Source organism: Pantoea sp. FN0307, from assembly GCF_050113815.1.
In the GTDB taxonomy this organism is placed as follows: domain Bacteria; phylum Pseudomonadota; class Gammaproteobacteria; order Enterobacterales; family Enterobacteriaceae; genus Mixta; species Mixta alhagi.
Genome location: NZ_JBNJSO010000001.1, coordinates 1,493,988 through 1,586,229, shown reverse-complemented (window position 1 = coordinate 1,586,229; position 92,242 = coordinate 1,493,988). Strand labels below are relative to the sequence as shown.

Genomic DNA, 92,242 nt, shown 5'->3' with positions numbered 1-92,242 from the left:
CATCAGCGGCGCGGCAGCGCCGTATCTGGCAGAGCAGATACATAAGCTGACGGAGGGCAATCAGGAGGCGAAGGCGATGGCCCATGCGGTTGTCGGGGCGGTAGCGTCGTATGCGTCAGGCAACAGTGCGCTGGCGGGAGCAGCGGGAGCGGTGAGCGGCGAGCTGATGGCGCAGGTGGTGATGAAGCAGCTGTATCCGGGTAAGGAAGTGGATGACCTGACGGAGACGGAAAAGCAGACCATCAGCGCGCTGGGTACGCTGGCGGCGGGCCTTGCCGGCGGCCTGGCTGGTGACAGTAGCGGTAACGCGGTGGCCGGTGCGCAGGCCGGGAAGAACGCGGTTGAGAATAATACGCTGGGCGCTATGGCTGGCTCAGACCTGGGGTTCTGGTTAGGGAAAACGCCAGACGCAACAGCAGAAGATAAGGCGAAACTGGCTGGCGATATAGCGAAGGGAAATGCGATTGTTTCAGCAGGAGTAGCCAGTACAGTAGGGGTTGGCGCGTTGACGGCAGAACAGGCGGCAATGTGGGCGTTAGGAGCCGGAACGAATGCGGGGATACAATATGCAAACACCGGGGAGGTCAATCCGGTTAACTCTGTTATCGCTGGCTGGGTTAATGTCGTTACTATGGGGCAGGGCTGGAAAGGCACGGTAGGCTGGAATGCTGCGGGGGGAGCCTTAGGCAACGCAATAACAGGGGATGACCCGCTGACAGGGGCAATCATTAACGGAGCAGGTGCGTGGGCTGGATATGGAATTGGTAATTATGTGGCGAAACCTATTGTAAATACAGCCGGTAAGTTGATTACCGGGGGCTGGAATCCTAAATTTAATCCTGATTTACTGAAATATACTGAAGTCAAAGGGCAGTTAGGTATCTCCAAAGAAATGGTACCGAGTCAGATTCCGGGGGCTGCAGGTAATATGGGGGCTTCTATTACGTCAGAAATGACTGGGACTGAACTACAAAAAGTCATTAATGATAAATTTAAGAAAGGAGAGCGCGAATGAAACTATTTATTTCCAGCATCTTCATCATAGCTACTTCCATGATTTCAGGAATTGCAATTGCTGAGTTTTCTTATTTTATATTGCTTACCATTAAATATTTTGCATATGGGAAAGTTGATTTTAGATGGTCAGAAGTTTTAAGAGGCCTAAGGATGGGAGGGGCGGGGGGAGGAATACTGGGTTTTGGTATAGTTTTGTTTCGCTTCCTTGGCATAAAAGGATTTTAAGTAAAGATAAGGGAAAATTTGTTGTTGAGAATAATGCGCTGGGCGCTATGGCTGGCTCAGGTCTTGGGTTCTGGCTGGGTAAAACACCAGATGCCGCGACAGAAGATAAAGCAAAACTGGCTGGTGATATAGCGAAGGGTAATGCAATTGTCTCCGCAGAACTTGCCGGAACCGTGGGATTGGGCGTATTACCGAAAGGGGCGCAGGTAACAGCAGTAATCGGTGGTGGCGCTAATACTGTTATTCAGTATGTGGTAAATGGTGAAGTGAATTATACCGATGCGCTGATAGCCAGCTGAGTTGGCGCGGCCACATCAAATACTGGCCTGTTGGGAACAGTTGGCTGGAATGCAGCAGGTGGAGCCACCTCAAACTATATTAAAGGTGATGATCCCCTGACCGGTGCTATTAGTAGCAGTGCGGGCGCATCTCTCGGCTATGCCGGTGGTAAAATTATTCAAAGACCTTTAGATAAAGTGATTAATCCCAACTGGAAAAACTGGCAATGGGTTGATGTCGGTATGGGTATAAGTAAGCCTCTTCCTTTAAGCCCTGTGCCTGCGGTTACCGGTAATATAGGTGGTTCAGCAATATCTGAAAGTGGAGGTAAAGCTATATCTCAGGGTATAGAGGATTTTAAACGCAAAGGTGATAAAAGGAGTGAAAAAAATAGTGAGCTTTGTAGATTTTTTTTATATCCTGTTTTTAGTGACCACAACCATTGTATGCGTAACAGTGATTGGCCAGGTTGGAATAGCAGTGTTTTTTTACTTTCTGAACGGCGATTTTAAGCTCAGTAGTAAAGAAATATACATTGCTGTTAGAGTAGGTCTGGGAGGCGGATTTGTAGGAGGGATCGGCATTTTTCTCTTATCATACTTTGCACCAAAATCACCGAAACGTTGATATACCTTAAATCCCGGCTAACCGGCCGGGATTATTTTTTATCAGTTAGCTACTGGAGGCGGTCGAGGTGCTAAGCCTGAAGGCAGACTAGCAGGAACAGCTGCGGTAACGCGGTGGCCGGTGCGCAGGCCGGGAAGAACGCGGTTGAGAATAATGCGCTGAAGGTGCCGGAAAACCAAGACCGAGCAAAAGAAATGACTCAGTGTCAGGGAAGAGAGGCTTGCACCGCCGTAGTTGAGAAATACAAGAAGATTAACGCTGAACAGCATGAAAGTGTTGTGAACTGTACCGGTGCCCAGAACTGCGTCGATAAAGCAAATGAAGTTGGCAGGCTACAGGCTGATTATGCTAATCGCACCAATGAGTTGCTTGAAAAAGCGCGTGCTGAAGGCGGTCTGAGTCAGGCAGATCAGGATGAGCTTTCAATCCTTCAGGTGACGACAGTCCAGCTTGAGGCAGACAGAAACGCAGCCATTCATAACGCGTTGATGTCTGGTGACTCATCCGAAGCGAAGCAGCTTGCGATAAACAGTCTTGCTCAGGCGGCAGGAACCAGTGCAGCGGGAATTGCGGCTGGGATTGGGAAGGCTGGGAAAGGAAGCCCCTTACCTACGCCACAACCAACTGTTGCATCTAATGGTTTGGTATATAAATCGAATCCAAAGCATACTCCAGGTCAGCCAAGTAATAGACCTAATGCAGGTATTGAACCTCAGGATTCACTAAAGCTTTTTGAGCAATCAATTCCGAGCACAAAACAATACCCAAATAAAGAGGTTCGCTTTGCTGTTGATAGCCAGGGGAATGTACACCGTTTTGTTGGTACTACGATGCGAACACATTGCCCGGCGGAGTTCTGTCTGAAGCGATGGTGATTTCTGAAGTTATTAGTAGTGGCGTCAGATAAAGTTGATTACTTAATGGCAGCAATCATCACTCCAAAAGCGCTATTACAGCATATTGGAGCGGGGCTTTGACGGATAGACCTGGATAAATTAAAAAACTTCACATAGCATAATAAAAGGGAACAAAATGGAATGTATAAAATGTCAAAATTATGAAGCAAACAAAGAGTCTGGTTGGTGTGATGTTTGTGAAAAGAAAGAAGTGTGTAAAATTAATGGATTGTTGTACCTTCCTGCTCTGGGTCTTATCCTGGGTATTATTGGGGGAGGCATTGAGCTTTATCGTTTTATCATAACAGTATTTAATTATTTCGATGAGACAGGTTTTTTATCTTATTATGCGATGGGAGCGTTTGCGTTATTGATCTCCGGCTTTCTTTTTTCACTTTATGCCGCATGGTTATTTTTCAGACGCAAGAAAGGAACGCGCAAAGCGATGATTGTTTATTATACCACAGGGCTGATTATTGCTCTCTATATTACTGTGTTACCTGTTATTATTTTCGATATAAATCCAGGGTCGGATAGTATCAGGTTATTAATAGGTGGGGTTACAGGCGTGGTTATTTGGGTGCCTTATTTTATGTTTTCTAAAAGAATCAATATGGTTTTTTGTCGCTAGTTATCATCACTAAAAATTTAAGCGGTTGCGAGTAACCACCATAGCTTTGATGAGGCTCGCTCTTTTAATAGAAAAATGACGTACTGCAATTTAACGAAGGCGTACAAAAAATGATACCAAAATATGGTCAGGACCTGGAGATTTTAGATGATCCACGCAAGGGATTAGGTAAAGAGAAAGTGGCGTGCGACATGGTAATAGATTTATGGAATAACATACTCTCATTACCGAAAAGCCAGGCTGCTGGCATTATTCGCATGGTGATGGCTGACGAAAGCGACTAATTAAGGCAATAGCTACAACCTGCCCTCAGCGGCTTGCTATCTACCTGTTTGCTTTAGCGCGAGCCAACGTTTAACGGGGCCATTTTGGCCCCGTTAAACGTTATTTTCCACTCAGCTCGCTAGCGTATGCGCTTGCATCTGCTCCATTAACTCCCGGATCCATGCCATCCGCAGTTTACGCTCGGCTAATTCACGGGTAAATTTCAGGCGGGTTGGCCCTTCCAGCCGCCACTGCTGCGGATCTTTTTGCAGCAGGCCAATCAACCAGGTGGGATCGACGCAGTTTTTCTCGGCAAATTCGATAAAACCACCTTTTTCGCTGGCCTCGATGCGTTTGACGCCCAGCTGCCGTGCCTCCAGCCGTAGCGCGGCAATATCCAGCAGGTGGCGAGCCGCATCGGGAAGGTTGCCAAAGCGATCGATCAACTCCACCTTCAGATCGTCCAGCTCGCGGCGATCGCCAGCGCTGGCGATACGCTTGTAAAAAGAGAGCCGGGTACTGACATCAGGAATAAAATCATCAGGCAGCAGCGCTGGCATACGCAGTTCGATATCGGTCTGATTGCTGGTTAGATCTTCCAGCGAAGGCTCGCGACCCTCTTTCAACGCATCCACGGCATTTTCCAGCAGCTCCATATAGAGGGAGAAGCCGATAGTTTCCATCTGGCCGCTCTGATCCTCCCCCAGCAGCTCGCCTGCGCCACGGATTTCTAAATCGTGGGTGGCCAGCGCGAAGCCTGCGCCCAGATCCTCCAGCGAGGCGATCGCCTCCAGGCGTTTATGCGCATCGGTAGTCATCGCTTTCGGCGGCGGCGTCAGCAGCCATGCATAGGCCTGGTGATGTGAACGGCCTACGCGTCCGCGTAGCTGGTGCAGCTGCGCCAGGCCAAAGTGATCGGCGCGCTCAATGATAATGGTATTGGCGGTAGGGATATCGATACCGGTTTCGATAATGGTGGTACAGACCAGTACGTTAAAGCGTTGATGATGGAAATCATTCATCACCCGCTCCAGATCGCGCTCGCGCATCTGCCCGTGACCAATGGCGATGCGCGCTTCCGGCACTAAATCTGCCAGCCGCTGGGCCGCTTTTTCGATATTTTCCACATCGTTATACAGGTAATAAACCTGGCCGCCGCGCAGCACTTCGCGCAGGATCGCCTCGCGCACCACCAGGCTGTCATATTCCCGAACAAATGTTTTCACCGCCAGGCGACGCGCGGGCGGCGTAGCGATAATCGACAAATCGCGCATGCCGCTCATCGCCATATTCAGCGTTCGCGGGATCGGCGTGGCGGTTAATGTCAGAATATCGACATCTGCACGCATCGCTTTAATACGCTCTTTATGGCGTACGCCGAAGCGGTGTTCCTCATCGACTATCAGCAGCCCCAGATCGTGCCACTTCAAATCGCTCATCAGCAGCTTATGGGTGCCGATTAAAATATCTATTTTACCGTCGCTGGCCTGCTCCAGTATCTGCGCCTGTTCTTTGGCGCTGCGGAAGCGGGAAAGCATTTCGATGCGCACCGGCCAGTTTGCGAAACGGTCGCGGAAATTATCATAGTGCTGCTGGGCAAGCAGGGTAGTCGGCACCAGCACCGCCACCTGTTTGTTATTCTCTACCGCCAGAAACGCCGCGCGCATCGCCACTTCGGTTTTACCAAAGCCCACATCACCGCACACCAGACGATCCATCGCCAGCGGCTGACACATATCGCTCAATACAGCATGGATCGCCTGGGCCTGGTCCGGCGTGGTTTCAAATGGGAAGCTGTCGCAGAACATTTGGTACTGCTCACGATCGTATTTAAAGGCGTAGCCCGCCTTAGCGGCGCGCTGTGCATAAATATCTAATAGCTCTGCCGCCACATCGCGCACTTTCTCTGCCGCTTTCTGACGTGCCCGTGACCAGGCATCGCTGCCCAGCTTATGCAGCGGCGCATTTTCATCAGCACCGCCAGCGTAACGGCTGATCAGATGCAGCGAAGAGACCGGCACGTACAGCTTGGCGTCATTGGCGTAGGCCAGCATCAGGTACTCCGCCTTGATGCCGCCCGCTTCCAGCGTGGTCATGCCGATATAGCGCCCTACGCCATGCTCCAGATGTACCACCGGCTGGCCGGGATGCAGCTCTGCCAGGTTGCGGATCAGCACATCGGGATTAATGGTGCGGCGGGTATCCTGACGACGACGCGTCACGCGCTCACCCAGCAAATCGCCTTCGCAGATCAGGGCGCGCTGGCGCAGATTATCAACAAAGCCGCGCTCGCTGGCGCCGATGATCAGATAACGGCCCGGGGCAACGGCTTCGCTCAGGCGCTGAATCACCTTCGGCTGTAGCTTGATGCGTGCCAGCAGCTCCTGTAACGCCTCGCGGCGACCTTCGCTTTCCACCGAGAAGATCACCGCACCATCGAACGCCTCAAGGAAATGGCGCAGGTTATCCAGCGGCGCTTTGGCCTGAGGCTCTATCGCCAGCGGCGGCAGCGGCTGATAATCCAGGTTGGTGTTGGCCGCTTTATCGGGCAACGCCTCGCTGCTCATACGAATGCGCGGCCACTGTTTTAATTCTGCAAACAGGCCATCAGTACGCAACCACAGCGATTCCGGCGGCAGTAATGGGCGCATCGGGTCTACGCGGCGGTTTTCAAAACGCGCCATGATATCCTGCCAGAAGCGTTCCGCGCTGGCTTCCAGATCGCCGGTGCTGACCACCAGCGTATCGCGCGGCAGATAGCTGAACAGCGGCACCAGCGGCTGTTCAAAAAACAGCGGCTGCCAGTATTCGATCCCGGCGGGCAGGGTGCCTTTGCTCACCTGCTGATAGATATGTTCCGGCTCGCGGCGCACATCGAAATGTTCCCGCCACTGGCTGCGGAACAGCTCAATGGCGGCTTTATCCGTGGGAAACTCATGGGCGGGCAGCAGGTTAATTGCCTCCACCTCTTCCAGCGTGCGCTGGCTGTCGACGTCAAACAGCCGCAGGCTGTCGATTTCATTATCGAAAAAGTCGATGCGATAAGGCTGTTCGCTGCCCATGGGGAACAGATCGAGCAGTGCGCCGCGCGTGGCATATTCGCCATGCTCCATGACCTGATCGACATGACGATAGCCCGCCTGTTCCAGCTGATCGCGCAGCCGGTCGCGTGACAGCAGCTGTCCTTTATGCATCACCAGCGCATGACCGTGCAGGAAATCGTGCGGGCAGTAACGCTGCATCAATGTGGTCACCGGCAGGATCAGCACGCCGCGTTCCAGCGTTGGCAGGCGATAAAGCGTCGACAGACGTGCAGAGATAATATCCTGATGTGGAGAGAAGCTGTCGAAGGGCAGAGTTTCCCAGTCGGCCAGGCTCAAAACCGGCTGGTGGGTAAACTGTTGAATTTCATCCTGCAGGCGCAGCGAGGTTTGCATATCAGGCGCAATCAGCATCACCAGCCCCGGGTGACGCTCGGCGATTTCCGCACATTCAACGGCGCAGGCGGCGCCGGTTAGCTGTCCCAGCTGGCGTTGATCGTTTGCCGCAGCGGGCAGGGCATAGCGAATCTGTTCAGGCATAGTCGTTTCGACGTTCTCTCTGTTTATTTCAGGGGCATAATCATTCCACAGAACGCGGCGGGGATCATCTGCTGCGGCAGGCTTTTTGCCTGGCGGGCGCTCTTCAGCCTTAACGTTAACTGGCGGTGTTGCGCTTTAGCGCGCGCGAGGCGAGAAATCATTCACATCATTCACAACGTGACGATCGCTATTTGCCCACTCCAGCTCTTTCTCCGCATGCAGACTCCAGGTGCCGTCATCCCATTGAACATGATAGCTGGCGGGAAAATTTCCCTGTGCGAAAACCGTAACCACCTGACCGCGAATTTCACCAGACTGATGTTTGACAATATTGCCTTTTAGATACTTACTCATAAGCGGCTCCGGTGCCAGCGGCACGGCTAATTAGTTACATTAACCCTTTAAATAGCAAGGGCAAGTATAGTGCAGATTAGCGCAGGGTAATCTTCAGCGTAGGAGACTTTTTTGTGCAACAGAGCGCAGCGGAAAAATTCTGATGCATCTTTACCATTAACTCGGACGGGTAAAGGTTCCATAAAACAAGCGGCTCCTTTATCATCCTGACTACTTTTGCTTTTTGCTACGCATAAGACGGATCTCATGTATCAACCTGTCGCGTTATTTATCGGTTTGCGCTATATGCGCGGACGTGCCTCAGACCGCTTTGGTCGGTTTGTTTCCTGGCTTTCCACTATCGGCATCACCTTAGGCGTGCTGGCGCTGGTTACCGTTCTGTCGGTAATGAACGGTTTTGAGCGCGAGCTGGAAGGCAATATTCTTGGCCTGATGCCGCAGGCGCTAATCACCAGCGACAAAGGCTCAATCAACCCGCAGCAACAGCCCGCCAGCAGCCTGAATTTACAGGGCGTACAGCGTATCGCGCCATTAACCACTGGCGATGTCGTGCTGCAAAGCGCGCGTAGCGTGGCGGTGGGCGTGATGCTCGGCGTGCAGCCTGATGAGAACGATCCTCTGACGCCTTATCTGGTTAATGCACAGCAGCAGGCGCTGCAGCCGGGGCAGTACAACGTGATCCTGGGCGAGCAACTGGCTGCACAGCTGGGCGTGAAGCGCGGCGAGCAGCTGCGTCTGATGGTGCCTTCCGCCAGCCAGTTTACCCCGATGGGCCGCCTGCCCAGCCAGCGCCTGTTTAATGTAATCGGCACCTTTGCCGCCAACAGCGAAGTTGACGGCTATCAGATGCTGGTAAACCAGCAGGACGCCTCGAGGTTAATGCGTTATCCGGCGGGCAATATTACCGGCTGGCGGTTGTGGCTGGATAACCCGCTGGAAGTGGACAGCGTCAGTCAGCAACCGCTGGCGGCGGGGCTGGTATGGAAAGACTGGCGCGATCGCAAAGGCGATCTGTTCCAGGCGGTGCGCATGGAAAAAAACATGATGGGGCTGCTGCTGAGCCTGATTATCGCCGTAGCGGCGTTTAACATCATTACCTCGCTCGGCCTGCTGATCATGGAGAAGCAGGGCGAGGTGGCGATCCTGCAAACCCAGGGGCTGACGCGGCGGCAGATTATGCTGGTGTTTATGGTGCAGGGTGCCAGCGCCGGCATTATCGGCGCGCTGCTCGGCACGCTGCTGGGCGTGCTGCTGGCCAGTCAGCTTAATAATTTGATGCCGGTTATCGGTATGTTTCTTGATGGCGCGGCATTGCCGGTGGATATCTCTTTCTGGCAGGTGATTGCCATTGCGCTGACGGCGATGGCGCTGGCGCTGTTGTCGACGCTTTATCCATCCTGGCGCGCTGCCGCCGTACAACCTGCTGAGGCTTTACGCTATGAGTGATTTGAATCTGTTACAGTGTAACCAACTGTGCAAACGCTATCAGGAAGGGAGCGTGCAGACAGACGTGTTACGCGACGTCAGTTTCACCATGCGGCCCGGCGAAATGATGGCCATTGTCGGCAGCTCCGGCTCCGGCAAAAGTACGCTGCTGCATCTGCTGGGTGGTCTGGATGCGCCTACCTCCGGCGATGTGCTGTTCAACGGCCGCGCGCTTAGCAGTATGTCTTCGGCGCAAAAAGCTGAGCTGCGTAACCGCGAGCTGGGCTTTATCTATCAGTTTCACCATCTTCTGCCCGATTTTACCGCGCTGGAAAACGTGGCGATGCCGCTGCTGATTGGCAAAAAAAGCAAGCAGGAGGCGCAGGATCGTGCGCTGGAAATGCTGCGTGCGGTGGGCCTGGAAAAGCGTGCAGCGCATCGTCCTGCTGAACTTTCCGGCGGTGAACGTCAGCGCGTGGCCATTGCGCGTGCGTTGGTCAACAACCCGCGCCTGGTGATGGCCGATGAGCCGACCGGCAACCTGGATGCCCGTAATGCCGATGCGATCTTCGATCTGCTGGGCGAGCTGAACGTGCGTCAGGGCACCGCTTTTCTGGTGGTGACGCACGATCTGCACCTGGCGAAACGGCTGCCCGCGCAGCGCGAAATGCGTGACGGTCAGCTCAGCGAGCAGGTCACGCTGGCAGGAGCGCTGTAATGGCTTCATTATCCTTACTGTTAGCGACGCGCTTCAGCAGCGGACGGCGGCGTGGGGGCATGGTTTCGCTGATTTCGGTGATCTCCACGCTGGGCATTGCGCTGGGTGTGGCAGTGTTAATCGTTGGCCTGAGCGCGATGAATGGCTTTGAACGCGAGCTGAATAATCGCATTCTGGCGGTGGTGCCGCACGGTGAAATCGAACCGGTTAACGACCCGCTTTCCGGCTGGCAGTCGCTGTTGCCGCGTATGGAGCAGGTGCCGGGCATCGCCGCCGCCGCGCCGTACATCAACTTTACCGGTCTGATTGAAAGCGGTGCGAAGCTACAGGCGATTCAGGTGAAAGGGGTCGACCCCGCGCAGGAAAAGCGCCTGAGCGCGCTACCGCAGTTTGTGCAGAATAATGCCTGGGCCAGCTTTAGCGCCGGTAAACAGCAAATCATCATCGGCAGCGGTGCGGCGAAATCGTTAGGTGTCAGGCAGGGCGACTGGCTGACGGTGATGATCCCCAACAGCGACGGGCAAAATAAGCTGCTGCAGCCCAAGCGTATCCGCTTACAGGTCAGCGGCATCCTGCAGCTCAGCGGGATGCTCGATCATAGCCTGGCGCTGGTGCCGCTGGCCGATGCGCAAAAATATCTCGATATGACGGACAAGGTAACCGGCATTGCGCTGAAAATGAACGATCCTTTTAACGCCGTTAAGCTGGTGCGTGATGCGGGCGAGGTAACGAAGGCCTACGTTTATATCCGCAGCTGGATCGGCACCTACGGTTATATGTATCGTGATATTCAGATGATCCGCGCCATTATGTATCTGGCGATGGTGCTGGTGATTGGCGTTGCCTGCTTTAATATTGTTTCCACGCTGGTAATGGCGGTGAAAGATAAAAGCAGCGATATCGCCGTGCTGCGCACGCTGGGGGCGAAGGATGGTCTGATCCGCGCGATCTTTGTCTGGTACGGGCTGCGTGCCGGTTTGTTGGGCAGCGTAAGCGGCGCGGTGGCAGGCGTGCTGGCCGCGCTGTACCTGACGCCGCTGATGCGCGGAATTGAACATCTGACCGGACATCATTTTCTCTCCGGCGATATCTACTTTATTGATTTCCTGCCTTCAGAACTGCACTGGCTGGATGTGGCTTCGGTGCTGGCGACCGCTATCGTTTTGAGCCTGGTGGCCAGCTGGTATCCGGCGCGGCGTGCCAGCCGTATCGATCCGGCACGCGTGTTAAGCGGGCAGTAGGTTTATCGTGGCGGATAAAGCGATGTTTTACGGTTTCGATATGGGCGGCAGCAAAATCGCCCTCGGCGTTTACGATGCGCAGCGCCAGCTGGTATGGAGCAAGCGCGTCCCGACGCCGCGTGACGACTACGCGCAGCTGCTGGAGAGTTTTACCCGCCTGACGGCGGAGGCGGATGCCATTACCGGCCAACGCGGCAGCGTTGGCGTAGGCGTGCCGGGCCTGCCCAATCCCGACGATGGCACGCTCTTCACCGCCAACGTGCCGGCGGCGCAGGGGCAACGCCTTGGCCGCGATCTCAGCGAGCGGCTGGGACGTGAAGTGCGCATCGATAACGACGCTAACTGTTTCGCGCTCTCCGAGGCCTGGGATGAGGCGTTTCGCGCTTATCCGGTCGTGCTGGGGCTGATCCTCGGCACCGGCGTCGGCGGCGGGCTGGTGGTTGACGGCAAGCCGGTCTCAGGGCGTAGCTTTATCACCGGTGAAGCGGGGCATATGCGCCTGCCGGTGGATGCGCTGGCGCTGCTGGGACAGGATATTCCGCTGCGACAGTGCGGCTGCGGTAAACGCGGCTGCATTGAAACCTTGCTTTCCGGTCAGGGTTTCTCCTGGCTGTTTCACCACTTTTATCAGCAGACGCTCAGTGCGCCCGTGATTATTGAACGCTATTATCAGGGCGATCCACAGGCGCAGGCGCATACCGAGCGCTTTCGTGCGCTGCTGGCGGTTTGTCTCGGCAATCTGCTTACCCTGCTCGATCCGCATTTAGTGGTGCTGGGTGGCGGATTGTCTAATTTCGCAGCGCTCTATGACGGGCTGGCAGAGCAGGTGCAGCCGCACCTGCTGCCGCGGGCGAAGCCGCCGCGCTTTGCACAGGCGCGTCATGGCGATGCGGGCGGAATGCGCGGTGCCGCATTCCTGCATCTCAGGTAATTAAGGAGTTTTTATGCGCACACCCCGTCGCCGTTTACGTATTGCGCGCTTTCGTAAAACCAGGCGCAAGATGCATCAGCGTTTCCGGCAGCGTATTTTTGAACGGGATCGTAACGCTGAGCTGGCGGCACATCCGCAGCCTCGGGTGGTGGTGTTGACCGGTGCAGGCATTTCCGCCGAATCGGGCATTCGTACTTTTCGCGCCGATGATGGCCTCTGGGAAGAGCATCGTATTGAAGATGTCGCTACGCCGGAGGGCTTCAGGCGCGATCCGGCGCTGGTGCAGGCATTTTACAATGCGCGCCGCCGCCAGCTGCAGCAGCCGGAAATCCAGCCTAATGCCGCGCATCTGGCGCTGGCGGAGCTGGAATCGGTGCTGGGTGACAACTTCCTGCTGGTTACGCAGAATATTGATAACCTGCACGAGCGCGCCGGTAGCCAGCGCGTGCTGCATATGCACGGCGAGCTGCTTAAGGTGCGCTGTGAAATGAGCGGGCAGGTGCTGGAGTGGACCGGTGATTTAAGCGCCGATGATCGTTGCCACTGCTGTCAGTTTCCTGCCCGTCTGCGCCCGCACGTAGTCTGGTTTGGTGAAATGCCGCTGGGAATGGATGACATCTATCAGGCGCTCTCTGAGGCGGACTATTTTCTGGCGATCGGCACCTCCGGTCATGTCTATCCGGCCGCAGGTTTCGTACATGAAGCGAAACAGCAGGGCGTCCATACCGTTGAGCTAAATCTGGAGCCGAGCCAGGTGGGTAATCAGTTTGCTGAAAAGCACTACGGGCTGGCGAGCGAAGTGGTGCCTGCCTGGGTAGAGAAGTTTCAGAAAGGGCTTTATCGGCTGGTATGACCCTGCCTCAGGCCGTTGTCAGTAGCTGATTTCAGCGGCAGGGTGATGCGGCCTGATAACTATTCAGGGCATGCGGGAGCTTCTCCCGCATGCCCTTTTACTTTTGCATGCCAGCTGGGTGTTCCGCCAGCTGTTGTTAACGTCCCGCCTTCAGCTTTTGGAACAGCATCTCATACTGGACGCTGGCGTCGCCAACGTCATCCTGCCACTCGCCATTTTTGATCACCTCTGCAGACGGATAGAGTGACGGATCGTTAGCCACGCTGGCCGGTAGCAGCTTTTTCGCCGCCAGGTTCGGTGTCGGATAACCGATGGTTTCCGCCACCTGCGCGGCAACATCCGGACGCAGCAGGAAGTTAATCAGCTTCAGTGCGCCTTCTTTGTTTTTCGCATTTGCCGGTATCGCCAGGCTATCCATCCAGAAAATGCCGCCTTCTTTCGGCCAGACCACTTCCAGCGGGGTGCCTGCCTGACGTGCGACATAAGCCGAACCGTTCCAGATCATGCCCAGATTTACTTCGCCTTCCATAAAGGGATTGCCGGGATTATCGGAATTAAATGCCAGCACATTTGGCATCAGCTTTTTCAGCTCTTCATATGCGGCATTGATCTCTTTAGCATCGCGGGTATTACCGGAATAACCCAGCTTACGCAGCGCCACCTGGAAAACTTCACGCGCATCGTCGGTTAACAGCAGGCTCTGCTTATATTCCGGCTTCCACAGATCGGCCCAGCCGGTAACGCTTTTTGCATCCATCGCATCGGTATTAATGCCGATGGCCGTTGCGCCCCAAATGTACGGGATCGAATAATCATTGTTGGGATCGAACGGCTTGTTCAGCAGGCTCGGATCGAGATTGCTGAAATTGCTCAGCTTGCTTTTGTCGATTTTCTGGATCATGCCTTCGTTGCGCATTTTCGCCACAAAATAGGTGGAAGGCACCACCAGGTCATACGCGCCATCTTTATAAGTTTTCAGCTTGGCGTACATGCTTTCATTGGATTCGTAGGTGGAATAGATCACCTTAATGCCGGTCTCTTTGGTGAACTGCTCCAGCAGCCCCGGCGGGACATATTCAGTCCAGTTATAGAAATAAAGCGTTTTGCCGTCATCAGCGGCCTGCGCGCTCTGTAAGCCCAGCGCCAGCGCCCCAGCCGCCAGCCAGTAACCCCATTTCTTCATGACTTTTCCTCTTATTTTGTTTTATCACGCAGCAACAGCTGACTCGCGGCGACCAGCAGCAGCGACAGCACCATCAGGATGGTCGCCAGTGCGTTCACCTCCGGCGAAACGCCGACTTTTACCATTGAGTAAATTTTCAGCGGCAGGATCTCAAAGCCTGGCCCGGTCACAAACGAGGAGACCACCACGTCATCCATCGACAGGGTAAAGCTCAGCAGCCAGCCTGCGGCAACGGCTGGCATCGCCAGCGGCAGAATAATTTTACGCAGGATGGTTGCTTCGCTGGCCCCCAAATCGCGTGCCGCCTCCAGCATCCTGACATCGAAGCCTTTCAGGCGTGAGTAGACGGTAATCACCACAAACGGCAGGCAAAAGGTAATATGCGAAACCAGCAGCGACCAGAAGCCCAGCGAAATCCCCAGCAGCATAAACAGAACCAGCAGGGAGATCGCCATAACAATATCGGGCGACATCATCACCACAAACAGCATACCGCTGACAAACGGCTTGCCGCGAAAGCGGTAGCGGTAGAGCGCCACCGCCGTCAGCGCGCCGATCAGCGTGGCGAAACTGGCTGAGAGCACGCCCATGATCAGCGAATGCTGCGCCGCCTGGATCAGGCTATCGTTGTTCATTAACAATGCATACCACTGGGTGCTGAAGCCCTGCCAGTTAATGCCGAAACGTGAGGCGTTGAAAGAGTTAACGATCAGGATAACGATCGGAATATACAGCCAGGCATAAATAAGAAACATAAAGCCGCTGCGTAATGTTTTAACCATTATTCCAGCTCCACTTTCTTGTTCAGCATGCGCGCTGCACGCCAGTAGAACAGCAGCATCAGGCCCATCACCAGCGTCAAAACAATGCTGGTGGCCGCGCCAAACGGCCAGTCGCGAATATTCAGGAACTGACTCTTAATCACGTTGCCGATCAGCAGGTTTTTCGCGCCGCCCATCAGGTCAGCGACAAAAAACAGCCCCATCGCCGGCAGCAACACCAGCAGACAACCTGCAACAATGCCCGGCATCGTCAGCGGTAAAATAATGCGCCAAAATGTTTGCAGCTTGCTGGCACCGAGATCGCGCGCCGCCTCCAGACAGGGCTTATCCAGCTTTTCCAGGCTGGAGTAGAGAGGCATCACCATAAACGGCAGCAGGATATAGACCAGCCCCAGCACCACCGCTTCGGAGGTATACATAATGCGAAAAGGCTTATCAATTAGCCCCAGCCATAGCAGAAACTCATTGAGCCAGCCGCGCGTGCTGAGAAAAATTTTCAGGCCATAAATGCGGATCAGCGAGTTGGTCCAGAATGGCACAATCAGCAGAAACAACATCACCGGACGGATACGCGCCGGCAGCTTTGTCAGGCACCAGGCGAAAGGATAGCCGAGCAGCAAACAGCAAAGCGTGGCGATCAACGCCATATTGAGCGAATGCAGCAGTACCGAGGCGTAAAGCGGATCGAGCAGCCGGGTATAGTTATCGAAGGTCAGCGCCAGGCGGACAAAACTGGCGTCATCACGCGTCAGAAAACTGGTGGCGATAATCATCAGGTTGGGCAAAAACACAAACAGCACCAGCCAGCCGACGATCAGCGTGATAATGGTTTTCTGAAAGCGGTTACGCATCATTTTCATCAGGCAGCACCACCTCCCAGCTTTCAACCCAGGTAATCGCCATCTTTTGATTCAGTGAATGGTCAAAATCGGGATCGTCCTCGTTAAAGAATTCGCTGACGGTCACCAGCTTGCCGTTTTCCAGCTCAACGGTGGATTCCAGCGTCATGCCTTTGTAATTGCGTTCGCGCACAAAGCCCACCAGGCCTTCTGCACCTTCGTTATCACTAATTTCTTCAACGCGCAGATCTTCCGGACGCAGCAGGACATGAAGATGCTGACCGGCAACCACCGGAAAGGGCACCAGAATATCGCATTCGCGCCCTTCAACGCGGGCGCGGACGCGCTGATTATCCAGCGGCGCAATAACCACCGCGTCGAACACGTTGATCTCGCCGATAAAACGCGCCACAAACAGGTTAGCGGGTTCTTCATAAATCTCACGCGGCGAGCCGTCCTGCTCAATACGTCCGTCGCGCAGCACCACGATGCGATCCGACATGCTGAGCGCCTCTTCCTGATCGTGGGTAACGAACACAAAGGTAATGCCCAGCTTACGCTGCAACGCTTTCAGTTCATTCTGCATCTGCTTGCGCAGCTTGTAATCCAGCGCCGACAGCGATTCATCCAGCAGCAGGACTTTAGGACGATTCACCACCGCGCGCGCAATGGCGACGCGCTGCTGCTGGCCGCCGCTGAGCTGGTGCGGACGGCGATCGGCAAAACTGTCCAGCTGCACCATCGCCAGCGCCTCGTTAACGCGCGCAGTAATTTCTGCCGCTGGCGTTTTTTGCATGCGCAGGCCAAAAGCGACATTCTCAAACACCGACATATGCGGAAACAGAGCATAGCTCTGGAAAACGGTATTAACGTGGCGGTGTTCGGCGGGCGTGGCGGTAATGGTTTCACCGTCGAGAACGATCTCCCCGCTGTCGGTCTCTTCCAGGCCCGCGATCAGGCGCAGAATAGTGGTTTTACCGCAGCCTGAAGGGCCCAGCAAGGTAATAAACTCGCCGTGGTGTATGGTCAGGTTAAAGTCGGCAATAATTTCTTTGCCGTCAAAAGCTTTACTGATGCCAGAAAGCGTAACCAGCGCCGTTTGCGCGCGTGTTTGCGTCATTTTAGTCACTCAGCCCGAAGTTATCGGCAGTCAGGGCTGCCTGTATGTGTGTAGAGCCGGTCGCTACGGTCAACCAGCCAACAAAGTCAGGGGCGCGATGATACCCTAAAAACGCGCTAATTCCATGCTTGCAGGCCAATAACCGCTATTTACCTGGATAAAAAAGCGATTTACCTTTTTGCACACTACGCTTTAACACTATGACCTGACGCAATATGTTGGCAACGCAGGCTTTCCATAATAGCTCACTGCCATTGAGAGAGAAGAAAGATGACAACGCTACTCGACCGGTTTTTACACTATGTTTCGTTTGATACGCAGTCGCGTCCGCATGCGCGCCAGGTTCCCAGCACGGAAGGGCAGTGGCAGCTGGCCAGGGAACTGCAGAAAGAGCTAACCGAGCTGGGGCTGAAAGATGTAACCCTCAGCGAGCACTGCTGCGTGATGGCGACCTTACCGGCAAATGTGGATTATCCCACGCCGGTGATCGGCTTTATTTCTCACGTTGATACCTCGCCCGATTTCAGCGGCAAGCATGTTAACCCGCAAATTGTTGAGAACTATCGCGGCGGGGATATTGCCCTTGGCATCGGTGAAGAGATCCTGTCTCCGGTGATGTTCCCGATACTGCATCAGCTGACCGGCCATACGCTGATCACAACCGACGGTAAAACCCTGCTTGGCGCAGATGATAAGGCGGGCGTGGCGGAGATCATGACTGCGGTGGCGCAGCTGGCGCAGGGAGATATTCCGCATGGCGAGATTCGCATCGCCTTTACGCCAGATGAAGAGGTTGGGCGCGGCACCGAACATTTTGATGTGGCCGCCTTTGGCGCGGACTGGGCTTATACCGTTGATGGCAGCGGGCTGGGCGAGTTCCAGTTTGAAAACTTTAATGCCGCCTCGGTGACGGTAAAAATCGTCGGCAATAATGTCCATCCTGGTACGGCAAAGGGCGTAATGGTAAATGCGCTGGATCTGGCGATGCGCTTTCATGCCGAGGTCCCGGCCACTGAGAAACCGCAGTTTACCAGCGGCTATGAAGGGTTTTACCATCTGCATGGCGTTAAAGGCAGCGTAGAGCGTGCAGAGCTAAGCTATATCGTGCGCGATTTCGATCGCGACAGCTTTGAAGCGCGTAAGCAGAAGCTGATTGATATTGCCCGACGTGTCGGTAAAGGGCTGAATCCCGACTGCTATATCGACGTAACGGTAGAAGACAGCTATTACAATATGCGGGAGATCATCGAGGCGCATCCACACAGCATTGAGCTGGCGTTGCAGGCGATGCGCAACTGCGGGGTAGAACCCGATGTGAAGCCGATTCGCGGCGGCACCGACGGGGCCTGGCTCTCTTTTAAAGGCTTGCCCTGCCCAAATATTTTTACCGGCGGCTATAACTATCATGGCAAGCATGAGTTTGCCTCGTTAGATATTATGCAAAAAACGGTAGAGGTGATTGTCGGTATCGCCCGACTGGCAGCTGAGAAAAAATAATAAAAAGGCGGCTGGATCTCTCCAGCCGCCGCAGGCGTTGCTCACCGGCAGATGCCGGCGCTGTTTTTCGCAGAGTCAGTTACCCTTCGTTGAAATACCAGTAACCGTTATTGACCAGTCCGGCCAGCTGCGCCAGAAATGCCGGATCGTCCAGCGCGTCGGCAAAATCCTGCAGGCCCAGCGTCTGTTTGGCCGCCAGCGCATTTAAGGCTGCAGGCCAGGCGGATTCCAGCTGCTCGCCGTTAATAAACACCGCGTCGCCGATTTTCAGCACCCGCAGCCCGCCAAGACGTGACAGCTTATCGCCCTGCTGCAGGGCATCATAAATTTCATCGGGCTGATAGGGCGGCTCCGGCGGCGCAATATCCAGCTCATGACGCGACTGTGAAATAAATTCGCCAAACCACTGACGGAACTGCTCCGGCTGATCGATAACCTCCATCATGAGCTGACGGATGCCGTCGATCTCCTGCGGCAGGATCTCTGCCGGGCAGTCACGCGGCACGATCTCCGGATCGTTGTAGCGGCGGCTGCCCAGCTCGCGAGCCAGTACAAAATCAGCGAAGCCGCTGATCAGCTCGCGTCCGCTCGGCGCACGGAATCCCACGGAGTAGTTCAGCGCATTTTCCAGCGAGTAGCCTTCATGCGGGAATCCCGGCGGAATATAGAGGATATCGCCCGGTTCCATCTCTTCATCGATAATGGCGTCAAACGGTTCAACCTGTAGCAGGTCAGGATGGGGGCAGTGCTGCTTCAGCGGCACCTTTTCGCCAACGCGCCAGCGACGGCGGCCGGTGCCCTGAATAATAAACACGTCATACTGATCCAGATGCGGGCCAACGCCGCCGCCGGGCACCGAAAAGGAGATCATCAGATCGTCGATACGCCAGTCCGGTAAAAAGCGGAACGGGCGCATCAGCGCAGCGGCAGGCTCATGCCAGTGGTTAACCGCCTGAACCAGCAACGACCAGTTATGTTCACCCAGATGATCGTAACTTTCGAACGGGCCGTGGCTCACCTGCCATTTACCGTCCTGCTGACTTACCAGGCGACTGTCTACTTCGTTCTCCATCGCCAGTCCCGCCAGCTCATCCGGAGAGATAGGATCGATAAAGTTTTTAAAGCCGCGTTTCAGGATGACCGGGCGTTTTTGCCAATAATTTTGTAAAAAATCGGTCCAGTTAAGATCGAGCTGATAATCCATAAGGTTTTCCAGTACAGGCGAGAAAGGATAGCAAGTATATACTTGTTATCCTTGAGGTTGCATGTGCGTTGGCGCGCTTTGTTCACTCCGCTAACTTACCTGGCCGGAGAGCGCTGCGCTGCGGCCTTTATGCAACATGAATTACCCAGAGTATAACAGCGGCGACGCGGTTCTACTCAAGGTTATGTTCGACTTCCTGTCGCCGGAAAATCACTTTCATGCGCGCGCCGCCCAGCGCACTGGCTCCGGCTTCAATATCGCCTGCGTACTGCTCCAGAATATCGCGCGCTACCGCCAGCCCTAATCCCTGTCCCGGACGCAGCGTGTCCGCACGCTGGCCGCGCAGAAAGATCATCTCACGTTTGCTTTCCGGAATGCCCGGGCCATCATCTTCCACAATCAGCTGAAGGGTGGAGTCGGTCTGGCGCGCGCTGATTTCCACAAACTCCAGGCAATATTTACAGGCGTTATCCAGCACGTTGCCCATCACTTCCATAAAATCATTCTGATCGCCGACAAAGGTGATTTCCGGGGAAATATCCAGCGTCAGCGAGACGCCTTTACGCTGATAGACTTTATTCAGCGCTGAACAGAGGCTGTCGAGTTGCGCAGAAACCGAATGCAGTTCGCGTTTTAAGGGGTTGTGATCTGCCTGCATGCTGGCGCGATGCAGATAGTAACCAATCTGCTGCGAGATGCGGCTGATCTGCTCCAGCATAATTGGCTCAGCCTGCTCAACAGAGAAGTTTTTACCGCTGCGCAGTGAGCGTAGCGTGCTTTGCAGCACTGCCAGCGGCGTCTTCAGGCTATGGGTCAAATCGGAGAGCGTGGTGCGGTAGCGCGTATAGCGCTGGCGTTCATTGTCCAGCAGCAGATTCAGGTTGCGCACCAGGCTGCGTAACTCCTGCGGCGGATTGGGATCCAGCGCGTCACGCTGGCTGCTCTCCAGCTCGCGAATTTGGCTGGCCAGCGTGCCGATAGGACGCAGGCTCCAGTGCGCTGCCAGCCACAGCAGCGGGATCACCAGCAGCAGGTTAACCAACAGCACATAGCTGAACCATGACCAGACCACGTCGGAGTGTTGCAATTCCTGCGGAATCGAGTCGACCACCACGACTGTCAGCGCGGGCAGGCTGGTGGTGGCGTCATAACGATTTATCGCCACCGAGTGGGTAAAGGTGCCGTCGCCGTTATCATCATAGGCGTGCAGCTTGATTTTGGCCGCCTGATCATCGCCCAGCGCTTTGTCACTGGTCTGATTGCTGGTATCGATTTCGTAAAAGTCGGGCTTTTTCAGCCAGTCAGGACGGATTTTACGGCGAATTTCCGGCACGTCACGCTGCTGCCACAGCAGTCTGCCGCGCTCGTCGTAAATAAAAACCAGCGTAGGCGAGTTTAGCGTCATCTGCTTCGGCTGGGCTATGGTTAGCTGGTTATTCTTCCATTGCGCGAGGGTGTAAAACAGATTGCTTTCACCGCGCATAACGCGATAGGTGGTTTTGTCAAAGCTGACGATATAGCCAACAACCGCAACCATGCCATAGGAAAGAGAGAGGATCAGCACCACGGCAGCCGTCGCCAGCAGAAAGCGGGCGCGGAGCGAAAAAGGGCGTTTGCCCTGTAGGATTTTCATTGATGGTTAAATATCGAAGCGGTAGCCCTGACCGCGAACCGTAGTGATCACTTCCTGCGGATAAGCCGCCTGTATTTTTTTACGCAGCCGACCCATTAGCACATCAATCGTGTGGCTTTCGCGCAGCTCTGCATCGGGGTAGAGCTGCAACATCAGCGAATCTTTACTGACCACCTTGCCTACGTTACGGATCAGAGTTTCGATAATGGTGTATTCAAAGGCGGTTAGTTTGATTGACTGATCGTTTACCGTCAGTTCACGGCGTGAGAGATCGATATGAAAAGGGGCGAGGTTGATAATTTGCGAGGCCAGCCCGCTGTTGCGCCGCATCAGCGCCTGCATGCGCGCCACAACTTCCTCAATATGGAAAGGCTTGGTGACATAATCATCCGCCCCGGCCTCCAGCGCTTCTACTTTCGCCTGCCAGCCTTCGCGCGCGGTCAGTACCAGGATCGGTTGTTTAACCTCCTGAGCGCGCCAGCGACGGATTAACGTCATCCCATCTTCATCGGGCAGCCCCAAATCAACCAGCGTAATATCAGGTGAATGTTCAGCCAGAAAATAATCTGCCTCTTTTGCATCTTCAGCCGCATCGACCTGATGGCCCATTTCACGCAGCTGCACAGAGAGGTGATGGCGCAGTAAACCGTTATCCTCTACAACCAAAACGCGCATATGCCTTTCCTTTACAGATAATCTTGAGTTGAGTATAGAGGGGCACGGATAAACCGAGGGTTAACACAGAGCAATCCCGGACGCCAGGCGTCCGGGAAAAGGCTTTACTTCAGATCGTCGACCATCTGCACTGCGCGACCCAGGTAGTTTGCCGGGGTCATCTGCTTCAGACGGGTTTTCTCTTCTTCCGGCAGCGCCAGGCTGTCAATAAACGTCTGCATGCCAGCCGCGTCCACGCGTTTGCCGCGCGTCAGCTCTTTCAGCTTTTCATACGGCTTTTCAATGCCGTAACGACGCATAACGGTCTGAATCGGCTCCGCCAGCACTTCCCAGTTCTGGTCCAGCTCCGCCAGCAGGCGATCGCGGTTAACTTCCAGCTTGGAGATACCTTTCAGCGTCGCCTGATAGGCGATAAGCGCATAACCCACACCCACGCCCAGATTACGCAGCACGGTGGAATCGGTCAGATCGCGCTGCCAGCGGGAAACCGGCAGCTTGGTCGCCAGATGCTGCATAACGGCATTCGCCAGACCGAGGTTGCCTTCTGAGTTTTCAAAATCGATCGGGTTAACTTTATGCGGCATTGTCGAGGAGCCAATTTCGCCAGCGATGGTTTTCTGTTTGAAGTGATTCAGTGCGATATAACCCCAGATATCGCGATCGAAATCGATCAGGATGGTGTTGAAGCGCGCAATACAGTCAAACAGTTCAGCAATATAGTCGTGCGGCTCGATCTGGGTGGTGTAGGGGTTCCAGCTGATGCCCAGCGAGGTGACGAAAGATTCGCTCAGCTGATGCCAGTCAACTTCCGGATAGGCTGCCAGATGAGCATTATAGTTTCCGACCGCGCCGTTGATTTTGCCCAGAATCTCTACCTGCTCCAGCTGACGCAGCTGACGCGTCATACGGTAAGCGACGTTCGCCATCTCTTTGCCCAACGTCGAGGGGGTTGCAGGCTGGCCGTGAGTACGTGACAGTAGCGGAATATCGCGATACTGATGCGCCAGATCTTTTACCGCATCAATCAGCTGCGTCCAGTAAGGCAGAATCACTTCGCGGCGGGCCGTTTCCAGCATCAGCGCATGAGAGAGGTTATTGATATCCTCAGAGGTACAGGCAAAGTGGATAAATTCGGAAACGGCATGCAGCGCCGGTACATCGGCCACTTTCTCTTTCAGGAAATACTCAACCGCTTTAACGTCGTGGTTAGTGGTGCGTTCAATGGTTTTGATGCGCGCAGCATCATTTTCATTAAAATTGGCCACAATCGCATCAAGGTAAGCGTTTGCGTCAGCGTCAAAAGCAGGAACTTCCTTGATCTCTGCAGTCGCGGCCAGTTTTTGTAACCAGCGAACTTCAACCGCAACGCGGAATTTCAGCAGGCCGAACTCGCTGAAAATGCCACGCAGTGGGCTGACTTTGTCGCCGTAACGACCATCGACAGGTGAGACGGCGGTCAGAGAGGATAATTCCATCAGAGCAACTCCTGGATCGTTAACTAAAGGTCTGGTGCATTCGGCCCGATCAGGCCGAAGGCATACCGGCTAAAATACGTTTCGCCTCACGGATAAGGCGGTTTCGGTAAAACATTAACTGCAGGCGGCCACCGCCAACCTGATGCCAGAGCACAGCGGAACGAATACCCGCCAGCAGGGCGGCGCGCACTTTGTTCTGTACCTGAGAATTTTGTAGCACCGCAGGTGACCCTGTCACCTGAATGCGTGGCCCAAGCGGACTAATCACATCCACATAAATCCCGGCCATGGCGGCGATAATGGTTTCGGAATCGATATCGTAATGGCTCAGCTGGCGATCAAGCTGGGCAATGCGCTGGGCCAGCGTATCTAGGGCAGATTTATTGGCGCTAAGCTTACGCTCCAGCACCATCATACTTAGGGTATAACGCGTCAGTTCCGCTCCCAGCCCCTGACGGCTGGGGTTACTCAGCACCGCCAGCAGCGTTTCAAGACCAAAACGCAGCTGGGCTTCATCGTTACCGTAAACCGCCAGAGTGGAAGAGGGATTAAGATCGAGCAGGCTGCTCAGGGAGGTTTTTAACGCCTGCGCATCGCACTGGCCCTGATGGGCCAGCTGCTGTGCCAGGTGCGCGGACTGGCAGATCCCTGCCAGCGCCAGCGTGATGTCATAATAATTTTTAGCCACGGTTACTCCTGTATACACATCGTAAGCCGCACGCGATTTATGCCGGCACCAGCGGTAAACGCTGTTCGATAATACCGCCGCCAAGGCAAATTTCGCCCAGGTAAAATACCGCGGACTGGCCTGGCGTCACAGCGGCCACCGGCTGCTCGAAGCGCACCTCAATGCGATCATCATCCAGCGGGGTGATAACGCAGGGAATATCTTCCTGACGGTAACGGGTTTTCACTACGCATTGCAACGGCTCACGCAGCGCCTGGCGATCGACCCAGTGCAGCTGTTGCGCAATCAATCCAACCGACATCAGACGCGGATGGTCGGCGCCCTGAGCGACGATCAGGCGATTACTGGCGACATCTTTGTCCACCACATACCAGGGATCGTCATTGCTCTCTTTCATGCCGCCAATGCCCAGCCCTTTCCGCTGTCCAAGCGTATGGTACATCAGACCCTGATGTTCGCCCACCGTCTGGCCATCAACGGTAACGATAGCGCCTGGCTGAGCAGGCAGATAGCGCCCAAGGAAATCGCGAAATTTACGCTCGCCGATAAAGCAGATACCGGTTGAATCTTTTTTCTTCGCGGTCACCAGCTCCAGCTGTTCAGCAATGCGGCGCACTTCCGGCTTCGACAGTTCGCCGACCGGGAACAGGCTCTGTGCAATTTGCTGGTGGCTGAGCGTATAGAGAAAGTAGCTTTGATCTTTGTTGCCGTCGAGACCGCGCAGCAGCTGGCTTTGACCATTGCTGTCCTGGCGGCGCACGTAATGACCGGTAGCAATATAGTCTGCGCCGAGATCTTCCGCCGCGAACTCAAGGAACGCTTTAAATTTGATCTCTTTGTTGCACAGAATATCGGGGTTAGGCGTACGGCCCGCCTTGTATTCTTCCAGGAAATGCTCGAAGACGTTATCCCAGTATTCGGCTGCGAAGTTAACCTTATGCAGCTTCATGCCAAGTTTGTCGCAAACGGCCTGGGCGTCGGCCAGATCATCCGCAGCGGTACAATACTCTTCGCCGTCGTCCTCTTCCCAGTTTTTCATAAATAACCCTTCCACCTGATAACCCTGCTGCTGCAGTAACCAGGCGGAAACGGAAGAATCGACGCCGCCGGACATTCCGACGATCACTTTTTTCTGGCTGTTGTCAGACATGACACACTCACGACAAGGAACAAAAACAGGCGGCGTATTCTAGCACGCGTGCGTCAGCGACGCATCCCCGACGCGGACGTTGCCTGAGCGGAAAGCCATTATCGATAAAACTGCACCATCGACAGCGGATAACGAACGCCGCTCTGCCAGATGCGTACGCTTTCCGCTACCAGCGGCGAACGCAGATGGTTAGCGGTTAAAATCTGCTGCGGCGGCAGCCACCAGCAACGGTCGATATCACTGTCCTGCGGATGGGTTTCCAGACGTTCCGGTAGATCGAGGGCAAACAGAAAACGGATAAAAGGCGTTTTATCCGGCGCGGTCCACTGTTGCACGCCGAGAAAACTGTTCATCTCCGCCTGAATGCCGGTTTCCTCATAAAGTTCACGGCTGGCAGCCTGCAGCAGGCTTTCCTCTGCTTCCAGATGACCGGCTGGCTGATTCCAGGTTGCTTTACCGTTAATGGTTTCTTCTACCACCAGCAGTTCGTCTTCCGCCTGCACAATGCAGGCCACGGTAACGTGCGGTTTGTACATAGGCTGCTCCGGTTAAAAACGATCGGTAATGTCACGCCATTCGCCAGGCGCGAGATCATCCAGCGTTAACGATGCCATACCATAACGAATCAGACGCAAAACAGGAAAGCCAACGTGTGCAGCCATGCGGCGAACCTGGCGGTTACGTCCTTCATAAAGGGTTATTTTAAGCCAGCTGACGGGAATCGATTTACGTTCACGAATGGGCGGCTGACGCGGCCAGAGCCAGGCGGGTTCATCGACGCTTTCTACTTCGGCGGGCAGGGTGGGGCCATCTTTCAGAATAATGCCACTGCGCAGCGCCTGCAGCGCGCTTTCATCCGGCTCGCCTTCAACCTGAACGTAATAAATTTTTCCGGTACGCTTGCCCGGCTGGGTCAGCTTTGCCTGTAGCGCGCCATCGTTGGTCAGCACCATCAGGCCTTCGCTGTCGCGGTCCAGGCGGCCTGCCGCATAAACGCCGCTAACCGGAACAAAATCTTTTAGGGTGGAACGTCCCGCCTCATCGGTAAACTGCGGCAGAACATCATAAGGTTTGTTAAAAACGATCACACGTCGCGGCCCCTTGTGCTGCGGCTTTGCAGGAGCAGGGCGGCTGAATCGTTTAACTCGGTGATTATTAACAACTGTTTTACGCATAAGCTTTGCACTTGACTTGAATGAGCGCATTATAACGCGAAATTGAGATGATTGGCGCGACGGCAATATTCAAGTAGTATTGACGCGCATCTTACAAATCATTAACAAAAAAGCGCTCGAAGGAGAGGTTAATGGAAAGCAAAGTAGTTGTTCCGGCGGAAGGTCAGAAAATCACTCTCGACGATCAGGGAAAACTGGTTGTTCCCGCTAATCCGATCATCCCTTATATCGAGGGTGATGGCATTGGCGTAGACGTTTCTCCCGTCATGATCAAAGTGGTTGATGCCGCTGTGAAAAAAGCCTACAACGGCGAGCGAAAAATTTCCTGGATGGAAATTTACACCGGTGAGAAATCAACTCAGGTGTATGGTCAGGATGTCTGGCTGCCGGAGGAAACCCTTGACCTGATTAAGGATTACCGCGTTGCCATCAAAGGTCCGTTAACCACGCCGGTTGGCGGCGGTATTCGCTCTCTGAACGTTGCGCTGCGTCAGCAGCTGGACCTGTATATCTGTCTGCGTCCGGTTCGTTACTATCAGGGCACTCCAAGCCCGGTTAAGCGTCCGCAGGATACGGATATGGTGATCTTCCGTGAAAACAGTGAAGACATCTATGCCGGTATCGAGTGGAAAGCGGGCACGCCGGAAGCGGATAAAGTCATCAAGTTCCTGCAGGATGAGATGGGTGTAACCAAAATCCGTTTCCCGGAGCAGTGCGGCATCGGCGTGAAGCCTTGCTCTGAAGAAGGCACCAAACGTCTGGTGCGTGCGGCGATTGAATATGCCATTACCAACGATCGCGATTCTGTGACGCTGGTACATAAAGGCAACATCATGAAATTCACCGAAGGTGCCTTTAAAGATTGGGGCTACCAGCTGGCGCGTGAAGAGTTCGGCGGTGAGCTGATCGATGGCGGCCCGTGGGTGAAAATCAAGAACCCGAACAGCGGCAAAGAGATCGTGATCAAAGACGTGATCGCTGACGCCTTCCTGCAGCAGATCCTGCTGCGTCCGGCTGAATATGATGTTATCGCCTGTATGAACCTCAACGGTGACTACATTTCTGACGCCCTGGCGGCGCAGGTTGGCGGTATCGGTATCGCTCCGGGCGCAAACATCGGTGACGAGTGCGCGCTGTTTGAAGCCACCCACGGTACCGCGCCGAAATATGCGGGCCAGGATAAAGTAAACCCGGGTTCCGTGATCCTTTCCGCTGAGATGATGCTGCGCCACATGCAGTGGTTCGAGGCCGCAGACCTGATTGTTAAAGGTATGGAAGGCGCGATTGCCGCGAAAACCGTGACCTATGACTTCGAACGTCTGATGGAAGGCGCTAAACTGCTGAAATGTTCAGAGTTTGGCGACGCGATTATCAACAATATGTAATCGCTGATTAACAAAATATAGCCAACATGGATTGTTAAATTTATGTTGGCTTTTTTGTTTGTGCTGCTTTATTGAATGTTCTTTGCTGAAACAATGAGCATGATTTTATTTTCAGTGAAATATTCACGCAGTGTTTTCGCCGGCCTTCCGAGGATATAGGGGATATCATTCTGAATCATTGACATATATGACATCCTGCTATCCAGCATCTGTGTCACGAAATCAATGTTTGCACTGGCATACCGGTTAGCAGCACTTTTTTCCAGTCCGATGCGGCCTCTTCTGCCGGGCGAAGGGCATTACTGCCCTTAAAGGCTCTCCTGGCAGCCATCAGCCCGTAAGCCGCCAGAAAAGCTGCCCCGCCAAAGCGCAGCACCTGAAGCGCCGCTGGCCATGCCTGAACCAGCTTTCCCGTACCGGCCACGCCGGCCATGATGAGCACAATATCACTGAGTGAGAAAGCTATGACGACAAGAGCAACATACCGTTGCTGCAGCCCCTGACGCAGCGCAAAGGCGTTCTGTGCGCCGATAGCCATGATAAGACCCAGCCCGGTCATAAAACCGGCCGGTATTGCGGACAGGTACATAATTGATCTCTGGTGTTACGCTAAAAGGGAGCCGTCCCGGCACGCGCCGGGAGAGCAAAAGTTATTTCGCATCAGACGACGCGTTGCTGATGAGAACGGTCTGACAGCGTGCGCCGGGCATCATTTTTTCAAGGCCGTCTGTCAGCATTCTGCCGGCCGCATACAGCTCTTCCAGCGGCATTTCCGGCAGGCTCTCAAGGATGAACCACATGCTGCTGTCTGCCACGCTCAGCCGGGTCCGTACGCCCTGCCGCCAGTTCCATCGGCGACAGGTCACGCCGGTATCATCGCGCCAGACAACTTCTCCTGCTTCCGGTGACTCGCTTCCCGGCTGACCGTCCTTCATGGTGTCAAAAATTTCGGTTCCGTCAGCTACAACCAGCTGCGGCATCCCGACGTAAGCCGCAAAGTTTTCACCGCCAACCGGAACGGCATATCGGATGCTGACGGCGTTATACAAATCCACCACCGGATCGAGAGCGGCCATCGTGCCATCCTTTATGACGCGCTTTCTCAAAGCTTCTGCCGAACAGGGCGTGCGCCTGGGTTTTGCACCGAAGGCCCGGAAAATGTCCGCCCATGCGCTGAGGTGCGCCTCTGCCCAGGCAGGCTGCCCTGCCAGAACGGCCTTGCAGGCTTCCTCAAGCGCGACGTCACCAACCCGTTTATCAGCCACGGGGGCCGCCTCTACGCTGATACTGAGCGCACGAAAACCTGGTGCGATGCGGTAAATTTCGGGACTGATTGACGGTAACACGGCTGACATATGATAATCCTGTAATGACTGATTTATTACATGATAATGACCGATGACCAATAAAGTCAATATAACGACCGATGCCGATGCGGCCAGGGTAAACGAGGCCGTTTCCGCGCACATAAAGCTTTACCGCAGCCAGAATAAAATGTCACTTGATGAGCTTTCCCGCCGTTCAGGCGTCAGTAAGGGAATGCTGGTAGAGATAGAAGGATGCCGGGCCAACCCCAGCATTGCGCTGCTCTGCCGCCTTGCGTCTGCGATGAACGTATCCGTGGCTGACTTTGTCAACGTCGCCGGGAGGCCTGCCGTTCACCTCATCGGAGCCAGTGAAATTCCTGTGCTCTGGAAAGGAGAAAAGGGAGGCAGTGCGCGTCTGCTTGCGGGCACGAGCGGGCCGGACATGATTGAGCTATGGGAGTGGGTGCTTTACCCCGGAGAAACTTTTGAGTCTCCCGGACATCCGGAAGGCACCAGTGAACTCCTTTATGTATCCAGCGGAACCCTGACGCTCGTCGTTAGCGACACCACTTACGTGATAAGTTCCGGGGGGGCAGCCGTTGCAAGAACAGACGCACCGCATGCCTATATGAACAGTGGCACGGAGGTAACCATGTTTACCATGACGGTGCATGAGAAAGGCCGCTAAAAAGATCGCTTTGTGCTCTTCTGTGAGCCAGAACCGTAAGATACAGTCTGGTCCGGATTCCCGGGCCAGACCCTCACCGGTCAGACCGGTACGCAAATCTCCGCTTTCATGAACGTAACTGCCTTTCCTTCAATAACGACCCTGTCTTCTTTCAGCTCACAAATCAGATGTCCCCCTCTGAGGGATGCCTGCCAGGCAGACAGTTTGTTTTTACCCAGTTTTTCTGCCCAGTAAGGTACCAGGGTGGCATGTATTGAGCCGGTCACCGGATCTTCCGGAATGCCTGCACCCGGCGCAAAGTATCGTGAGACAAAATCGTACTGACTACCCGATCCCTGACCTGTCACGACCACACCGATAGGCCCCAGCCCGGCAAGCACGTGTAAATCTGGCTGACACGCCCTGACCGCGTCTTCCCCGCTCAGCACCACAAAGATGTTTTCAAAATTACGGAACCAGAATTGGGCCTGATCGTTGAACACCGGACTGATGATTTCCGGAAGCTGGGCCATTTCTTCGGGAGGTATGCACGGTAAATCGAGCAGATAGCCGTCCTCTTTCACCTCAACTCTCAACTGCCCGACGCGGGCTGAAAATGAGAGCGGTCCTGTTATGCCATATTCCGTTACCAGAACGTGGGCGGTCGCAAGCGTGGCATGACCGCAAAAATCCACTTCCACCGTTGGGGTGAACCACCGCAGGTCCCAGCCGTTATCGGCGCGTTTTACGAAAGCCGTCTCAGCCAGGTTATTTTCTGCTGCAATGGACTGCATCGTGCTGTCCGGCAGCCAGTCATTAAGCACCAGAACGGCAGCAGGATTACCGCCAAATACCCGATCGGAAAAAGCATCAACCTGAAACATCTTAAGGAACATCGTAATTACTCTCTCGTTATGTTTTAACCGTATGAATCAGGGTTATCCTATAACCCTTCAACTTAAGAAAACATGCAGTTGATTCTCTGAGCCGTTATACCGTACAGCGCGCCAGCTATGCCTGCTTCTGACATACCGCTGATTGTCTTTCCCCGAATTGGGTTCGCTTCCTGCCAGTTGTGTAAACACCTCACAAGCGGGCGCACTGAGAAAAGGGCTGGCAGACGCCTGCCAGCCCTGAGAGAGTCACGATGCCAGCTTCATCATGATGAGACCGGCCACGATTATCACCGCCGCCAGTATGCGCATCGGGGTGGCCGGCTCGCCCAGGAAGTACAGTCCGGCCAGAAATGATCCCACTGCACCTATCCCGGTCCATATTGTGTAAGCCGTCCCCAGCGGTAGTGAACGCATTATGTAGCGTGCGTATGGCAAGGTCCGTTATAGCGTAAAGTGAACATTAACTTCATACGCATATAATCATTTCGTCGAAAGCGCTCTAAAGATTAAAGGTTCAAATTACAGACGTGCTGAGATTTCAAGTGCAGCAAGAATTACGGGTTCCATTTTCTTCGGGGTAGAGAACGGTGCAAAACGCTTGAGTGGTTTGCCGTCGCGTCCGATCAGAAACTTAGTAAAGTTCCATTTGATTCGTCCTCCCAGTACGCCGGGCAATTCGTCTTTCAGGTAACGAAATACCGGGTGCGTTGAAGTGCCGTTGACCTCCACTTTCTCGAACATCGGGAAGCTCACACCATAATTAATGTGGCAGGTCTGCGCGATTTCGTCAGCACCGCCGGGTTCCTGTTTACCGAACTGGTTGCAGGGAAAACCAAGCACTACCAGACCCTGGGCGGCGTACTTCTTGTAAAGCGATTCAAGGCCTGCGTATTGTGGCGTAAATCCACAATGGCTGGCGGTATTGACCACGAGAACCAGCTTGCCAGCGTAGTCAGCCATAGGGATGAGCTGACCACTCAGACTGGTGGCAGTAAGCTGATGAAAAGTGCTCATATCAAAATCCTCAGAATTACTCATATCGCCGATTCATTGTGTAAGACAGGACAATTGTCTGTCGACAGAATTGCACAAATCCTGATGTTATAGTTTTATCAGTGGCCGGATCGCTCCGTTTAGCCTTGAGGCGCGCTGGCGCCAGCCGTGGCGCAATCAACTATGGTTTAACGTGCTGATGGTAAGTAAATATCTAAAAAGGGTGGTGTTGAACGCACTGATATTAATAATAGCTCTGTTTGTCTTAGACTATTTTACCGTTAATGATTTCATGTCGTTCAAAAATGTATGTAGAGTAATTCTCACGGGTACGCTGGTAGGGTTAATTAACTATAAATTTTTCAGAAATTAAAACTACGTATGGCGAGAGTTATATCTTATTAAAAAGCTCGCTTTGGTGAGCTTTTTCGTATTGGTTCTCTGACGCATAATTATATATTAACTGAAGTTTAATCAGGCCGGGCCACCCACTACAGGCAGCGTTACAGCAGCAACTGTAACCCACTGAGGATGGGTAACATCTGCATTTATTGGATTAATTTCGTCCGTTGATTACTCAATAGCTTTCAGCACATTTGCTGGCAATGGCTGTTTTGACATCACAATGGCCGATGCGCTTATGATTCCGGCAGGAGCTTTCTGCCTACCGTTCCTGGTAAGTAACTTATGAGCCAGGAACAAGATAAAAGGTGTCAGTGAACAGAGCTTTCTCTCCCGAAACACCGCGAGCAGGTGAAATGCAATCTTTCTGATACCAGACGACCTCATCAACCTTAACCTGTGCCGAGCATTTTTCACACTGGATAGTGGCAACGGCTTCATCACTGAAAGATTTTGCCGATGAAGTGAAGCGATCGCATCCGCACTCTGTGCATACCAATTGTATTACTGACATCGTCTCTGACCCTGTTTACGAGGAAGCTAATTAAGAATATTCCTAATTCAGCCGCTTGGCGATAGATTGACCAGTTAATTTTTCGTAAAAGTGAAAACTGACTGTAAAAAACGTCGGATGTAAGTGTGGGTGTGGGTGACAAACAGGGTTGAGGACATAGCACAGAGCACTTGACCTGCCTGAGCACGCTAGTCTGCCTTTTAAGATAAAACCTATCGATTTGATAGGTAAAATTTTAGGGCCAATATTTATTTTTTGACTACGTTTTTATTACAAAAATAAGTATGGAAAAAAAAGATGGCGAAGTTTTACTACCTTGAGAAACTGTCACAGCAAACTATCAAATATCAGATCCACTCTGAAGGATGCATATTACTGCCAGTATGGGGTAAGCGGGACTTTTTGGGCACGTTTTACCACGAACGGGATGCCATAAAAGTGTCCCGGTTGCGGCATCTTGCAACCGCACCCTGTTCGCAATGCTTCGAGAATCCGAGAAAATATCAAATAAAACTCTAACCGCCTTCGGGCGGTTTTTTGTATCTGATTTTATGTGCGCCAGGCACCTGAAAGCCCCATGCCGCTGGTATCGCCAGCGATCGGTATGCGTTTCCCTGAAACCTGCCCACCGAACTTAATGCAACTGGCCTTCATAATGTCGCCGTTTGCTGCTAGATATCCTTTTCATATTCTATTGTCTGTTTCACTGCGCTCAGGGCAAGCCGGAGCTTATCCAAAGTGACCGAGCCCAGCGCGAGGCGAATGGCGTGCGGCACGTTTTGTGAGGTGCTGAATGGCTCTGCGGTAGAAACGGAGATCTGCTGCTGCATTAAACGGTTCACAATTCGTTCAGCTCTGATCTCACAAGGTAGCGGTAGCCAGATAAAGTAGGAATTGGGATGGCTTACCCAGTCACTGTCACCCAGGATCTCGCGGGCAATAACCTGGCGCTGGCGGGCATCACGCCGTTTCAGTAACTCCAGACGCCTGATCGTACCATCCTTAATCCAGCCACAAACAATCGAGACCATGAGGGAAGGCGTATTCCACGTTGTGGCACGAATAGCACGCTCAAGCGCTCCACGCATGTGAGCTGGACAGACCACAGCACCGACACGCAGGCCGGTAGCAATATTTTTCGCAAAGCCGGTGACATAGACCGTTCTTTCCGGTGCATAGCAGGCGAGGGGGGCTGGTGGATGATGGACGAGAAAGGCATAGGCTGCGTCCTCAAGCACGAGGAGATCAAACGTTCTGGCAATGAGGGCGAGTTCCCTGCGCTGAGCATGACTCAGGACCCAGCCAAGCGGATTATGCAGCGTAGGCATTGTATAGATCGCACGAACGCGCCGGCGTTGGCAGATTTGCCTTAACGCATTCAGGTCAGGACCGTCAGAACCTGCAGGTATCGGTGCAAGTTCCAGATGATAAAGCGTGGCCAGAGCTTTAAAACCAGGATAGATGAGTGCATCTACCGCTACCACATCGCCGGGTTTCAGCAGGCCCATCACAGCTATCGTGAGGCCATGCTGCGCACCATTCACAATCAGCACGTCATCCGCAGAGGATGAAATGCCAGCGTTCCTCAGCCATGAAGCAATAGTATTCCGATCGTTTTGTCTCCCGGCGTGAGGTTGGTAACGCAGCCCTGATTCAAGATCACCGGTTGTGGCCAGTGAACGAATCGCTTCACGCAGCAGTTCAGTCTGTTCCGGCAGAGAAGGGTAATTAAAGTTGAGATCCAGAACGTCTGACGCCACGACATGCTGGTCCGTTCCAAGCCCGGCAGGCAACGAAATATCTCGCACAAAGGTCCCACGGCCAGTTTCTCCACTCACAAGGCCCATGGCTTCCAGTTCTGCATAAACGCGGGTTGCGGTTGCCAGGGAAATGCGTTTCTCGGCGGATAGCGCCCTGTGGGTCAAAAGTCGGGTACCTGCCGGAAGGCTGCCGCTTCGGATCGCGCCCGCGTATTCATCCACGATAGCTTTATAGCGCGCCTTCATAAATTGTATCCATGACAATTTTTTGATTGTAATAAATCATGAGGGCTAGCATAGGGACTGTCAATTTTTGAGGCTTGCTGTTTCAGCCATGCTTCAATGCGGGGGTATTGTGGTGACCAATAGAGAGAATAAAGCAGTTCCCGGCGCGGTGTCCGGCTGGATCAATGGCTTACTGGGCGTAATAATATTCAGCGGTTCGCTGCCAGCCACACGAATAGCGGTTCAGGATATGAACCCTTTTTTCCTGACTTTTATACGAGCCTCAATCGCCGGTATGCTGGCAATCATGCTGATCCTGTTTTTCAGTCAGAAACGTCCGCAGCGCCATCAGATAGGCTCTTTAATCATTGTTGCGCTCGGTGTAGTAATGGGTTTTCCGCTGCTGACGGCAATAGCGCTGCAGCACATAACCTCTGCTCATTCAATCGTGTTTCTGGGGCTGCTACCACTGGCTACCGCCATTTTTGGCGTAATCAGAGCAGGGGAAAGACCACGCCTGCCATTCTGGATATTTTCTATAATTGGCAGCCTGTTAGTAGGGGGATTCGCTCTGTCGCAGAGTGTGTCGGTCTCCGCGATCGGTGACTTACTGATGCTGGCCTCTGTAGTTGTCTGCGGACTGGGCTATGCCGAAGGCGCAAAGCTTTCACGTGAAATGGGCGGATGGCAGGTGATAAGTTGGGCGCTGATTATTTCTTTGCCGCTGATGCTCATGGCCACGTTTATCACTATGCCAGAAGATGCCAGTGCGATAAGCGTACGAGGATGGACTGCGCTGGCATATGTCTCCCTTTTCAGCATGCTGATAGGATTTATTTTCTGGTACAAAGGATTGGCTACAGGCGGTATTGCCGCTGTGGGGCAGCTACAGCTGCTGCAGCCTTTCTTCGGGCTGGGGCTTTCCGCCTCGCTGCTATCGGAAACTGTGACTCCTTTGATGCTTGCGGTCACGCTGGGGGTAATCCTTTGTGTCATCGGTTCGCGCAAATTTGCACGTAAAGCATCTTAATGCCGCTGCGGTAGCAACCTACGCAGGGATGGCCGTTTCTGATTCCAGGTTGTCCGCCTCTAAGGGATGCCTGATATGCTGACAGACGATTGTTGCCCAATATCACGGCCCAGTAAGGCACCAGGGTAGCATGTAAGAGCCGGTCACCGGATCTTCGGGGATCGGCGGTTATATGCAACTTTCTATACTTAACAGCGCAACACGATAGAGAGGTTAATTCTGTAAAATGGCATGGATCAGTAAATATCCAAAACGCCGCATGCCATCAGGAAAAGTGAGCAACCATAAAGTCAACGAATACGCGTACTTTGGGTGATAAGTGGCGATTTTGCGGATACATCACGACCACTGGTTTTTCTGGCGTTATAAAGTCGTCAAGCACCCTTTCCAGTTTCCCCTCTTTTACAGCATTTTCAATCATATAATCCTGGCAATAGATGACTCCTGAATCACTAATTGCAGCATCTATCATTGCTTCCCCATCATCCAGCGATAATGTCCCGGCAGGGATGTGCACAATTTTTTGATTATTCCTGAAAAAAAGCCATTCGCTAATTCTTTTTGTCTGAGGAGAAATAAATGACACGCAATTATGATTGCGCAGATCTTCCGGTTTTTCAGGGCGGGGGTGTTGTTGAAAATAATGAGGGGAAGCGGCCACAACGAAACGGGTCACCCCTAAAGAACGTGCAACCATTCGCGTGTCAGGCAAATCACCAATACGCACGATGACGTCAAAACCCTCTTCCACCACATCAACAAAGCGATCGGTTACGCTGGCATCTACCTTAACCTGCGGGTAATGCTGCATAAAGGTAGAAATTACTGGTATCACTCGCGAACGTCCAAAAGCAGCAGGAATGCTGATATGAAGACGCCCCTGGGGGGCATGCTGTGCGTGAGACATCGCGAGCTTAGCGTCATCCAGATCGTTCAGAATTTGCTTACATCGCTGGTATAGCGCAGTCCCATCAGCTGTCAGGCTCAGACTACGGGTTGTGCGGTTAAATAACCTGACGTGCAGTTCATTTTCCAGCCGTGAAACCGCTTTACTCACCCCTGAAGCACTGATACCCAGCTCTGCAGCCGCCACGGTAAAATTACCGCCCTCCGCTGCAGCTACAAAAGCAGCTATCGCGCCAAGATCCATAATGTTGCCTCACTGGAATTTTAGTCATCAATGTAGTGATTTGAGGCTTATATATCAACTTTAGTTTGTTATCTAAAGTGTGCTCTCTGACTATTCATTGAAAGAAAATCATGATCTCTCTCAAAATAAGTAAGCTCGTTGGCTTTACGCTGACCTTTTGCATAACAATCAATTCAGCGATGTTGCACGCACAGGAATTTATCGGCTATGTGGAAAACACCGTCAATCCGGAAGATATGGTGGTCATTCCTGATACCCCGTGGGTGGTCACATCAACAGACAGAACACCAGGGAAATCTAAACCAGGCTATTTATATCTCATTAATTCAGTGACTGGTATCGCTCAGTTGGCTAATGCTAAGGTCGCACCTGTCTCTTCAGCGGGCGATCCAACCTGTAAACCTCTTGATTTAAACGACCTGGCGATGAGTGGGCTTGCCATACGAAGTGCAACTGATGGCGCTCTTCAACTGATGGCGGTAAATCGCGGGAAACGAATGTCGATTGAATTCTTCAACGTTGATCTTTCAACATCTAAACCGGCTTTGGCATGGAGTGGATGTTTGATCATGCCTGATAAAGCTTTCCCCAATGCGGTTACTCCGCTCAGTAACGACAGTCTGGCAGTGACAATTTCTTTTGAAACGGATAATAAAAAATTCATGCAGCAGCTGGAGGATAAGGTTAATACCGGTTACCTGTTAGAGTGGACTAAACAAAAAGGTTTCAAAAGGATTGCTGACAGTGAACTCCCGCTGAATAACGGTCTTAAAATCAGTGCTGATGGCAAATTTTATTACATTGCGGGCTGGGGAAGCGAGAGCATCTTGCGGTTACCTACTTCTTCAGGCAGTGGTAAGGCTCTTCAGGTGAACATTGGTATGAAGCCAGATAATTTGAGTTGGTCCAGCGATGGAAATCTCATAGTCGCAGGCCAGCTTCAGTCAGCAACCAGCATTTTTGATTGTGTTGCTTCTGATAAAGATGTCTGCCCGGTTCCTTTTAAAATTATTGAAGTTGATCCTGATACTTTGGCTACCCTTCGGGTTCTGGTTGATGGTGAAAAGATGAAGAATTACGCTGCTGCAACAACAGGGCTGGAAGTTGGTAAAGAGTTATGGGTGAGTGCTTTTCGCAACACGAAAATAGCCCGTTATCGCCTGGACAAATAACTACTTAACAATGCCGATGGCTAACTCATTACACTGGCAGCCTATTAACCCCATTTTCTTTTGACGTCTCCTTCAGGCACTCGGAGGACAGCAACTGGACGTGCGCTGTTTGCGATAAGCGAAAAGCGCACGGAGCAAGCAACTTGAAATTCATGGTTAAGCAGGCTAGCTTGCTTAAATTGAATGGAAAATTATCTTTTTATAACAGGTAACATCAGTAATGGCTCTGATCCCAAAAAACTATACGCGGCTGGAAAGTGGCTACCGTGAGAAAGCATTAAAAATCTATCCGTGGGTATGTGGACGCTGCTCACGGGAGTTTGTTTACTCCAATCTACGCGAGTTAACGGTTCACCATATCGACCACGACCATACCAATAACCCGGAAGACGGCAGTAACTGGGAGTTATTGTGTCTGTATTGTCATGACCACGAACACTCGAAGTACACAGAAGCTGACCAGTACGGCACAACTGTGGTGGCAGGGGAGGACGCGCAAAAAGATGTGGCGGCCGCAACCTATAATCCCTTTGCCGATTTAAAGTCGATGCTTAATAAAAAGAAATGAGGTTAGAAATGTCCGCTTCTGACACAAAGTAACCCATAGCGGCGGCGTTATGCCGCTGTGAACGAACAGCGGACTTATGCGTTCAGTTCACATCATTTTTTCATATACCTGTTATTCCGGGCGGAGAGGCGGCAGATGCCTTGTTGTTGACTGCTGCGTCAGTGCATCGTTTTCCACCGCGCCCAACAGAACATCAAGCAGCCCGGGGAAGCGGGCATCCAGATCTTCCCGACGCAGTGACAGTAAATTTTCGCGTCCGTAAGGACGCTGCCAGATAACGCCACTGTCTCGTAATACACGCCAGTGGTGAGTTAGCGTTGATTTGGGGATACCGCTCAGCACGGCGCTACAGGCATACTCACCACCGCCAGCCAGTACACGCACCACAGTCAGACGTAGCGGATTTCCCAAAGCCGTCAGCACATTTTCAAGACGTATTTGTTCTGTGTCAGGATGGTTAGAAAGCATCTGGTTACTCCTCGGCTTAGCAACATGCCAACACTCTACTTTAAATTTTATCAGTTGACTAATGTACGAGTACACTCATACATTAATTGTACGTATGTACTCGTACATTAGTTTCTTTGGTTTATATGGAGATTGTTTAATGGCTATTCCCTCACCGGTTTCAGGCATCCCTCGTTTACAACACTGGAGCCTTGCGCTGCTTGCGTTCGCCCAGCTTATTTATTCCCTGGATATCAATATTGTGTTTGTGGCTCTGCCAGTGATTGGCGCGGGCCTGGGATTTTCAGAGCACACGCTTCAGTGGGTGGTCAGTGCTTACACGGTATGCTGCGGAGGATTTTTACTGTTTGGTGGACGGGCTGCAGATCTGCTGGGACAGCGTAGCGTATTTATTAGTGCGTTGTGGGTTTACGCGCTCTCTTCGCTTGCTGGAGGTTTAGCATGGAGTCCTGTTGTCATCGTAATTGCGCGAGCTATACAAGGCATAGGCGCTGCAATGCTGTTTCCATCCACGCTTTCACTTATAAACAGGCTGTTTGAGGAAGGTCCCTCACGCAACAGAGCACTGGCTATATGGGGCGGCGCCGGAGCAAGCGGCCTGACGCTGGGATCGCTTGCCGGAGGTATTCTCACCAGTTTTTATGGCTGGCCGGCAGTGTTTTTCGTCAACGTTGTTCTGGCAGCTATCGCGATTTCTGCTGCTTTTTTCGTCTTACCCAAGGATAGCCTGCGCAATGAGCGCCGCCGTTTCGATTTTCCGGGCGCTTTGACAGTAACCGTGGGAGCAACCCTGTTGGTTTATGCCATGGTTCAGGGACCGGAAGACGGCTGGCTGTCAGGACATATCCTTTTATCACTGGTTCTGGCAGCTGTATTTCTGTTGACGTTTGCTGCCATTGAGTCACGCAGCCACGATCCACTGATGCCGGTACGCTTATTCAGAAACCGTAGTCTGGTCACAGGCATGGTAATTACATTCATTTATATGGGAACCTTTGGTGCTCTGCCTTATTTTCTGACAGTTATGTTTCAGAGCGTTATGGGGTACAGCGCCCTGCAAACTGGCCTGGCATTTATTATTCCTTCGCTGGCAATTTTTGCCGGGACGCAGCTCGGAGCCCGACTGGCAAATTGCCTGCCGGTGCGCACGACGTTACTGGCCGGTTTTTTGACCGGAATCGCCGGGACTCTGGCAATGGTGCCGGCAGTCTTTTCAGGCGCGTCTTATGCAGAAATACTGCCCGGGTTGGCCATTTCAGGAGCAGGCCAGGGAATTGTATGGACGGCAATGTGGATAGCTTCTGGCGCTGGCGTAAAGCATAACGAACAGGGGATCGCTTCAGGCATGGCATCCACAACGCTGAACGTGGGTAATGCTATTGGTATTGCTTTGCTGATAGCCTTATCCGGAAGTGGGGCCGAAAATCTGCAACGGGAAACCTCTGTGAGCAGCCTCGAAAATGCCATACAACTTGCTTTTTATCTGGCTGCAGCCGGACAGATGGCGGGACTTCTTGTTTCCCGTCTGTTGCCCTTCAAAGCTGCGACTGGTGTATCAGCAGAAACGACGTAACTGAAAATCAGTCTTCTTCTGTATCCGTTTCCAGATGAAAAACAGGCGTATCAAAGGCTTGCTGTCAGGCAGGTTTCACTAACGTTAATCTTCTGCGTTACCGGCTCACGCTAACGGGGAGTGAGAGGCTTAACGTGCCGATATGTGCCAGCTTGTATGTGGATGTCAGCTTCTGGCATGGGCTGCTGTAGCAGCCCTGACAAGCTCAAACTTCTATCAACTCAAATATCTCTAACGCATCATCGACTTCAATATCCAGCTATCGAACAGTGCTTTAGGGGTTTTTGTGTCCTGACAGTAACTGAATCACCCGCAGGTTCTTTGTCTTCTTATAGATCAGATATGGCTTGGGGGTTGTATTATCTGGTTGAGATGTGTTGGGAAGAACCTACCCGGGACTTGAAAAGATGATACTTTCAGTTTCACCAGCTCACAGCCCCGAAGCCTACTGTTCAGGGCCATGTTAAACAGCGCTAAATCGCGTAGTTTTCCTTCCAGCTTGAGTCTGATACGAATTCCCCAGATATGAGATAGCTGAAGAAGTCGTTTTTGACCAATGATACGGCTTTTGTTCCAGAGTAGCGTGGTCATGGATTGGATCCTATATATCCAGAAACCTTTATTTCGTCTGTTACCCGATCACCTAAATATAAAGCACTGCGGTTTTCCTATAGTCCACTTATGGCAGAGAGAGGACTAACACTGGAGTAAGGTCCGCTATGAGCGAAAGCGGACGTTACTGGATTAATTCCAGTTACTTTCATGAACCTTTGTAAACGATCAGTAATGTACCAGCCCGCCGTCTACAGCATACTGGCTGCCGGTAACATAGGATGCATCATCGGAAAGGAGGAAAAGTGCAACTGCAGCAGCCTCTTCTGCAGTTCCTGCGCGACCCAAAGGAACCTGGCTTACTACAAAATCTTCAAACTGCTGACGCGCCTCTTCTGGCATAAAGTGCCTGAAGTTAGTTTCAATCGGACCTGGTACCAAAGTGTTGGCGCGGATACCGCGTTCAGCAAACGCAGATGCCCAGCTTTTGACCATAGCGATAACGGCGCCTTTCGTCGCTGCATACAGGCTTGTCATCGCCGCTCCTTCATATACAGATGAGGATGAAGTCACCAGAACGGATGCACCTGAATTAAGTGATCTGGAGAGAGCTGCCAGCTGTAGCATCGGACCGCGCACATTAGCGTTCATCATGCGATTAAAAGAATCTGCCGTTACAGATTCCGGGGAGCCCACCTCTGCGAAGCCGGCATTAAGCCATAATCCATCAAGTGATCCCCAACCGCTAATAGCTTCTTCCAGCGCATTTATGTCAGCTTCGCTTGCAGCATCGCTTTTCACAATAAGCGATGTTACAGGAAGCAGGCTGCGTGCATGTTTCAGCCTTTCTTCATTAAGCCCCGTAATGGCTACATGACCGCCTTCAGTGACAATGCGCTGAGCGCCTGCCAGCCCCATACCACTGGTACCGCCCGTGATCAGTATACGTTTACCCTGAAATCTTCCCATGCTTACTCCCTTTACTTGGCTGCGGAATCAGCATTTACCTTACGTAAACAAAACACTATTCGTCATCTGTTTCATTACGCAACGATAGCATTACTGCTTGAATGTCCGCTTCTGGCAAAGGCGGACATGCGTACGGGGTAAGGTCTGCTATAAGCAAAAAGCAGACCTAATGTCCTGTGTAAATACCCATCTGCCAAAAAATTAATAACTGATGGATATGTTGAACGATAAAGTTAATGTTTTTAAGCGATTAACTAAAGCTTAACCCGTTGCGAATTGATAGCATCTCTCGGTATAAACCTCTTACACCCTTGAGATAGGGGGCATGCATAAGGAGAACTATGATGATTTCAAAGGATAATGCAGAGCATTATATATGGGGTGGCAATTGCGATGGTTGGTACCTGGTAAACCGCCAGGACATGCTGGTTATTCATGAAAAAATGCCTCCAGGCACCTTCGAAAAGCGACATTTCCACTCAGTTTCCAGACAGTTTTTCTTTGTTCTTAAAGGTGTTCTTTCAATGGAGCTGGAAGGTGAAATGCATAATATTAAGGCCCTGCAGGGATTAGAAATTCCGCCGGGCTCCAGGCATCAAGCCAGAAACGATACTGAATCTCCCGTAGAGTTTATTGTAATTTCACATCCGACCACACGAGGGGATCGTTCTGACCTCCCACCATCCTGATGCCACGTACTAACTGTAATAGCTGACCTTAACATAAGGTCAGTGCGTTATTTACTAACATAACTGGATATGAGCAACGGGGAGCAGGTCACCCTCACTTATTACATCCTCCCGATGTGTGCCAAAGACTATAGCATCGCAATAAACTCATAAGGTATTGTTACCTTTTTCCCATTGGAGTTACTTTACAAATCGGCAACAAAAATCAATATGATTTCTTTCTGTGTCAATAGTAAATTTGAACAATTATGATTATTTTGTTGTGAAATTTTCAATCCAAAATAGATTTAAAATCATTTTTTGAATGTTTTTTGTGCAGTGAAATAGATTGGGTTGGTGCTTAAGAAACAAAAATTACAATGGTTAACCTATTGTTTTAATTCGGTTAATTTTGTTTTTATCGTTATGGCATTCAATTTTTCTAATTTTCATGCGCTTCGAGCAGAATCTCAAAGGTAGAATTGTTTGAAATTTAATCAGAAATTGGTAATAAAGGATTTTTAAAACCAGCAAGGATTTTCGTTGTCAGACGATGTAAGTTTACCAAGATAATAGGATTGAAAATGGCTTACTAAAGCGCAGTTTTTTAGTGCTTATGATTAGTTTTATTGAATTTTATTAGCGGGTTCTTATCCTGCTCATGAGCGCTAAACGATCATGTAGGAAATCTATAAACGTCCGTACTTTCTCTGGTACATGACGTGTATGTGGGTAAAGCGCGTAAATCCCTTGTCGGGGAAATTGATGGTCTGGCAGCAATTGAGTTAACTCCCCTTTAGCAACCTCATCCTGCACCAACCAAGCTGGTAAGACAGCCACGCCAGCACCTGCCAGAGCGAAAGCCAGCAACGAAGCTGCACTGTCAGCGGTTATCATGGGCGGATGGAGTGCGCTTAGAAATACATTCTCTCCCTTCGGTGTTGTCACCTGCCAGCTTAAAGGCGTCGATAAACGGCTATGCGCAATCCATTTTGCTGACGCAAGTTGTGTAAGGTCTCGGATTGAATTTTCATCCAAGGTGTTCAAATACCCGGGAGCCGCTACAGCAAGGATTTCAAATTGATCGATGAGGCGGGCGTGATGATTTGAATCGGCAAGATGGCCAAGCCGGATGGCTACATCAAAGCGGCCAGCTATGAGGTCGTCGTTTTTTGATGATGACTCGTGCTGAATTCGCAACTGAGGATGTTTTGCAACAAAGGCAGACAGTGCAGGCGCTATGACGCGAGCACCATACTCCGGAGTTGTCGTTATTCTTAGTAAACCGCTTAATCCCGAGTGATCGCGTCGGACATCCTCCAGAAGGCTTTCCGCATCCTGAAGTAGTTGAAGGCATCGATGGTAAAATCTTTCGCCGGTATCAGTCGCTGAAACTCGCCGGGTACTCCGGATGAGTAACGAGACACCCAGCTCTTGTTCGAGATGTTTGATATTAAAACTTACCACAGCTTTGGTTAATCCGAGTGTCTGAGCTGCGCCGGTAAAACTACCGGTCTCTACCACTGCTACGTAGATTCCCAACCTTTGCATGTTGATCATCGTGGCCTATTTCCTCAAAGTTTATTGTCAAATTTTTTTTGACAGTGTAACAACGTACAGTGAATTTATCCTGATTATCTGTCACCATATACTGCGCGTCTCATGCTGTCTTTCCCGAGAAAAAAATGACTTATCGAGTGCGCGTTGCCAGTGTGTATTTGCTGGGATTCTTTATCGATCTGGTTAATATGTTTATCGCCAATGTTGCCTATCCTGAGATAGGCCGACATTTTGATGCACCTGTCAGCCAGCTGGCATGGATAAGTAATGGCTATATTCTGGGCCTGACGTTAGTTATACCGCTAAGCAGCTGGCTGGCAAGACGTATGGGTGCCAAACGCCTGTTCATGCTCTCCTTGCTTATTTTTATCGCTGGCACCTGCGGTGTGGGTGCATCAACATCGGTTGAACAGCTCATCGCGTGGCGTTGGATGCAGGGCATCGGAGGTGGGTTATTGATCCCTGTCGGGCAGACAATGACCTATGCGTTGTACAAGAGCAATGAGCGCGCGAAGTTATCCTCAGTTGTTATGTTAGTTGCATTACTGGCGCCCGCATTGTCGCCAGCTATTGGAGGCGTGTTGGTAGAAAGCCTCAGCTGGCGCTGGGTATTTCTTGTAAGCCTGCCACTGGCGATAGTCGCATTTGTGCTTGCGGGTTGCTGGCTGAAAGCTGACCGCCCGGCGAAGTCATCGGACCCTTTGGATATCGTGGGTTTGATCAGCGGTTGTGCAACGCTCACACTGATCCTCCTCGGGTTGACATATCTGGGCGAAACAGGCCGACTTAACCAGGGAGCGATGATGCTGATTATTGGTGTCTTTGCACTGGCCGGCTATGTCAGGAACGCTCTCAGAAAAAGCCGCCCACTGATTAACCTGCATCTGGTAAAGGATCCACTGTTACAAACAGCCATGCTGATTTATCAGTTCATCCCGGGTGTGTTCACCGGCGTCAGTATGATCACCATGCTTTATCTACAAAACCAATTGGGTATGCATGCAAGCTTTGTTGGCGCGCTCATGCTGCCATGGTCACTGGCTTCCTTTGCTGCCATCAGTTTGACGGGTAAGAAATTCAACCGCTGGGGGCCACGCCCGCTATTTATCACTGGATGCCTGGTTCAGGCCATGGGTATTAGCATGCTGGCGCTGACAGGCCAGACAGCGGATGCCATTGTTTGTGTACTGGCTTTCGCATTAATGGGATTTGGTGGCAGCTTGTGTAGCAGCACCGCTCAAAGTTCTGCTTTTATTCAAATCGCCGATCGTGAACTTGCTGATGCCAGTGCACTGTGGAATATCAATCGCCAGCTCAGTTTTTGTCTGGGTGTTACGCTGGTCAGCCTCCTGTTTAACCTGATTGCTAATACAGGTATGCCCATTGAACAGTCTTATCGCCTTTGCTTTGTGCTGGCAGCATGCAGTGCTGTCATTCCTGTCCTGTGTTGTTTTCGCATTGCAAATGAGCAAGTGATCTTTACGCTTAATAAGGAGCAAAAATGAATCGTTATTTTAAGGAAGTCCTAGACGCTCATGTATTGATTCGAAGCTGGTTAGGTAATAAAGATGCCAATGATGAGGTTTGTGAAAATCTTTTAGCGCGTTTTAGTCCTGAATATTCGATGGTTACACCTGGCGGTGCTTTGCTGGACTTCACTACATTAAACGCATTTTTCCGCACTCAGCGCGGCGCACGCCCGGGTTTAGAGATTGATATCAGCGATATGCAGGTCGTTACTGAGAGCGAAAAGGGTGCAACTGTAGTTTATAAAGAGTTGCAGAAACTTCCAGAGCAAGGCCCCACGCTCCGTTTTTCAACTGTTGTGTTCGAGTTAAATCATGATGGTGAGGTGTCTTGGCGCCATTTGCACGAGACATCGTTACCCCAGCCTTGACAACGTTTTTCGTCGTGTCTTCTGACGTGTGAGAGGATGCCCTCTCACACACGCGAGTATGAATAAACGGTGCGTGTCCATAATTGAAAGTATTTTTTGGGTATAGATGGCATTTCTTTGCAGTTTGTTTAAACCGCATTCATTTTCACAATAACAAAATGAACCCGTATAACAGACAATCAAATATCCCTTGAATTACTTCATTATTTGCGCACTCTGAAAATCATATTAATAACCATTATGTGCAACATGCCGGACTAAAAATGACTACTGAAGCGGGCTGTTTCAGCCAGGATCATGCGTTTCCCTTCATCGACACGCTCTTTGATTACAGTTCCTTTCTTGCAAACGCGAAATTAAAGGGTGGCATTGGACATTTTCAACACGTTTGTCATGAACGCGTTGCGATTGTGGGGGCAGGTTTGAGCGGTATGGTCGCAGCGCGTGAGCTTCTGAAAGCTGGAGTTGAAAATGTCACGCTTTTCGAAGCGAATCCTATCAGGAATGGAGGGCGCCTGCTTAGCCAGCGTTTTGATGCAAACATGCCTGAATATATCGCAGAGATGGGGGCAATGCGTTTTCCTCCTAGTGAAGTGGGATTATTTCATTATTTAAATGAGTTTAATATTGATACGGCCTCTGTCTTTCCAGAACCGGGTATTGTTGATACCGAAATTCATTTTCAAGGCGAGGCGCACAAGTGGTTAGCTGGAATGGCGCCTCCGTCGCTATTTTCACGTGTAGACCGCGGCTGGAGATGCTTTTTAAAGGAAGGCGTCACTGTTGAAGGAAAGCAACTTCAGGCTCCTGTTTCGATAACGCAGGCTTTGAAAGAAGGCCGACTTGCTGATGCTAAGGAGTCATGGCAGCAGTATCTCGACATCTTTGGCGATAATTGTTTTTACTCTGCTCTCGTCAAAATCTTTACCTCTGCAAACCCACCGGGTGGTGAGTTGTGGCAAAAGCCTGATGATTTTGCGTTATTCGGTTCGCTTGGTATCGGATCAGGTGGTTTTCAACCGGTTTACCGGGCTGCATTTATTGAAATTATGCAGCTGGTTGTTAACGGGCTGGAAGATGACCAACGTTTGGTACCTGCAGGTATTGAAACCCTGACGGATAATATGAGCTCTGAAAAGTTACATGAACGTGTAAGCACACCTGTTTTAGTTCCACGCACTTTTTGAGACTTCCGGGTTTTCGGCCATCAGCCGGTACTCTTCTGGCGTCAGGTTGTTCAGGGATTCATGAGGCCGCTCGTTGTTATATTCAGCCAGTCAGCGCTCAGTAATTTCCCGCGCTTCATTCAGGGTTCTGAACAGATAAAAATCCAGTATCTCTGTCCGGTATGTCCGGTTAAGACGCTCGATAAACGCATTCTGCGTCGGCTTGCCCGGCTGAATAAGCCGCAGTTCCACGCCATGCTCAAAGGCCCATTGATCCAGTGCGCGGCAGGTAAATCCTGGCCCCTGATCGGTTCTTATCGTCGCCGGATAACCACGAAACAGCGCGATGCTGTCCACAATACGGTATACCCGCTTGTGATTGACGTGAAGGCCCTCCCGGTGCAGTAACTGCCAGATGCGCCGGTAACCAAAACGTCTGCGTTCAAGCGCCAGCTCAGTGATACGCCTTGATAAATATGTATCAGCAGCCGGACGCCGGGCGTCATAGCGGCAGGTCGACAGGGACGAACCTGTAAGCCTGCAGGCACGACGTTGCGACAGACCGGCGACCTCACACATGACTTCCACGGCTTCCCGCTTCTGGTCTGTCGTCACAACTTTCGACCCAGAGCCACCTGAAGCGCCTCCTTATCCAGCATGGCTTCGGCGAGCAGCTTCTTAAGGCGGGCGTTCTCCTCTTCAAGTGACTTAAGCCGCTTTACCTCAGGGACTTCCATGCCGCCAAACTTCTTGCGCCAGGTGTAGAAAGTAGCGTCTGAAATAGCATGCTTACGGCAGAGTTCCCGGGCAGAAACCTCGGCTTCAGCCTCGCGGAGGATACTGATGATCTGTTCGTCGGAAAAACGCTTCTTCATGGGGATGTCCTCATGTGGCTTATGAAGACATTACTAACATCGGGGTGTATTAATCAACGGGGAGCAGGTCAGTATGTCATCGGTTACTCCGCTGGAGCCTGGGTGGCTTTGGGCCTGCTAAATCGCTTTCCAGAACGGTTTAATTCCGTTGTGCTGGGCGGGTGGGACTTCAAAAGTGGGCTTCCAGATACGCCTGAAGGTAAGCTTAGTTTTGATGTATTTATGTCTTATGCGAGATGCGTAGCGCCAGAACTTACCACCTCGCTTTCGACAGACGATGAAAAAAGTGTGAGATATTTTTTCGATGAGCTAAGGAAGTACCTGGGAAAGGAGGAAAGCTTTTTTCCTTATAGTATCCCAACACTGCTTTGGGCAGGTGCCAGCGACCCTTATTACGCATCTATGGCTGAGTTAGCAGAACTACATGCTTTACCACTTCTCACTGGTAAGGAGGATCATTTGAGTGAACTAAAGAATCTGGATAAGCGCTCAATGAATGCAATTCTTAAATTCATTCAATCTCCAGAAACCTTTATTTCGTCTGTTACCTGATCACTTAAATGCAAAGCACAGTGATTTTCCTACAGTCCGCTTTTGGCACAAAGCGGAATGACTTGGGCGCAATATCCGTTTTGAGCAAAAGCGGACCTTGTTGTCGGTGGCTGGCTGTTGTGCAAATGCATTGGCGACTCGCGGTCGAGCGCGGCGCCTGTTACTCTCATACCGCTTAGCGCTTAGCTTAAACTGGGAGGTCTGATGCATACCGCAAATATCTGTGCCATGATCGGAGCAACGCTTTTACTGATGTCACTCTGCGTCTCGGCGTCCGCAGCTCAGTCAACGTCTATAGTTTCAGAACATCCAAACTCACAGCGTATCTCTGTACAGACGCAAGGCTCGGGACCGGATGTGATATTGATTCCGGGGCTGGCCTCGCCTCGCGAAGTCTGGGCCGATTTAGCAGCAGATTTACGTAAGCACCACCGCATTCATCTGGTAGAACTGGCGGGCTTTGCCAGCACACCTGCCATTTCCAACCCAGAGGGAAAGGTCATCGCACCGGCAGTTGATGCCATCGCTGAATACATCCGCACCCATCACATCAACGCACCGGCGATTATTGGTCATTCTCTCGGAGGGGAAATTGCCCTGATGCTGGGTGCCCGTCATCCCGACCAGGTTGGTCGCCTGATGATCGCCGATGCCTTGCCGTTCTATACGTTGATGATTGACCCTGCCGCGACCAGCAAAACAGCTGTTCGGCAAGCCACTGCTACACGAGACTGGCTGCTGGCACAGTCGCCGGAGCAAAGGGTAGCGTCTCAGAAGACATCCATAGCCCGCTTAGCCAAAACCGAGGCGGTGAGGCCAGCTTTGGTGACTGCGGGGATCAATTCCGATCGTAAAACCGTTGCCGATGCCGTGTATGAATTGATGATTACCGATTTGCGTCCCGAGCTTGGTCGCATTAAAGCGCCGATTGAGATCGTCTACGCCTATGACGGCCTGTTCGGAGTGCCTGCCGCCGGCGTGGATGCGATGTACCGTCAAGCCTATGCCTCTGCACCAGATATTCATTTCACGCGGATCGATGACAGCTTTCACTTCGTCATGCTCGACCAGCCAGAACGGTTCTCCAGCGCGGTTGAGTCATTCTTAAATAAGTAAAAGCTCCAGGGGATGTTGGCATATTCACTCTCCATTAAATCAGGAGATGTGATTAGAGCTGTCCCCTGTGAGCGAAAAGCGAACCCAGTAAATTAGTAGACATTTTCTCAAACCTCTACCCACGGCATAGTTCTATAGATGGCACCTGTCAGAATTTAATGTATCCTACAAGAACTCGTGTACTAGTCTAGGGGTTCGTTTTATGTGTTTTTCCAGTATTGACGAAGTTAGAGAACGTATCGATCAAATCGATAGTGAGCTGGTTAAATTAATAGCTCAGCGTGCGGGGTGTGTTAAAGCCGCTGCTGCGTTCAAAACCGATAGTACCGCCGTTCGTGCTCCGGATCGCGTAGAGCAGGTCATCAGTAAGGCGCGTGAGAGAGCTGCGGAAATTGGACTTCCGAAAGTAATCATTGAAAAGATCTACCGGAGCATGATTGATGCATTTATTGACTATGAGCTTAAACAACATGAAAAATTGCAACAGGAAAAAGCCTGACAGCGCGCGAAATCAAAAATCGAAGTATTAGTAGTTGAGTATAAATATCTTCCGAGGTCCGCTTTTGGCACAAAGCGGACTGACATGCGGGCCAAAGTCCGCTTTGAGCAGGAAGCGGACGTTCTGACGGCACACTTAGATCGAGAGGTTTTTAATAAAGGGAAGTAAGTCAGCTTAATGCAGCTATACGAAAAAACTTCGCCTTTAAAACATTTTGCTGGCATTTCTTATCACCTGGACCAAAATAGTGGATTGCTTAGCCGATTATGGTCTGTCCTCACTATGTACACCCAAATGGCCAATAGCCCATTGCAGGTGTTCCAGAAAAGTCTTCACTTTAACCTGTAAGTATTTTCTGCCGGAATACAGCGCATATAGCACCAAATCTTCTGGTTCGCGGTTACAGTTAATTTTAACAAGGGAGCCGTTGTTAATTTCTGATTCACAGGCATGAAGAGGCAAGATGGCGAAACCAAGTCCTTTTAGTGCTGCAGCCTTGGCCATCTGTCCACTGTTCACCTTGTAGCTGGACTGCACCTGGACGGTTTGGTTCTGTTTAAATCTCCAGGGCATTCCCTGGAGTACCGACATACTAGTAATACAGGGGATTTTGGTTAGTTCATCAACCGATTGTGGTGATGGGTGACGTTCCAGAAGTTCTGGTGCGGCTACCACACAGCTCGGCCAGCGCAGAATTTCTCTGGCGACCCAGCAAGAATCCTCCAGTGGCCCACGTCCAAAGCGTAATACCAGATCGAATCCATCCAGTAGTCCCTCTGTTGGGTCCAATTGTGTGTCACAACTGAGCTGTATTTGTGGATGCCGAATGCAGAAGTCAGCGAGAATGTCTGCCATGAATGGAAGGTCTGGTGTAATGATCTTCAGGTGGCCTGATAGTGAATCACCAAACAGTGATACTTCTTCCAGGGCATGATCCAAAGCGTGCGTGAGCGGTTTAATGGATTGATACAGCAGTTTACCGGCTGCGGTTGGAATTATCTTACGCGTCGTACGCTCCAGCAGCCGCACATGAAGTTGTTGTTCAAGTAAAGTGATATGTCGACTGACATTGGACGATGGCAGCTGAAGCTGCTCTGCCGCGAGCTTAAAGCTCAACTTTTCGTAAACAGCCTGAAAACAGATCAGCCACTGTATTTCAAATTTTTCAATCATTAATTATCCCAAAAAATGAGATTAACAAAACTATAATTCCATATTTATCACTAATCAGGTGGTCATTACAATTCCCATTAAGTTTCGTAATAGGAAGGGAATGATGACCAGAACCAAGAAAATTGCCATCGTAGGCGCCGGGGTTGCTGGAATGGCACTGGCAATCCTCGCAACCAAACAGGGCCATCAAGTCAGCCTGTTTGAGCGTGGCAGCAATGTGTCTTCTATGGGAGCTGGTGTGACGCTGTGGCCCAATGCCATGTTCGTCATGCAGAAGATGGGGCTGGACAAAAAGGCCATGCAAGTGGGTGGTACACCATGCATGATGCGCCAGTTTGATCAGCATGGTCTTTTTCAGACTGAGTTCGATATTTTAGCAGTGAACTCACTTTGCGGTTTTCCCAGTGTGGCAGTTTTACGGCGTGAGCTGATGAGCTTACTGGCCGGTGCGTTAGAGAGTCTGGGTAGGGAGATCAAGTTCAATTGTTCAATCACTGCAGCGGACGTGATGAAGTTGAGCCAAGAGTTTGATCTGGTAGTCGGAGCTGACGGGCGTATGAATTCAGTCGTCCGTCAGGCAATGTATGCGGAGAAAGTCACTCCTCGTTATCATGGCTTTGTGAACGTAATAGGTGTGGGAAGACAACGAGAGGGCACCTTGAGCAACACTATTGATGACTTTCGTGGTCAAAGTGAGCGTTTTGGAATCGTCCCAGTAAATGATGGGTGGTGCTATTGGGCAGGAGCGTGGAAAGCTCCTGTTGACCATGAACTTCCTCGGGCGCATTGGCGCGATGAGTTGCATCGGCGTTTTCGGGACTGGCCTGATCCTGTGCAGAATGTGCTGCTGTCATGTGATAGTGCATCTGTGAGGGGAATTTTTGTGCATGACATTGATCCTCTTCCTTTTTGGCATAAAGACAATGTTTTACTTATCGGAGACGCGGCTCATGCTTCCTTGCCGACATCTGGGCAGGGTGCATGTCAGGCGCTGGAAGATGCATGGAGTCTTACTCGCTTACTGAAAGAGAGCGATGATCTGGAAATTGCTCTGCAAGGCTTCTACCAACAGAGACATATTAAGACCTCAGCAGCACAGTTGGTTGGAAGACAATTCGCGCAGAAAATTTTCTCTGAGCAGCCTGAGCCACTGTTGCCTGCATCCATTAATTCCGCAGCAGAACTCAGCCGGTTCTGGATGCAGGGTTTAAAGCATGTAGCCTTCTGAAACAGGTCATGAGGATGCGGTATAACTGTATGTCGGGAGAATACTAATCGGTGCGATGTTAGTGTTAAACGCTGACCTAAGAATGTCCGCTTTTGGCACAAAGTAGACGCTTGGCATGAGCTTCTGTGAATTACCAGTAAGGCCATCTTAAGATTTAGCAATCCTGCAGCCGGTGTGCTGTCCCGGCTGCTCCTCACATACTCCTCACCTGATTTTCTCAAAATCGATCTCAGCCCAGTCATATCAAGGGGCTCAGGAACTCTCCTCACTTCACCCCTCACTTTGCCGTCTGGTCATTAGCGTCATCACTTCGCCATCAACCTTAATTAGCCCTTTAGTTTCAAACTTTGTTATCCAGCTACTGAAGTTTTAACGTCAAGCCCAGGCGCCTTCATATCATCCCTTATGACCGCACGGGTGCAGATGTCGTTGTTCATTGTCCGGCTGCGGATCAGGTTCCAGAGTGCGATATGATTTTCCGTTATGACCCTTGGTACTTTTCTTGCGAAGATACGCTTTACCATACTCAGCCATGGCTCCGGGCATACTGTGCCGAGGCGAGTCAGAGATATCGGCTTGCTCAGCCCGTTCGCCCGCATGTAAGCCATGCAGGCGTGATAGAGATTACGACGCGGGCTGAAAGGAATCACTTCTGCGTTACCAATAAACATGCCGTCACACTGCTGTGAAGCCGTCAGGTAACCACAGAAATCCACCAGCGAATCGCACTCGCGCTTGATGGCCAGTGCCTCCTCAGACGTCTGCTGTTCAGACAGCACCTGACAAGCCTCCTGCTGGTCAACAAAGCGGGTGAGAAGATCACTGTCAGATTGAACCCACAGGATAATTTATTCGCTGACGCCCTAAAACCACCAGTTGAAAAAACGTTCAGTAAATGGTTTTATCATTCATTAATAACTATTCACTATTGCTGCATAAGGTCAGATAAGTTGTCACTAGAGTCTGCAGAGTGGTTTAGCCGGAATGGCATAGAGTGCTCACGGGTCAGGGCCCGTAATTCGGGCTTTCCGAAACATCTTCATGATGAATATGTCATCAGTGCAAACCTGACGGGGGTAGAGGAAATCTGGCTGGCAGGAAAAACCGCCTATGTTAAAAGTGGTCAGGTTACCTTATATAATCCGGGAACTATTCAGGCTTCGCGTTTTGATACTCAAGCCGTGGAATTCATCAGTGTGCACATACCCCAGACAGTGATAAAAATACTTGCAGATGAGGACAATCTCAATAGCGCTCATGAAACCCCAGTTCTGCGAGAAGGCATAATCAATAACACTCGCCTGTTTGACGCGCTGTACCGTTTTGCAACATCAGCCCGACTGGAGCGGGGCATGGATGAGGAGCAGGAATTGATTTTACTTTGTGGTGAGCTGCTTGAGACGTCAGCTCTACTTCAGAGATCTGATGAACAGAAAATCAATATTATTATCGAGTACTTGCGAGAGCACCTCAGCGTAAAACCGCAGCTGGAGATGCTCGCGCAGCTGGCGGGGATGAGCAAATATCATCTTGTTCGCTTCTTCACCCGGCATACGGGTATGCCGCCTCTGCAGTATCATATGCAGCTTCGTCTGCACCATGCCCGCGACTTGCTTCGCAGAAACGTGCATCCTCTCGATGCGGCGATAATGCTGGGATTTTACGATCAGAGTCATTTCATTAATGCATTTCGCAAAGTGATGGGAACAACACCCCATCACTATGCTTCGCAGGTCAGATCAGGTCACCATAAACTCCCGGTACCCTGACACAATCACGTAAAGCGCAAAATAGCTGAATATGATCGCTGAGGCTATATAGGAATATTTAAGCAGGCGTTGACCAAGCAGTTTGCCTCCAAAACTTCCAACCAGGCACAAGACACAGGTCCAAAACATTCCCGCAATGAAAAAGCCACTCAGAAACCAGGACGTTGCCGTAACGCTGTGCTGGCCCATCCGGGATATCAGCGCACCGCCCACTGTCGCAAACCACAGAATAGCCGTGGGGGATGACATGGCAAGCATCACGCCCCGGCTAAATTCACGCAGCAGCGGGCGATACTGATGGGTTTCGCTCACGTTAAGCTCCGAAGCCTTCCTGAAAGCGGCCATCAGCATTTTGCCGGCGAACCACAGAAGCATCGCGCCGCCGCCAATCCACAATATCCAGCGTACGGCTTCATACTGAAGCAGTACGGCCATTCCCGCCAGCGCCAGTAATGCATATGCCAGGTCACCCACACAAGTCCCTATTCCCAGCCAGAAACCATGAAAATATCCGCGTTGCATGGCAAGGGTAATCATGGCGATATTGGCAATCCCGATATCAAGACACAGCGAAAGGCTCAGTAGGAAACCATTTGAAAACTCGATCATAACGTAAAGCCTTTAACCTTCTGGTCGTACTCGATCATGTCGACAGTTTTACCCAGCCGGTTCAGCAGCAGATCCGCCTCTTCAGGCTGATGATGAGGTGAATAGCATTGCAGAAATGCCAGGGCTGCCTCTGTATCACCCTGCAATACAGAGTGTGTCATTGCTGTTGCCAGTGCCGTCAGAGCAGGCTTCACCGCGCTGAGGTCCACCGCATAATGCGTCCCACTCCAGTTCAGACACCGGTGTTCAGTTAGCCACTTGAGCTGTATATAGGCCGCCCCTGCATCAGGATAATCACATGGGCCGCGGCGCAAATATCTCAGCATTTCCAGCAAGAAAATTTTTAACTGCAACGTCTCATTCAGCTGCAGGGCCTGTCGGGAAGGCTCTGTCAGGCACATCAAAAGCCCAAAAACATCCGCCAGTGCTTCCTGCACAACCATTGATCCCCATCTGTCCTGTTTACTTAACTGGCCAAACATCATCTTTTCAAGAACAACGGAATGCCCCAGATCATGATCGCGGAACCAGGCAATCAGGTGGCGGGCACAAAGAGCGCTGTCCGGGATAGCGTCATGCTGCCAGCCAAGCAGGGCAGCCTGGGACCGGGCAAAGCATTCAAACAGGTTCAGATAGGTATTTGCAAACACGATGGTGCGCTTCTGTGAGGCGTATTTCACGCCTTCATCTTCAGGAAAAAAATAGGCAAAATGTTTTGGGTAGCTGTTAGCTTCGCCAGCAATGGCAAACAGGTCAACAATTTTGTATCGGCATCCAGGTAGCGCAATCAGCCGCTGGTCGATATGGTTTTGCAGCCAGCACAGGTTGTCCGGAAAGAGCTCATCCACCACATCCGAAACCTCCTGCAGTCCGCGATCGGGTAACCCAAACCAGGCGGAATAATGCTGCGTGCGGGACTTACCTACCCATGTCGACATGTAACCTATTCCCTGCACCAGCTCCTGTTCATCGAGTCCTGCTATCTGCGGGAGAATTTCTTTTGCTGTGCTGGCGTCAGTGAGGATTTCTGCGCGTAACTGCAACGCTTTGCAGGTATCCGGATCGCCAAATTCCTGCGCAAGCTTGAAACAGATAATGCTGAGCTTTTCTTCAACAGACTGAAGCAGCGAACTCCCGGTCCGAGTGGAAACCGGGTGAATATGACTGGCCGCCTCTGCAAGACGTGTAGCCTGGTGGATGAGGTCCAGCGCTGCGGGCGAAAGTGAGTCAGGCAGAGGGATATCCATCATGTGGATATGGTATGAGTCAGCAGCGGGCCAGAACGGTGTCGTAAACATGAAATTCCCTTCCATTATCAGTAACGAGAAGTCTACTTAACCATTGCATCTGTAATCGGTATTGGAAGGAATTGCGCGATGGGGCCGGAAAGAACGGTTCACTTCAAAACCATAACCGACTACTTCGTTTCATTGCCCTGCAACGCATAAATCAACAGAGTTCGGTTAGGGCAACGTCCGTTTCTGGCACAGAGCAGACCGATACGCAGGCCAGTGTCCGCTATGAGCGAGAAGTGGACATCAACTCGATGTCAGAAATGACATTTCGAAGTTGAACTATAGGGCAGGATCGTCTACCGGCTCAGTCTAAACAATCTATGGTTAGAAGCTGGTTAAACGACTGATTCCGGCCAATTGATATCAGCTAGCTGTGGTCGGTATGCCGGAATTGTTTCACAACCCCGTATGGTATATCTTCATTCGCCAGCAAGCTGGTTATTCAACAGTAAGTTGAGGAGCCTCATGGATAAGTTTCGAGCAGAAAGCCAAAAAATCACTTCGTATGGTATGTTTCTGAAAGAACCACCTCGGCCTCCAAGCCGGGGCGGTAATACGGGAGCACTACATTCCCACCTTTTGGAGATCGAAGGTGAAAAGTTCAGCTTCTTAGCACTCGGCTCCCAAAAATGGATATTTAAATCGGATATTGTTTTTTTTGAGTATAAAATAGAAAACGAATACAAAAACATAATCAAAGACACCATTGTCATAATTGATCGTAATGATAATGTAGTATTTAAGATAACAGAGCTTTTAAGACGCAACTCCGTTCTGCTCCTGCAAGACACCCCGGTAGCAGAAGAAAGAAAAAAGATTGATTCCTCAGCCAATGCGCATGTTGATTCCATTCGCAAGGGCGATGCTACGATTGTAAATGAACTTGGCCACTTATTATGCAGAAATAAATCTTATTTACCAATTTAGGTGACTTATGAACTTTGACGCCGACCTTTCCAAACTTATGAACTTATGTTTTCTTTTAATAGAATCCAGAAATGGTGAGCAGCTGCTTCCTGGAGAAGAATGGAAAAATGATGCTCAAGTTTTGAGCGTGAAAATTTTTAGGCACATCGCAACAGCTCAACAGATTAGCGCGGGAATTGGCTTTGAATTTGGCGTAGGGCAGGTCGTTTCCCATATCGATCACTCCTCAGTGGCAGTCGTCGTAAGAGCTGCCATTGAATCGTACTTGGCCTTTAACTATATATTTGTTAATCAAGATGAAAGCTTATCTATTTATCGATATAAGCTTTGGTGTCGAGCCGGGCTTATGGATAGAAGCAACTTATTTGCAAATACATTAGAGAGCAAAAATGTTCTCTTATGAGAAGATGAGTCTATAAAAGAACTTTATAATGATATAGTTTGCAACCCGCACTATCAAAAAAGTAACCGCGAAGAAAAAAAGGAAATTAAGAATGGAAATTGGAAGCCTAAGGGAGGCTGGCACACCATTACTAAAAAGACTGACATTCACCAACGTTACTTCAGTGATATTTACAATCACTTAAGCGGTCATTCTCATGCAAGCTTTATAAGCGCCCTACAAATTAGAGATGCAAGAAGTATTAATAAACAAGCCATGCTGGCGGGAGCTGCGCGTCAAATATTGTGCATGGTGATTTCTCACTTTATATTTTCCTACGTAAAGTTGTTTCCCGCAGCAAAAGCAGTAATGGCTTCAAATCCTGAGCTAACTGAAATTGCAGACAGATGGCACATACATAAAGAGGAGGTGGCTTCGATTTATGGTCCTATTCAGTGAATTAAGTAGCTGACTAGCAAAAATCATCTAAGCAGCCTAGAAAAGCGACTCTGGTATCGCTCTGTGCACTGACTGCTTCTGGCACAAAGCGGACATGGGTGAAGCCAGGTTCGCTTTGTGCAAAAAGCAGATAACTTCTGGCACAAAGCGAACGCATAAGCCAATATCTGCCATGAGCGAAATGCTTACATTTACCTGTAGCGGGTATGAAATGTCGGGATTAGAAATGAGGACTGACTGCTTTCCAGTTTTCTAAGCTCATTCAGACTCGCAAAGTTGCTTCTGATGACAGGATAAGCGTACAACCGCTTGTTTAATCTGTTCGATCACCTCAGCCCTGAACTCCTGATGCCCATAGGTTGCTCTGGGATGAGCAATCCTGAAACAGGTCGCATTCCCTGACTCAAACTTCCATAATTTTTTAGGAGTGACTGATAAAGTTTTAGAGCCACCCAAATATTCATTCGATAAACACTTTATAAAACGGTCGGTTCGTGAACCACATGCAAATATCACAAAATCAGGTTTTAAATGCCCTATCTGGGTTGCCAAAAGTCTTAATGAAACAGACGCTATTTCCTGAAGTTCGTTTTCAGGGCGGAGCAGTGGGCTCTCTCGGTCATAATCCCATGCAAATAAATTTGCATACACTATCGCCTTAGGGGGTAATTCCAGCTTCCGCGCCAGCAAGAAATGATACTGCGTAAAACGGCTTCGTGATTTCGTATTAGGAGTCCACTTATCCTGATGCTCTTTGTAGCGAGTTACCGCTTCTTCAACTACCTGTTCGACAGTAATATCGGGCATCAGGCCCAGAACCCGGGCAATTTTATTTTTATGATTTCCGGTATTCCATCCCGCCGTTTCACGCCCAACCAACATGATTTTTACCGGTGAGCGCCAGTACTCTTCAGAGGGAACAGGAAGAAATACACCTGAATATTTATCTTCCATGAGTGCAAACGATTGAGTATTAAGACTTTTAAGGATTTCTATATACGTTTTGATCAGCGCTTCCATAATTTTCCCTTTAGCTAATTTCATGATGAAGTTTCTTTTGGCATCTTACTAAACTTCAGGCAATGCGATTAATGAAATGTCTGCTCCTGGCACAAAGCGGACATGTGTGCAGGCCAGGTCCGCTATTGGCAAAAAACTGTTTTACGCGGGCGCAAGGTTAGCTATGAGCGAAGAGCAGAAATTCAGACTTTGTAATTACCACCGTGGGGCAGTAGGCTGGTTAATTTCTGAGTGCGGAGGTGTTCCTCCGAAAGATGTGCTGACAGTTTTTCTGAGGGGTCATAATCACTGACAGGTAGTTCTTCTGCTAATTACCTATCTAGCGGCTTCGATGGCCGCTTTGAGCAAAAAGCAGACGTGTAGCTCATGGCGTTTGAGTATGTCCATTACATCGAACATAACACCCCGGCAACGAAATCTATCTCGAACGTTCCTGGGCATTCAGCGCCAGTCGTAGATGATGCTCTATAAAGTTCGCTTTAAGCGCGCTATAGCGATGAACATCGTTTTTACTGAGTAATGCTGCCGAGAGTTTTATCTCAGCATACTTCCCAGCAATGGCTCTGTTTTTTCTTAGGTAATCACGGAAAGCAAGATGTCTTACTACCTACATATCTCCAACAGCAAAAGCATGCACTTGATGACTACGCTGATCACCGCCCTTAATGAAATATCTACGCCCCGAAATCCCGTTCTCTCCGCGAGCAACATACCCGGCGCGGGTCATTGCAGAGTTGTATCTATCCAGTTCATTGATGTCGGAGACTTCCAGCAGTATGTCAATTACGGGCTTTGCTGAGAGCCCCCGCACAGATGTACTGCCAATATGATGGATACTTTTAGCCACTCCACCGAGCAATGTCTTTATCAGTAAACTTTCAGCTTCAAACATCTCAGGCCATTTATCATCGTATGGCACAACAATAATCGTTCGCATATACACCTCTTCCTGGCTCTGAGCATTTAACATTCGCTTTCGTTTACGAATCACACTGAACCGCCCCGGGTTTCCTGGAGACTAAACTCCTTGAGAGAGAGGTAACAGGATGACAAAAAATAATCAGTTTTCCCCCGAGATGCGTCAGCGTGCCACCCGTCTGGTTTTTCAAAGCCAGCATGAATACAGCTCGCAGTGGGCAGCTATCTGTTCCGTTGCTCAAAAGATTGGGTGTTCCCCCGAGACGCTCAGAGCCTGGATACGCCGGCAGGAGCGCGATGCCGGTGGCGGCGATGGCGGACTCACCACCACCGAACGTCAGCGGCTGAAAGAACTGGAACGTGAAGTCCGTGAACTGCGGCGCAGCAACGATATCCTGCGCCAGGCCTCTGCTTATTTTGCGAAGGCGGAGTTCGACCGCCTCTGGAAAAAATAATGCCACTGCTGGACACCCTGCGCGGTGAATACGGGGTCGGACCGGTATGCCATGAGCTGAATATCGCCCCGTCGACATACTACCGGTACCAGGGCCACCATCAGCATCCGGAAAAACGCAGTCAGCGTGACCGACGTGATGACCTGCTTAAACAGGAGATACAACGCGTATACGACGAAAACTACAGCGTCTATGGCGTTCGCAAGGTCTGGCGCCAGTTGCAGCGGGAAGGCTTCAGCGTGGCCAGATGCACGATCGCGCGGCTGATGAAGAGCATGGGGCTTACCGGTGTGCTCCGTGGCAAAAAAGTGCGCACCACCGTCAGCCGTAAGACTGGTGCCGCACATGACCGGGTCAACCGCCAGTTCGTGGCAGAACGTCCCAATCAGCTTTGGGTGGCTGATTTTACCTACGCGAGCACCTGGCAGGGCTTCGCGTATGTGGCGTTCATCATCGATGTGTTCGCCGGCACGATCGTTGGCTGGCGGGTGTCATTGTCGATGGAGACAACGTTCGTGCTGGATGCGCTGGAACAGGCGCTGTGGGCGCGTCGCCCTTGCGGTACTATCCATCACAGTGACAAGGGGTCGCAGTATGTCTCGCTGGCATACACGCAACGGCTGCAGGAAGCGGAGTTACTGGCCTCAACAGGCAGCACAGGCGACTCTTACGACAATGCGATGGCAGAAAGCATCAACGGTCTGTACAAGGCGGAGGTGATACATAGAAAAAGCTGGAAAACCCGGCAGGAAGTGGAGCTGGCTACACTGGCATGGGTGGACTGGTACAACAATCGCAGGCTGATGGAGCGGCTCGGTCATATCCCCCCGGCTGAAGCGGAAAAAGCGTATTATGCATCAATCGTGAACCCGGTTCTGGCAGCCTGAGTTCACAGACAAAACACTCTCCCGGAAAACCGGGGCGGTTCACACCTCCTTCCACACTATGTTATGTTTAAAACCTTTCCAGAACATATGGGTAGAAACATGATTGTAAGAACATGGCACGGATGCGTACCAGTCAGGCATGCAGAAGGCTTTGCAAACCATTTGCAAAAAACCGGTGTTGAACATTCAGAGAGGACACCGGGAAATATGGGGGCATATGTACGAAGAGAGACGCAGGGTGAATGGGAGCATTTCTTCCTGGCAACTTACTGGAAAGATCTTGAGGCAGTAAAAGCATTCGCAGGCGAACAGTACCAGATTGCAGTTACCTATCCGGATGACGAGCAATTTCAGTTGCTATCCGATCCTTACGTTTTCCAGCATAACGTCCAAACGGTCTCCCCTTTGTAATAATTTGCGGGCTGATGCCATGAGGCGGTGTCTTCCCCTTTGGGGGTGCCCAGTACTCATATTTTACATAGCAGTGTGGGTGCCTACAGTTGATGTGAAGGTCCGCTCTTGGCACAGAGCGGACTGGAAGGGGTGTAAGGTCCGCAAGAGCGAAAAGCGGACGTTCAGCCTGCAAAATAAGTTCAGTAACACTGGGTTGGCACAGGCAAATAAATAGCACCTGAACTCGTTAACTTGATAATTTCTTAAGCGGTCAGGGACTCATTACGATGTTAAATGCATTTTTGAGATATTACCGGGCATCCCGACTGCATTATAACCATTCCTCTGACAGCCTCTTCCGGCTCCATACGCGTCGCCCGTCATAAAGCCTTTCGCACTTCATATGGCAAGAGGTTTAAAACACTGCATGTTGTTGTTTTGTCATAAATAAAAGGGCGGTGACATGTCACGACGCGCGGCAAAAAATACTGGATGGTTACCGGAATGTTTTCAGTCTGGTTTTTTAATGCCGTGTAAGCATACCTGTTAATACACGCTATAAAATGATCGAATAAGTATATCCTTCAGAATAACGGTTACTTATGGTAATTAATTAGTAAGGTATTTATTTTTAATTAACAGGCGTGCAGGCAGGGAAAGTCAGACGTTATTTATTCGTTGATTTAACATATGCCTTTTTTAATTAACCGCCTGTTAAAGTATCGTCATTAAATGATGATAATTGCCTGCAGGCATACTGACAAGGTTTACGGTATGCGAAAGCAATTCCTTCCCACCAGCGACGTGATAGCTCTGAGCTTCATGACCCTGGCGCTGTTCCTCGGTGCAGGTAACATTATCTATCCGCCAATTGTTGGCAAGATGACCAGCGAATATTATTTGATTTCTTCGATCGGGTTCAATATTTCCGGTGTGCTTCTTCCGATGCTGGCCGTCCCATACGATCGCGTTACCGGTATGGGTAAGCATCGCGTTCAGCACCTACACCGCCGTATTCAAACCCCTGGGCTTTACTGTCACCCTGCTGGATACGCTGCCGCTCGCCAGCGTATCACTGGGCTGGATCCTGCCGACCGCGCTTGTGGCGCTACTACTACTGCTAAAAGACAAAACCTCAAGAAAAGTAATCGTCGCCTCCAACTAACAGCGTGATAAACCATGATGAATACAGCAATAACTACCACAGGCAACATCACAACGCGCCGCAGCTGGCGCTGGCAGGACAACATCTGGACGCTGGGCCTGTATGGTACAGCGGTCGGGGCGGGAACGTTGTTTCTGCCTGTGGAAATTGGCACACGCGGCCCGGTCATCTTCCTGGTGATGTTGCTGCTGGGCCTGCCGTTATCCCTGATACCGCATCTGCTCCTGTGTCGTGTATACATGCGTGAGGAGCAGATCGCAGACGGCAAGCTGCCGATCTTTGGCTCCTTCTTCAGCGGACGCGGTGAAAAGCTGATCACACTGTTCTACTGCGTGACGTTCTTCCCGGTAACGCTGGTTTACGGAGTGGCGCTGGTTAATGCGCTGGATAACTTCCTGGTAGAACATATGCACATTACAGTGATCAGCCGTGGGCCGCTGTCGTTTATCGTGGTCGCTGCACTGTATGTGGTGCTGAGCAAGGGGCGCGACAGGGTGGTGGCCACCATGAGTGCGCTGGCGCTGCCGTTCGCTGTATCTGTACTGCTGATCGCCGTATCACTTGTCCCGGACTGGCATCTGTCAAACCTGACCAGCACGTTCACCGAGGTGAAGGCCACGCCGATGCCGATGATCCTGAAAGGTATCTGGGTGACGCTGCCGCTCATTACCTTCTCTTTCTGCTGTGCGCCGATGGTGTCCCCGCTGACCTCTTACTACAGGGAAAGAAAAGCCGAGGGTGAGAGCAAGGCGTTGTTCGTGATCCGGGTGGCTTATATGGCTATCTTCACCAGCATCATCTTTTTCGTGCTGAGTTGCGTGCTGAGTATCCCGCATAGCAGCTTTGTGCGGGCGAAGGCGGAGAACCTGAACGTGTTGTCTGTGATGAAGGGGAACGGTGGTTTCAGCCTGATTTATTACGTCGCCCCGTTCATCGCTATCATCGGTATGACGAAATCCTTTCTGGGGGTAGGTTTGTCGGTCGCAGAGATGTGCGGCCAGCTGGCCGCCAGCGTATCCGGCAAAAAGACCACTACCAACAAGCGCGTGGCCTCTCTGGTGCTGTTTCTGCTGACCTTTAGCATCGTTTACGCCAATCCGGATGTGCTCAACCTGATTGAAACTCTTTGTGGGCCACTGATTGCGGTGATCCTGTTCCTGATCCCCGTGTACCTTATTTACACCCGCACTGCGCTGGCGCAGCTACGCGGCGTGACGGTATTTCTGGTCATGCTGGGTGGAGTGGCAACGCTGTCTGCACTGCTCTGGTCGATTATTTAATAAGTGACGATGGCAGAATAACGCTAAGAATATTCAGGTCCGATAGGTGATTTATTTGACCAACATGCCTGCTTCTGGCACAACGCAGACAGCGGAGGGGCAGTCCACTGTCTGCGTTAAACATATATCGTTAATTTCGACTTTGAAAAAAGCCTTTGGCTAAGTGAGAGTGATAAGCCTGCCGGAAAAAATGGAACAGGCTAGAGGCCCAGCTCCGACAGCCCCGGATGATCATCCGGACGACGTCCCAGCGGCCAGTGGAACTTGCGCTCGCTCTCATCGATTGGCATATCGTTGATACAGGCGAAGCGGCGGTGCATCAGGCCATCTGCTTCAAACTCCCAGTTTTCATTGCCATAAGAGCGGAACCAGTTACCCGATTCATCATGCCATTCATAGGCATACCGTACGGCGATGCGGTTATCAGTAAACGCCCATAATTCCTTGATCAGGCGATACTCCAGCTCCTTTTTCCATTTACGGATCAGGAAACTTTTGGCTTCTTCACGATGAGTAACAAACTCGGCTCGGTTACGCCATTGAGTATCCAGCGTATAAGCCAGCGATACCTTTTCAGCATCGCGGCTGTTCCAGCCATCCTCAGCGAGCCGTACCTTTTCAATCGCCGTTTCGCGAGTGAAGGGAGGAAGGGGCGGGCGAATCTGTTTTTCGGACATGGTAGCGCCTCCAGGCGATCAGGATATATCAGTAGAGTCAGTATTTTCGACGCTCAGGCCGGGTGAGAGGCCTGCTTCAGCAGCAGCTGCGCCACGTCTCTTGCGCTGTCGGCGGCGCTGGCATCGCCCATTACATGCGACATGGTGATGGCGCCTTCTGTGAGGATCAGTAGCTGTCTTGCCAGGGCTAACGGTTGCTCAATGTTCAGTTGACGGGTGAGTTCAAGCGTATAATCCAGCAGCTTTTGCTTATGAAGCTTTGCTATCTGCCGCACGGGATCGTCAGGATCACCAACTTCTCCGGCGGTGTTGATAAAGGCGCAGCCACGAAAGCCATCTGACTCAAACCAGCCTTTGAGTACAGTGAACATATTCAGGATACGTTCCTGAGGGGACGTGCCTTTATTACATTCCATTATGAACCATTGCATCCAGCGCTCATCACGCGCATTTAACGCGGCAGCGGCCACATCATCCTTGGTTGCGAAGTAGCGATAGATACTTTTTCTGGCCACGCCAGAGGTCCTGACCAGAAGGTCCATGCCGGTGGCATGAATGCCGTTCTGATAAATAAGCCGCTCTGCGGTTTCCAGGATTTTTTCCCGGGTGTCGGTTGTTTTTTTGTTCATGAGGCGATGGTAGAACGATCGTTCTACCCTGTCAAGCAACAGGGTAAGCACATTTTCAGAGAACGCAGGCAATGTTTTCCAAATGTGAAAGCGCTCTGGTTCACGCAGCCTGACGCGCATTTCTGTCACCCTCAAACGGCTGTTTCCCCGTGCCGGATAACGCCCTGTTGGGATCCCGTTCCTGCCTGCCCGGCCTGTTAGGGCATGGGCATGGTTCATGAAGGAAAGGTCGCTGCTCTTGTACCGGACCACCTCTGAGCATCCGCGCAGGCGCCGATAACGAAAGCATTCAGCATTCTGCGAATTGCTTCAGATAAGCTAAAAAAGCGCGCTAAGCCAACCTGCCGCGCAAAAACGTCATGTGTGGGCTGCTAAGGTGAAAACAGCGCCTATAATAGGTGCGCAGGTAACAAGATACCCAGGCGCATCAGAAGGGGAGCTATGAAAAAGGTATTAATGCTGGTGGTCTGTTTATATCTTACCGGTTGTTCATGGGGTATGGCGTCACTGATCCCTGCCTCGGATGTTTGTCCAAACGGGCGGGATGGTATAACAGGGCAGTGTCGCTAGCAGGTCCAGGCGACTCACCGCCATCGTTCTGTACGATGGCGGTGAGCTACATTGCCATTATTTCAGGCGTTTCCCGGTCTCATCAATGATGATTTCGCCATCTTCTTTAACAAACATTCCCTGCTGCGGATTAGGCAGAATATCCAGAACTTTTTCTGCCGGGCGGCAGAGCCGGGTACCCAACGGCGTCACTACAATCGGGCGGTTAATCAGTAACGGATACTGCACCATAAAATCGATAAGCTGCTCATCGCTAAAACGATCTTCTTCCAGTCCCAGCGTGGCATAAGGCTCAACGTTTTTTCGTAATACATCGCGTACGCCAATGCCCATCTTTTCAAGCAGCGCTTTCAGCTCTGCCTGCGACGGCGGCGTTTCCAGATAATAGATAATGTGTGGTTCATCGCCGCTGTTGCGAATCAGCGCCAGCGTATTGCGCGAGGTTCCGCAGTTCGGGTTGTGATAGATAGTAATGCTCATTAAAGCCTCTCAAAAATAGCCACGGACAGATTATACTGACAGCCACAGCGCCAGTGCGATAAGCGTTACCATTAAAACCGGCAGCGTCATAACCAAACCCACACGGAAGTAGTAGCCCCAGCTGATACGAATATCCTTTTGCGCCAGCACATGCAGCCACAACAGCGTTGCCAGGCTACCGATCGGGGTAATTTTAGGACCAAGATCGCAGCCGATGATATTAGCGTAAATCATTGCCTCTTTTATCACGCCCTGCGCATCACTGGCGTTAATAGAGAGTGCGCCGATTAATACCGTCGGCATATTATTCATTACCGAAGAAAGCGCAGCGGTAAGCAAGCCTGTGCCAAGCGTAGCGACCCAGATACCCTGTTGCGCCAGCTGATTGAGAAGGGCAGAGAGAAAGCTGGTCAGGCCCGCGTTACGCAGTCCGTAAACCACCAGATACATGCCGAGGGAAAAAATCACAATTTGCCACGGCGCGCCGCGTAATACTTTGCCGGTATCAATAACTTTCCCCTGACGGGCAATCAGCCAGAGGATCAGCGCGGCCACTGCAGCCACCAGGCTTACCGGCACGCCAAGCGGCTCCAGCACAAAAAAGCCGATCAGCAGGATAGCCAGTACAATCCAGCCCGCCCTGAAGGTGCGTCGATCGCGAATGGCCTCCTCGGGCGCTTTAAGCCGTGCGGTATCATAGACCACAGGAATATCCCGACGGAAGAAAAGGTGCAGCATTGCCAGACTGGCGGCAATGGCAGCAAGATCCACCGGCACCATAACCCGCGCGTAATCACTAAAGCCCAGATGGAAGTAGTCCGCCGTTACGATGTTGACCAGGTTGGAAACCACCAGCGGCAGGCTGGAGGTATCGGCAATAAACCCGGCGGCCATCACGAAGGCGAGCGTTGAGGCACGACTAAAGCCCAGCGCCAGCAGCATAGCAATCACGATGGGGGTGAGAATAAGCGCGGCGCCGTCATTGGCAAACAGCGCCGCCACGCAGGCACCCAGTAGAATAATCAGGGTAAACAGCCGTTTTCCACGACCATGCCCGCCACGCGCCACATGCAGCGCTGCCCATTCAAAAAAGCCGCTCTCATCCAACAACAGACTAATAATAATAATGGCAATAAAGGTGGCCGTGGCGTTCCAGACGATTTGCCAGACAATGCTGATATCGCTGATGCTGACCGCGCCGCTAAGCAGAGCCAGCGCAGCGCCGATAGAAGCGCTCCAGCCAATCTGCAGGCCGCGCGGCTGCCAGATAACCAAAACAAGGGTAAAAATAAAAATCGCACCAGCCAACAACATGGCAACTCCGCTGTGAAAAAAAATGGTAATAACAAATACAGCAGCTAAAGACAAAAAAACAGCCCCGATCCTGTAAAACGCACCTCAGCAGCATGAGACGCGTACAGAAACGGGGCTGATACACAGGCCAGATATCAGGCTATGTCGCCTGAAAGCGAGTCGCGAGAGACAAAAATAATATGTGAAGGCGTTTCGTTACTCAGCAACATCTCTTCCACCTGGCCGCTGGCGGAAACAAAGGTCACGGTATCGCCCTGATTCAGCTCCTCAAAAGCTTCGGCAGGTTGCGTCGCCTTTAAAATTTCAAAATGGCTGCGTGGGGATGCATTTTCTCCTTCAGGCTGCTCCGTAAAATAGTTACCGGTGAATGCATATTCCGGATGGTCTTTGATGTGCAGTTGAACAGAGGGCATAACACCTCCTGATTACCGTGGTCTGAATTATCAGCCTAAACGCAGATATCCAGTTTGCCATTTAGCAAAGATGAAAGGGCGATGATTAAGATTTATCCTAAACGATCGCAGCGGCGGCACAACGCTAAGCCTGTTCGTGTAACCCTGACTGACAAATATAGATAAATATATGCAATTTTAATCAATACGGAGACTTGTTAAAGCGAAGGTTAAGCGTAGTCTTAAGGCTCGTCAGAAATGTACGAGATGTTATTTACATGAGGTGATTATGCATTCATTAAAGTTCTGTTGTCCCATCTGCGGTAGCAATAAATTCATTTTTACCTGCCAGTCCAGCACTAAAAAAACCCGGCACGGAGCGAGCTGCGCCTGCTGCCAGCGTCCTCTTACTATGGCTTCCTGTGTGACCAGCCCGGCTGAACATCCCCGGTGGGCTAAAAGCCTTTAGGCTGCTATCTTCCTTTCACACTTTTGCAATACGGGCGTGGTATAAGCGGTGATTACACCAGCCGTACCGGCTGAGGATGCGGGTTCGAGTCCTGCTGCCCGTTCCAACCCTGGCTGCCCTGGCAAACAGTTTATCTGTAATGCCTTTACGCTCACGGCCTGATTTATTTCATAAAGATAAATATTCTGTTAATTATTTGCTGTTGGCTAATAATTTCCCCTTTATAAAATAATAAGAGCAAAGATTAATAGAATAAATAGCCATATTTAAAATGACTTTCCCCGCTTTAATAGAATCTGATATTTTGTCTCATAATTATACAATTTACTGACACGCCGCCCTGTCATCTTTTTTCTGATAGAATGCGCCTCTGCAGACGTTTCTCTATCCTGACTGGTTCCCTTACCCAGAGACACAGAGTCTGTACATTTTATTTGATTCTTGATGGTTTATTTGTAGGTTTTTATGAAACAGCAGGGTTGGAAACTCCAGGATACGATCTGGACGTTAGGTTTGTATGGCACCACGGTGGGCGCAGGCACGCTTTTTTTGCCGATTGAGATTGGTACGCGTGGGCCGCTTATTTTTATTATTATGCTGCTGCTGGGGTTACCGCTCTCATTGCTGCCGCATCTGGTGCTGGCGCGCGTCTATATGAGTGAAGCCACGCCTCAGCGTCTGCCAGCCCTGAGCACCTGGTTTGGGCCGCGTGGCGACTGGCTGATGACGCTGCTCTACTGCGTCGCGTTTTACCCGGTAATGCTGGTGTATGGCATTTCGCTGGTTAATGCGCTGGATAACTTCCTGGTAGATCATCTCCACTTCGCCCGCATCAACAAAGGATTACTGACTCTGTTATGTATGGTTGTGCTGTTTGGTATTCTGAGCAAAGGCCGCAGTAAAGTCGTCAGCACGTTAGGCACTCTGGCGTTGCCTTTTGCCGTGGCCATTATTGCGATTGCCGCCGTACAGATCCCAGCATGGCGCTGGAGTAACGTGACCGATGCCCTGAATGCGCTGCCCGATGCCTCTGCTGAAACCACCTTTAAAAATATCTGGCTGACGTTGCCGCTAATCACTTTCTCTTTTTGCTGTGCGCCGATTATCTCGCCTTTGGTGGCGCACTATCAGCAATCGCAAGATAAGCTGCGGGTATATCGGGTAATAAAAGTTGCCTATCTGGCGATATTCCTCAGTATTATCTTTTTTGTTTTCAGCTGTGTATTGAGCATTCCGCACGCAACATTTGTCGAGGCAAAAGAGAAAAATCTGAACGTGCTGTCGGTTATTTCATCACCGGGCAGCGCTGGCGTGCTGTTTTATATCGCGCCCCTGATCGCCATTATCGGCATGACAAAATCCTTCCTTGGCGTCTCGCTATCGGTAGCGGAAACCTTTAGCGACTTTACCGTCAGGCTGTTTAACTGCCGTAGCGATAAAGGCCGAAAAATCAGTCAGGCGGCGGCCATGCTGGCGATGTATGGCGTCACCTCGTTGATTGTTTACGAAAACCCAAACGTCATTACGTTGATCGAAGCATTCTGCGGCCCGCTGATCGCCATTATTTTGTTTTTAATCCCCGCCTGGCTGATTTATAACAAGCCCGGCCTCGCTTTTCTGCGCGGCGGCAAAGCGTTGGTGATTTTAGCGGGCGGTATCGCCACACTTTCGGCGCTGCTCTATTCAATGATGTAACCGGCGTAGCGGGAGAGGGAGGGCCCTTTCCCGCTCAGACAGAAGCGTTGCCAGCAACAGGCGGCAGCATGCAGATTATTCACTCGCCTCGCTTATCAATGCCCGGTTGCGGCCATTATGCTTGGCCTGATAGAGCGCATGGTCAGCGCCTTCCTTAATGCGCTGCGCATCCTGTGCGTCATCACTGCCCACCAGAACAATACAGCCAGCGCTGAGTGTCACCACGCCCGCTTCTAATGTGGTGCTTTCATGCGGGATGGCCGCTTCGCGTACCGCGTCAACGGCGTTTTGTGCAATATGCAAGGTCGCGTCAGGCGAGGTATCCGGCAGCACAATCGCAAACTCTTCACCGCCGTAGCGTGCTATTAAATCTGTTTGCCGCAGGGGGAGATTTTTCAACGCCTCTCCTACGCGCCGCAGGCAGTTGTCGCCAGCAACGTGACCATAGGTATCGTTGTAAAGTTTGAAAAAATCGATATCCATCATGATTAATCCCACCCCTTTGCCGCTGAGCCCTGAACGTTTCAGGCTTTGACCCAGAAAAAGATCAAACTGGCGACGGTTCGCCAGGCCTGTCAGGCCATCCAGCAGCGCCAGCGCCTGCAGGCTTTGATTGATGGTGGTCAGCTCATCGCGCAGCGTGGTGAGCTCGACCTGGTTTTCTACATTGGTGCGTACCTGACGCAGAACCAGCGTGCCGATCAAAACGATGATCAGCAGCAGCGTACCGTTTAGCACCAAATCCGGCATGCTGTCATGCAACCACCGTGACCAGAGCGCAGATTTATCGAATCCGGCCGCCACAATCAATGGATACTGACCGGAGCGCGCATAGCCAAAAATACGCACTTTATCATCCAGCGCAGAGTTCCAGGTGCCTTTTCCCCGATCCGCACGAACCAGCTGAGTGGTAAACAACGGGCTGGCTGAGAGGCTTTGATTGATAAAAGTATCCGGGAAAGGGCGGACATAGAGAGCGGTTCCGTCATCCAGCAGCAGCGCCAGCAGGTCACCTTCGCCCAGCTCAAAATAGCTGTAAAAACGCTTAAAAGATTCAATCCGCACCGTTGCCAGCGCCACGCCGACGAAGCCGTTGCCCGCATCATTCAGGCGTATCGAAACCGGGATCACCAGTTCGCCGGTCGAACGGCTGCGGATCACCTGACCGATATGGATACCACCATGACGATTGTTACGATGGTAAGTAAAATATTCCCGATCGGCATTATTCATGCCGGTTGGCGTTTGGCCGGCGGCAGTGGCGATCCAGTTTCCCTGGGCATCATAGACAAACAGGCCATTCAACTGCGGCAGTCCGCTTTTCATCTCTGCCAGTGCGGCGTTTAGCGCTGCTTTATCCGCATGGGTTGGACCGCTAGCCGGAATCTCACGCTGGATAGCACGCAGCGTGATTTCTGTTTGTAAAAAGGTATCTTCTGCCTGGCGCGCCTGCGATACAGAAAGGTTGACCGCGCTGCTCTCGGTATCCTGCAGCTTACGCGACCAGGAGCGGTCAAGCGTCCATGCGCTAACCACCAACACTGCAGTCAGCAGCAGCAGCATAAATATCATCATTGTCCTGCCAAGCGAAGAGTGCAGAACAAACGTGCCGGAAAGTTTTTTGCTGATTTTCATGGATCTTTTCGCCGCCGGGGAAGGACTTTTAAGTAAAGCACAGCTTATGCTTTTACGGCATCAACGGATCAGCCTTAAGTCGTAGCGCTGTAATGGTCAGTCGGCAGCAGCAAAAAGACGCTGAGTTAACGCCATAAAAAAGCCCGCACGAAGCGGGCTGGACATTTCCGAAGGGCCGATAGCGATACCGGCAAGCAGCTTACAAGATTACGTCAGTGATTAGTCACCTTACGAGCAGGGCGAACCCACAGGCACAGCGCTATCTCGTCAGGTTTGATGACTATCGGCGCGCGGCGGTGGAACTTTAGCGCACGGATAAAAACGTCACTCTTCCTGTTCTGCCATTTGGGCGATCTGTTGGTTAATCAGACTATCGGATACGTGAATCGCCGCAGTAAAGCCTGCGGCTATTGCCAGTAGCCACATCAATTTTTTCAGCGTCATGACTTTCTCCATAGCGTTATTTATCTATTAATTTCCGGCTATCGTGGCGCGTTGAAGGCTCCGGTTGAAACACGCAAAATATCCTACAGACAAGGGAATTTTTTGTACAGAATGTTAATGGTTTCAACAGACATAATACGATTTTTAAGCTTTTGCCTATCTCAGGAAGAAGTACGATCAGCTGGCCTGGGCTGAGCTTTATGGAAATAATCGACGCATGACTACTTATCGTATTCGCGTTGGATTCCATAATCCTTCCGCCTTGACTTTTTTGCAGCTGGACGAGCTGCTGGAACCGCGTCGCTTCTGCCGGCTTAGTTCATATGGTGAGAAGTTTCGTTGTTATATTGAATATGAATATCAGTCGGAGGTGCATGACTACTGTTCTGTCTGCCAGCTTGCGTGGACCCAGGCCTGCAAAGTAAAAAGAAATCCGCTGGTACTGGTTGAAGTGAAAAATGTCTGAGACGTGTTGAGGGAAGGGAAGGCGTTCACGCCTTCCTGTGGATCTTAACGATTATTCATTTCTACTGCCCGAAGGCTGGCGGGACGGGAAAAACAGCGCTTTACATAATCTGCTAACGGTTCGCTAAGCGTCAGGCCAGCCGCCTGCGACCAGGCAAGATTATGCGCCAGGAAAATATCGGCTAGGGTAAAGTTTTCACCGGCGATCCAGCGATCCAAACGGGCCTGCGACAGCAGGCGCAGCGCTGTTTGAGCATCAGCCGCAGCGCTTTCGGCAACGGCTTTCACCCGCGCTGATTCAGGCAACAGCAGCTTGTGCTTTAATGTTAACCACACGGGCGCTTCCAGCTCGGTTATTGCAAAGCTTAACCATTGATCGATGATCGCCTGCTCCTCCGGCTGCACCGGATAGAGCACGCGTCCGGCATATTTCGTGCAGATAAATTTACAGATAGCCTGCGTTTCAGCCAGAAAAAATGAGCCATCTTCCAGCACCGGAACTTTACGCTGAGGATGAGGCGATCTTATTCCTGGCTCTCCCGGCTTCAGGGCGACCCGGACGGGCTGATAAGGGAGCTCCATTTCTTCCAGCGTCCATAACACACGCAGCGAGCGGCTTTTAGGATAGGTGTAGATTTTCAGCGTCATTCTCCTCTTATTTAGTTTCCCGTTGCGTCAGCGCAGTCTGACGCGGCAAAACATTGTTAGCAGCTTAGCGTAGCAGAAGAGGAAACCGCTCACACTGCTTAATGATTTGCACAGAGCGTTGCGGATGAGGATGCACTAAAATGAAAGCCTGGAGCCGCGCTCCAGGTTATCAGAAACTATTTAGCTACTGAAAAGCCAAAAGTGGTTTGATCGAGGTGAATATCGCAAACCGCTTTATCTTCATAAGGCGTATCGTTAGCCGTCATCAGCAGCCATTGCCCGGCTTTCAGAATGGGCAGGCTTAATTTGCCGCTGCTGTCAGTACGATCTTTCATGGCTGCATTTTCATAAGCATAGGTATGCGCCAGGGCCGGGTGGCTCAGGTTGGCATCCACGCTGTGATGATGATGGTGGGCATGCGGTTTAGCGGCATCACGCGGAGCTGATAAATCCACCATGGCAATACCCACTTCATGATTAGCCAGCGGTTTTCCGTTAGCTAACAGCGTAAGGGTGAGCGTATCGCCGGTTTTGAGCGTAGCGGGATCGACCTCAGGCACAAATTCCAGTCGGACGCCGGTTGGCTGGGTCAGAGCGCTGTTAGTTCCCGGCGCGCCGACATAACTGACTGTTTTAGCGCTCATGGTGCTTTCCATGCAATAGCTGCCGGCCCACTGAGATTTATTGCTCTGACGCCACTGATATTTCTCACCGTCAGGCTTCAGAGACCAGAAAGCGGGCTTATAGGTGGCCGTCACCAGTACGGATCCGCTGGCGGCGTTGTTCTGACTGAATTTGTACTGTTCGCTGTTAATCGGGAACTCAGTGACTTTGCCATCGCTGCCTGTGACCCTGAGCGGAGCAAACAGCGCCTGGCGCGCGGCTGGGATCGGCTCGCCATGCGGGAAATTTTCCCCATATCCCATCTCAATTTGTAGCGGATTGCCTGCCGTGACCGGCGGTACGTTTAACCATAGCTCATGCGCCTGCAGGCCGGTAGAGGTTAGCGCCGTGATGGAAAGCGTGGCGCTCAACAGCATATTTTTCATTTTATCTCCTGAACATTCCCAAAGGTTCCAGTTGACCGGGCGCTTAACAGCGTCGAACGCTACAGTCGCCACGGGCGCGAAATGTTATATCATAACAAATTCTCACTGGGTAGCATTGTGATGGGGATTGCTGCAGATAAAGCAGGTGGCCGTTGCTAAACAGAAAGCCTCAACTACCGTAGCGCAGGGCTGGCGGTAGTCGGGAGAGAGCAGAAAGTTAATGAAGCTGGTTAATGTGTCTCTTTTTCGCCCAAAAAATAGAATGCCAGCGGCAAAGAAAAGATAAGTGTAATTACCGTGGTGTAAACCAGCACCATCGCGCCCTGCAGGATATACATTTGCATTGACCAGGCTGAGAGCGGCAGGTTGTATTCTTCAATCACGCCGCCAATGGTAGCGCGAATAAGAATTGACAGCGCAATGATAAAAATTACCAGCACCGAAAGCAGAAACTTTTTGCCTTCAGGTTTTTTTAATTTTTCAAGCAACATACAACGCCTCTTTTGCGTTAATAACAGCGATCGTGCTAACCGCTAAGCAAGTATACCGTTTTAGCTGCTGACTATCTCGCCCCTTGAACCGATAACCGGGCTCTGGACGCTGCGCCCTGCCTGTAAGAGAGGGCAGGAAAGGCCGTCCAGTACAAATAGCCCGGGCCTGCGTTAACCACTCCAGCCCAGTTGTTGGCTAATGGCACGACGATAGGGTGTATCTAACTGTTGCGGCACCTGAGCAAGGTAGTTACGTGCATGCTCACGCTTCTCGCCCTCCAGGCTACGAAGATAGGCGATGGCATCGTCAATCGTGGGAACTAATCCTTCGTTGTTCGCGCTGCGTGGCGGTAGCGCTGTCCAGATTACCGCATCAATTTGACGCTGCTGCGCCCACTCTGCCAGCGGACCAACAGGCGAACCCTGAGCAATCAGCACGCCGACGCCATCATTTCTGTCTTGCGGGATCTGTTCGCGCTGGCGCAACGCTTTGCAAGCCTGTTCCAGTGTATCAACAGCCAACAGCGCCCAGAAAACCTGCACAGCAGGAGCATTAAGACAAACTGCGGTTGCCAGTTCACCATTATCGCCAATGCGGGAGAATTCAATCGGAAGCCAGGGACCATCAGCGTGCCACTCGCCGCTGACTGGTAGCGGATCAGGCTTCCACAGCAGCGAGCCCCAACCCAGACATGCAATATTCATTTTTACTCTCCTGAATTGCTTTAATTATTTTGCCGCTGACAATTTATAGCGCTGAAAGTGCTTCTATCAGCATAGAACGAACCGTGGGGAGTACCAGCTCCGCCCCGGCCGACAGGTTAGTTTTTTTGATACGGGCCGGGTGCAGGCAGATGCATGGGGCAATAACCGGTGAGAGAAGATTTCCGGTGATTAGACCTTTCGATTTGATAGGAAACGCCTTAAATATAATCATAAGGTCCGGGCATTGCCTGTTGCCGTTTAAAGAAACATCTGGCGGTTAAAATGCATGATAATGCGCAAATATGACGGTAACTTTCATCAAGATAATCGGGCTGCAGGCCAGACGAAGCCAGACAGAATGATGCTGTATAGCATGTCTCAAATGAGAATCTTTATTATTGATATTTGATTTATGCATAAACACCTTCCAGGCTTGTTTAGGCTTTAGACGTTTCAACCTACCAGGCAAGAGAGGAGGATTGTATGTTTCACCACTCATCAAAAATGCAGTTTCCGGTACGAGTAGAAAAACCCGATCCAGAATTCGCGATGCTGCTGCAACAGGCTATCGGCGGGGTAGAAGGCGAAATTCGCGTAGCAATGCAGTATTTCTTCCAGGCAATGGGCGCGCGCGGCGATGCACGTATCAGGGATCTGCTGATGTCTACCGCCACGGAGGAGCTGGGTCATATCGAAATGCTGGCCTATGCCGTCGCGCTGAATCTTGAAGGTGCGCCGCTTTCTTATCAGGAAGCCTCAGCCAAAGATCCAGTGGTGAATGCCATTCTTGGCGGCATGAATCCACGTCATATTCTTTCTTCAGGTCTGGCGGCCATGCCGGTGAATGCTAACGGCATGCCTTTTGATATGAGCCATATCTATGCTTCAGGTAACGTTGCGGCAGATATGCTGGCAAACGTCACGGCCGAGGCGACAGGGCGTGTGCTGGCTACCCGCCTGTATAACATGACTGAAGATAAAGGCATGAAAGATTTCCTGTCCTTCCTGATCGCCCGCGATACCATGCACCAGCAGCAATGGCTGGCGGTGATTGAAGATATGGGTGGTCTGAACGCCTCTCTGCCTATTCCTAACAGCTTCCCACAGGAAAATGAGGCAACAGAGCATTCTTATTATTGTCTGAACACGTCTCTGGATAAACCGTTGCCGAAAGGTCGCTGGAGCGAAGGCCCTTCTTATGATGGCAAAGGGCAGTTTACCGCTAAAGAAAAACCTGAAATCCTTGGTGATGAGCCATTACTGGGGCCAGCCCGTCCGGGATCTGGCGCGCAGAGTGAGCAGATTTCCGGTACGGTACCGCCAGCGGGCACGGTTAAATAAGCTGAACGCTGATTAGCGCTGTTCATTTTGCAAGCTGCACAAGGCCACCCTGCGGTGGCCTTATTTTTTGCTGTAAAAAAAGAGCATGCTTCTTTTTTCTGGCTTCTGTGCCAATATTGTTACGGGTTGAAATCATCGCTGTGGAGGCGGCCATGCTGGAATTAAGACCGAATTGCGAGTGCTGTGATTGCGATCTCCCACCGGAATCACCGCTGGCAATGATCTGCTCTTTTGAATGTACTTTCTGTCGCAGCTGCGCCACAACCCGGCTTCAGGAGCGATGCCCTAACTGCGGAGGTGAGCTGGTACGTCGACCTGTCAGGCCGCGTAATAAACTACTCGCTCATCCTGCCGCTACGAAAAGGGTGGTTTCGCCCTGTTAAAGCCGTGTTCTGGCTGCGTTAATCTCACATAAATAAGCGTGTAGCCGTGGTCTGCAGGCCATGCCGTTATTTGCCCGTTACCCAGTCGGGTGGTTAGCAATAACGGCTAACGCCGTAATTTTACCTCCTTTAACATGATGCGACCTGTCTGTGGCGCAGCGCAGTATTAATTTCTGCCACCACGTAATAATAGTTCCAGCGCCTGACGATAGAATTGAAGCCTGTCGCGATCATTTTCTGTTTCAATCTTTTCTAACAGGCTGGCAATGATGTTTTTTTCACTACGTCCATGTTTTTTGGTGGCCATCTTTTCCAGCAGCGTACGCAATATCTCTTCATTAGGGCTTTCTTTTGTCGCTGACTGTTTAAAGTAGTTGACGATCTGACTTTCAATTCCTTGTTCCTGATTCACAGTGCATCTCCGGTGAATAATATATCGTTATAAAGTTAAAAAAAGGTAACGTTTCACATGCGTTTGTTATCTGAAAGTAACCTCATGAAAATCGCGACAATATACCCATGTCTATTATAAGGTTATGACATGATATTTTATCGTCCGGTGCTGAAGTTATATCGCAAAATCAATATTTATCCATTTTTTATTAAGTAATTTTCTTCCTGATTTCTGATGCAGGTAACTAGTATAGCCTGCTAATAATTTCTTTCTAATCTATTTGTTAGCTTAGGATTAGTTGCCGCAAATTTATTGATTTCATTTAGGTTGTTTATTGTTAATTCAGAAAGGCTTTAAACCATGATTAAGTGGGGTTAAGATCTTTTAAAGGCTATTTCTTTTTAATAACGTGAATTTTATGAAAATAAATTATGCAGAATATGTTGCTTAGTTAATGTCAAGTAGTGTCCTTAAACGTCATTGTTTATCTACTAAAGAAAGTTAATTAGATAAACCCTGGTTTTATTGATCTCTGTTTAATTTTATTTAAATAGTAAGAATTTTCCTTTCAAACATTAGCGAAGTGAAATAGTATTTCACCCACAGTTAAACATAACTGTATAGTTACATGGAATTGCTAAGTTAGCGATATTTAATGGATTTTTACGAGTGAGAGAGGGCGGCATGCATTATAACGTCATGGATTCTCTGATGTGTCCTTTAACAGGAACGGTTTTTAGCGGCGTTATAACCAGGAAAAACCTGAAGTTAATTATCTGGTATCAGGGAGAGACAATCGTTCAGGCTGGAGATGTACTATCCTCGACTGGAAAAGAATTACTGGTCAATGGTATAGCCAGCAATGTAAAGATTATTACCGTATTTCCTTTTAATCGCGCAAACTGGGCATTACTGTCCAGCCGCACTGGATGTCCGGCAAATGGAACGCGGCCACCTTCAGCCTGTCATCGTCCCGGAACATGTCGTTTTGCATCTTGTCCATATGGATTAGAAAAGTTGGCCGCAGTGGAGGAATGAAATAATATCAGGGCAACGGCAATCTTCCTCGTTCTTTTAATTTTTAATGGCATATATTATGGAAGATGCTGTTGTTCCTAAAGTTAATTTTGGCCTCAATTTTTAGCAATTTGGCTACTCTGACTCACCTGATATAGATCTCTCCGTAGCGGATCATAAACCTTTTAACGCAGAGGCAAGGTACGCGACTTTCTCTTTGTGCCAGATGTTAAAGCGCGATCAGTGTGAAACGAAAGGGCATTTTGTTATTCGGCACTTATGCTTATAAGCACAGGTGATGTGTGATTGCTGGCTATTACCAGGGCAGTTTTTATTGTAGTCATAGAGATTTTGCCAATACACTGCCCGAAATATAGAAACGTCAAGCATAGTAAAAGGCTGAATATACCCATTAACGATCAAACCATTCTCAGTTGTTTCCAGCCTGTCGCCGGGGAAGAGGTAAGACTCTGAACCGTACCATAAAACAAACTTCAGATTATAGGGCGAACTGACAAGCGAAAAAACGGTATCTGAATCGGGGCTGACAATAGAGTCAAGTACATACCAAACCATAACTGCTCCATTAAACGACAACAAAAAAATCCTGCTTTTTGAGTGTGAGAGTCTCGACTCTACTCAAGAGATTATAGTCAGAATTTACTGTTCTTCTTGAAAATCAGTTAATTTATTGCAACTTTTAAGCAGCCAGGATTTAACTTATTGATTATTTTGCGAAATGAAATAAGTGGTTATTGTGTAAAAGTGATGCAGAAGGAAGAGTGAGATACAGGACAAAACGCCAGGCGGAAATTTTTTGGAAAGCTCTCATACCTGTACTTTAAGAGAGTTGATACATAAGTTATTTTAAAGGAATATAGACCTCGTTGATTGCGGGCAGCCTAAAGCCGTTCAGGCCGCCCGGCAACAGTAAAGCCGTTACAGCATCATTTTGCTGTTCGGCGCAAAAAGCCATACGGCTGCCGCACCAGGGAAACCTTTCTGGAAACAGCACTACGCTTTTCTGGAAAAAACTATAAAAATTAATAGATATTAAGGCCGCCTTTGGGTGGCCTTTTTAATTTCATACTCCGTCCCAGAGTGTTGAACTGCGTGGCCGCTCCTTTTCCGTTTCGCCGTGCTCGCCCGATCTGACGTTACCGGCGGACTGGGCGATAAAAATAAAAATTACCAAGCACAAGACAGCATCAAGGAAGGGTGCTAAGCTGGTGAATCACTCAATAAATATTAAGGCTTTCTTATTTTAACTATTAAATACCGATGCTCTCGTTGTCAGGGTCATCAATGTCGTATCTCGTTGTTCGACGTCTCAATGCGTAACCCCCATGGCGCCATCTGCATCTTTTGTAAATCCCCCATGCTTGTAAGTTACCTGACGTCCCAGGCTGCCTGAATCGTTTCTTTTGTTGTCCTTTCCCTGAAAAGCGGGTTCTCTGCGTTTTGCTGATGCCCGGCGACTTGAAGTGTGGGACACCTGCAACCATATTTAATCTTAATCATCAGATCAGGAGGAAATCATGGCCAGCGGTTGGGCTTCTGACGAAGCCGTAAATGAACAGATTGATAGCACCATCAATGATGGCGTAGAGCGGGTCCGTCAGGCTCTTGGACAGGGCGAAAGTGAACGTTACTGTCAGGAGTGTGGCGAGGAAATCTCTGAAGCAAGACGAAAGGCGCTTAAAGGCGTACGCTTTTGTCTTGCTTGCCAAAGTGAGATGGATAAGAAACAACAAAACCTCAGCCTTTATAATCGGCGCGGCAGTAAAGACAGCCAGCTACGCTAATCGTATGGAAGGCAAAATAAGCCACCGATAAATAATCCTTGCGGTTATTGCTTTGCCTTTACAGGGTAAACAACAACCCTTTGTCTCTTTTTCCCCTCGTAACGCCCGAACCCTTGTCAGACGCCCTTTACCGGCTATACATCTTATTTTTTAACACCTCTTATTTTCTTGGCGTCAGCAGATAATCGGGATGCTTCCCCGCCAGCAAAAGCAGCAGTTCATATTCACCCTGACTTAGTCCTCCGTTCTTGCTGGCTTCCGCTTCCGACTCTTTCTTTTGCCATACACGCAAACTGTAATCAAAGCGTTCTGCCGCTTCCGCCTGCGTCAGGCCAGCTGCCTGACGCGTGGTTTTAATGGTGGCACCGGTCGCAGGGATCATGGACAGTACTTTCAGAGGCATCGCATTCTCCACAACAATTTATAATAAGTTTTTTCCTAAGCATTAACACGGACGCTTCCGGTGTCAAGGCAAGCTAAATTGTTGTAGTTTTATAATTAATTGATATTACAGTTGTTGGCTTATTTTTAGACATTATCAAATTTTAAATTTCAGTTAATACTGAAAAAGCAGAGATTTAGCGAAGCGGTAAAATGATCTATCGCCTGTGAAAGGCGATTTTCGCCTTTACGCGCTGCGTTTGATCAAAACCACCTGTAACGTTTACTGTGATTGTATACAGTTTTTATCAGGGTTATTTGTTATGGATTTCATCAGATCTGCTGAACTGCGTGCTATTTTGCATTTGCCGCTGTTTATCGGGCGGGTAGCATGTGGTTTTCCCTCTCCGGCGCAGGATCATATTGAACAGCGTCTTGATCTCAACGATCTGTTAGTGCAGCGACCCAGCGCCACCTGTTTTGTCAGGATAAGCGGCGATTCAATGATCCAGGGCGGCATCAGTGATGGTGATATGCTGGTGGTGGGTTGTTCGCTAACCTCAGAGCATGAAGATATTGTGATAGCGGCGGTAGTAGGGGAGTTTACAGCAAAAAGCTCCAGCTACGGCCGAATGTGCAACTGGTGCCGATGAATCCGGCTTATCGGCCTATTGTTTTGAATAGCGAAAAGGGGCTGCAAATTTTTGGCGTGGTGATCTTTACCATCAAAGTGGTGAAATAGACCCAGAGCAAACCACGCCTTGCCAGCCACGCAATCCCTTTGCGTCAGTTTTGCTCAGACACTAATATCACGAGCGTATCGGGTTCCCGCTTACCAGCGCCGGGATGGTGACCTCCCTGATGCGCTGTGTGAGTGTGATGTAAAGTAAGCGTAAAACCAGGCGCAGAAAATCAGCGGCGCGGAAACAGCGTTATGCTTACGCCGCCGCGCCGAAGAAAAACAGGTTAGTTTCTTTTACTTAAGCTCATGCCGTCATTATTTAAGCTGATGCCGGCATCATATTCTTTATTCAACCGACGCGCCTGATAAAAAACGGACTGCCAGTAAGGATTGTCCAGCGAGGAGCGAATCACGCCTTTGCTGGTGGAAGCATGCAGGAAATGCCGGTCGGTATCGTAAAAGCCGACATGCATTCCGCCATTGATGCGGAAGAAAACTAAATCACCGGGGCGCAATTGCGTTGGCTTAACATGCGTGCCCATATGAATAAGCTCGCGCGTAGTGAGCCGTTCAACCGGTAAATTAAAGCGGTCTTTTAACGTTCTCCAGACAAAGCCAGAGCAATCCACGCCTGATAATTTCGTGCCGCCCCATTCATAAGGCGTGCCGTGCCAGGTATGCATTTGATCGTGCAGAGCCGCAATCACTGGAATCAAATCAGCCTGATCGCCTTGCGCGCTGGCATCGGCTGAATCCTGCGCTGTTGCTGAGTTTTTACCCGGAGATGAAGAACAACCGGCAAGAGCAATAAAAGAGACAAGCAATAACGTTTGAGCCAGTTTGCGATTCATTTTTATTAGCACGCTAGATTAAGGGGAAAAGTTCTGAATATTCTGTTTTATAACTGAAAAAAGCGCTACCCAGAAACTTAACTTTTTCTTTTACGTTGATTTACCAGAAACCGGCCGGAAAGCGCCGGTTCTACAGCTTTTCTGCTGGATTAGCGCTTTGTGTTGCTAAAATTATGTTACACATTAAGCACAAACAAACTGCTCGCTACCGGACATTACGCCTGCGTTTGGCAACGGTGCGTGAGGTTAGTAAGGGCTGGCGGTAGGGCGCACAATGATTTCACTGACGTCCACTTCATCAGGCTGAGCGATGGCATATGACATTGCGCGGGCAATGCTCTCTGGTTGCAGTGCTACCTGCCGGAAGGTCTGCATCGCCTGGCGCGCTGTGTCATCGCTGATAATATCGGCCAGCTCCGACTCAACCACGCCCGGCGAGATCACTGTTACCCGAATTTTATTGGTTTCCTGCCGCAGCCCGTCAGAGATGGCGCGAACGGCATATTTGCTGGCGCAATAAACGGCAGCGGTGGGCGAGACGCTGTGAGCGCCAATGGAGGCAACATTGATAATATGGCCGTACGCCTGCGCCTGCATAGCCGGAAGCACCGCTGCAATGCCATACAGCACTCCGCGCACGTTAACATCCAGCGTCAACTCCCATTCCTCTACCTTCAGCGCTGACAGCGGCGACAGCGGCATCACCCCCGCGTTATTAATCAGCACATCGATGCGGCCATATTTTTCCATGGCCAGACCGGCTAACCGCTGCAGCGCGCTACGCTCCAGCACATCACACTGTAACGCATCAATGCTTGCCCCTTCGGCGCGCAGTTCGGCGCACAGCGTTTCAAGACGATCGAGACGGCGTGCGCCTACAATCAGCATATGGCCTTCAGCCGCCAGCAGGCGGGCAGTTGCTTCACCGATACCGCTGCTGGCGCCGGTCAGAATGATGACTTTGTTGTTTCCACAAATTGTCTGGCTCATGGTTTTACGCTCCATAAAATCGTTGAGCCTTCAGCTTAAAAACATCCCACCATCCCGGATAGCGCTATTCCTCACTAAGTATTGCCTGATTATCTCGTTATCACTGCGACCGCTATTGCTGGCAAATAGAAAGAGGCTAATATTGCCTGACCTCTTATCGTCGGGACGATAACGGAATGATGTCAGCTATACAGCAGCAAATTTGCCAGTCTCTTCAGGTGCTGGCACCGCAGGAAGGCTATACCGCTTCGCTGCTGGAGGAGGTGCGTTTTATGCGTGCGGACCAGCCCATCGAACGTACACCAGTGCTCTATGAACCCAGCATTATTATTGTTTGCCAGGGGCGTAAGCGAGGCTATCTCGCCGATCGCATCTGGCACTATGATGCGCAGCAGTTTCTGGTGCTCTCGGTGCCTTTACCTTTTTCTTCAGAAACAGAAGCCACGCCGGAAGAGCCGATGCTGGCCGTGGCGGTAAAGCTTAACCTGGCGCTGGCGACGGAGCTTCTTATGCTGGTTGGGGAGTCGGGAAAGCAGCTTGCTTCTGCACCGGAAGGGATGGTTTCAACGCCGCTTGATGCGCCTTTGCTGGATGTGTTGCATCGGCTGCTGAAGGCGCTGCAATCTCCGCTGGAGACCAGGGCGCTGGGCGCATCGTTGCTACGCGAACTCTATTTTCGTGTTCTGATGAGCGAGCAGGGTGGCGCTATCCGCGCTGCGCTAGCCTGTCAGGGGCACTTTGGCCGCATTGCGCGTGCGCTAAATCATATACATCAGCAGTGGCAAAGCCCGTTAAATGTGCCCATGCTGGCGGAAAAAGCAGGAATGAGCGTGCCGCGTTTTCATATTCATTTCAAGGCTATTACCCACACATCGCCGATACAGTACATTAAATCTGTCAGGCTACATCAGGCCCGGCTGATGATGATACGCAGCAATCTCCCCGCTGCAAAAACTGCGCTGCAGGTAGGCTATGAAAGCGCATCGCAGTTTAACCGTGAATTTCGTCGTTTCTTTGGCCGTAGCCCAGGCGACGAGACTCGTCGGATGAAACAGGCCCTTGCTTTACTACCGCCTGCCGAGCTGGAAAGGCAGGCGATTTCCCATTGATAAGCGGGCATCAAGGCTACGCTTTAGCCTCTTGCACGCGTGGAGCCCGGAATACCATCATAATCCCCAGCAGGATGGCAACCATGCCAGCCATGCTTGACCAGGGCAGCGCATTGCCCAACAGGAAATAATCCAGCACGGCGGTGATCACCGGCACCAGATAAAACAGGCTCGTCACGTTAACAATACTGCCGGCGTTAAGCAGGCGGTACAGCAGCAACTGTGCCACCACCGAAATCAGCACGCCCAGAAACAATACAGAGATAAAGAACTCCCGGTTAAAGTTTACCTGGAATGTCCCCAGCGGCAGCAGAAAGAGGCACAGCAACAGCCCGATCCCATACTGCAGGGGAAGCACGTCAGCGGGTGCCTGGCGCGTTTTCTTTTGCATAATGGCGCCGAATGTCATAAACAGCAGGGCAGCCAGAGCAAAAAGAATGCCGGAGGCGGGCAGATGAGAGACGGACAGGCTGCGCCAGACCAGCAGCACCAGGCCGGAAAGCGCTACGCACAGGCCCAAAAACCGCAGCCCCTGCACCCTGCGCTCTACAATGCACAGCGTGAGAATAGGCTGAATCCCCATAATGGTGGCAATCAGGCCGGGCGTAACGCCATAGGCCATCGCCTGGAAATAACAGATCGAATAGCCACCGATAAGCATCAGTCCGGTTAGTGCCGCCTGGCGGCGAGTGCCTTTTTCCGGCAGCCACCGTCGGCGAAAGCAACCGATAAGCAGCAGCGTGGCAAGAGCAATAGCAAAACGGAAAATCAGTAGCGCTAACGGCGATGCGTTATCCAGACCCAGCCGGGTAAAAATAGCAGCGCAGCCCCAGAGCAGTACAAAGCCGGACGTTGCGCTCTGCGAAGCAATAGTTGTTCTATTTATCGGTATAATCATCTGTATTCCTTGCTTATTTTATATCGGCGTACACCGATCCCGGCATGCTGTTGTCTGGAATTTATCACCACGATTGAAATTACAAAAACGAATGTTTAGCATGCAAAGCATGACAAATTCAGATGCAATGGCGCATTTATGGACGTAAACATCCAAAAATATAAGGCTTTCCTGAAAGTGGTAGAGCTGGAAAGCTTTACCAGAGCGGCGGAAAAACTGTTTTATTCTCAGTCTGGTATTAGCCGGATGATTAATGATCTGGAAAAGGAGTGGAACGTCACCTTGTTTGAGCGCAGCCGGACAGGCGTGCGGCTAACTTCCGACGGTATCAAGCTTTTGCCTTTTGCCAAAAATGTCTGTGAAGAGTATCAGAAGCTTCAGGCAGAAGTTGATGCGCTCAATGGACTGCAGTCGGGGATTATTCGTATTGGCACTTTTTCCAGCGTCGCTACCCACTGGTTACCTGATATTCTGAAAGCGTTTCAGGAAGATTATCCCAATATTGATTTTGAACTGTTGCTTGGGGACTATACGGAAATCGAGGGCTGGATCGCTGAAGGGCGGGTGGACTGCGGTTTCACACGTTTACCGGCTTCACCTGCCTTTGAAACCCTTTTTCTTGAGAAAGATGAATATCTGGTGGTGCTCTCTGAGGGGCATGCGCTTTCAGCATATGATGCGGTTCCGGTTGCCTCTTTATGCCAGGAACCTTTTATTCTGCTTGAGAAGGGAAAGAATACTGAAATATCGGAGATATTCAGCGCATCTGGTCTGGTACCGCGCGTAAGGTTTACGTTATGGGATGATTACGCCGTTATGGCTATGGTAGAAAAAAAGCTGGGCATCAGCATCTTACCGGCGCTTATTCTCAGGAATGTTCCTCATCGTGTCGTTACCCGAAAAATCGACATATCACCCAGTCGTGATATTGGCCTCGCTTTCAGAAATAAAAAAACCACTTCGCGTGCAGTGAAACAATTCATTGAGTACCTGGATTACAGAAAGCCATAAGCTTTAACAGCAATCTGGTTAAAACCGCCTTGCGTTCTGACAGGCAGGGTTATCCGCTGTGGGCAGGTTTCTTTGCGCCAATTTCTCTCTTTATCGCTCAATCCTGATCATTCATACCTGTTGCCAGGCGTAAATTTTCTACAGCGCTGGCTGGGGTAGTGACGCAATAATCCATCATCTCCCCTGTAAATGAAAGGTTTTATCTTTCATTACTTCTTTTATTGTGAAAGATTTTATAATCATTATGTGATCTCTATATCTTTTATTGTTTCATTTTCGATCTACCTTGTTATCGCAGTGAACAAGAAGTTATTTCTGTTTTCCAGGTGAAGGGGTTGCAACATGATTGAAAGCATCACACATGGAGCCGAGTGGTTTATTGGGCTCTTTCAGAAAGGGGGCGAAGTTTTCATCGGGATGGTCACCGATATTCTTCCTTTGCTGATCAGCCTGCTGGTGGTTATGAATGCGCTGATCGTTTTTGTTGGGCAGCGTCGCATTGAAGCGCTTGCACAGCGCTGAGCCGGTAATCCGGTTTCTCGTTATCTGCTCCTGCCCGTTATCGGCACGTTTGTCTTCTGTAATCCCATGACGCACAGCCTTGGCAAGTTTATGCCGGAAAAATACAAACCGAGCTATTACGCTGCCGCCTCCTACAGTTGTCACTCAATGAATGGTCTGTTCCCACACATCAACCCCGGCGAGCTGTTTGTTTACCTGGGGATTGCCAATGGACTGACGACGCTTGGCCTGCCGCTGGGGCCGCTGGCCGTAAGCTATCTGCTGGTCGGCATGGTGACCAACTTTTTCAGGGGCTGGATTACCGATCTCACCACCACCATTTTTGAGAGAAAAATGGGCGTACAACTTGACCGTCAGGTTCGTTTATAAGCGCGGAGCAGAAGATGAGTGACACCATTACCATTAAGAAAGGCGCCAGTGGCTGGGGCGGCCCGCTTACCCTTACCGTCACGCCGGGAAAAAAGATTGTTTATGTTACGGCAGGCACCCGACCAGCGATTGTCGATCGGTTGAAAGAGGTGACCGGCTGGGAAGCCGTTGACGGCTTCAAAGAGGGCGAGCCTCCGGCTGAAGAGATCGGCGTGGCGGTTATCGACTGCGGCGGCACTTTACGCTGCGGACTCTATCCGAAGCGACGTATTCCCACTATTAACATTCATGCCACCGGTAAGTCCGGTCCGCTGGCGCAGTACATTACGGAAGATATCTACGTGTCAGGCGTTCGTCCGGAAGATATTCAGGCTGGCAGCGGCGCGCCTTTGCCAGTCGCTGAATCACAGCCTGCTGCAGCGCCTTCTGGCAAAGCACGCGACTACGACACCAGTAAAAAAATCACCGAACAGAGCGATGGCCTGCTGGCCAAAGTCGGGATGGGGATGGGATCGGTTGTGGCTGTTTTCTTCCAGGCCGGTCGTGAAACCATCGACACAGTGCTGAAAACCATTCTGCCATTTATGGCGTTTGTCTCAGCGCTGATAGGCATCATCATGGCCTCCGGCCTGGGGGATTTCATCGCCCACGGTCTGACGCCGCTGGCCAACAGCCCGGTTGGTCTGGTGACGCTGGCGTTGATCTGCTCTTTCCCTCTGCTTTCACCGTTTCTTGGTCCCGGGGCCGTCATTGCGCAGGTTATCGGCGTGCTGGTCGGGGTACAGATCGGTCAGGGAACCATTCCGCCGCATCTCGCGCTACCGGCGCTGTTTGCCATTAACTCACAGGCGGCCTGCGACTTCATTCCCGTCGGCCTGTCGATTGCCGAGGCGCGTCAGGAGACCGTGCGTGTCGGCGTGCCATCGGTGCTGGTTGGCCGTTTCCTTACCGGCGCGCCATCGGTGCTTCTTGCCTGGGCCGTCTCCGGGTTTATCTATCAATAATAGCGGGAGAGCTTATGAAAACCGTTTATGAATCCACGTTTATCTCTGTTGGCCCCTGTGCGAATGAGTCGCTGGAAGACAACTTCATTATCACTTTCGGTGAAGGCGCACCGCAGGATGTGGCGGAATACTGCTTCATTCACCGTACCGACCTCAACGACGGTGGCGCATTTGATGCCGGTTCCGTGCTGGCTATCGGAGAAAAAGAGTATCCGGTCACGGCCGTTGGCAATGTAGCGCGGGAAAACCTGCGCGACCTTGGGCATATCACCGTGCGTTTTGACGGTGCCCGTCAGGCCGAGTTTCCCGGCACCGTTCATGTTGCCGGCAGCGCGCCGGCATCCATTGAGCCGGGCCAAAAGTTTCGTATGCTGAGTGAATAATCGGGAGAAGAGAATGGATCAGGTTGCTGTAGTCATCGGTGGTGGTCAGACGCTGGGTGCTTACCTGTGCGAGGGGCTGGCGGAGGCCGGTTATAAAGTGGCGGTTGCCGACCTTAATCAAAAGAATGCCAGCAAGGTCGCCGCAACCATTAACGAGCGCTATGGCGCTGGGCGGGCGCAGGGGTTTCAGGTCGATGCCACCAGTGAACAGAGCGTGATCACGCTGGCGAGCCAGGTTGACGAAGGATTTGGCCGAACGGATTTACTGCTGTACAGCGCAGGTATTGCCAAAGCCGCGCCGATTACGGAATTCGGGCTTAATGATTTTGACCTGTCGCTGCAGGTCAATCTGGTGGGCTATTTTCTTTGCGCCCGCGAGTTCTCAAAGCTGATGATCAGAGATGGCATTAAAGGACGAATCATCCAGATTAACTCCAAATCGGGCAAAGTCGGCAGCAAACATAATTCCGGCTACAGCGCGGCTAAGTTTGGCGGCGTTGGGCTGACACAGTCGCTGGCGCTTGACCTGGCTGAATATGGCATCACCGTTCACTCACTGATGCTGGGCAACCTGCTTAAGTCGCCGATGTTCCAGTCTCTGCTGCCGCAATATGCGGAGAAGTTGGGTATCAGACCCGATCAGGTCGAGCAGCACTATATCGATAAAGTGCCACTGAAGCGTGGATGCGATTATGAGGATGTGCTTAACGTTCTGCTGTTCTACGCAAGTGATAAGGCAGCTTACTGCACCGGACAGTCTATTAACATTACCGGCGGACAGGTGATGTTCTGACAAGGGAACCGGCAGCGCAGGCTGCCGGTTACAGAGGAAAAAAGATGGATCCTGTAAATGCATTAATCTGCATGGCAGTCGCTGCCTGGGTTGGTCAGATAGCGCTGGGCTGGCGGCAAATTAACCGTTTCAATCAGGCGATTGGGACGCTTTCAAATAGCGGACAGATATGCATTGGTCGCTCGGCGGGGCGTTTTAAGCCGCGTGTCATTCTGGCACTGGCGATCGGTGATGAGGGCAGAATCACCGGTAATTTCGTGATGAAGGGATTGACGGTGTTTGCACGTCCGTACAGCGAGAACGCACTGACCGGCAAAACGCTCAGCGAACTGCATCCTGAAACTCTCTTTCCTGCGAATAAGGCGCTGCGCGAGGCGCTGACGTTAGCTATTTCAAATAAAAGATGTTAACTTTCATTCTGAAAGATTATTCCTTTGCATCGCGAGTCAAGACGTCCGGGATGATGAGGAAGTTCAGAAACTGAAAAGGACCTCTTTATGAAACCGATACAGCGTCAGGCGCAAATCCTTGAATATCTGCAGCAGCACGGCCGAACAACCGTAGAAGCGTTGATTGCCCATTTTAATACCACTGGAACCACTATCCGCAAGGACTTGACGCGGCTCCAGCAGGAAGGGGCGGTAATACGAACCTATGGTGGCGTGATGCTGAACCGCGATGAAGGAGATCAGCCTATCGACAGAAAAACGCTTATCAATACAGAAAAGAAAAAGCGTATCGCCGCACGTGCCGCTTCACTTATCAGCGAAGGCGACTCGCTTATTTTTGATGCCGGCAGTACCGTTCTGCAAATGGTGCCGCATCTGGCGCGTTTCAATAATATCACCGTGATGACCAACAGCCTGAGCATTGTCAATGAGCTGGTGGAGCTGGATAACGATCAGGTCATTCTTATGCCTGGCGGCACCTATCGCAGCACATCCGCCTCTTTCCACGGCAGCCTCGCGGAATCCGCTTTCACCAAATTCAGCTTCGATACGCTGTTTATTGGCGCCGATGGCGTGGATATGACCGCCGGGGTCACAACATTCAATGAAGTGTTTGCCGTCAGCCAGGCGATGTGTCACGCCGCCAGGAAAATTGTCCTGCTGGTCGATGCCTCTAAATTTGGCCGCCGCAGTCCGAACGTGGTGTGCAGCCTGGATGCTGTCGATGTGTTGATCACCGACAGCGATATCTCCCCGGATATCTCGGCGCAGCTGGAAGCGAAGGGAATTGAGGTGATTATCGTCGCAGACGAATAAGCTGTTCGTATGATTTTACCGGGGCGCGGCCCAATGGCAAGGAAGGGTATTACCCTGCGCCCCGATGAGCAGGCAATGATGCGTTAGCGGCTGCGTTCGATCGTCGTGATAATCAGTGCGGTAAGCTCCTGCAATCCTTCCTGCTGACTGATATCACCACAAATCACCGCACTGGAAATCGCATCTGCCGCCCCCAGCAATCCCCACATGGTAGCCAGAGGAATGCCGGAGGGCGCAACAAAGGCTGCAAACCAGCCGCGAAACTTTTCGATAAAATTGAGCTGATACTGGCGTTTAACCTCGGCAAGTTCCGGGGTGCTGTCCAGCGAAGAGAGAACATCAGGGATTTCGCGTCCCTGCGTCAGCACACAATTCACATAACTGGCGGCCACCACCGCAGCTTTGTCCTGTAGCCTGTGGCCCGCCGCCGCCATAGCCGCATCGAAAAGCGCGTTCTGACGAATATCAAAATCTTCGTACAGCGCAGCCAGCAATCCGTGACGCGTACTGAAGTGATCGTACACTACCGGCTTGCTGACGCCTGCTTGTTCAGCCACGCGGCCCAGCGTGAGCGCATCGGTGCCTTCCTGGCGTACCAGATCCCATGCAACGCTTAACAGCTGCAGTCGTCTGGCCTGATGAGTCATACGCTGGCGTGAAGCCTGATTCATATCTTTTCCTTCTGTTCAAACAACTGTCGGCCAAGATTATAGGCCAGGGTGTAATGCGCGTCGGGATAGTTTTCATCGGCAGGCAGCAGCAGTTCGCTGGTTATCACCGGCGCGCCGCAGTAGCCAAAAATACCCAGGTCAATTTGGGTGCGCATGCTGCTGAAATAACCGCGACGGAGATAAGTGCGTGGGGTGGCTGCGCCCAGCGCCAGAAGATGCACCTGCAGATGTCCAAGCTTGCCAGTGACCTTATCCCCGGCTTCTTCATATGCCCAGCCCTGGGTAAACACCCGGTCGATCCAGCCTTTTAGCTGTGCCGGAAA

94 protein-coding genes, 1 tRNA gene, 7 pseudogenes and 1 other annotated feature (1 of these 103 running past the window's edge) are annotated in these 92,242 nt (G+C 51.0%); of the genes and pseudogenes, 52 read left to right on the top strand and 50 right to left on the bottom strand.

The window, feature by feature from the left end; all coding sequences use genetic code 11:
* The 7 genes and pseudogenes from ACQE3Z_RS07535 to ACQE3Z_RS07505 form a co-directional block, all read left to right on the top strand.
* Positions 1 to 1,015 (top strand): VENN motif pre-toxin domain-containing protein (locus ACQE3Z_RS07535; protein ID WP_426973016.1); only part of this gene is annotated, 1,015 nt, incomplete at its 5' end.
* Complete coding sequence (locus tag ACQE3Z_RS07530) at positions 1,012 to 1,242, top strand: hypothetical protein (protein ID WP_426973015.1); 231 nt, start codon at positions 1,012 to 1,014, stop codon at positions 1,240 to 1,242. The genes ACQE3Z_RS07535 and ACQE3Z_RS07530, both read left to right, overlap by 4 nt.
* 47 nt (positions 1,243 to 1,289) lie before the next feature.
* Positions 1,290 to 1,541, top strand: coding sequence for a hypothetical protein (locus tag ACQE3Z_RS07525; RefSeq protein ID WP_426973014.1), 252 nt, complete (start codon positions 1,290 to 1,292; stop codon positions 1,539 to 1,541).
* A gap of 30 nt (positions 1,542 to 1,571) precedes the next feature.
* Positions 1,572 to 2,033, top strand: a complete 462-nt coding sequence (locus tag ACQE3Z_RS07520; protein WP_426973012.1) for a hypothetical protein — start codon at positions 1,572 to 1,574, stop codon at positions 2,031 to 2,033.
* A 216-nt stretch (positions 2,034 to 2,249) separates the two neighbouring features.
* A pseudogene (locus tag ACQE3Z_RS07515) lies at positions 2,250 to 3,023 on the top strand (VENN motif pre-toxin domain-containing protein); the annotation flags it as partial.
* Between the two features lie 157 nt (positions 3,024 to 3,180).
* The gene (locus ACQE3Z_RS07510) at positions 3,181 to 3,675 is read left to right on the top strand and encodes a DUF2569 domain-containing protein (protein WP_426973011.1); all 495 of its coding nucleotides are present in this window, start codon (positions 3,181 to 3,183) and stop codon (positions 3,673 to 3,675) included.
* Positions 3,676 to 3,785: 110 nt separating this feature from the next.
* On the top strand, positions 3,786 to 3,959 hold the full coding sequence (locus tag ACQE3Z_RS07505; protein WP_426973009.1) for a hypothetical protein: 174 nt from the start codon (positions 3,786 to 3,788) through the stop codon (positions 3,957 to 3,959).
* A 111-nt stretch (positions 3,960 to 4,070) separates the two neighbouring features.
* Here the strand turns inward: ACQE3Z_RS07505 and mfd are convergent, their stop codons facing one another.
* Both mfd and ACQE3Z_RS07495 read right to left on the bottom strand, forming a co-directional pair.
* Positions 4,071 to 7,520, bottom strand: a complete 3,450-nt coding sequence (gene mfd, locus ACQE3Z_RS07500; RefSeq protein WP_426973008.1) for a transcription-repair coupling factor — start codon at positions 7,518 to 7,520, stop codon at positions 4,071 to 4,073.
* A 135-nt stretch (positions 7,521 to 7,655) separates the two neighbouring features.
* Complete coding sequence (locus tag ACQE3Z_RS07495) at positions 7,656 to 7,874, bottom strand: hypothetical protein (RefSeq protein ID WP_426973007.1); 219 nt, start codon at positions 7,872 to 7,874, stop codon at positions 7,656 to 7,658.
* Positions 7,875 to 8,120: 246 nt separating this feature from the next.
* Between ACQE3Z_RS07495 and lolC the strand changes: the two genes are divergently transcribed.
* Genes lolC through cobB form a run of 5 tightly spaced genes read left to right on the top strand, consistent with a single transcriptional unit; the run spans position 8,121 to position 13,042 of the window.
* The gene (gene lolC / locus ACQE3Z_RS07490) at positions 8,121 to 9,320 is read left to right on the top strand and encodes a lipoprotein-releasing ABC transporter permease subunit LolC (RefSeq protein WP_426973005.1); all 1,200 of its coding nucleotides are present in this window, start codon (positions 8,121 to 8,123) and stop codon (positions 9,318 to 9,320) included.
* Positions 9,313 to 10,017, top strand: coding sequence for a lipoprotein-releasing ABC transporter ATP-binding protein LolD (gene lolD / locus ACQE3Z_RS07485; protein WP_426973003.1), 705 nt, complete (start codon positions 9,313 to 9,315; stop codon positions 10,015 to 10,017). Before lolC ends, lolD begins: the two co-directional genes overlap by 8 nt.
* The gene (gene lolE, locus ACQE3Z_RS07480; RefSeq protein ID WP_426973001.1) at positions 10,017 to 11,258 is read left to right on the top strand and encodes a lipoprotein-releasing ABC transporter permease subunit LolE; all 1,242 of its coding nucleotides are present in this window, start codon (positions 10,017 to 10,019) and stop codon (positions 11,256 to 11,258) included. The genes lolD and lolE overlap by 1 nt, the downstream gene beginning before the upstream one ends.
* Positions 11,259 to 11,280: 22 nt before the next feature.
* Positions 11,281 to 12,189 carry an N-acetylglucosamine kinase gene (gene nagK / locus ACQE3Z_RS07475; RefSeq protein ID WP_426973090.1) on the top strand — a complete coding sequence of 303 codons (909 nt, stop codon included), beginning with the start codon at positions 11,281 to 11,283 and terminating at the stop codon, positions 12,187 to 12,189.
* Positions 12,190 to 12,202: 13 nt separating this feature from the next.
* Positions 12,203 to 13,042, top strand: a complete 840-nt coding sequence (gene cobB, locus ACQE3Z_RS07470; RefSeq protein WP_426972999.1) for a Sir2 family NAD+-dependent deacetylase — start codon at positions 12,203 to 12,205, stop codon at positions 13,040 to 13,042.
* Between the two features lie 136 nt (positions 13,043 to 13,178).
* Here the strand turns inward: cobB and potD are convergent, their stop codons facing one another.
* Genes potD through potA form a run of 4 tightly spaced genes read right to left on the bottom strand, consistent with a single transcriptional unit; the run spans position 13,179 to position 16,966 of the window.
* Positions 13,179 to 14,225: a spermidine/putrescine ABC transporter substrate-binding protein PotD gene (gene potD / locus ACQE3Z_RS07465; RefSeq protein WP_426972998.1), complete on the bottom strand. Its 1,047-nt coding sequence runs from the start codon at positions 14,223 to 14,225 to the stop codon at positions 13,179 to 13,181.
* A gap of 11 nt (positions 14,226 to 14,236) precedes the next feature.
* Positions 14,237 to 15,007, bottom strand: a complete 771-nt coding sequence (gene potC, locus ACQE3Z_RS07460) for a spermidine/putrescine ABC transporter permease PotC (protein WP_426972996.1) — start codon at positions 15,005 to 15,007, stop codon at positions 14,237 to 14,239.
* The gene (gene potB / locus ACQE3Z_RS07455; protein WP_085072077.1) at positions 15,007 to 15,867 is read right to left on the bottom strand and encodes a spermidine/putrescine ABC transporter permease PotB; all 861 of its coding nucleotides are present in this window, start codon (positions 15,865 to 15,867) and stop codon (positions 15,007 to 15,009) included. Before potB ends, potC begins: the two co-directional genes overlap by 1 nt.
* A complete protein-coding gene (gene potA, locus ACQE3Z_RS07450) occupies positions 15,851 to 16,966 on the bottom strand; it encodes a spermidine/putrescine ABC transporter ATP-binding protein PotA (protein ID WP_426972994.1) in 1,116 nt (371 codons plus the stop codon). Before potA ends, potB begins: the two co-directional genes overlap by 17 nt.
* A 270-nt stretch (positions 16,967 to 17,236) precedes the next feature.
* Here potA and pepT point away from each other — a divergent pair, with 270 nt between their 5' ends.
* Complete coding sequence (gene pepT, locus ACQE3Z_RS07445) at positions 17,237 to 18,463, top strand: peptidase T (protein WP_426972993.1); 1,227 nt, start codon at positions 17,237 to 17,239, stop codon at positions 18,461 to 18,463.
* Positions 18,464 to 18,542: 79 nt separating this feature from the next.
* Here pepT and ACQE3Z_RS07440 read toward each other — a convergent pair whose 3' ends face one another.
* The 8 genes from ACQE3Z_RS07440 to rluE all read right to left on the bottom strand — a co-directional run bounded on the left by ACQE3Z_RS07440 (position 18,543) and on the right by rluE (position 26,493).
* On the bottom strand, positions 18,543 to 19,667 hold the full coding sequence (locus tag ACQE3Z_RS07440; protein ID WP_250652410.1) for a cupin domain-containing protein: 1,125 nt from the start codon (positions 19,665 to 19,667) through the stop codon (positions 18,543 to 18,545).
* 172 nt (positions 19,668 to 19,839) lie between these two features.
* Complete coding sequence (gene phoQ, locus ACQE3Z_RS07435; protein ID WP_426972991.1) at positions 19,840 to 21,300, bottom strand: two-component system sensor histidine kinase PhoQ; 1,461 nt, start codon at positions 21,298 to 21,300, stop codon at positions 19,840 to 19,842.
* A gap of 6 nt (positions 21,301 to 21,306) precedes the next feature.
* Entirely contained in the window at positions 21,307 to 21,975 is a 669-nt protein-coding gene (phoP, locus tag ACQE3Z_RS07430) for a two-component system response regulator PhoP (RefSeq protein ID WP_085072073.1), read from the bottom strand.
* A gap of 104 nt (positions 21,976 to 22,079) precedes the next feature.
* Positions 22,080 to 23,450: an adenylosuccinate lyase gene (gene purB, locus ACQE3Z_RS07425; protein WP_426972990.1), complete on the bottom strand. Its 1,371-nt coding sequence runs from the start codon at positions 23,448 to 23,450 to the stop codon at positions 22,080 to 22,082.
* Positions 23,451 to 23,499: 49 nt separating this feature from the next.
* Positions 23,500 to 24,138 (bottom strand): high frequency lysogenization protein HflD, encoded by a 639-nt coding sequence (gene hflD / locus ACQE3Z_RS07420; protein ID WP_426972989.1) that lies wholly within the window; start codon positions 24,136 to 24,138, stop codon positions 23,500 to 23,502.
* 37 nt (positions 24,139 to 24,175) lie between these two features.
* Positions 24,176 to 25,288 (bottom strand): tRNA 2-thiouridine(34) synthase MnmA, encoded by a 1,113-nt coding sequence (gene mnmA / locus ACQE3Z_RS07415; RefSeq protein WP_250652413.1) that lies wholly within the window; start codon positions 25,286 to 25,288, stop codon positions 24,176 to 24,178.
* A 98-nt stretch (positions 25,289 to 25,386) separates the two neighbouring features.
* A complete protein-coding gene (locus ACQE3Z_RS07410; RefSeq protein WP_250652414.1) occupies positions 25,387 to 25,824 on the bottom strand; it encodes an NUDIX domain-containing protein in 438 nt (145 codons plus the stop codon).
* A 12-nt stretch (positions 25,825 to 25,836) separates the two neighbouring features.
* Complete coding sequence (gene rluE, locus ACQE3Z_RS07405) at positions 25,837 to 26,493, bottom strand: 23S rRNA pseudouridine(2457) synthase RluE (RefSeq protein ID WP_426972988.1); 657 nt, start codon at positions 26,491 to 26,493, stop codon at positions 25,837 to 25,839.
* A 101-nt stretch (positions 26,494 to 26,594) separates the two neighbouring features.
* Between rluE and icd the strand changes: the two genes are divergently transcribed.
* Positions 26,595 to 27,848: an NADP-dependent isocitrate dehydrogenase gene (icd, locus tag ACQE3Z_RS07400; RefSeq protein ID WP_250652415.1), complete on the top strand. Its 1,254-nt coding sequence runs from the start codon at positions 26,595 to 26,597 to the stop codon at positions 27,846 to 27,848.
* A gap of 214 nt (positions 27,849 to 28,062) precedes the next feature.
* Here the strand turns inward: icd and ACQE3Z_RS07395 are convergent, their stop codons facing one another.
* Positions 28,063 to 28,437, bottom strand: coding sequence for a LysE/ArgO family amino acid transporter (locus ACQE3Z_RS07395; RefSeq protein ID WP_426972987.1), 375 nt, complete (start codon positions 28,435 to 28,437; stop codon positions 28,063 to 28,065).
* Between the two features lie 61 nt (positions 28,438 to 28,498).
* Positions 28,499 to 29,203 (bottom strand): B3/B4 domain-containing protein, encoded by a 705-nt coding sequence (locus ACQE3Z_RS07390; RefSeq protein WP_426972986.1) that lies wholly within the window; start codon positions 29,201 to 29,203, stop codon positions 28,499 to 28,501.
* Between the two features lie 43 nt (positions 29,204 to 29,246).
* On the opposite strand from ACQE3Z_RS07390, the gene ACQE3Z_RS07385 reads away from it, so the two are divergent.
* Positions 29,247 to 29,843 carry a helix-turn-helix domain-containing protein gene (locus tag ACQE3Z_RS07385; RefSeq protein WP_426972985.1) on the top strand — a complete coding sequence of 199 codons (597 nt, stop codon included), beginning with the start codon at positions 29,247 to 29,249 and terminating at the stop codon, positions 29,841 to 29,843.
* Between the two features lie 80 nt (positions 29,844 to 29,923).
* On the opposite strand, the gene ACQE3Z_RS07380 is transcribed toward ACQE3Z_RS07385, so the two are convergent.
* The 4 genes from ACQE3Z_RS07380 to ACQE3Z_RS07365 form a co-directional block, all read right to left on the bottom strand.
* Positions 29,924 to 30,706, bottom strand: coding sequence for a PhzF family phenazine biosynthesis protein (locus ACQE3Z_RS07380; protein ID WP_426972984.1), 783 nt, complete (start codon positions 30,704 to 30,706; stop codon positions 29,924 to 29,926).
* Positions 30,707 to 30,964: 258 nt separating this feature from the next.
* Positions 30,965 to 31,132, bottom strand: a complete 168-nt coding sequence (locus ACQE3Z_RS07375; protein WP_426972983.1) for a DMT family transporter — start codon at positions 31,130 to 31,132, stop codon at positions 30,965 to 30,967.
* A 105-nt stretch (positions 31,133 to 31,237) separates the two neighbouring features.
* Complete coding sequence (locus ACQE3Z_RS07370; RefSeq protein ID WP_426972982.1) at positions 31,238 to 31,732, bottom strand: glutathione peroxidase; 495 nt, start codon at positions 31,730 to 31,732, stop codon at positions 31,238 to 31,240.
* A gap of 1,566 nt (positions 31,733 to 33,298) precedes the next feature.
* Positions 33,299 to 34,633 carry a PLP-dependent aminotransferase family protein gene (locus tag ACQE3Z_RS07365; RefSeq protein WP_426972981.1) on the bottom strand — a complete coding sequence of 445 codons (1,335 nt, stop codon included), beginning with the start codon at positions 34,631 to 34,633 and terminating at the stop codon, positions 33,299 to 33,301.
* 109 nt (positions 34,634 to 34,742) lie between these two features.
* On the opposite strand from ACQE3Z_RS07365, the gene ACQE3Z_RS07360 reads away from it, so the two are divergent.
* A complete protein-coding gene (locus ACQE3Z_RS07360; RefSeq protein WP_426972980.1) occupies positions 34,743 to 35,642 on the top strand; it encodes a DMT family transporter in 900 nt (299 codons plus the stop codon).
* 265 nt (positions 35,643 to 35,907) lie between these two features.
* Here ACQE3Z_RS07360 and ACQE3Z_RS07355 read toward each other — a convergent pair whose 3' ends face one another.
* Positions 35,908 to 36,792 (bottom strand): LysR family transcriptional regulator, encoded by an 885-nt coding sequence (locus tag ACQE3Z_RS07355; protein ID WP_426972979.1) that lies wholly within the window; start codon positions 36,790 to 36,792, stop codon positions 35,908 to 35,910.
* A 110-nt stretch (positions 36,793 to 36,902) separates the two neighbouring features.
* Between ACQE3Z_RS07355 and ACQE3Z_RS07350 the strand changes: the two genes are divergently transcribed.
* Positions 36,903 to 37,964: a hypothetical protein gene (locus ACQE3Z_RS07350; RefSeq protein ID WP_426972978.1), complete on the top strand. Its 1,062-nt coding sequence runs from the start codon at positions 36,903 to 36,905 to the stop codon at positions 37,962 to 37,964.
* 220 nt (positions 37,965 to 38,184) lie between these two features.
* The gene (gene yajD / locus ACQE3Z_RS07345; RefSeq protein WP_085072056.1) at positions 38,185 to 38,532 is read left to right on the top strand and encodes an HNH nuclease YajD; all 348 of its coding nucleotides are present in this window, start codon (positions 38,185 to 38,187) and stop codon (positions 38,530 to 38,532) included.
* A 111-nt stretch (positions 38,533 to 38,643) separates the two neighbouring features.
* Here yajD and ACQE3Z_RS07340 read toward each other — a convergent pair whose 3' ends face one another.
* Positions 38,644 to 39,000, bottom strand: a complete 357-nt coding sequence (locus ACQE3Z_RS07340; protein ID WP_426972976.1) for an ArsR/SmtB family transcription factor — start codon at positions 38,998 to 39,000, stop codon at positions 38,644 to 38,646.
* 139 nt (positions 39,001 to 39,139) lie between these two features.
* Between ACQE3Z_RS07340 and ACQE3Z_RS07335 the strand changes: the two genes are divergently transcribed.
* Positions 39,140 to 40,573, top strand: a complete 1,434-nt coding sequence (locus ACQE3Z_RS07335) for an MFS transporter (protein WP_426972975.1) — start codon at positions 39,140 to 39,142, stop codon at positions 40,571 to 40,573.
* A gap of 259 nt (positions 40,574 to 40,832) precedes the next feature.
* Here ACQE3Z_RS07335 and ACQE3Z_RS07330 read toward each other — a convergent pair.
* Positions 40,833 to 41,164 (bottom strand): annotated as a pseudogene (locus ACQE3Z_RS07330) (hypothetical protein).
* Positions 41,165 to 41,353: 189 nt separating this feature from the next.
* Complete coding sequence (locus ACQE3Z_RS07325; protein ID WP_426972974.1) at positions 41,354 to 42,094, bottom strand: SDR family oxidoreductase; 741 nt, start codon at positions 42,092 to 42,094, stop codon at positions 41,354 to 41,356.
* A 344-nt stretch (positions 42,095 to 42,438) separates the two neighbouring features.
* On the opposite strand from ACQE3Z_RS07325, the gene ACQE3Z_RS07320 reads away from it, so the two are divergent.
* A complete protein-coding gene (locus ACQE3Z_RS07320) occupies positions 42,439 to 42,783 on the top strand; it encodes a cupin domain-containing protein (protein WP_426973088.1) in 345 nt (114 codons plus the stop codon).
* A 618-nt stretch (positions 42,784 to 43,401) separates the two neighbouring features.
* On the opposite strand, the gene ACQE3Z_RS07315 is transcribed toward ACQE3Z_RS07320, so the two are convergent.
* Complete coding sequence (locus ACQE3Z_RS07315) at positions 43,402 to 44,322, bottom strand: LysR family transcriptional regulator (protein WP_426972972.1); 921 nt, start codon at positions 44,320 to 44,322, stop codon at positions 43,402 to 43,404.
* Between the two features lie 125 nt (positions 44,323 to 44,447).
* On the opposite strand from ACQE3Z_RS07315, the gene ACQE3Z_RS07310 reads away from it, so the two are divergent.
* From ACQE3Z_RS07310 to ACQE3Z_RS07300, 3 genes are all read left to right on the top strand, one after another.
* The gene (locus ACQE3Z_RS07310) at positions 44,448 to 45,827 is read left to right on the top strand and encodes an MFS transporter (RefSeq protein WP_426972971.1); all 1,380 of its coding nucleotides are present in this window, start codon (positions 44,448 to 44,450) and stop codon (positions 45,825 to 45,827) included.
* Positions 45,824 to 46,219 (top strand): DUF4440 domain-containing protein, encoded by a 396-nt coding sequence (locus ACQE3Z_RS07305; protein ID WP_426972969.1) that lies wholly within the window; start codon positions 45,824 to 45,826, stop codon positions 46,217 to 46,219. Before ACQE3Z_RS07310 ends, ACQE3Z_RS07305 begins: the two co-directional genes overlap by 4 nt.
* Positions 46,220 to 46,482: 263 nt before the next feature.
* Entirely contained in the window at positions 46,483 to 47,406 is a 924-nt protein-coding gene (locus ACQE3Z_RS07300; RefSeq protein WP_426972968.1) for an NAD(P)/FAD-dependent oxidoreductase, read from the top strand.
* Here ACQE3Z_RS07300 and ACQE3Z_RS07295 read toward each other — a convergent pair.
* Positions 47,386 to 48,260: pseudogene (locus ACQE3Z_RS07295) on the bottom strand (integrase core domain-containing protein). The gene ACQE3Z_RS07300 and the pseudogene ACQE3Z_RS07295 sit on opposite strands and share 21 nt — an antisense overlap.
* 102 nt (positions 48,261 to 48,362) lie before the next feature.
* Here ACQE3Z_RS07295 and ACQE3Z_RS07290 point away from each other — a divergent pair.
* From ACQE3Z_RS07290 to ACQE3Z_RS07280, 3 genes are all read left to right on the top strand, one after another.
* Positions 48,363 to 48,812 (top strand): hypothetical protein, encoded by a 450-nt coding sequence (locus ACQE3Z_RS07290; protein ID WP_426972966.1) that lies wholly within the window; start codon positions 48,363 to 48,365, stop codon positions 48,810 to 48,812.
* A 204-nt stretch (positions 48,813 to 49,016) separates the two neighbouring features.
* A complete protein-coding gene (locus tag ACQE3Z_RS07285) occupies positions 49,017 to 49,928 on the top strand; it encodes an alpha/beta fold hydrolase (protein ID WP_426972964.1) in 912 nt (303 codons plus the stop codon).
* Positions 49,929 to 50,130: 202 nt separating this feature from the next.
* Entirely contained in the window at positions 50,131 to 50,427 is a 297-nt protein-coding gene (locus ACQE3Z_RS07280; protein ID WP_426972963.1) for a chorismate mutase, read from the top strand.
* 264 nt (positions 50,428 to 50,691) lie between these two features.
* Here ACQE3Z_RS07280 and ACQE3Z_RS07275 read toward each other — a convergent pair whose 3' ends face one another.
* On the bottom strand, positions 50,692 to 51,600 hold the full coding sequence (locus tag ACQE3Z_RS07275) for a LysR family transcriptional regulator (protein ID WP_250652424.1): 909 nt from the start codon (positions 51,598 to 51,600) through the stop codon (positions 50,692 to 50,694).
* A gap of 100 nt (positions 51,601 to 51,700) precedes the next feature.
* Here ACQE3Z_RS07275 and ACQE3Z_RS07270 point away from each other — a divergent pair, with 100 nt between their 5' ends.
* A complete protein-coding gene (locus ACQE3Z_RS07270; RefSeq protein ID WP_426972962.1) occupies positions 51,701 to 52,828 on the top strand; it encodes an FAD-dependent monooxygenase in 1,128 nt (375 codons plus the stop codon).
* A 350-nt stretch (positions 52,829 to 53,178) separates the two neighbouring features.
* On the opposite strand, the gene ACQE3Z_RS07265 is transcribed toward ACQE3Z_RS07270, so the two are convergent.
* Positions 53,179 to 53,607 (bottom strand): primase-like DNA-binding domain-containing protein, encoded by a 429-nt coding sequence (locus ACQE3Z_RS07265; RefSeq protein WP_426972961.1) that lies wholly within the window; start codon positions 53,605 to 53,607, stop codon positions 53,179 to 53,181.
* A gap of 171 nt (positions 53,608 to 53,778) precedes the next feature.
* Here ACQE3Z_RS07265 and ACQE3Z_RS07260 point away from each other — a divergent pair, with 171 nt between their 5' ends.
* On the top strand, positions 53,779 to 54,597 hold the full coding sequence (locus tag ACQE3Z_RS07260; RefSeq protein ID WP_426973086.1) for an AraC family transcriptional regulator: 819 nt from the start codon (positions 53,779 to 53,781) through the stop codon (positions 54,595 to 54,597).
* Here ACQE3Z_RS07260 and ACQE3Z_RS07255 read toward each other — a convergent pair.
* The gene (locus ACQE3Z_RS07255; RefSeq protein WP_426972959.1) at positions 54,568 to 55,206 is read right to left on the bottom strand and encodes a LysE family transporter; all 639 of its coding nucleotides are present in this window, start codon (positions 55,204 to 55,206) and stop codon (positions 54,568 to 54,570) included. The genes ACQE3Z_RS07260 and ACQE3Z_RS07255 overlap by 30 nt on opposite strands.
* Entirely contained in the window at positions 55,203 to 56,519 is a 1,317-nt protein-coding gene (locus tag ACQE3Z_RS07250) for a hypothetical protein (RefSeq protein WP_426972957.1), read from the bottom strand. Before ACQE3Z_RS07250 ends, ACQE3Z_RS07255 begins: the two co-directional genes overlap by 4 nt.
* A 447-nt stretch (positions 56,520 to 56,966) precedes the next feature.
* On the opposite strand from ACQE3Z_RS07250, the gene ACQE3Z_RS07245 reads away from it, so the two are divergent.
* Complete coding sequence (locus ACQE3Z_RS07245; RefSeq protein WP_426972955.1) at positions 56,967 to 57,428, top strand: hypothetical protein; 462 nt, start codon at positions 56,967 to 56,969, stop codon at positions 57,426 to 57,428.
* Positions 57,429 to 57,435: 7 nt separating this feature from the next.
* On the top strand, positions 57,436 to 57,831 hold the full coding sequence (locus ACQE3Z_RS07240) for a hypothetical protein (RefSeq protein ID WP_426972953.1): 396 nt from the start codon (positions 57,436 to 57,438) through the stop codon (positions 57,829 to 57,831).
* Between the two features lie 696 nt (positions 57,832 to 58,527).
* On the opposite strand, the gene ACQE3Z_RS07235 is transcribed toward ACQE3Z_RS07240, so the two are convergent.
* On the bottom strand, positions 58,528 to 59,289 hold the full coding sequence (locus tag ACQE3Z_RS07235; RefSeq protein WP_426973085.1) for a hypothetical protein: 762 nt from the start codon (positions 59,287 to 59,289) through the stop codon (positions 58,528 to 58,530).
* Positions 59,290 to 59,485: 196 nt separating this feature from the next.
* Between ACQE3Z_RS07235 and ACQE3Z_RS07230 the strand changes: the two are divergent.
* Positions 59,486 to 59,581: pseudogene (locus ACQE3Z_RS07230) on the top strand (DinB family protein); the annotation flags it as partial.
* Positions 59,582 to 59,707: 126 nt separating this feature from the next.
* Here the strand turns inward: ACQE3Z_RS07230 and ACQE3Z_RS07225 are convergent.
* Positions 59,708 to 60,226 (bottom strand): annotated as a pseudogene (locus ACQE3Z_RS07225) (GrpB family protein).
* A 109-nt stretch (positions 60,227 to 60,335) separates the two neighbouring features.
* Between ACQE3Z_RS07225 and ACQE3Z_RS07220 the strand changes: the two are divergent.
* The 4 genes from ACQE3Z_RS07220 to ACQE3Z_RS07205 all read left to right on the top strand — a co-directional run bounded on the left by ACQE3Z_RS07220 (position 60,336) and on the right by ACQE3Z_RS07205 (position 64,387).
* Positions 60,336 to 61,549 (top strand): IS3 family transposase gene (locus ACQE3Z_RS07220; protein ID WP_426972951.1). Its coding sequence is split into 2 segments (ribosomal slippage): positions 60,336 to 60,624 and positions 60,624 to 61,549, totalling 1,215 coding nucleotides; the frame shifts between segments, so codons are not numbered across the junction.
* Positions 60,617 to 60,733 (top strand) — a sequence feature (AL1L pseudoknot). It overlaps the preceding gene by 117 nt.
* Positions 61,550 to 61,648: 99 nt before the next feature.
* Entirely contained in the window at positions 61,649 to 61,960 is a 312-nt protein-coding gene (locus ACQE3Z_RS07215; protein WP_426972950.1) for a hypothetical protein, read from the top strand.
* A 756-nt stretch (positions 61,961 to 62,716) separates the two neighbouring features.
* Entirely contained in the window at positions 62,717 to 63,115 is a 399-nt protein-coding gene (locus ACQE3Z_RS07210; RefSeq protein ID WP_426972949.1) for a branched-chain amino acid transport system II carrier protein, read from the top strand.
* A gap of 9 nt (positions 63,116 to 63,124) precedes the next feature.
* Positions 63,125 to 64,387 carry an amino acid permease gene (locus ACQE3Z_RS07205; protein WP_426973083.1) on the top strand — a complete coding sequence of 421 codons (1,263 nt, stop codon included), beginning with the start codon at positions 63,125 to 63,127 and terminating at the stop codon, positions 64,385 to 64,387.
* Between the two features lie 200 nt (positions 64,388 to 64,587).
* Here the strand turns inward: ACQE3Z_RS07205 and ACQE3Z_RS07200 are convergent, their stop codons facing one another.
* From ACQE3Z_RS07200 to ACQE3Z_RS07180, 5 genes are all read right to left on the bottom strand, one after another.
* The gene (locus ACQE3Z_RS07200) at positions 64,588 to 65,064 is read right to left on the bottom strand and encodes a DUF1348 family protein (protein ID WP_426972948.1); all 477 of its coding nucleotides are present in this window, start codon (positions 65,062 to 65,064) and stop codon (positions 64,588 to 64,590) included.
* A gap of 53 nt (positions 65,065 to 65,117) precedes the next feature.
* Positions 65,118 to 65,693, bottom strand: a complete 576-nt coding sequence (locus ACQE3Z_RS07195; protein ID WP_426973082.1) for a TetR/AcrR family transcriptional regulator — start codon at positions 65,691 to 65,693, stop codon at positions 65,118 to 65,120.
* 627 nt (positions 65,694 to 66,320) lie between these two features.
* The gene (gene arsC, locus ACQE3Z_RS07190; protein ID WP_426972947.1) at positions 66,321 to 66,743 is read right to left on the bottom strand and encodes an arsenate reductase (glutaredoxin); all 423 of its coding nucleotides are present in this window, start codon (positions 66,741 to 66,743) and stop codon (positions 66,321 to 66,323) included.
* Between the two features lie 30 nt (positions 66,744 to 66,773).
* Positions 66,774 to 68,057, bottom strand: a complete 1,284-nt coding sequence (locus ACQE3Z_RS07185) for an arsenic transporter (RefSeq protein WP_426972946.1) — start codon at positions 68,055 to 68,057, stop codon at positions 66,774 to 66,776.
* A gap of 134 nt (positions 68,058 to 68,191) precedes the next feature.
* On the bottom strand, positions 68,192 to 68,470 hold the full coding sequence (locus ACQE3Z_RS07180) for a hypothetical protein (RefSeq protein ID WP_426972945.1): 279 nt from the start codon (positions 68,468 to 68,470) through the stop codon (positions 68,192 to 68,194).
* A 478-nt stretch (positions 68,471 to 68,948) separates the two neighbouring features.
* On the opposite strand from ACQE3Z_RS07180, the gene ACQE3Z_RS07175 reads away from it, so the two are divergent.
* Both ACQE3Z_RS07175 and ACQE3Z_RS07170 read left to right on the top strand, forming a co-directional pair.
* A tRNA-Val gene (locus ACQE3Z_RS07175) sits at positions 68,949 to 69,024 on the top strand.
* 359 nt (positions 69,025 to 69,383) lie between these two features.
* On the top strand, positions 69,384 to 70,613 hold the full coding sequence (locus ACQE3Z_RS07170) for an amino acid permease (protein ID WP_426972943.1): 1,230 nt from the start codon (positions 69,384 to 69,386) through the stop codon (positions 70,611 to 70,613).
* A gap of 75 nt (positions 70,614 to 70,688) precedes the next feature.
* Here ACQE3Z_RS07170 and ACQE3Z_RS07165 read toward each other — a convergent pair whose 3' ends face one another.
* On the bottom strand, positions 70,689 to 72,248 hold the full coding sequence (locus tag ACQE3Z_RS07165; protein ID WP_426972941.1) for a sensor domain-containing diguanylate cyclase: 1,560 nt from the start codon (positions 72,246 to 72,248) through the stop codon (positions 70,689 to 70,691).
* Between the two features lie 661 nt (positions 72,249 to 72,909).
* Between ACQE3Z_RS07165 and ACQE3Z_RS07160 the strand changes: the two genes are divergently transcribed.
* A complete protein-coding gene (locus ACQE3Z_RS07160) occupies positions 72,910 to 73,158 on the top strand; it encodes a hypothetical protein (protein WP_426972940.1) in 249 nt (82 codons plus the stop codon).
* A gap of 44 nt (positions 73,159 to 73,202) precedes the next feature.
* Here ACQE3Z_RS07160 and ACQE3Z_RS07155 read toward each other — a convergent pair whose 3' ends face one another.
* The 4 genes from ACQE3Z_RS07155 to ACQE3Z_RS07140 form a co-directional block, all read right to left on the bottom strand.
* Complete coding sequence (locus ACQE3Z_RS07155) at positions 73,203 to 73,805, bottom strand: glutathione S-transferase family protein (protein WP_426972938.1); 603 nt, start codon at positions 73,803 to 73,805, stop codon at positions 73,203 to 73,205.
* A 176-nt stretch (positions 73,806 to 73,981) separates the two neighbouring features.
* Complete coding sequence (locus ACQE3Z_RS07150) at positions 73,982 to 74,854, bottom strand: DUF4198 domain-containing protein (protein ID WP_426972936.1); 873 nt, start codon at positions 74,852 to 74,854, stop codon at positions 73,982 to 73,984.
* 230 nt (positions 74,855 to 75,084) lie between these two features.
* Positions 75,085 to 75,345 (bottom strand): DUF2534 family protein, encoded by a 261-nt coding sequence (locus tag ACQE3Z_RS07145; RefSeq protein ID WP_250652441.1) that lies wholly within the window; start codon positions 75,343 to 75,345, stop codon positions 75,085 to 75,087.
* A 171-nt stretch (positions 75,346 to 75,516) separates the two neighbouring features.
* Complete coding sequence (locus tag ACQE3Z_RS07140; protein ID WP_426972934.1) at positions 75,517 to 76,050, bottom strand: hypothetical protein; 534 nt, start codon at positions 76,048 to 76,050, stop codon at positions 75,517 to 75,519.
* Between the two features lie 483 nt (positions 76,051 to 76,533).
* Here ACQE3Z_RS07140 and ACQE3Z_RS07135 point away from each other — a divergent pair, with 483 nt between their 5' ends.
* Positions 76,534 to 77,391 carry a manganese catalase family protein gene (locus tag ACQE3Z_RS07135; protein WP_426972933.1) on the top strand — a complete coding sequence of 286 codons (858 nt, stop codon included), beginning with the start codon at positions 76,534 to 76,536 and terminating at the stop codon, positions 77,389 to 77,391.
* A gap of 22 nt (positions 77,392 to 77,413) precedes the next feature.
* On the opposite strand, the gene ACQE3Z_RS07130 is transcribed toward ACQE3Z_RS07135, so the two are convergent.
* Complete coding sequence (locus ACQE3Z_RS07130; RefSeq protein WP_426973094.1) at positions 77,414 to 77,653, bottom strand: hypothetical protein; 240 nt, start codon at positions 77,651 to 77,653, stop codon at positions 77,414 to 77,416.
* Here ACQE3Z_RS07130 and ACQE3Z_RS07125 point away from each other — a divergent pair.
* Positions 77,544 to 77,774: a DUF1272 domain-containing protein gene (locus ACQE3Z_RS07125; protein ID WP_250652444.1), complete on the top strand. Its 231-nt coding sequence runs from the start codon at positions 77,544 to 77,546 to the stop codon at positions 77,772 to 77,774. The two genes, ACQE3Z_RS07130 and ACQE3Z_RS07125, sit on opposite strands and share 110 nt — an antisense overlap.
* A 166-nt stretch (positions 77,775 to 77,940) precedes the next feature.
* Here ACQE3Z_RS07125 and ACQE3Z_RS07120 read toward each other — a convergent pair whose 3' ends face one another.
* Positions 77,941 to 78,186, bottom strand: a complete 246-nt coding sequence (locus ACQE3Z_RS07120) for a biofilm development regulator YmgB/AriR family protein (RefSeq protein ID WP_426972932.1) — start codon at positions 78,184 to 78,186, stop codon at positions 77,941 to 77,943.
* Between the two features lie 666 nt (positions 78,187 to 78,852).
* Here ACQE3Z_RS07120 and ACQE3Z_RS07115 point away from each other — a divergent pair.
* From ACQE3Z_RS07115 to ACQE3Z_RS07105, 3 genes are all read left to right on the top strand, one after another.
* Positions 78,853 to 79,206 carry an anti-adapter protein IraM gene (locus ACQE3Z_RS07115; RefSeq protein WP_426972931.1) on the top strand — a complete coding sequence of 118 codons (354 nt, stop codon included), beginning with the start codon at positions 78,853 to 78,855 and terminating at the stop codon, positions 79,204 to 79,206.
* A gap of 1,240 nt (positions 79,207 to 80,446) precedes the next feature.
* A complete protein-coding gene (locus ACQE3Z_RS07110; protein WP_418304160.1) occupies positions 80,447 to 80,599 on the top strand; it encodes a hypothetical protein in 153 nt (50 codons plus the stop codon).
* 124 nt (positions 80,600 to 80,723) lie between these two features.
* Positions 80,724 to 80,990: a DksA/TraR family C4-type zinc finger protein gene (locus tag ACQE3Z_RS07105; protein ID WP_085072010.1), complete on the top strand. Its 267-nt coding sequence runs from the start codon at positions 80,724 to 80,726 to the stop codon at positions 80,988 to 80,990.
* 160 nt (positions 80,991 to 81,150) lie between these two features.
* Here ACQE3Z_RS07105 and ACQE3Z_RS07100 read toward each other — a convergent pair whose 3' ends face one another.
* Positions 81,151 to 81,393 carry a helix-turn-helix domain-containing protein gene (locus tag ACQE3Z_RS07100; RefSeq protein ID WP_085072009.1) on the bottom strand — a complete coding sequence of 81 codons (243 nt, stop codon included), beginning with the start codon at positions 81,391 to 81,393 and terminating at the stop codon, positions 81,151 to 81,153.
* A gap of 301 nt (positions 81,394 to 81,694) precedes the next feature.
* Between ACQE3Z_RS07100 and umuD the strand changes: the two are divergent.
* A pseudogene (umuD, locus tag ACQE3Z_RS07095) lies at positions 81,695 to 82,113 on the top strand (translesion error-prone DNA polymerase V autoproteolytic subunit).
* A gap of 224 nt (positions 82,114 to 82,337) precedes the next feature.
* Here the strand turns inward: umuD and ACQE3Z_RS07090 are convergent.
* Both ACQE3Z_RS07090 and ACQE3Z_RS07085 read right to left on the bottom strand, forming a co-directional pair.
* Positions 82,338 to 82,904 carry a C40 family peptidase gene (locus ACQE3Z_RS07090; RefSeq protein ID WP_426972929.1) on the bottom strand — a complete coding sequence of 189 codons (567 nt, stop codon included), beginning with the start codon at positions 82,902 to 82,904 and terminating at the stop codon, positions 82,338 to 82,340.
* 246 nt (positions 82,905 to 83,150) lie between these two features.
* Positions 83,151 to 83,894: an SDR family oxidoreductase gene (locus ACQE3Z_RS07085; protein ID WP_426972927.1), complete on the bottom strand. Its 744-nt coding sequence runs from the start codon at positions 83,892 to 83,894 to the stop codon at positions 83,151 to 83,153.
* A 176-nt stretch (positions 83,895 to 84,070) separates the two neighbouring features.
* Here ACQE3Z_RS07085 and ACQE3Z_RS07080 point away from each other — a divergent pair, with 176 nt between their 5' ends.
* Complete coding sequence (locus ACQE3Z_RS07080) at positions 84,071 to 85,003, top strand: AraC family transcriptional regulator (RefSeq protein ID WP_250652450.1); 933 nt, start codon at positions 84,071 to 84,073, stop codon at positions 85,001 to 85,003.
* Positions 85,004 to 85,019: 16 nt separating this feature from the next.
* Here ACQE3Z_RS07080 and ACQE3Z_RS07075 read toward each other — a convergent pair whose 3' ends face one another.
* Positions 85,020 to 85,895 (bottom strand): DMT family transporter, encoded by an 876-nt coding sequence (locus tag ACQE3Z_RS07075; protein WP_426973080.1) that lies wholly within the window; start codon positions 85,893 to 85,895, stop codon positions 85,020 to 85,022.
* Between the two features lie 144 nt (positions 85,896 to 86,039).
* On the opposite strand from ACQE3Z_RS07075, the gene ACQE3Z_RS07070 reads away from it, so the two are divergent.
* The 7 genes and pseudogenes from ACQE3Z_RS07070 to srlR all read left to right on the top strand — a co-directional run bounded on the left by ACQE3Z_RS07070 (position 86,040) and on the right by srlR (position 91,248).
* Positions 86,040 to 86,912, top strand: a complete 873-nt coding sequence (locus ACQE3Z_RS07070; protein WP_276575754.1) for a LysR family transcriptional regulator — start codon at positions 86,040 to 86,042, stop codon at positions 86,910 to 86,912.
* Positions 86,913 to 87,254: 342 nt separating this feature from the next.
* A pseudogene (gene srlA, locus ACQE3Z_RS07065) lies at positions 87,255 to 87,803 on the top strand (PTS glucitol/sorbitol transporter subunit IIC).
* 14 nt (positions 87,804 to 87,817) lie between these two features.
* Positions 87,818 to 88,807: a PTS glucitol/sorbitol transporter subunit IIB gene (gene srlE / locus ACQE3Z_RS07060; protein ID WP_250652454.1), complete on the top strand. Its 990-nt coding sequence runs from the start codon at positions 87,818 to 87,820 to the stop codon at positions 88,805 to 88,807.
* Between the two features lie 14 nt (positions 88,808 to 88,821).
* Complete coding sequence (locus ACQE3Z_RS07055; protein WP_426972925.1) at positions 88,822 to 89,190, top strand: PTS glucitol/sorbitol transporter subunit IIA; 369 nt, start codon at positions 88,822 to 88,824, stop codon at positions 89,188 to 89,190.
* A 13-nt stretch (positions 89,191 to 89,203) separates the two neighbouring features.
* A complete protein-coding gene (gene srlD, locus ACQE3Z_RS07050) occupies positions 89,204 to 89,983 on the top strand; it encodes a sorbitol-6-phosphate dehydrogenase (RefSeq protein WP_250652456.1) in 780 nt (259 codons plus the stop codon).
* A gap of 44 nt (positions 89,984 to 90,027) precedes the next feature.
* Positions 90,028 to 90,393, top strand: a complete 366-nt coding sequence (gene gutM / locus ACQE3Z_RS07045; RefSeq protein WP_426972923.1) for a transcriptional regulator GutM — start codon at positions 90,028 to 90,030, stop codon at positions 90,391 to 90,393.
* A gap of 87 nt (positions 90,394 to 90,480) precedes the next feature.
* The gene (gene srlR, locus ACQE3Z_RS07040; RefSeq protein WP_250652458.1) at positions 90,481 to 91,248 is read left to right on the top strand and encodes a glucitol operon DNA-binding transcriptional repressor SrlR; all 768 of its coding nucleotides are present in this window, start codon (positions 90,481 to 90,483) and stop codon (positions 91,246 to 91,248) included.
* 83 nt (positions 91,249 to 91,331) lie between these two features.
* Here the strand turns inward: srlR and ACQE3Z_RS07035 are convergent, their stop codons facing one another.
* Together ACQE3Z_RS07035 and ACQE3Z_RS07030 are read right to left on the bottom strand one after the other, a co-directional pair.
* On the bottom strand, positions 91,332 to 91,919 hold the full coding sequence (locus ACQE3Z_RS07035) for a TetR/AcrR family transcriptional regulator (RefSeq protein WP_426972921.1): 588 nt from the start codon (positions 91,917 to 91,919) through the stop codon (positions 91,332 to 91,334).
* On the bottom strand, positions 91,916 to 92,242 hold the 3' portion of the coding sequence (locus ACQE3Z_RS07030; RefSeq protein ID WP_426972919.1) for an NAD(P)H-dependent oxidoreductase. The gene runs 270 nt beyond the window's last position; only the last 327 of its 597 coding nucleotides appear in the window; its start codon lies off the right edge, out of view — the gene reads right to left on this strand; the stop codon is at positions 91,916 to 91,918. The genes ACQE3Z_RS07035 and ACQE3Z_RS07030 overlap by 4 nt, the downstream gene beginning before the upstream one ends.

Excerpts from the sequence above, each read along its gene's own strand:
- ACQE3Z_RS07530 (WP_426973015.1), top strand. The coding sequence starts at position 1,012 with ATGAAACTATTTATTTCCAGCATCTTCATCATAGCTACTTCCATGATT.
- ACQE3Z_RS07525 (WP_426973014.1), top strand. The coding sequence starts at position 1,290 with ATGGCTGGCTCAGGTCTTGGGTTCTGGCTGGGTAAAACACCAGATGCC.
- ACQE3Z_RS07510 (WP_426973011.1), top strand. The coding sequence starts at position 3,181 with ATGGAATGTATAAAATGTCAAAATTATGAAGCAAACAAAGAGTCTGGT.
- ACQE3Z_RS07505 (WP_426973009.1), top strand. The coding sequence starts at position 3,786 with ATGATACCAAAATATGGTCAGGACCTGGAGATTTTAGATGATCCACGC.
- mfd (WP_426973008.1), bottom strand. The coding sequence starts at position 7,520 with ATGCCTGAACAGATTCGCTATGCCCTGCCCGCTGCGGCAAACGATCAA.
- ACQE3Z_RS07495 (WP_426973007.1), bottom strand. The coding sequence starts at position 7,874 with ATGAGTAAGTATCTAAAAGGCAATATTGTCAAACATCAGTCTGGTGAA.
- lolC (WP_426973005.1), top strand. The coding sequence starts at position 8,121 with ATGTATCAACCTGTCGCGTTATTTATCGGTTTGCGCTATATGCGCGGA.
- lolD (WP_426973003.1), top strand. The coding sequence starts at position 9,313 with ATGAGTGATTTGAATCTGTTACAGTGTAACCAACTGTGCAAACGCTAT.
- lolE (WP_426973001.1), top strand. The coding sequence starts at position 10,017 with ATGGCTTCATTATCCTTACTGTTAGCGACGCGCTTCAGCAGCGGACGG.
- nagK (WP_426973090.1), top strand. The coding sequence starts at position 11,281 with ATGTTTTACGGTTTCGATATGGGCGGCAGCAAAATCGCCCTCGGCGTT.
- cobB (WP_426972999.1), top strand. The coding sequence starts at position 12,203 with ATGCGCACACCCCGTCGCCGTTTACGTATTGCGCGCTTTCGTAAAACC.
- potD (WP_426972998.1), bottom strand. The coding sequence starts at position 14,225 with ATGAAGAAATGGGGTTACTGGCTGGCGGCTGGGGCGCTGGCGCTGGGC.
- potC (WP_426972996.1), bottom strand. The coding sequence starts at position 15,007 with ATGGTTAAAACATTACGCAGCGGCTTTATGTTTCTTATTTATGCCTGG.
- potB (WP_085072077.1), bottom strand. The coding sequence starts at position 15,867 with ATGAAAATGATGCGTAACCGCTTTCAGAAAACCATTATCACGCTGATC.
- potA (WP_426972994.1), bottom strand. The coding sequence starts at position 16,966 with ATGACGCAAACACGCGCGCAAACGGCGCTGGTTACGCTTTCTGGCATC.
- pepT (WP_426972993.1), top strand. The coding sequence starts at position 17,237 with ATGACAACGCTACTCGACCGGTTTTTACACTATGTTTCGTTTGATACG.
- ACQE3Z_RS07440 (WP_250652410.1), bottom strand. The coding sequence starts at position 19,667 with ATGGATTATCAGCTCGATCTTAACTGGACCGATTTTTTACAAAATTAT.
- phoQ (WP_426972991.1), bottom strand. The coding sequence starts at position 21,300 with ATGAAAATCCTACAGGGCAAACGCCCTTTTTCGCTCCGCGCCCGCTTT.
- phoP (WP_085072073.1), bottom strand. The coding sequence starts at position 21,975 with ATGCGCGTTTTGGTTGTAGAGGATAACGGTTTACTGCGCCATCACCTC.
- purB (WP_426972990.1), bottom strand. The coding sequence starts at position 23,450 with ATGGAATTATCCTCTCTGACCGCCGTCTCACCTGTCGATGGTCGTTAC.
- mnmA (WP_250652413.1), bottom strand. The coding sequence starts at position 25,288 with ATGTCTGACAACAGCCAGAAAAAAGTGATCGTCGGAATGTCCGGCGGC.
- ACQE3Z_RS07410 (WP_250652414.1), bottom strand. The coding sequence starts at position 25,824 with ATGTACAAACCGCACGTTACCGTGGCCTGCATTGTGCAGGCGGAAGAC.
- rluE (WP_426972988.1), bottom strand. The coding sequence starts at position 26,493 with ATGCGCTCATTCAAGTCAAGTGCAAAGCTTATGCGTAAAACAGTTGTT.
- icd (WP_250652415.1), top strand. The coding sequence starts at position 26,595 with ATGGAAAGCAAAGTAGTTGTTCCGGCGGAAGGTCAGAAAATCACTCTC.
- ACQE3Z_RS07395 (WP_426972987.1), bottom strand. The coding sequence starts at position 28,437 with ATGTACCTGTCCGCAATACCGGCCGGTTTTATGACCGGGCTGGGTCTT.
- ACQE3Z_RS07390 (WP_426972986.1), bottom strand. The coding sequence starts at position 29,203 with ATGTCAGCCGTGTTACCGTCAATCAGTCCCGAAATTTACCGCATCGCA.
- ACQE3Z_RS07385 (WP_426972985.1), top strand. The coding sequence starts at position 29,247 with ATGACCAATAAAGTCAATATAACGACCGATGCCGATGCGGCCAGGGTA.
- ACQE3Z_RS07380 (WP_426972984.1), bottom strand. The coding sequence starts at position 30,706 with ATGTTTCAGGTTGATGCTTTTTCCGATCGGGTATTTGGCGGTAATCCT.
- ACQE3Z_RS07375 (WP_426972983.1), bottom strand. The coding sequence starts at position 31,132 with ATGCGTTCACTACCGCTGGGGACGGCTTACACAATATGGACCGGGATA.
- ACQE3Z_RS07370 (WP_426972982.1), bottom strand. The coding sequence starts at position 31,732 with ATGAGCACTTTTCATCAGCTTACTGCCACCAGTCTGAGTGGTCAGCTC.
- ACQE3Z_RS07365 (WP_426972981.1), bottom strand. The coding sequence starts at position 34,633 with ATGAAGGCGCGCTATAAAGCTATCGTGGATGAATACGCGGGCGCGATC.
- ACQE3Z_RS07355 (WP_426972979.1), bottom strand. The coding sequence starts at position 36,792 with ATGGATCTTGGCGCGATAGCTGCTTTTGTAGCTGCAGCGGAGGGCGGT.
- ACQE3Z_RS07350 (WP_426972978.1), top strand. The coding sequence starts at position 36,903 with ATGATCTCTCTCAAAATAAGTAAGCTCGTTGGCTTTACGCTGACCTTT.
- yajD (WP_085072056.1), top strand. The coding sequence starts at position 38,185 with ATGGCTCTGATCCCAAAAAACTATACGCGGCTGGAAAGTGGCTACCGT.
- ACQE3Z_RS07340 (WP_426972976.1), bottom strand. The coding sequence starts at position 39,000 with ATGCTTTCTAACCATCCTGACACAGAACAAATACGTCTTGAAAATGTG.
- ACQE3Z_RS07335 (WP_426972975.1), top strand. The coding sequence starts at position 39,140 with ATGGCTATTCCCTCACCGGTTTCAGGCATCCCTCGTTTACAACACTGG.
- ACQE3Z_RS07325 (WP_426972974.1), bottom strand. The coding sequence starts at position 42,094 with ATGGGAAGATTTCAGGGTAAACGTATACTGATCACGGGCGGTACCAGT.
- ACQE3Z_RS07320 (WP_426973088.1), top strand. The coding sequence starts at position 42,439 with ATGATTTCAAAGGATAATGCAGAGCATTATATATGGGGTGGCAATTGC.
- ACQE3Z_RS07315 (WP_426972972.1), bottom strand. The coding sequence starts at position 44,322 with ATGATCAACATGCAAAGGTTGGGAATCTACGTAGCAGTGGTAGAGACC.
- ACQE3Z_RS07310 (WP_426972971.1), top strand. The coding sequence starts at position 44,448 with ATGACTTATCGAGTGCGCGTTGCCAGTGTGTATTTGCTGGGATTCTTT.
- ACQE3Z_RS07305 (WP_426972969.1), top strand. The coding sequence starts at position 45,824 with ATGAATCGTTATTTTAAGGAAGTCCTAGACGCTCATGTATTGATTCGA.
- ACQE3Z_RS07300 (WP_426972968.1), top strand. The coding sequence starts at position 46,483 with ATGACTACTGAAGCGGGCTGTTTCAGCCAGGATCATGCGTTTCCCTTC.
- ACQE3Z_RS07285 (WP_426972964.1), top strand. The coding sequence starts at position 49,017 with ATGCATACCGCAAATATCTGTGCCATGATCGGAGCAACGCTTTTACTG.
- ACQE3Z_RS07280 (WP_426972963.1), top strand. The coding sequence starts at position 50,131 with ATGTGTTTTTCCAGTATTGACGAAGTTAGAGAACGTATCGATCAAATC.
- ACQE3Z_RS07275 (WP_250652424.1), bottom strand. The coding sequence starts at position 51,600 with ATGATTGAAAAATTTGAAATACAGTGGCTGATCTGTTTTCAGGCTGTT.
- ACQE3Z_RS07270 (WP_426972962.1), top strand. The coding sequence starts at position 51,701 with ATGATGACCAGAACCAAGAAAATTGCCATCGTAGGCGCCGGGGTTGCT.
- ACQE3Z_RS07255 (WP_426972959.1), bottom strand. The coding sequence starts at position 55,206 with ATGATCGAGTTTTCAAATGGTTTCCTACTGAGCCTTTCGCTGTGTCTT.
- ACQE3Z_RS07250 (WP_426972957.1), bottom strand. The coding sequence starts at position 56,519 with ATGGAAGGGAATTTCATGTTTACGACACCGTTCTGGCCCGCTGCTGAC.
- ACQE3Z_RS07245 (WP_426972955.1), top strand. The coding sequence starts at position 56,967 with ATGGATAAGTTTCGAGCAGAAAGCCAAAAAATCACTTCGTATGGTATG.
- ACQE3Z_RS07240 (WP_426972953.1), top strand. The coding sequence starts at position 57,436 with ATGAACTTTGACGCCGACCTTTCCAAACTTATGAACTTATGTTTTCTT.
- ACQE3Z_RS07235 (WP_426973085.1), bottom strand. The coding sequence starts at position 59,289 with ATGGAAGCGCTGATCAAAACGTATATAGAAATCCTTAAAAGTCTTAAT.
- ACQE3Z_RS07215 (WP_426972950.1), top strand. The coding sequence starts at position 61,649 with ATGATTGTAAGAACATGGCACGGATGCGTACCAGTCAGGCATGCAGAA.
- ACQE3Z_RS07210 (WP_426972949.1), top strand. The coding sequence starts at position 62,717 with ATGCGAAAGCAATTCCTTCCCACCAGCGACGTGATAGCTCTGAGCTTC.
- ACQE3Z_RS07205 (WP_426973083.1), top strand. The coding sequence starts at position 63,125 with ATGAATACAGCAATAACTACCACAGGCAACATCACAACGCGCCGCAGC.
- ACQE3Z_RS07200 (WP_426972948.1), bottom strand. The coding sequence starts at position 65,064 with ATGTCCGAAAAACAGATTCGCCCGCCCCTTCCTCCCTTCACTCGCGAA.
- ACQE3Z_RS07195 (WP_426973082.1), bottom strand. The coding sequence starts at position 65,693 with ATGAACAAAAAAACAACCGACACCCGGGAAAAAATCCTGGAAACCGCA.
- arsC (WP_426972947.1), bottom strand. The coding sequence starts at position 66,743 with ATGAGCATTACTATCTATCACAACCCGAACTGCGGAACCTCGCGCAAT.
- ACQE3Z_RS07185 (WP_426972946.1), bottom strand. The coding sequence starts at position 68,057 with ATGTTGTTGGCTGGTGCGATTTTTATTTTTACCCTTGTTTTGGTTATC.
- ACQE3Z_RS07180 (WP_426972945.1), bottom strand. The coding sequence starts at position 68,470 with ATGCCCTCTGTTCAACTGCACATCAAAGACCATCCGGAATATGCATTC.
- ACQE3Z_RS07170 (WP_426972943.1), top strand. The coding sequence starts at position 69,384 with ATGAAACAGCAGGGTTGGAAACTCCAGGATACGATCTGGACGTTAGGT.
- ACQE3Z_RS07165 (WP_426972941.1), bottom strand. The coding sequence starts at position 72,248 with ATGAAAATCAGCAAAAAACTTTCCGGCACGTTTGTTCTGCACTCTTCG.
- ACQE3Z_RS07160 (WP_426972940.1), top strand. The coding sequence starts at position 72,910 with ATGACTACTTATCGTATTCGCGTTGGATTCCATAATCCTTCCGCCTTG.
- ACQE3Z_RS07155 (WP_426972938.1), bottom strand. The coding sequence starts at position 73,805 with ATGACGCTGAAAATCTACACCTATCCTAAAAGCCGCTCGCTGCGTGTG.
- ACQE3Z_RS07150 (WP_426972936.1), bottom strand. The coding sequence starts at position 74,854 with ATGAAAAATATGCTGTTGAGCGCCACGCTTTCCATCACGGCGCTAACC.
- ACQE3Z_RS07145 (WP_250652441.1), bottom strand. The coding sequence starts at position 75,345 with ATGTTGCTTGAAAAATTAAAAAAACCTGAAGGCAAAAAGTTTCTGCTT.
- ACQE3Z_RS07140 (WP_426972934.1), bottom strand. The coding sequence starts at position 76,050 with ATGAATATTGCATGTCTGGGTTGGGGCTCGCTGCTGTGGAAGCCTGAT.
- ACQE3Z_RS07135 (WP_426972933.1), top strand. The coding sequence starts at position 76,534 with ATGTTTCACCACTCATCAAAAATGCAGTTTCCGGTACGAGTAGAAAAA.
- ACQE3Z_RS07125 (WP_250652444.1), top strand. The coding sequence starts at position 77,544 with ATGCTGGAATTAAGACCGAATTGCGAGTGCTGTGATTGCGATCTCCCA.
- ACQE3Z_RS07115 (WP_426972931.1), top strand. The coding sequence starts at position 78,853 with ATGCATTATAACGTCATGGATTCTCTGATGTGTCCTTTAACAGGAACG.
- ACQE3Z_RS07105 (WP_085072010.1), top strand. The coding sequence starts at position 80,724 with ATGGCCAGCGGTTGGGCTTCTGACGAAGCCGTAAATGAACAGATTGAT.
- ACQE3Z_RS07100 (WP_085072009.1), bottom strand. The coding sequence starts at position 81,393 with ATGCCTCTGAAAGTACTGTCCATGATCCCTGCGACCGGTGCCACCATT.
- ACQE3Z_RS07090 (WP_426972929.1), bottom strand. The coding sequence starts at position 82,904 with ATGAATCGCAAACTGGCTCAAACGTTATTGCTTGTCTCTTTTATTGCT.
- ACQE3Z_RS07085 (WP_426972927.1), bottom strand. The coding sequence starts at position 83,894 with ATGAGCCAGACAATTTGTGGAAACAACAAAGTCATCATTCTGACCGGC.
- ACQE3Z_RS07080 (WP_250652450.1), top strand. The coding sequence starts at position 84,071 with ATGATGTCAGCTATACAGCAGCAAATTTGCCAGTCTCTTCAGGTGCTG.
- ACQE3Z_RS07070 (WP_276575754.1), top strand. The coding sequence starts at position 86,040 with ATGGACGTAAACATCCAAAAATATAAGGCTTTCCTGAAAGTGGTAGAG.
- srlE (WP_250652454.1), top strand. The coding sequence starts at position 87,818 with ATGAGTGACACCATTACCATTAAGAAAGGCGCCAGTGGCTGGGGCGGC.
- ACQE3Z_RS07055 (WP_426972925.1), top strand. The coding sequence starts at position 88,822 with ATGAAAACCGTTTATGAATCCACGTTTATCTCTGTTGGCCCCTGTGCG.
- srlD (WP_250652456.1), top strand. The coding sequence starts at position 89,204 with ATGGATCAGGTTGCTGTAGTCATCGGTGGTGGTCAGACGCTGGGTGCT.
- gutM (WP_426972923.1), top strand. The coding sequence starts at position 90,028 with ATGGATCCTGTAAATGCATTAATCTGCATGGCAGTCGCTGCCTGGGTT.
- srlR (WP_250652458.1), top strand. The coding sequence starts at position 90,481 with ATGAAACCGATACAGCGTCAGGCGCAAATCCTTGAATATCTGCAGCAG.
- ACQE3Z_RS07035 (WP_426972921.1), bottom strand. The coding sequence starts at position 91,919 with ATGAATCAGGCTTCACGCCAGCGTATGACTCATCAGGCCAGACGACTG.